The sequence below is a fragment of the Streptococcus parasanguinis genome (genome assembly GCF_047465465.1).
GTDB classification, from domain to species: Bacteria; Bacillota; Bacilli; order Lactobacillales; family Streptococcaceae; genus Streptococcus; species Streptococcus parasanguinis_AI.
In genome coordinates this window covers 632,659-748,001 of sequence record NZ_JASGZU010000001.1, presented here as the reverse complement: position 1 = coordinate 748,001, position 115,343 = coordinate 632,659, and the positions used below count along the sequence as shown (strand labels likewise).

Genomic DNA, 115,343 nt, shown 5'->3' with positions numbered 1-115,343 from the left:
CGGAGAAGAAGGCCTAGACGCTCCAGCTCATATGGCAGACTTGATTGCACTAAAAGATCAACTGGTGGAGATTGCGCTTGCGAATAATAAGATCCAAGACAGCATGGCCGCCAAGGACAGCTTGGGTGCAGAGTTGATGGATTGGATCACCCCCAGCCCTAGTCAGGTCAACCATCGTTTCTGGGAGACTTACCGTCAGTCCAAGGAAGACGCGATTGCGGATTTCTATGCTCTCTCTAAGCGCAATGATTACATCAAGGTCAAAGCCATTGCGCAGAATATTGCTTTTGAAGCAGAGACTCCCTATGGCTCTCTTGAAATCACCATCAATCTGTCAAAACCTGAAAAAGATCCTAAAGACATTGCAGCGGCCAAACTTGCCAAAGCCAGTCATTATCCAGCCTGCCAATTGTGCTTTGAAAATGAAGGCTATCAAGGACGCCTAGACCATCCAGCTCGGGCCAATCACCGGATTATTCGCTTTGACATGGACGGCCATGATTGGGGCTTCCAGTATTCCCCTTATGCCTACTTCAATGAACACTGCATTTTCCTCGATAACCAGCATGTTCCCATGGCCATTAGCCGCAAGACCTTTGAGCGACTCTTGACCATTGTCGAGACTTTCCCAGGCTATTTTGCAGGGTCTAATGCAGATCTGCCCATTGTAGGGGGATCTATCCTGACTCATGACCATTACCAAGGCGGACGCCACACCTTCCCTATGGAGCTGGCAGAGATTGACCAAACCTTTACCATTCCTGGCTTCGAAGAGATTCAAGTGGGCATCGTTCGTTGGCCAATGTCAGTCTTGCGTCTGCAGTCAGATAACAAGGAAGAGCTGATTAACTTGGCAGATCATATCTTAGAAAGCTGGCGAGGTTACTCGGATCCAGCTGTGCAAGTCTTAGCCACATCTGACGGTCAACCTCATCATACCATTACCCCCATTGCACGGATTCGTGATGGCCATTATGTACTGGACTTGGTGCTCCGTGACAACCAAACCTCACCAGAGCATCCAGATGGTATCTATCACCCACATGCGGATGTGCAACACATCAAAAAAGAAAATATCGGCCTGATCGAAGTCATGGGTCTAGCCATTTTGCCTCCTCGTCTCAAAGAAGAGCTCAAGCAGGTTCAAGACTATCTACTTGGACGTGAAAACACTGTAGCTACCTACCACCAAGAATGGGCAGATGACTTGAAAGCTACTCACCCATCCATCATAGACGAAGCAGAGGCAGAAGCTATTGTTCGTGAATCAGTTGGTCAAATCTTTGCGCGCGTGCTGGAAGATGCCGGTGTCTACAAGCGAACAGCAGAAGGCCAAGCAGCCTTTGGACGCTTTGTCGCGACACTTTAAGTGTGGAGAAGAGGCAGAAATTTGGTACAATAAGAGAGAAGATAAAGAAGCGAAAGGAAAACAAATGGCAATACTCGTACTCGGAGGAGCTGGCTATATCGGTTCCCACATGGTAGACCGTTTGGTCAATGAAGGACAGGAAAAAGTCGTCGTGGTCGATAGCCTGGTCACAGGCCACCGTGCAGCGGTGCATCCAGATGCCGTCTTTTACCAAGGAGACCTAGCGGATCAAGACTTTATGCGCACGGTTTTTAAGGAACATGCAGATATCGATGCGGTCATCCACTTTGCGGCCTACTCACTAGTCGCGGAATCTATGGCAGATCCATTGAAATATTTTGACAACAATACAGCTGGCATGGTCAAACTCTTGGAAGTCATGCATGAATGTGGGATGCACTACATCGTCTTTTCTTCAACCGCTGCCACCTACGGTATTCCAGAAGAGATTCCGATTCTTGAAACCACTCCACAAAAACCAATCAACCCTTATGGCGAAAGCAAGCTCATGATGGAAACCATTATGCGCTGGGCCGATCAAGCCTACGGCATCAAGTATGTGCCTCTTCGTTACTTTAATGTAGCGGGTGCTAAGCCAGATGGATCGATCGGAGAAGACCACGGACCAGAGACCCACCTCTTGCCAATCGTCTTACAAGTAGCCCAAGGCAAACGCGAGAAGATCTCTATTTTTGGGGATGACTACAAGACACCAGATGGCACCAATGTCCGGGATTATGTCCATCCATTTGACTTGGCAGATGCCCATCTGCTTGCCGTGGAGTATCTCCGAAATGGCAACCCATCGACCGCCTTTAATCTGGGTTCATCGACTGGATTCTCCAATCTTCAAATCGTTGAAGCAGCTCGCAAGGTGACGGGACATCCGATTCCACTTGAGATTGCTGATCGCAGACCAGGAGATCCAGATACCCTGATCGCATCCTCTGAGAAGGCGCGTGCAATTCTCGGCTGGCAACCAAAATTTGATAATATCGAGACCATCATCCAAACAGCCTGGGCTTGGCATTCCAGCCACCCAGATGGCTACAATGATCGATAAGGAGGGACTGCGAACATCATTTTTGAGGCTTTTCTAATAACATCTAAAACGACAGTTGATCTTGCTAAATGACTCGTTTCAGACGTCAGTCATTTCCCTAACCATCATAAAAAAGTGAGGTATTCAAAATGAATAAAACCACAAAAATGTTAGCCGTCTTCTTGACAGCGGGTCTTCTTTTAGCTGGTTGTGGACAAAAAGAGAGTACGAAATCTACTAGTCCATCGTCCACTAAAGCGACCAGTAAAGCAACAAGCAAATCATCTGCTAAAGAAAAGAAAAAAGAGTCATCAACTGATGAAAGCAAAAAAGAGGATGCACTAGCAGGTGCACAAAAAACCGTTCTCGAAACGAGTGATGAAGCAGGTAAGTCAACCATCACCTTGTATTACAAGGGAGATACCTTGTTATTACAAGAAAAAGTTGATGATTACGACGTCTCAAAAGTGCCTGGTGAGAACCCTCTTGAAACCATGAAAGAAGCCGTTGCTAAGAGCCAAGAAAAATTCAAAGATCTGATGGGCCATGGATTTGAACTGACATCAGAATACAAAGACGGAATCTTTTATATTCGCAATACTATTGATTACACAAAAATCGATTTTAATAAATTAAAAGAAATCGTCCCAGGCTTTAATCCGCTAGATGACAAAACAGTTAGTTATTCAGTAACGAAAGACAGTCTTATCAAGGGCGGAATGGTAGAAAAATAAACAAAATAGAGAGCAGCATAGTTTGCTGCTCTTTTTTGTTTTGGTATGAATTCATGGGCATATTTTGGTAAAATAGGATTTAAACAAAAGTGAGTTTAAAGAAATTTAACTTAACTGTAGTATGAAAAAATAGCAGTAGTTAATGAGGTTTTTCTAATGATGAACAGTAGTATGAAAGAGACTTTTTTAGAAGCGATCGATCATTTGTTGTCTATCATTGACAAATATAATATTAAAAATATTGGTCCACAAGTGGATGAGCTACATATTTTGAAAGAATATGTAAATACTAATAAAGAAATGAGTTTAAGAGATAAATTGACAATTTACCAAGCCCTTTTTCCACCACATGGGGGACTTTCTGATATTTACTATTGGAATAATGATGTTGAATTAAGCAAACAGATTAATGAGACTATTACCGAATTAAAAATGGTTATTGCTAATTATTTATTGGAACGTGAAATCTTTTGAAGGCTAAGCTGGAACAAGATTCTGGTTGAGTAAAGAACATGCAGATATCATTGAAAAGGTATCTGATGGAGATAAGTATAAAATGAAACCAACAAGACTACAATGGGAAGATGTTATCCAATTTGAAGAGGTAAACTTACGATCGTGAATATATTTTACGAAATATAGAAGAAAGCAAACTTGCGAGATAATTCAGTAACTTTGACCAATATTTGGCGAAGGAGAAATTCCAGAAAACCTTGATGGGTATGGAACCGATGGACTGTCAAAGCTATCTTCAATGGCATGAATATGCTGAGTCAGGGCTAACAGTTCAAGAGCGTGTAAAACTGTTAGCTTGGACAGGCCTATTAATTCAAAATTATTTGCAAAAAGAGAATGCAGGACGTGCCTTGACACATACTGCAACAACGACGGCAATGACAGCAGTAGGAGTGTCCAGTTTAGATGCTGGGGTATTTGGAGTGGCTACAGCATTTGGTACAGAGGTTACCATGGTTTTTGCTTCATCCATAGCGCTTGGAACAACTCCTGTAGGCTGGTCTATTGTGGCGGGTATTGGGGTTGGTCTGGTAGTTGACTATGCTTACGACAATAACTTTTTAGGAATCAAAGATATAGCTAATGACATGGGAGATAGTCTTAATAAAGGAATCAAAAACGTTGGTAATGCTATCGATTCAGGTTTTAAATCAATTCAGAAAGTATTTGGGTGGTAAATGTGAAAATTAATTTTAGAGGATTAGATGTTGCTTATTTTGATGTGTTAGAGATGGGAGAGAAAAAGTATGTTCTCGATTCCAACTCCACGACACCAAAGAGTTATTATTGGGGACTTTCCCCTGAAACTCTTGAAGTGGATTTGATAGAACTTGATAGTCAGAATAAAAATTTTGACAAAAGAATTAATATGGGTCCTTCAGGAATGAGTATGGTAGGTGGTTTTTTTGGCCTTCTTTTGTATAGAGTAGCAACATCAATTTTTAGATATTATGATATTAGTCATAATCTGTATTTAAAAGTATCTTTATTTCTTATATCTATTTTGGTAGCTTATATTGTCTATCAAAGTATTTTAATGAAATCGAGGAAGGAGATTTCAAGTCGTTTATCGCAGGAAAAGAAGAGGTTTAAAATAGTCTTTCAGAATAATAAGAAAAAAAGACAATTCCATGCCTATCTGTTTATTCTTTTACATAGCCATTTATATGGGAGAAGATGATGGAACAGAAGCTGCCATTCTAGTGTTGAATGGTATGTTGGCTTATGTATTTATTTGGATTGAATCTGGCGCTATTCCATTGATTTATGATTATAACAAGAAATACTTAGAATTTAAAGAACTGAAAGAGGTATAAAATGAAACCAACAAAACTAGAATGGGAAGATGTTATCCAATTTGAAGAAGTTGAAGGATATGGGAAATCTATCTGGAAAAATGAGGATAAATATTATTTAGTTTCAGAAGAGGGAACTGTGGCTTCTTGGTTAGTAGTCTATGAATTACCCCAAGAATTATTCTCCCTATTAGATAGTGGAGAAAGATCGCTACTCGAAATATCTTGGAAGATTAAGCACGATCGTTGGCCACCGACGGAAGAAGAAAAGAAAGCTAGTGAGAAACAATTTATATTAAAAGGCTTAACTCCTTTAATAGCTAATCCTAAGAGTTGGGAATTATTTACTCAGGAAGAGCTTGAAAGATTAATTCCGCTTGCTGAACAGAAATGGATTGACTGGAGAGGCAAGCTTCCAGATGATTATGTATCGCCATTGAAATAGCTTGTAAGGATTTAGGCAAGTTCCTGTTTTCACTTTAAGTGGACTAAATGAATCGCAAAATATTGACAGAATTCCAATGATGAAAAGAACGTATTCTATAGTCGCTTTTGAAAATGAGCAAATAGTTCAGATGCTGCTCTTGAAGTTTACTGATCCAAAATTTCAATCCCTGTCGAATTTTTTAAATTCGGAAGTTCATAATTTTTATCTGGATGTTCGCGAAGCTTTGGAGAATGTCATTTCTGGAAGTATGGAAGAGTACGCTTTTGATGGAAATTTATTGGGGATTGAAGTTGGAAAAGAAATCACAGAAGTTTACTTCCAATTTGAGGAAGAACTTTTAGGTGAACCTTGCTTTATTCCTACGAATGTACTGTATAAATTGGTTCTAGAGTGGAAAGAAATGGAAGAAAGAATGAAAAGAGGGGAAGATATTTTTCCAGTGACTTTAGAGGATTGATGTTGAAATAATTCCCCGAATAATGGAGAAGTGATGAACAATAAAGAAGTAAAAGATTTATTTTATAAAGTCCCTGAAGAGGTTGATTATGCAGATATATTGGAAGATGTTGATCTAGAGGATGTTCCTGAAGAAACGATTCAAAAGTTGACTTCATTATTGGACAGTGATGATGACTATTTACGCTATCAAGCCTCTAGATTATTGACCATTTGGGGGATCAGAGAAGGCTTTGATGTCTTGACTCAGATGTACAGTCAAGGGCAATTAGAGTGGATGATTTCGCATCGTCTGTATGGCTATGATGATACCAATCGGATTTTTCTATATGATATCGTAAATTATTGGGCGAGCCGGTATGATTTGGGCGAAGAGAAGATGGCTAGAGGAGAAATTTGTCCTTATGTTTGTAAAATCATCGAACAGGCTGAGACTGGATATTATGATATTTCAAAAATATATCGCTTGGTTAGTGAGGAACATTATACGGAATACATCCCCTACTTGAAACACTTCCTTGCAACCATCTTGGACAAACCTGAGGATAATTATTGGCGAATTCATGATACCTTGAAGCTATTCCTCAAGGTAGATTCTGACTATGTGACACAGTTATTAAAAGAAAAGAACAAATCATTAGGAGATTTTGGAATCGAGGATAAAGGTGAAAGACATTAAATTTTATAAAGTAAATGATGATTATGGTTTTATGTCCAATTTTGCTCCCTACCCTTTTTCAGATGGAAGCAATATCTGGCCAACATCAGAGCATTATTTTCAAGCGCAAAAGTTTTTAGTGCCCCAAATTCAAGAAAAAATTCGTCAGATAGCATCTCCAATGGATGCTGCCTTAGAGGGACGCAATCGTCAAAATCCCTTGAGACCAGATTGGGAAGAGGTCAAAGATGAGGTGATGCTCCAGGCACTTCGAATGAAATTTAGCCAAAATCCAGAAATTGCAAAGGGATTGGTCGCAACAGGAGATGCCATCCTCATCGAACATACACGAAATGACGACTACTGGGCTGATGGGGGAGATGGTTCTGGGAAGAACAAGCTAGGCCTTCTCCTAATGCAAGTACGAGAAGAGTTGAAAAACGCTACCCTGTAAGCTCTCTCCTCTAGCTATTCCATTTAACAGTCTGGGTTTGGTATAACAGTCAACTAGATAGTTACAATGATCAACAGGAGATATTCCTGAAGGTGTAATGTAAGATATTAGTGAAAAGATCGGAGAACATACATGGAATATAGTAAATTAGGCTGGGAAGATGTTAGTAAATTTGAAGAAATAAAAGGGTATGGACAACATATTTGGCAATATCAAGAGAAATATTTTTTTGTTACAGATGAAGGAGGAATAGCTGAACAACGGGTAGTCTATGAATTACCATTAGAACTATTTCAATTATTAAAATCTGGAGAAAAGACACTAGTAGAAATTCATTTTAGGTTAAAAAATGACTGTTGGCCACCGACGGAAGAAGAAAAGAACGAAATAAGAAAAGATAGAGCTAGAGAAAAGCCAATTGTGCTAATTTCCAATCGGAAAAATCAGTTGCTTTTTAGTAAGAAAGAACTTGAAATACTTATTCCCCAAGCCGAACAACAATGGATAGAATCAATGGGGAAACTTCCAAATGATTATGTATCACCACTTAAGTAAGGAATGTATAAATGAAACCAACAAAACTGCAATGGGAAGATGTTACCCAATTTGAGGAAATTGAAGGATATTGAAAATCCATTTGGAAAAATGAGGACAAATATTATTTAGTTTTAGAAGAAGGTACCGTAGCTTCTTGGTTAGTAATCTATGAACTCCCACAAGAATTATTTGCCTTACTAGAGAGTGGTGAGAAAACGCTACGCGAAGTATCTTGGAAGATTCAGAATGATCGTTGGCCACCAACGGAAGAAGAAAAGAGGGCTAGTGAGAAACGATTCATAGAAGAGAGTCCCACATCATTAATTGATATACCTGAAACTAGAAAGTTATTTAGTCAGGAAGAACTTGAAAGATTAATTCCGATTGCTGAGCAAATGTGGATTGACTGGAGAGGCAAGCTTCCAGATGATTATGTATCACCATTGAAATAGCTTGTAAGGAATTTGTTTAGACACCGTTAGTTGTGGACAAGTTTCTTTTTTTAATTTAGGTGCACTAAATGAATCGCTCCCAAAATGTGTTGAAAATATTGACAGAATTCCACAATTAGACTGGATAGTGGATATAGGAATTGTACCAAGTTAAGGTTTTGAACTATGAAAAACAAATATATGAAGTATGCAGACAAATTACAAGATTTAATTGACTTAGAATATCCAAGTCAGAAGTTATACCCGGGAATTATACAGGATATATATAACTTAACTAAGTGTATAAAAAGAGGAGAAAATATCGGTGACATTAGTTTTTTTAGTTTAGCAAGAAGATTTGTAGATGAAACTATGGATTATAAAAGCGAAATTTTAGTAGTCTTAAAACAATTAGAGAAAGAGTTAAAAAAAGAAAATTGATGGACAATATATTAATTGATTTGATAACGAATCTAAGAATTTGTTATGATAAAAGTACAGAGATACAATTATTTAAAGAATGATTACAGACAAAATTTTTGTGCCCTATCAGTATTGATGATCACCAACTATTAATACAAAGAGCGGATAATGTTCATGAAATATAGTAAACTAGGCTGGGAAGAAGTTAGTAAGTTTGAGGAAATAAAAGGTTATGGACAACATATTTGGCGACATCATGAGAAATATTTTTTTGTTACAGATGAAGGGGGAATAGCTGAACAGAGGGTAGTCTATGAATTACCATTAGAACTATTTCAATCACCCTACCAAGTTTTTCTGAGTTACTTGAAAAGTCTAACTTAATTTGACAATTTAGGCAATAAAGAAATCCTAGACAAGCTTTTGAGCTATTCAGAAGACTTGAAATACCACTATAATCTCTATCAGCTCTTGCTTTTTCACCTTCAGAATAAGGAACCAGAGAAATTTTTTGGACTCATTGAAGACAATATAAAGAAGGTTCATTCTCTTTTTCAGACTGTCTTTAAAACATTTCTAAAGGACAAAGGGAAAATCATCAATGACCTTCAGTTATCCTATTCCAACGCTAAATTGGAAGCGACTAATAATCTCATCAAACTTATCAAACGCAATGCCTTTGGTTTTTGGAACTTTGAAAACTTCAAGAAGCGAATTTTCATCGCTCTGAATATCAAAAAAGAAAGGACGAAATTTGTCCTTTCTCGAGCTTAGCTTTTCTTCAACCCACTACAGTTGACAAAGAGTCGTAGATTTTAGGTATTTACCTTGTCTACTTAAGAGGTATCATATCATCGAGATAAAGGTGATTTGTTTGTTCCTAAGAATGAGGTTTTAGGTTTGACTTGTGGCAACTTCTGGAAAAAGCTTGTCTAGGATTTTTGGAGTGATAGCTTGTCCAGGACCTTCAGCACAATAGGTGTGAATATACATAGCGGGATTGAAGTTGAGCTCGATACAAGTGCAATGAGGTTTTTCCTTGCTAGCAGGCTGAGTTTTATCTGGAATGATGAGGTCAACCCCGCAAGCCCAGGCCCCCATGCTAGTTGCCATAGCTGCTGCCAATTCTTGGTAAGAGGAATCTATTGTCTCAGTGACATCAATAGAGTCACCACCCGTAGAGATGTTGGAGTTACGGCGGAGATTGACCTTTTTCCCTTCTGGGAGAATATCATCAGGTGCATAACCTTGCTGAGTCAACATCAATTGTTCGATGTCTCCTAGCTTAATGATTTCCAGAGGTGAGCGGTGGTCACGGCCTCGCAATGGATTGGCATTTTTCTGAGCGACTAATTCACGAATGGTGTGTTTGCCATCACCGACAACATTAGCAGCGACACGAAGGAGGACAGACTCACAACGCCCGTCCAGAATGAAGAAACGGTATTCGGTTCCTGGGATAAATTCTTCAACAAGAACAGCTGTATCTTCTGCAAAGGCAATCTCGAGAGCTTTCTTATAGTTATCAAGGCTGGCAGGCTCTTGGAAAATGGAAATGCCCAGACCGAAGTTGGTTGATTTTGGTTTAACCACAATTTGCTTGCCCTTGATAAGAGGATAGTAGGCTAGACCTTGTTCTAGACTGGTAAATTCGTCGCCGGCAGGGACAGGGAAGCCAGCATCAGCCAGGATTTTTTTGGTCACGGTTTTATTAGCCATGGCAAGAGGAACTACATAGTTGTCTTTTGAGGTCATGTTACCATTTTTGACGTACTCAACATGATCTTTATGCCAGAGTTTAAGGAATTGATCCTGCTCATCTAGGATTTCAAAATGAAGCCCTTTTTGAATGGCATCAAAGAGCAGCATCTGGGTAGAAAGTTCCATCTCCTCATAACCCTTAAGGGCATAGTGGGCAGTCCAGTCGTAATCATGATAGGCAAGCGCCTTGTCAAGGGCAAAGTCAGAAAGGGACTTGTCTTTGATATGAGGAAGAAGTTGAGCAGCTAGTGTCTGACTGGAATCTGCAAAGGCATCTTTAACTTGTTTGACCAGACCTTGATGATAGTCACCAAGCCCAAAATGTTGCACCAGTTGGTCTAGAGCTGTCGTAATGTTCTGAGTTTCAGCTTCAGAAGGTAGAGGTTCTAAAGGATGAGAGAGGGCAATTTTTTCATTCAGCGCGTGACCTTGAGCCAGAGCCTGATCAACATTTTCAGGGGCATCCAGCCAGAGGAAGGCTAGAAGGAGTAGGTGTACGGTATCCATGGTAGTTTGGCTAATACCGATACGCTCAAAGGGGTTGAGGTCGAAGTTACGGAATTCCAGGTAGGTGATTCCCTTGTCAAGGAAGGAGCGATTAACCTTTTGTCCACGGAAACGAACAGCCGAGTAAAATTCCTTTTCCGCAATCAAATCACCTTGTTCGATATAGTTTTCGATGGCAGAGACATAGTTTTCTAGGCTTGCAAAAGATACTTGTATTTCTTCCTTATTGACATAACCATGGTCGCTGTTTCGGAAGGAACGCACGAGTTCAGGCACTTCTTGGTCGAAGAAGCCTTGCTCAGCAACAGGTGCAGCACCAAAGAGATAGGTAATCACCCAACGATAGCGCAAATAGTTCTGAGCCAGCTTAAGATAGAGGGCGTTTTTGAAAGCGATTATATCAATCTGGTCACTTTCTTGGAATAGGGCTTCAACAAAATCTTTCCCTAGTTCCATATTATAGTGGATACCTGAGATAGCTTGTAGTTTAGTTCCGTATTTTTCGGCCAGGTAGTTACGATAGTGGCGTTCAAATTCATTTTCCAGTTGGGCAACTTGGATTTCTTGGGCGTTGATACGAGGAGGCATGGACAAGGGCCAGAGAAGTTCATCTTTACTGATGGAACGTCCAGCTACATCGGTAATGGCTCCAAGAAATCGACGAGCCTCAGTGGTAGATTTAGCAACTGGTGTGATGAGTTCCATCTGAAACTCACAAAAATCTGTTTGAATATAAGGGTGGAAACTTCGAGCTCCTAGGCAGGAAGGGTGAGGCGTATGTGCTAATTTTCCCTGTCTATCGACACGAAGACTTTCGCGTTCAATTCCAAAGTTAGCTTGAAGGATAGGGCTAGTAGGCTCCAGCTTTTGAAGCAGTTGATTTATAGTCATAGAGTCACCTTTTCATCTAATGTTAGTGATAGTCTATTATAAATAGGAGAAGAAAACAACTTTCCGCTACGGTTAAGGGGAATTTCCGAATGTTTCAGATAAGAATTCTTAAAACCAGTTGTTTTTTAGCTCTATTATATGCAAAAATTGTAAAACACCCACTGATTTTTATGTAAAATGTTGTTTCTCTTGGAATTTAAATCAAATTAGCCTATACTAATGACGTATATATGAGAACGAAAGAATCCCTAGGGTCGGCACTGCACCCATAAAATGAGACACAAGAAAACACTCCTGTTGAATTCTGGTAAACTAGAAACAGGGGTGTTTTGTTATGGTCAAAAAGTATATTCATTAGAAACTAAGCAGCCTGTATCGAAATGAAGAAGGCAGGCAAATCAAATAAAGTTATCATGGATACCCTCAGCATCAAAAATGCTAGTCAGGTCAAGAACTGGTTGCGATGGTATTAGAATGATGAATTGTACCGTTTCTACCAACCCGTGGGGAAACAATATACTTATGGTAAAGGGATGAAACAGTTATCTGAAGTGGAACAGTTACGTTTGCAGGTAGAATTACTAAAAAAGTATCAGAGCTTGATAAAAGAATCGACAAAGTAAGTCTTATCAAGCTAGTAGAAGAGTATAAGAAAACGTGTCCTGTATCTATTATTTTAGAATGTTTCGGCGTCAAACGCTCCACCTTTTATCGCTGGAAACAGGAGTGTAAGAATTCTCAGAAAAGAGGCGAATAGCAGATAATGGCTGTATCGAATGGTTTCACTCTGTTCTCAAGTCTGAAACCTTCTATCTCCATAAGTGGAGAAACATAACTGAGGTAGTATAACAGATATTGTCAAAAATTACATCATATTTTATCCTGATGATTATGTATCACCATTGAAATAGCCTGCGTCGAACTTGTTTAGACACCGTTAGTTGTGGACAAGTTTCTTTTTTTAATTTAGGTGCACTAAATGAATCTCTCCCAAAATGTGTTGAAAATATAAATAGAACTCTGGCTTTCTCCTAATGCAAGTACGGGAAGAGTTGAAAAACGCTAACCTGTAATCTCTCCTCTAGCTATTCCACCTATTTCATGCTAGAATAAAGAAAAACACATTTGGAGGCATTATGAATCAGACAGTGACTTATTTGCAGGAATTGACAGCCATTCCTTCACCGACCGGTTTTACACGTGAGATCGCAGACTATTTGGTCAAAACCATTGAAGGCTTTGGGTATGAAGTGACTCGGACTGCTAAGGGAGGCGTGAATGTGACCGTTCCTGGTGTGATCACAGACAAGCAACGCTACGTCACAGCCCATGTGGATACCTTGGGGGCTATTGTCCGCGCTGTGAAAGCAGATGGTCGCCTCAAGCTAGACCGTATCGGTGGTTTCCCTTGGAATATGATTGAAGGGGAAAATTGTACAGTCCATGTAGCCAATACAGGAAAGACCCATTCGGGGACAATTTTGGTCCATCAGACTTCTTGCCATGTCTACAAGGATGCTGGAACTGTCGAGCGGACCCAGGACAATATGGAAGTCCGTCTGGATGAAAAAGTGACCAATGAAAAAGAAACCCGTGCTCTTGGCATTGAAGTGGGTGATTTTGTCAGCTTTGATCCACGGACCATTGTGACAGATACCGGCTTTATTAAATCTCGTCACTTAGATGACAAGGTGAGTGCGGCGATTCTCTTGAATCTTCTGCGCGTCTACAAGGAAGAGAATATTCAATTGCCAGTAACGACTACCTTTGCCTTTTCAGTCTTTGAAGAAGTGGGGCATGGAGCTAATTCTAGTATCCCGTCTGAAGTGGTAGAGTACTTGGCAGTGGATATGGGGGCTATGGGAGATGACCAAGCGACGGATGAATACACGGTATCCATCTGTGTCAAAGATGCTTCAGGACCGTATCACTACGAATTCCGTCAGCATTTGGTATCCTTGGCAAAAGCCCAAGAAATCCCTTATAAGTTGGATATCTATCCTTTCTATGGATCAGATGCCTCTGCAGCCATGAGTGCTGGAGCAGAAGTCAAACACGCTCTTCTCGGGGCAGGAATCGAATCTAGCCACTCATATGAGCGGACCCACTTGGATTCTGTAGTCGCAACAGAGCGCATGGTCGATGCCTACCTCAAGAGCGAATTAGTAGATTAAAAATAACAACTATATTACGTAGTGGTTTAGACTGAAGAGAGAGTTGTTTTAGAAACTTTCCTTAGGTGAGTACGGACGTCAGCGAACTTCTACGAAGTTCCATGACTTAGTTTTGAACCTAATGTTTCAAAACTCCCGAGTGCCTGAAACAAATGTGTTTCAGGCACCTATCTCACAGCGGAAAGTTTCGTTATACTTTTGTTTGGGTCTAAAATCAATTATTTCAATTATTATAAATCGCTATGTCACTTGATTTTAAAAGGATTTGATTCTATTCAGAACTACTCTCCGGAGTAGTTTTTTTCATAAACTAAAATTTTCTGAAAATTCCTTTTCTTCTGAAAATCTTTGTGGTATAATCTTAAAATAAACTTAAAATTTCTTAAGGAGTTTTACATGAAAAAAGAAATGTCATTGCACTTGCGGGAGTTGCCCTCCTTTCAGCAGGTATCCTAGCAGCTTGTTCTGGAGGTTCTAAATCATCTAGCTCAAGCAACGGCCAAAAATTCTCATATGTCTATGAGACGGAACCTGAAAACTTGAACTATATCACATCTGGTAAAGCAGCAACCCACGATATCACAGGAAACTTGATTGATGGCTTGTTTGAAAATGACAAATACGGTAACTTGATTCCATCTCTTGCAAAAGATTGGACGGTTTCCCAAGATGGCTTGACTTATACTTATAAACTTCGTGATGATGCTAAATGGTATGATTCAGAAGGCGAAGAGTATGCGGATGTCACGGCTAAAGATTTCGTCACAGGGATCAAATATGCGGCTGATAACAAATCAGAAATGCTCTACATCATCCAAGATTCTATCAAAGGCTTGAATGACTACGTCAGCGGTAAAAATAAAGATTTCTCAGCTGTAGGAGTAAAAGCAGTTGATGATCATACCCTTCAAATCACTTTGAACCAACCAGAATCTTTCTGGAACTCTAAATTGACACTTGGGATCACTTTCCCTGTCAACGAAAAATTCGTAAAATCAAAAGGGGATAAATTCGCTCAAGCAAGTGATACTAGCTCCCTTCTTTACAATGGTCCTTACATCTTGAAGAGCTTTACTTCAAAATCTTCTATCGAAATGACTAAGAATGAAAATTACTGGGATAAAGACAAGGTCTACGTCTCAGATGTAAAATTGGAATTCTACGATGGACAAGACCAAAGTAAATTAGCGAAATCATTCGGTGAAAATGCTCTTAGCTTGGCAAAACTCTTCCCAACTGGATCTGGTTACTCAGAGCAAGCCAAAGAATTTAAAGACGAAATCACCTACACTCCTCAAGATGCTGCTTCTTATGTCATTGGTACCAACATCGACCGTCAATCTTACAAACACACAGCTAAGAAGACCGACGAAGAAAAACAATCTACTAAGAAAGCCCTCTTGAACAAGGACTTCCGTCAAGCGATCAGCTTTGCCTTCAACCGTGAAGCTTATGCTGCTCAATTGAACGGAAAAGACGGAGCAAGCAAGATCATCCGTAACCTCTACATTCCACCAACATTTGTCCAAGCTGATGGCAAGACCTTCGGTGAAATGGTGAAAACACAATTGGATACCTATGGAGATGAGTGGAAATCTACTAAACTAGATGATGGTCAAAACGGTCTCTTCGATGCGAAGAAAGCGAAGGAAGAATTTGCAAAAGCGAAGACTGCCTTGGAAGCAGAAGGTGTGAAATTCCCAATTCACATCGATATGCCTGTGGACCAAACCACTCCATCAAGAGTTCAACGGGTGCAATCTTTCAAACAATCAGTTGAAGAAGCGCTTGGTAAAGAAAATGTCGTCATCGATATCCAAATGCTTTCGAAAGAAGACCTTCAAAATGTGACCCTCTTTGCGCCAAATGCGGCTGGCGAAGACTGGGATCTCTCTGATAATGTTGGATGGAGCCCTGACTACCAAGACCCATCAACTTACATGGATATCTTGAAAGCTTCATCTGGTGAAAATACTAAGACTTTCCTTGGATTTGACCCAAGTGGAAACAATGAAGCAGCTAAAAAAGTTGGTCTGTACGACTTTGAAAAGATGATCAAGGATGCTGGTGCAGAAACACAAGACGTCAACAAACGCTATGAAAAATATGCGGCTGCGCAAGCTTGGTTGACTGATAGCGCCCTTGTTATGCCAACTTCTTCATCAACAGGACGTCCATTCTTGACACGTATCGAACCATTCTCAGCTCCATTTGCATGGACTGGTGGTAAAGGAAAAGACCACGTGATCTACAAAGGAATGAAACTCCAAGACAAAGCTGTGACAAGTGCTGATTACAACAAAGCCCTTGAAAAATGGCAAAAAGAACAAGCAGAGTCAAATAAAAAAGCACAAGAAGATCTTAAGAAGCACGTTAAATAAGGATCGATAACCGAGGCTGATGCCTCGGTTTTTTTGTGGATCAGATGAATATCTGTTTGATATTAAAACGCTTACATAGTATAATGGGAGTGTTGATTACAAAAAGTTAGGAGACTGACATGAAAAAGAAAACAATGGTTTCCATTGTCGCATCGAGCTTACTGCTCGCGCCGATGGTTTTGCACCAAGTAGTAGCAGCAGATGAGCAGACAGAAGAGTTAGCCCCATCGACAGAAGTGGTCCATGCTCCATCTACTGAAGCAACACCGACAGCAAGCGACACAAGCACTAGCTCTAGTGAAGAAGGGATAAGCTCAAGTGAGGCCTCGTTGGTTCGGGCAGCAGTTGTAAATCAAGTTGCTCCTTCATCAGTGGAACTTTCAAGACAAAGTGGTCCAACCGTCCCAGTAGCAAGTCCAGCAGCAACAAACAGGGAAGCTGCACCTCAATCCACTCCTACTTCAGAAGCACTGGCAACAAGTCAGGATTTGGCAAAGGTCACAGGTTCGACCCTTGCAGCGGATCAGACCTCTAAAGAGTTGACAGTGCAAGATGCTGTTAATGGCTTGCTTCAATGGGCAGCAACAGATCCTAGCCAATTGGGGCAAAATCAAGCAGATCGGGAACGCTTTGCCAAAAGTTTAGGTTTGATTGAAACATCAGAAGATCTGACTCGTAAGGTCAGTCAGCCAGAATTGGCCAAGATGTACGAAACAGCTAAGAAACTCTATGATGCCTACCGGGCTGAAAAGAAAACTCCTCTCTTTTTAAATGGTCGTGCCCAGCCGATTTTCCCTTATACGACGGGAGAAAAAGCAGACCAAGACTACAAATATGAGGACAGTCAAATTGTGCGCTTCCCAGTCTATGTCGAAACGGACTACGATACCGATGCAGATGGCAAGCCTGACTTGGTCAAAGCCATTGTTCAATTACCAAAAGCAGTCGCTCAAGGGGATTTTAAGGCAGCAACCATTCTGGAAGCGCGTCCTTACGTAGCGGGAACCTTGGATGAAAACTATGTGACTCTTGAAAGTCTGGGCTTGCCGACAGATGGATCCTACGACATGAAGAAGTTGCGGGAGCAACCAGCTAAACGCCAAGCAGTCGCCAGTGAAACAACAGTAGAAGCAGCAAAAAAAGCCAAAGCATCGGATTGGTACTACTACAGTCCCTACGAGTATATCTATGACTACGAAGATCTCAACTGGTACGACTATTTCTTGGTCAGAGGCTATGCCTTTATCTCTAGCGCCGGACTTGGTACCAAGGGATCAGAAGGATTTAACACGACAGGGTCTGACCTCGAAATCAATGCCTTCAAGAATATCATCGAATGGGTCAATGGCAAACGCAAGGCCTACACCGATAAGACTAGCAATGTCGAAATCAAGGCAGACTGGGCAAGTGGCAATGTCGCAATGACCGGTCTGTCCTGGGCTGGAACCACAACCTTTGGTGTGGCAGCGACTGGCGTAGAAGGCCTAAAGACCATCGTTCCAGCAGCAGGGATTGCCTCTTGGTATGATTATTTCAATAGCCAAGGAACCCAGTTTGGCAATGCACCTTATAGTGACCTTTCATGGCTCTCCCTCTACGTTAGCACGCGGATGCTGGACCAAGACGACTGGGCAGGGATTTGGCAAAACTATTCTAACTACATCAACCAATTGAACAAAGACCAGTACGCCCATGATCGTAACTACAGTGATGTCTGGAAGGAGCGGGATTATACCCTTCATCCGGAAAATCTCAAGACCAGCGCCCTGATCGTCCATGGCTTGAATGATGACAATGTCAAGACCAAGCACTTTGAACTTATGTACTATGCCCTCAAGAAAGCAGGACAAGATGTCAAGCTCTATCTTCACCAAGGAGATCACGTCTACCCAGCGGCTATGTCAAGGGGATACGGCATCACCGCCAATGGTCAAGATTTTTATGATTTGCTCAATACCTGGTTGACCCACTACCTCTATGGCGTGGACAATCACGTCGAAAGTTTGCCAGCAGTTCTAGCTCAAAACAACTATGATCCAAGTAAGTGGACCAGCTATGATAACTGGAAGAGCAGTCAACGTCTCTTCTTACATGCAAGTTCGAAACGGCTAGAAGAAACCATTTCTAGTGACTATGTAGCTGCGGGTGTTGAGATCGCTAACCGTAATGAAACTGTCAGCAAAGCCTCCTCTAAGGCTAATCTGACCTTTGTTTCTGATGTTACTGAGGACACTACGATTAAGGGCCATATTCCCGTTCATTTCAAGGCAGCTCTAGCCAAGGGTCAAGGAAAGAATTTCCAAATCAACGCCCTCTTGGTAGACGTGGCAGATGAGGACTTTGACGTTGTGGGAAATGGTAGCGTCAAGCAAGATAAAACAGCAGACGCTTTCTGGATGGGAAGCAATTTAAGCAACTTATCTGTAGCCGAATACGAAACTATCAAGACCAAGTACAAGGTGATTGCTAAAGGGTGGATCAACCTTGCCAACCCTGAGTCTGGCTACGATTCAGCAAGTTCACGAGCTAGTATCGAGCCAAAAGTTGGGGAATACCATGATTATACGGTCTATCTCCAACCAAATCTCTATACGGTTAAGAAAGGTCACAAGTTAGCCCTAGTCTTTAACACCTATGACCCATCTGATTTAACGGTGGAGCATCCATATGAAGTAACCTTTAAGACAGATTCTATCCAGGCTGCGATTCCAATTGTCGAAAAGACCCGCGCCCAAAAGGCAGTCTATGTGCCAAGTGCAGGCGATACAGACTATGCAAACTTGCCAGAAATAGAAGGAGCTGCTCTAGTAGCACCAGAAGTACACGACAAGGAGGAATATATCCTTCCAACCCCAGAACATCTTGTCCAACCAAGCCAAACTCTTCCTGAAAAAGATGAACAGATGCAAACAGGATCATCTAGGCAAGAGAACCCTGTTATTACACTAGCTGTATCCTATGGACATCAATTTGTTTCACAAGGATTGGCAGAAGATCCTCAAGAAGTGACACCTGCAGGAGGAGAGCAAGCAGATCCTACGCTTCCTCAAACAGGGAGCAAAGACCATGCTCTGGGTCTCTTAGGGGTGATCAGCCTTACAGCTTCTAGTCTCATCTTTTGGCGCAAAAAGAGAGAAGATGCCTAAGGAGTCCCCGTAGCAAATATTTCTAAAATGACATCTTTTAGTGTAAAATAAAAGTAGAAATGCAGAATCAGTAGTCACTACTGAAAAAGGAGGAAATATGGCACACGTAATCACAGATGCAACTTTTGAACAAGAAACCAGCCAAGGCCTTGTCTTGATTGACTTTTGGGCAACTTGGTGCGGTCCATGCCGCATGCAAGCTCCAATCTTGGATCAGTTGGCAGAAGAAGTACATGAAGATGATTTGAAAATCTGTAAGATGGATGTCGATGAAAATCCAAATACAGCGCGTCAATTCGGTATCATGTCGATCCCAACTCTTCTCTTTAAAAAAGATGGACAAGTTGTCAAACAAGTGGCTGGAGTTCATACGAAAGCCCAATTGAAAGAAATCATTGCAGAATTGAGCTAAAAAGAAGACTCGTTTTCCAAACTGGAAAACGAGTTTTTTGATGCTCTTTATTTCTTTCAAATAGACGCGATACCCATTGACAGCGCTTTCTTATAGTGCTAAAATGAAGCTGTATTTCCTATAAAATTTTTACAGGAAAAAATTCTCCTAGGAAGATGTAGATCCTAGGAGAACATTACATATAAAGGTTATTGCCCCTCTGTATTTTGGGCTACCCAGACACTGACGGAGCGCTCTGCCACTGGGAATTCGGCAGTACCGTCTTCTTGGACTTGGACGGTTTCGTTACAATTTTCTAGGACATCATAGTAGGTGAGACCTGCGTAGGATGAGCCGATCTCCATGATTTTTGTAGCAGCTTGGTTATTGGAAATCAAGCAGGCGATTGGTGCTGATTCTTCTGAACCTGAACGTGTCCAACCAATGCAATTAGGATCATCGAAGTAGTCCGTTTGTTCCCCATAGGCCAGATCTTTACGAACCCATAAGAGGCGATCGAGAACCTCTTGGAAACTTTCTTGCGCAAATTTGCCCTCGATCCCGTAGTAGTCTCCATAGAAGACACAAGGCAAACCAGCTTCACGAAGTAAGATCAAGGCATAGGCTGCAGGCTTAAACCATTCTTCAATGGTAGATTCCAAGGCTTGTCCTCGTTGGGTATCATGGTTGTCCACAAAGGTCACGGCCTCTTCAGGATGATTGAGCGCCAGTGTTCCATCAAAAATAGTTCGAAGGTCGAAATTTTCACCCTCTTGACTAGCTCTGAAGAGATTTTGGTGGAGGGCCACATCGATCAAGTCGTATAAGTAGTCAATGCTTTCCAAGTATTCATCATTGGTCTCTTTATCCCCATTCCAAAATTCACCAAAGACGTAGAAATCTTCTCCATATTTTTTGGTGATATTGTGGATGAAATTCTTCATAAAGAAGGAGTCGATGTGTTTGACCGCATCCAGACGGAAGCCTTCTACACCAGTCGTTTCGATAAACCATTCAGCCCATTGGTCGAGATTTTCTACAACTTCGGGATGTTTGAAATCGATATCGGCGTACATGAGGTAATCGTAGTTTCCGTTTTCCTTGTCTACCAGATCTCCATGAGCCCAACCTTTGTTGTCCCCTTGGATTTGGTAGATCCCACTTTTATTACGTGAAGCATCGTAATCCGTACCGGTGAAATGGTACCAATGCCAGTGAAAGTCATTATAGGCGCCATTTCGGCCATCAAAGGTGAATTTAGTCCATCCTTGAATGGTGAAGGGCTCAGTGAGAACCTTGTTTCGATCCATGGGATCGACCTCAACAACCTCGAATTCCTCTAAGCCATCGGCAGCAGCCTTATGGTTGAGAACGACATCGGCCATTGGTTGAATCCCTGCATCTTTGAGGGCTTGAATGGCTTGAAGATAATCATCTTTGAAGCCATATTTGGTGCGAACCGTTCCTTTTTGGTCAAACTCGCCCAAATCAAAGAGGTCATAGACTCCGTACCCAACGTCATTGTTAGAAGTAGCTTTAAAAGCAGGCGGCATCCAGACTTTACGAATACCCAAGTCTGCTAAGTGTTGCGCCTCTTCAGCAAGACGCGTCCAGTGGTTCCCATCAGCGGGCAAATACCACTCAAAATATTGCATTAAGGTTTGATTTTCCATCGTTATTTCTTCTTTCATGTGAATGTCCCTATTTTACCAAAAATAGTTGGATGCCACAAACGTTTGCGCTGGAAGCAAGCCCTTTCTAAAAAAGAAATCGCATACATGAAAGAAATGAAGTGAGATTATAAAAAAATAGAGTCGGGTCCCGCTAGGACTGACTTTGAAAATGGTGAAAGGAGACCATTTTATGAAAAAAACAACTCTTGTTTCTCTACTCGTTGCAGGTTTACTGATTAGTCCTGCTGTACTCGCCCAGCATGTGCAAGCAGACCAAGTAAGCAGCACAACTACTGAGGAGACGGTGACTCCTTCTACGGCAAGTTCTGAAGTTACTGAAACAGTGACCTCAACACAAGGAGACACTATAGAAACCGTACAGCCTGCAAAAGTGGAAGAGGTTTCAGAAACTAACCAATCAACCGCTCCGACAACTACTCCGACGACTGAGCTACATGAAGAACCTGCGTCAAGTCCAGCGGTAGTGAGCGCCCCAACTGTTGAGCCCACTCTAGCCAATCAGCCAAGCCCTGTGCCTGCGACGCCTTCTGTTCGTAGTCAAGAGGAGCGCGCGATTCCAAAAGTAAGCCAAGGAGACTTGGCTGAAATTACTGGTGCAACTGTAACCGACCAGGATCGTGAAAAAGAAGTCACTGTGACGGAGGCAGTCAATCAACTATTGAACTGGGCTTCAACCAAGGAAAATCAAGTCGGATCTACTGATAAAGACCGATTAGCTTTTGCCAAGAGCCTTGGAATGGTTAAGGAAGGAGTGGAGGGTTCTGCTCCAGTTACTAATCTCACTTCGATGGTTGATGTAGCCAAACAGCTCAGAGCAGCTTACCGAGCTGACAAGAAGACACCTCTCTTTTTGAATGGCAAAGCACAACCTATTTTCCCATTTACGCCAGGAGACGATCCGGAGCATTACTCCTATGATAAGAGTGACATCGTCCGCTATATTGTCTATGTGGAAACCGATTATGATACGGATGGAGACGGCAAGCCTGACTTGGTCAAGACCTTCGTGCAGGTGCCAAAAGCTGCTGTCAATGGGGACTATAAGGCAGCCAGCATCTTTGAAGCCAGCCCATATGTAACAGGAACAACAGAAGAGCGTACCTTAGAGGGAATTGGTCTCAAAGAAGGTGGTAACTTCGATATGGCCAAGCTCTATGAAAAACCTGCCAAACGCCAAGCAACCAAGACTGTTACGACAGAAGAAGTAGCCAAAGCGACCGATCCAAAGGATTGGTACTATGTCAATCCGCGTGAAAGCTCTGAAGATTATACGCATTATGATTATGAAAATCTTAACTGGTACAATTATTTCTTAGTTCGTGGTTATGCAGTGGTGACCAGCAGTGGTTTGGGCTCAAAAGGATCAGACGGGATCAATACGACTGGCTCTGACCTTGAAGTCGCTGCTTATAAAAATATCGTTGAATGGCTCAATGGCAAACGCAAAGCCTACTCTGATAAGACTAGCAACCATGAAGTCAAGGCAGACTGGTCCAACGGAAACGTCGCCATGACTGGTTTGTCTTGGGCAGGTACGACAACATTTGGCGTAGCTTCTACTGGTGTTGAAGGGCTCAAGACCATTGTGCCAGCTGCAGGGATTGCTAGTTGGTATGACCATTTCAACAGCCAAGGATCTCCTCTTGATACCGGAGCTTCCAATGACCTATCTTGGCTGTCTGTCTATACCTCAGGCCGAATCCTTGATAAGGAAGATTGGGACAAGATCAAGGATTACTATGCAGCCTATATCACCAAGCTCAATGAGCTCCAACACAAGGATGGTCATAATTATAATGAAGAATATGCCAAACGCGACTACACCTTAAATGCAAGCAACTTAAAGGCGGCCCCTCTCATTATCCAAGGGCTCAATGATGACAATGTCAAACCAAAACATTTTGAACTCATGCTGGAAGCCTATAAGAAGGCGGGGATTGATCCCAAGGTCTTGCTCCACCAGGGCAATCACATCTATCCATCTACTCGTTGGTCAGGGACAGAAGTCGCAGGCCAAGCCTTTAATGACCTGATGAATCTCTGGTATAGCCATTACCTCTACGGTATTGAAAATGGGATTGAAAACCTTCCACAAGTAACAGCTCAGGACAATCTAGATCCAAGTAAATGGCGTCGTTTTGATAAATGGGATACCAATAATGCCATCTCTGCTCGAATCTACTCAAAACGGGAGGATGTGACAGTAACTGGTGATTACTATGGTACGGGAAACAACTGGACTACACGTAACCAAGATGCAGCCTTCCATTCCTCAGAAGTAGCGGCTTCCTATGCAGCACCTGTCGACCAAGATGTCACCATCAAAGGCCATATTCCTGTGCATTTTAGCGCTGCTTTTGTCAAGGGAGACAAAAATCATGCCCATGTCAGTGCGACCTTGATGGATGTCTCAGACGAAGACTTTGATGTGGTCAAAGAAGAAATCACCTATGACAAAGACGGTTATAGCACACGCACATTGGACAAAGAAACGATCGATGAGACAGGCTACTGGAATGGTAGCAACCTTGAAACCTTGCCTCTCAAACGTTACAAGACCCACAAGGTTAAGAGTGTGGTGATTGCGCGTGGTTGGATGAATCTGGCCAATCCAGCATCTCGCTATGACTCAGCAAGTTCTAGTCATTCTATTGATCTGAAAGAAAATGAATATCATGATTACACCATGTATCTGCAACCAAATCTCTATACAGTAAAAAAAGGCCACCGACTGGTTTTGAGTTTGCACACCTATGATCCAGATTACATCTATTTTGCAGATCCTTATGAAGTGTCCTTCAAGACAGATTCTATTTCTGCAACGATTCCAATCGTAGAAGACAGTCGGTCTCTCTTGTTCCGTTATCAACCAAGTGAAAAAGATACAGAGTATGCGTCATTGGCAGATCGGATCTTGCCAATTGCAACCATTCAACCAAAAGTAGATCCTGAACAAGACCCAAGTCCAGTAGATCAAGCGGAAAAACCAATTGTTCCAAGTAATCCAATGACGCCAACCAATCCAGCTATTTCTGAAATTCCTCAAAAACCAAGCCACGGTCGAGATCCGATGGACTTCCGTAAGGAACAAAAAGAAGAAACTGCACAAGAATTGGCTCAAAGAGCTGATAAAGATAAGATAGAAGTGACAAGCCAACCAAGCCTTCCAAAAACAGGTCAAGCAACAAGCTCTTGGACTCTCTTTGGCTTCCTAGGACTCATGCTCACCAGCCTTTTGTCACTTGGCAAAGCTCACAAAGATGAATAGTAGAAAAGAAGGATGGAGAGAAAGTGAAAACCACCAATAGAGAGAGCATCGAAACGATTTTTTCCGAAGCCTTGGCGATTCCAAGCTTCACCAATACTGAGACCGAGCAAGGAATCGAAGCCTACCTGGATCAACGGATTGGACAAATCCCCTATTTCAAGGAACACCCGGACCATTTTGGGCGCTATCAGGTGCCACAGGATCACTTGCATCGGTCGGTCAATTGGGCCCTGGTTGATAAGGGAAAGAAAAAAACAGTTATCCTTTTCCACCACCATGATACAGTTGATCTAGAAGACTATGGAAATTTGGCAGAGATCGCGCTCGATTCTGATAAAGTAGCAGAAGCTTTGAAAAGACTGGACAGTCGACCTGATATGCAGGAAGATTTAGCTTCTGGGGAATGGAAATTTGGCAGAGGGTCTTGCGATATGAAAGCAGCATTGGCCCTTCAATTGGGGGTTCTGGAAGCCTATGCGACAGATCCCGTGGAAGGTCAGGTCAATCTGCTCTATCTCTCTGTTGGAGATGAGGAATCCTATTCACGTGGGATGCGTGGAGCTTTGGGCCTCCTCACAGATTTGCAGGAGAAGTTTGATCTGAATTATGTATTAGCAGTGGATTCAGAACCCTTTGAATCAGAGGTAGGAAAAGAAAAGGTCCTTCACATTGGCACAGTCGGCAAACTCATGCCGGTCGTTGTGGCACAAGGTGTCTTGTCCCATATGAAGGAGCCCCTTAAAGGGATCAATGCCTTGTCACTCTTAGTGGCCATCGCAAGCCAGCTAGATCTTCATCCCGATCTGGCAGATCAGGCGCTGGGAGAAACGTCTCCCCTTCCTTCTTGGTCCTATCTCAGAGATTTGAAGGACCAGTACGATGTATCGACCGTGCTCTATGCGGCTGGTTATTTCAGTGTTCTGCATTTGAAGAAAACACCCCAAGAGCTCCTACAGCGGATTTATGAGCTTAGTCAGGAGGCCTTGGATGCCTTTTACAAGAAGTATGAGCACTTGCAGGATCAGGCTGGCCAAGACCATATGATTGCAAGGCCAAGAGTCATCACCTATCAAGAACTAGAGGAACGATGCCAAGCCATAGAAGGTTACCAAGCCTTTAGGGAAGCTTCTAACCAAAAAGCGGAATACGATTTTCGTAATGGGACCAGCTACCAGAGCCTTGCAATCCAGCAAATCCAGCGACTCCTAGAGTTTCTCGGAGATAAGGATCCCATGGTGGTTATTGGTTTTGCGCCCCCCTATTATCCTTCCATGAACTGCCGCTTTTTGGACAATACCGATCTCAATATCGTGTCCCTCATCACTGATTACCGCGAGTATCTGGACACAAGAGGTTACCTCTTAAAAGTCGAAGAATACTTTATGGGGATTAACGACACCAGTTATTGTGCCTTGGAAAAGGATGTGGCCTCTTATCAAGTCGTCTTGGATAGCCTAGCCACACCAGCCCAGGTCTATGATCTGGATCTGGAAAAAATTGCCCAAATTCAGGTTCCAGCGGTCAATCTAGGCCCTTGGGGCAAAGAATTGCATAAGCGAGGAGAGCGGGTCTACAAAGAAGACTTCTTAGAGACCATTCCAAACTATCTGCTAGAATTGCTCTACCATTTCGATGATCGCTTATCAACAGAATAAGAAAAAACGGTCCCAATGAGGATCCATTAGGGAGTTAACATGATTACATTTCACGGAGTTACCAAAGATTACGATGGGCACATTGCCCTCAACCACTTGGATCTGACCATCGAAGATGGACAAATTGTCGGCTTGATTGGCCACAACGGAGCTGGAAAGTCAACGACGATTAAGAGCCTGGTCAGTGTCATCACCCCAACTACTGGATCAATTGAAGTGGATGGTCAGGACCTCTATAGCCATCGGCTGGCGATCAAAAAGAAGATCGGTTATGTAGCGGATTCACCAGATCTTTTCTTGCGCCTCACAGCCAATGAATTCTGGGAGTTGGTTGCGACCTCTTATGATATGAGTCAGAAAGACTGTGATCAACGCTTGGAAGAGCTTCTTACGATCTTTGATTTTCAGAGCCACCGCTATGAAGTGATTGAATCCTTTTCACATGGGATGCGCCAGAAGGTCTTTGTCATTGCAGCCCTCTTGTCGGATCCAGATATCTGGGTCTTGGACGAACCCATGACCGGTTTGGATCCACAGGCTTCTTACGATTTAAAACAAATGATGCGCCAACATGCGGATCGCGGCAAGACGGTTATTTTCTCTACCCACGTATTAGAAGTGGCCGAACAACTCTGTGATAAGATCGCCATTCTCAAAAAAGGTAATCTCATCTTCTATGGGACGATCGAGGAATTGAAGGGCCAACATCCCGAACAAAGTCTGGAAAGTATCTATCTCAGCCTAGCGGGGCGGAAGGAAGAAGGTGGCGATCATGCGTCTTAAGATCATCCAACAGCTGGTCAATGTCAATATCATCTATGCTAGTCAGCCGGCCCAGATCGCAAAATTACGCGCCAAACAGGCTAAAAAACCGGACGTCAAACTCAATGTTGCCCGCAGATCGGTGCTCAACTACCTCTTTTTAGGATTGGTCTATTTCCTCATATTTGGCTTGCTCTTTAGTATCTATGATTTTGTCCATCAGCCAGCCTTCTTTGTCAATATGGTGGCCCTCTTTTCCTTGATGACCATTTCCCAAGGCTTTATGAGTTTTTACAATGTCTTTTATGAAAGCAAGGACCTCCAGTTTTACCGGCCCTATGCTTTCTCAGATGCGGAAGTCATTGCTGGAAAAAGTATCTCGGTCATCCTGACCCTTCTCATGGCTATCCTTCCATTGATCAGCTATTTTTTGATCCTGCCTGTCCAAGCAGGCGGCTTCAATCCGTTAGGGATCCTGCTAGGCCTCTTTTGTGCCGTGATTCTCTTAGGCGTTCTCTTTTTAGCGACGATTTTACTAGCTCATTTGATCACTAAGACCCTTTTTTTCAAAAAACACACGACCCTGGTCTCCAACATCATGGTCGGAATTGGTTCTCTTCTGAGCCTAGGAGCTTATCTCTATCTGAATCTAGTCCAAACCCATCGGGTAGAGGTGTCGGGTGGAGCGGATATTCCCATTCTATTTCCACCTTTTACAGCCTTTCATCAGTTTATCCTCCATCCTTTTGATGGTGGAGCGATCCTTGGCCTTCTGGGCTGGATAGCGGTGCTTTTGGTCTTGATCGGCCTGGTTCGCAAAATCGTGATCCCACAATTCTATGATGCAGCCCTTGCGGTTGCGACCAACCAAACCGTCAAAGAGCGCGTGAAAGCCATCCATGTGGGCCAGAAAGACTCCTTTAGACAGTTTGTCATTCAGTATCATCGCAGACTCTTGAGCGATGGAACCCTTATGGTGCAAGTCCTATTGATGATGAGTATTCTGCCATATATTTTCCTCCTCAGTGGAGCAGCAGGAGCATCAAAAAATATAGGAGGCCTCAGTCCTTACTTGACACCCCAGTATCTGGTACCACTGACCCTTGTTGCCATCTTGATCGGTGTTTTCAATAGTTTTGGAGGCTTGACCAGTATCGGTATTTCGCTAGAGCGCGAAAACTTTGAATACTTGAGATCCCTCCCTGTTGATTTCAAACGCTATCTCTTTATGAAGTTTTGGTTGCTCTATCTGGTGCAATCCATCCTTCCTGTCATTCTTCTAGTTGGCGTTTGTCTCTATTTTGGCGTCCATCCCTTGGCTATCCTTGCCATGTTACTGATCTGGGTTGTAACGACCATTCCGATCTGCATCCGAGACTATGTCAAAGATTTTCAGAACTTTAGCACCAATTGGACCAATATCACAGAGTTGATGACCCGTCATCGTGGGAATGCAGTTCTTCAGTCTATCCTCTTGATTGTCTTTCTCTTTGTGATGTTTCTCCTGATCATTGTCAGCTTCATTTGGACCTATCATTCCGTCAGCACCCTGCTGGCTGTGATCCTTTATAGTGTCATCCTGCTAATCGGAGCTGGGATCAGCTATACCATTTACCGCAAAAAAATCCGTACCCTCTACCAAGAGATCGGAGAATAAAAAAAGAGAGTGGGACAGAAATCGGTCATTCGTTAGAATTCAATTTCGTCGTCCCACCTCCGCACAGTTGAGTAGGGCTGTAAAGCTGATGAAATCAGTGTAGTAGAGCCCACTCAACCACTGCGTCTTGCTCGACAATCCAAAAACAAATGAGAGGCTAGGACTTTTGTCCTAGCCTCTTTTTAGTGGTAACTTAAATTTCATACCCCATGAGGAGGCCGCCTTCTTCGGCGTAGAAACTACAAAGTCCAGAAGTAGGAAGGACTTCGATCATTGCATGGGCAAATTTTTCACGAACCAATGCAGAGAATTGCTCAATAAATTTTTCATTGTTGCGGTGGGCGATGGTGATATGACCGCCAGCATAACCCGCCTTGATCAATTCATCAAAAGCAGCTTTGATCGCTTTCTTTTGGCCCCGTGCTTTTTGAAGCAGCTCAAGGGTACCCGTCTTACTAGCTTCCCCGACCATACGGATATTGAGGAGTCCGACAACAGTCCCGATCAATTTGCTGAGACGCCCATTTTTGACCAGATTATCAACCTTGGCCAAAACAAAGAGCAACTTCGTCTTAGACTGGTAGGTCGTGATCACATCGACTACTTGATCAAAATCGAGGCCTTCAGCGACCAACTGATTGAGCTTGCGAACGATCAGGTCCACCTCACCCCCAGCTGACAAGCTATTAATGACGTGGATATTGGTATTCGGATGCTCTTCTAGATAAATCTTCTTGGCCACCTCAGCACTATTGTAGCTACCTGAAAGGGTTCCAGTGATGGTCACAACGACGATATTTTCAGCTCCTTCAAAGGACTTCATATAATCATCGGGACTCGGACAGGCAGACTTAGAAGCAGTCGTAGTCGCATACATCTCTTCCATCATCTGATCGATATTGAGTTGGACATCATCTGTGTAGATAGTTTCTCCCACTTGGATGGTCAGTGGGACACTGACAAACTCCGTATCTGGTGCCAGGTTGTCCAAAGAGCGGTAGTCACAGCCTGAATCCGCAATAATTTTCCATTTCATCAGTTCATACCTCATAATTGTATAAAAATGTACATTGACAAGTAGTTTGTCTTCTTTTACAATTATATCATGAAGTACCATGCTATCCAAGCAGATAACATCAGGTGAGACAGATAGAAAGTAAATGTTATGGCAGAAAGAAAAATATCCGAGAAATCCTTGGAAAATCTCAAACGATTTAACCAAGAAAACAATGCGATTACACGAGAATCCATCGAAATCTCTCTCCTGCAACTATTGGAGAAAAAAGATCTGAAAAAGATCACCATCTCTGAGCTGGTTCAGCGTGCTGGGGTCTCTCGCGCGGCCTTTTACCGCAATTATGGATCAAAAGAAGAGATTCTTGAGTCTATCTTTCAATCTAGTATCGCAAAAATTACCAAGTCTTTAGATGGCTACAACCTCAAGACAGATCTCTACCAAGTCTGGGTCTATCTTTTTAAGGAAGTTAAGAAAGAAGCTAAGATTATCAGCCTGGCCATTGATTACAATTTTGAACGGCTCTTGACCAAGGCAGTCTATGACTTTTTAGAAAAACGAAATGGCAGCTCATCAAATGGCGCTGGCAGCTACCTCAATTCCTTCTGGAGCTCAGCCATTGTCTCTGTCATCTCCAAATGGATCAAGGATGGCATGAAGATTCCCGCTGAGAAAATCGCGACCCTAGGCCTGCCCCTCTTTCCACAAAAGAAGAAGTAAACACCACCGAGAGGTGGTTTTTTTCTTGCAACTATTACCAACTAGTGAGGAAGTTGCCCCAGTCGCAAAATTTCGGTATCATGGTAGGAGTTAACTAGGAGAGTGGAGGTTGAAATGAAACGAGTGAATAAGAAAATAATAGGAGTGCTAGTCCTTTTAGTAAGTATAGGATCTTTCTACTTGTTGAAGCAAGTTCAAAAGCATGGAAAAACGAGTCAGCAAGAAACCAAGCAGAAATATATAGATGCGAAAACTCAGAAACCTAGAATTCATCTTTTTGATGACAATAAATTTGTATTTGTTGCGCAAAAAGATGGGATAGGTGGGATAGCATTTGGTCAAGATTATATTTCGGTTTTGGATGTCCATCAAAAAGAGATCAATCAAAGTATGATTGATAGAGAGAAAAATGGTTCACCTAAAATTGCAAAAGATGAGTATTTTAATATTATTTCTTATGATTTAAATGCTACTGGATTTCCAAGTAAAAAGACGGAAGTATATCAATTATTAGGGAAAAAAGAGTATCGAGGTGCGTACGATATCAGTCAGTATTATGCAGATAACAAGGATTACATACCGGTAACTTTGTATAAAGTTGGAAATAATGATAGTAGAAAAATCATAGTTGATATTACGAATCAAAAAATTGAAGACCTTGAAAATTTTGAGGATTATGGTAAATCACTTTTTTCTGCCACTGAACAGGAAATGTCTAAGGGGAATGTTTATAATAACATTCGGCAAGCTATGAAAGAAAAGTACCATTTGAAATTCACAGCTGGTTATATTGATACCTCACTTTCAAAAGAAGATCGTGAAAAGATAGATATTTCCAATACAAATTTTGCACAAGACTATCCGGAAATGGCTAAGGATATAAAGAATTTAGCTCGTTTATATATGAGACCTAAGCAGTTTTCAACCAAAGAGTGGTTTGATACAGTTCTTCATTGGTTTGCGCCAAAGGGACAGGACGTGTTAGAGGTCTATGCGACGGATCCAAAGACCGGTGAGAAAACACAAATAAAATCCTACGATGAACTGCAGGCTTGGTCTACTAATCATCCAGAGTAGTGTGTGAAAGAAACAATATGAAAAGAAAAAGTTACGTTGAAAATATTAAAAATAAAAATGAGTAAACAAATGGAATTAAAATTTAAAAATTCAAATATGACCTGTATTCAGATTGTCCAGATAGATCAAGAATCGAAAAAGTATATCATGGATACGAGTACAATGAGTCCTAAGAGTTACTACTGGGGAATTAAAACAGATACGATTATAGTGGATATGGTGGAGATTGAAAAGAATAATACCCAGTTCGAAATCAAACCTACAACACCTATCAGTACGACAATGGCAGCCATCATTGTCCAACCAATTGTCAAAGTTGGTTATGATGTTCTAAAGCGGCTTTTTATTCAAAACAATCTTAGTGAGCAAGTATTATTAAAGTTATTACTCTTTGCAATTTCTATGCTGATTTCTTATTTTGCTATTCTGATTTCATTAAAGTTGGCCCATAAAAAAGCAGATAAATGGATTCCTAAAAACAGCCGTAAATACACAGTTACCTTTACAACTATTAAGAAAAGTAACGGAGGAGTATATCCTTTAGTTGGAGCAATTTTCATTTGTTTACTTTTCTTTCTTGGTTTGAATAATGGAACAGAAGGAGCTTTTTTGGTAATCAATGGAATCGTATCCTTATTCTTTTTCATGTTTACTCTAGGAAGTTACCCAATTGCTCTTCCCTACAAGCAAGGTCAAATTATTCTTGAAAAAATAGAAGAACAGTAGACGTTTTGTGATATCGTAGAAGTTACTTAATTGGCAAATAACATTAATTCAGAAAGTGATCAAATAAAATAAATGGCAGTTAATTTTAAAGCCTTGGATGTCTATTATTTTGGCATCCTTGAAATGGATGGAAAAAGGTATGTTTTAGATTCAAATTCGTTGACCTCTAAAAGTTACTATTGGGGATTTGCTCCTAAGGAGTTCAAGTTGGATATCATAGAGTTAGAGGATTCAAATAGAAACTTTGATAAAAAAATTAAAATGGCTCCTTAAGGTAGCCATTCGTTAGCGGTAAGTCTTGGAATTGGACTTAGTTTGGTCCTCAATAGAATCTGGGCTGGAATTTTTAGATATTATAGCATTAGTCAGAATCTCCATTTAAAAATCCTATTTTTTTTATTGTCAATTCTGCTAGCTTTTGTTATTTATAGATTCATCCTCTGGAGATCACGAAAAGAAATTGCCAGACGCCTTACACCCAATCGTCCAAAATATAAGATCGTCTTTCGAAATGTAAAGAAGCAGCGCCAATTTCATGCTTATGTTTTTCTTGTTCCAATTTTTATTGTGTTTGGAATCTATATGAAAATTCATAATGGTACTGAAGCTGGTTTACTTTTTGTCAATGGAATGTTGGCTTATCTTTATATTTGGATCGAATCAGGTAGTATTCCACTGGAATATGCCTATAGAAAGGGACGGATTGAATTTGAGAGACTGGAAGCAGTGGATGAGGATAAATCTGTTTACAAAGAAAATTAGAAGGAACTATGCATGCTAAAAAAAGCAAAAATAGAACAATTATCAAAAATTAATCTTCGTTACCGGATCTTACAAATGGATGGTGAGTCTTATTTAGTCGATGCCGATCGTCCCTTTCTCATTAGCTATTTCTTTCCATGGATTTTAAGCTTCATCCCTCATCGTGCCTATCCTTTAACTAAGGAAGAAGTGCAGACTCTAGCTCCCTCGGATCTTTCTAAAGTTCTCAATAAAAAGGGTACTCGGAAGAAAGGTTTTGCTTCAGCTTTTGGTATGGGTACAACTGCCGTGCTGTTATCGAAGGCCTTTCCTGTTGAAAAATATCTTTATTTTACTTCACATGTGCTAAATTTTGGAATGTTGGCTCTAGTTTTTAGCCTTGTAATAGGGATTCGGATATGGACAAGCATTCGGAAACCAATGCCCAACATTGTAAATAGCAACCACCCTATAAAGATATACCTCGTCGCAAATGATAGAAAGCATAGATTATTATCAATGATAGCTCCAACTTTTTTTGCTGGGTTGGTTGTATTTTCATCTTGTGCAATATTTAGTAATATTGCACAAAACTTTATCCTTCATATAGCTTTGTTGGTATTTTTATCGCTGTTTGTGTTTTCTGGTAATGTGCTATTTTTTTCACCAGTGGTGGATTACAAAGTGAACATAAAATCTCTTAGAAAGGATCTGTTTAAATCGTGAAAATGACAAAGAAAAAAATGGTGCTTGCTTTACTAGTTTTGTTCTCGCTCATTGCTGGTATTTGGCTCTATATACGCTTTTCAACTGAGAGTTATTATAAACAATTTACTGATTATAGTGGAAAAGCGAAAATTGATGACTATGAGATGATTGCGGATGGTGCAGGCATTATCACTCACTGGAAATCAACCGATCCCAAGGAAGATCGGTTGATGAGGGAATATGGGTCTTATTATTATTTTGATCCTATCAGAGTCGGTTCAAAGCACATTTTGCATATGAATGTGAAATTTAGAGAAAATTTTTACTATCGTACAACTCCTCCAGAAAAGGATGAATATTGGACTGTTAGTGTCTACAAGGTTAATGGTGAACGATTGAAAGAAGAGAAAGAGCTTGATTTGTTTAAAGTTGTAGAACAATTTGATCCGGATTATATTCCTACAGAATTAGGCTCAGTATATTCATGGAATGGACGTGAGTTAGTTTCCTTACAAATTCGCAGTACCAAAGATAACTCAGTTCGAAAAATGATGTACTTGAATCTAGACACTCGTAAACTTGAAAGAAATGAGACCTTAGAGAATGATCACCAAAGAAAACCGATTCCAGATTTCAATGTACCAATTGATCGTGAGAAGAGCAGTATTGAAGAATTGAAATTTTTTAAAAATTGGTTTTCGATTGATCCCAAGGATCTCTCAAAAACGCAATTTAAGAAGTCTTCGAAGGCCTATAAACTCTTAAATCAAAAAGATACGAAAGTCATAGTAATAAAACCCCAGAATAGTGCGGATCAATATGCAAGAAGTATTGCTGTATTTGAACTCTTTATGAAGAAGGGTGTGAATCTCTATCAAGATGTCACGATTCCAGCTGAGCTATCAAGAGATGGGCAGACCCATACTACGCAGACAAAAGAAGAATTTGATCACTATTACGATCTAGAAAAGGCTCATAAGGTGTATAATGAGATTGATTGAAGTAAGAAAGACAAAGGACAAGAACGATGATCGAAGAACGAATCCAAGCTGCTAAGCAGTATGTTAAAACCTTATTTGCTGATCGAGCGGATGGCCATGATGTGGAGCATACTCTCCGCGTCTATACCAATGCTATGAGAATCGCACAAGCAGAAGGTCCATGTGATCTGGAGATAGTGGGCTTGTCAGCTCTTCTTCATGATGCTGCTGATGATAAATTGTTTCAAACAGAGAATAATGCGAATGCTCGCATGTTTCTAGAAGAGATCGGTATTCCTCAAGACCAAATCGACCAGATTTGTCGGGTTATCAATGCTGTTTCTTTCAGTAAAAATCGTGGTAAACATCCAGAAACCTTAGAAGGCAAGATTGTCCAGGATGCGGACCGCCTAGATGCGATAGGAGCTGTAGGAATTGCGCGAACTTTTTCCTATGGTGGCCACAAAGGGAGGTCTCTCACTGATACTGTCCAACATTTCTATGACAAGTTGCTCCTCTTAAAAGATGAAATGAACACGGAGACTGCAAAGCAAATAGCAGAAAGTCGCCATCAATTTTTAATCACCTTTCTAAAAGAACTAGAGAAGGAACTCTAACAAAAGAGAGTGGGACAGAAATCGGTAATTCGTTAGAATTCGATTTCGTCGTCCCACCTCCGCACAGTTGAGTAGGGCTGTAAAAGCTGATGAAATCAGCGTAGTAGAGCCCACTCAACCACTGCGTCTTACTCGACAATCCAAAAATAATTGAGAGGCTAGGACTTTTGTCCCAGCCTCTTTCTTTAATCTTGAATCATAGCTAAAAGATCCTCTCCTGTAGTGGTTGGAAGGATCCGGACTCGTTTGAGGGAATAGAGTCCATCAGCGGAGCTGGCTAGTCCATTTTTAGTGGTGAGGCCTAGTTTGTAGTCAGCTTTCTTGGCTTGGTCGATCGTGACCTGGCTGTAGCGACCGGATGGGTAGACGATAACGCTGGTATTTTGATCCAGCACCTTATCTAGCAGGCGTTTAGAAGCAACTAGCTCATTCTTTTGGGTCTCAAGACTGGAATTGGCTAGGTCTGGATGATTGACCGTATGGCTTTCAAAGGTCAAGCCAGCACTTTTCATCTCTTTGATTTGGTCAAAGGTCAGGACATTTTCTTTTTCCTTTTGGGTAAAGTCCGTGATGATATTATTGGTGGCGGTCATCTTGTACTTCTTAAGAAGCGGATAGACGATAGTATAGAAATCTTCGACGCCATCATCAAAGGTCAGCCAGACAAATTTCTTTCCTTTGGGTACTTCGTTCTTGACGAGGATGCGATAGGCTTCCTCTGGCGTCAATGTGTAGTAGCCCGCATTTTTCAGGGCCTTTAGTTGGCTTTCAAAGGTTTCTGGATCGACAATCAGATTGGCATTGGCAGCTTCAGACTCGGCCATATTGTGCACGGAGTGGTACATGAGGATGGGCAGTTTGACCGGCTTTTTCACCCGAGTCCACTCGATAGAGGAGCTACCTTCTTCGAGAGAACGCGTCATGGCAGTGCCACTTGTATTTCCGTCACTGGGTTGAGTGATCCGCTTGATCAGAAGAAAGCTACAAATAAAGATACAGACCAGTAGGAGGGCATTGATTCCAAGTAGGGCTTTGATTTTTTTAGGTACTCTTCGTTTACTCATAGTGTCACCGTTTTCATTATTTTCTTTATTGTACCACAAATTCTAGGTTCTTTTCCAGAACTTGCTACAGGCAGATCCTGTCATGAAAATTCAGAATTTTTAAGGCAATTGGCTGTCAAACGCTCAAGTTTTTGTTATAATGGAGCTACTATAGAAAATTCAAGGAGTCAATAGGATGTCTGTTAAGATTGCCTTACTAGGATTTGGTACTGTTGCAAGTGGCGTACCATTTTTATTAAAAGAAAACCATGAAAAAATCACCCAGGCAGCTCAAGATGAAATCGAGATCGCCAAGGTCTTGGTTCGAGATGATGCTGAGAAGGAAAAATTACAAGCTGCTGGTCATGACTACAACTTTGTGACCAATGTCGATGAGATCATTGAAGACAAGGACATTGCCATCGTGGTTGAATTGATGGGTCGTATCGAGCCAGCTAAGACCTTTATCACCCGTGCTCTTGAAGCAGGGAAGCACGTGGTTTCTGCTAACAAAGACCTTCTTGCCGTTCATGGAAGCGAGTTGCTAGAGATTGCTCAAAAACACAAAGTGGCTCTTTATTATGAAGCTGCCGTAGCTGGTGGGATCCCAATCCTTCGGACCTTGGTGAATTCCCTTGCTTCCGACAAGGTGACCAAAGTGCTCGGGGTGGTCAATGGAACATCTAACTTCATGATGACCAAAATGGTCGAAGAAGGCTGGACTTATGAGGATGCTTTAGCAGAAGCGCAACGTCTTGGTTACGCTGAAAGTGATCCAACCAACGACGTTGAAGGAATCGATGCTGCATACAAGATGGTGATCTTGAGCCAGTTCGCTTTTGGGATGAATATCCAATTTGACCAAGTAGGTCACAAAGGAATTAGCCAGATCACTCCTCAAGATGTATCGGTTGCTCAAAGCCTTGGATATGTCATTAAGCTGGTCGGATCTATCGTTGAAACAGAGTCAGGGATCGCAGCAGAAGTGACACCAACCTTCCTTCCAAAACAACATCCACTCGCAGGAGTGAATGATGTCATGAATGCGGTCTATGTGGAATCCATCGGTATTGGTGAGTCTATGTACTACGGACCAGGTGCTGGTCAAAAACCAACTGCGACAAGTGTCGTAGCCGACCTCGTCCGCATTGTCCGTCGTCTAAAAGAAGGAACGATCGGTAAAGCCTTCAATGAATACAGTCGCCCTCTTCAATTGGCTAAGCCAGAAGACGTGAAGAACAATTATTACTTCTCAATCAAGGCACCAGATGCGACTGGTCAAATCTTGCGTCTTGCGGAAATCTTTAATGCAGAAGGAGCTTCCTTCAAGCAAATCCTTCAAGAAGACTCAGATGGTCACTATGCAAGTGTTGTCATCATTACTCACCAAGTTAACCAAACTCAATTCAAGAACTTGGTTGAAAAATTGGATTCAGAGGCGAATTTCGAACTCTTGAATACCTTTAAAGTCTTGGGAGAATAAGCATGAAAATTATTGTTCCAGCAACCAGTGCCAATGTAGGGCCAGGATTTGATTCTGTTGGGATTGCCGTGACTCGCTATTTGACCATTGAAGTCCTTGAACCAGCAGATGCTTGGTTTATTGAGCATGATCTTGGAGCAGGGATTCCGACAGATGAGAAAAACCTTTTGCTCTCAACAGCTCTTTCTATCTCAACTGATATGCAACCCCATCGGATCAAGATGACTAGTGAAGTGCCTTTGGCGCGTGGTCTTGGATCTTCTAGCTCGGTCATTGTCGCAGGGATTGAATTGGCCAACCAATTAGCCAACCTCCAGCTATCAGACGCTGAGAAATTACGCATCGCGACCGAGATCGAAGGTCATCCGGATAATGTAGCTCCAGCTATCTTTGGGAATATGGTCATTGCGAGCTACATCGGTGAAGATGTCCAATATGTCACGGCTGACTTCCCAAGCTGTGACCTTGTGGCCTTTGTACCGAGCTACCAATTGAAGACCAGTGATAGTCGGAATGTCCTACCGAAAGAATGGTCTTATAAGGAAGCTGTTGCAGCCAGTAGCGTAGCCAATGTCGCTATCGCAGCTCTCCTCAAGGGAGATTTGCTGACGGCTGGTCGCTCCATCGAGTCTGATCATTTCCACGAACGCTACCGTCAATCTCTTGTCAAAGAGTTTCCTCAGGTCAAAGAAGTCGCCCATGCGCATGGGGCTTACGCCACCTATCTGTCGGGAGCAGGCCCAACGATCATGAACCTCTTAGCGCCAGAGCATGCAGCAGCCTTTGTTGCAGCTCTCGAAAAACTCGGGCTAGATGGTCAGATTTTCCAACTTAAAATTGACACATTTGGCGTTCGTGTTGAGAATTAAACCCGAATGTAACACAAATGAAAGAAGGATGTATACGAATGTATATGTCCTTTTTGCTTCTCCTATGGTAGAATGGGAACAGTATGGGGAAAAGCTCAAGCTTTCCTGAAAATCTAGGGGGAAACATGAAACCAGAATATTTATATAGTATTGCTACCGATCTTGGTCTGCAATTTGATGGCGAAGCTCGTGTGATGTATGGAGAGCGTGAAGGCTTCTTGTTGGTCATTGAAGGCGCTCAAACCAAGAATGTATTTACCATTTCACTCAGTGTGAAACAAGGTTCCGAAGGAGACTTGATCGAAGATAGTGAAATTCTTTGGAATGAATTAAAAGAACAATCAAAAGCCATTAATGCTATCTCTTCTGATGGTTACTTGACCTCGATCGTTGTCAAGGGTGGAATGACCAAAGGGAAGGCTGTCGAAACCTTATGGACAGCTATCCAAGATATTGTTGATTTCTTGCTCAACCACCAATTTGTGCAAGTGAATGCGGAAACGGGTGAGGAAGGACCAATCGGTCTGTATCAAATTGGAGATGCGATCTTTTTAATCGACGATGCAACCTTTAGAGCCTACCAAGCCGAAGTGCAAGATACAGTTGAGGCTTATGAAGCGCGGGAAGAGAATTTCCTTTTAGGGATTGTAGGCGCTGTGATCGGTGTGATCATCGGTGGAGCAGTTGCCCTCTTGGTAGCGCGTCTTGGCTATGTGTCTGTTTTAGCAGGGGCTGCCCTCGGTTATTGTACTATCAAAGGTTATGAGATCCTTGGTAAGAAATTGACTAAAAAAGGTGTGGTAGTTTCAGCTATTTTGATGGTCTTGACGGTCTTTTTGGTCAACCAATTAGATTATACTTTGGCGCTCATGAGTGAACTGGATTTGCCATTTGATATGTCCTGGACGCTTCTTAATGAAGCGACATTCTCAGGGGACGTCCCAGATAAATTTTACTTGAATCTAGGATTGCTAGCTGTCTTCACTCTTGGTGGTGCTTGGATTTCGGTCAAATCAGCTCTGGATGGACAGAAGAATCGTGCCATCGCTCGTAAAATTGCATAGTGAATGATAAAAGGAAGGCCTGAATATTATAGGTCTTCTTTTGTTTTTTAGGGTCGAAAAATAGTCAAAAATTTGGTATAATAGTTTGTATTTTATAGAGAGAGAACAGACAGAAAGATGAATGAAAAAATAAATCAAATTCTTGAAGGAATTGATATCCGTTTTCAAGAAGCTTTAAAACATTATACCTTTACAAAGGTAGGTGGGAATGCAGAATTTTTAGCTTTTCCTCGCAACCAATACGAATTAAAACGCATCGTCCAATTTGCCAACCAAGAGCAAATCCCATGGATGGTCCTGGGCAATGCGTCCAATATCATTGTCCGAGATGGGGGCATTCCGGGATTTGTCATTATGTTTGATCGCTTGCGTGACATCAGTGTGGATGGGTATGTGATCGAAGCAGAGGCAGGAGCTAAACTCATCGACACCACTCATGTGGCCTTGCACCATAGTTTGAAAGGCTTCGAGTTTGCTAGTGGCATTCCAGGCAGTGTCGGTGGTGCTGTCTTTATGAATGCGGGAGCCTATGGGGGAGAGATCGCTCATGTCCTAGTATCCTGTAAGGTCTTGACCAAAGACGGAGAGATCGAAACTCTGTCAGCGAGTGAACTAGCTTTTGGCTACCGTCATTCTAAGATTCAAGAGACAGGTGCTGTTGTTATCTCTGCCAAATTTGCTTTGTCACCAGGCAATCACGAGGCGATCAAGCAGGAGATGGAGCGTTTGACCCATCTTCGTCAGCTGAAACAACCCCTTGAATACCCTTCTTGTGGATCTGTCTTTAAGCGTCCAGTGGGCCATTTCGCTGGTCAATTAATTAGCGAGGCAGGCTTAAAAGGCTATCGAATCGGTGGTGTTGAAGTCTCTGAAAAGCATGCTGGCTTTATGGTCAATGTGGACAATGGAACAGCTAAGGACTACGAAGACCTGATCGCCCATGTCATTGAAGCAGTCGAGGCTCATTCAGGTGTTCGTTTAGAACCAGAAGTTCGTATTATCGGTCAAACCTAAGAACGTTAGTATTGAAGAACAATTGATAGTGTAAACATCGATAGCATCAGTCGGAAAGGGGGTGAGTGCCTATCGATACCGTAAATAGGTGGGGCAGTCTAGTAAGTCCCCGAGAGGTATTGGTGGCTTGACAGGTTTTCCTGTCAGCCGCTGCGTTTTCGTTTGAAAAGCAGTTTGGTAATCGTAGTAAAGAAGGAATTTATGTGAATTGAAAAAACCAATTATTGAGTTTAAAAATGTTACAAAGGTCTTTGAAGATAGCGGAACCGTTGTCCTAAAGGATATCAATTTTGAATTGGAAGAAGGGAAGTTCTATACCCTGCTCGGTGCATCTGGATCAGGAAAATCAACTATCCTTAATATTATTGCCGGTCTTTTAGATGCTAGCTCTGGAGATGTCTACCTTGATGGGGAACGGATCAATGATGTCCCTACTAACAAGCGGGATGTCCACACCGTCTTTCAGTCCTATGCCCTGTTTCCGCATATGACAGTCTTTGAAAATGTGGCTTTTCCCCTTCGTTTGAAAAAGCTGGACAAGGCTGAGATTGAACGCCGGGTTTCAGAAGTATTGAAAATGGTCCAGTTAGCAGGATTTGAAAAACGCTCGATCCAAAAATTATCGGGTGGTCAACGCCAGCGGGTAGCTATTGCACGGGCTATTATCAATGAACCACGAGTGGTCCTTTTAGATGAGCCTTTGTCTGCACTTGACTTGAAACTTCGGACAGACATGCAGTATGAGTTGCGAGAATTGCAACAACGCTTAGGCATTACCTTTGTCTTTGTTACCCACGACCAAGAAGAAGCCCTTGCCATGAGCGACTGGATCTTTGTCATGAATGAAGGAGAGATCGTCCAATCTGGTACACCAGTTGATATCTATGATGAACCGATCAACCACTTTGTAGCGACCTTTATCGGGGAGTCCAACATCCTAGATGGTCGCATGATCGAGGACTACTTGGTTGAGTTCAATGGCAAACGCTTTGAAGCGGTCGACGGGGGAATGCGTCCAAATGAACCAGTTGAAGTCGTCATTCGTCCAGAAGACTTGCGCATCACTCTTCCTGAAGAAGGCAAGCTCCAAGTAAAGGTGGACACCCAGCTCTTCCGTGGTGTGCATTACGAGATCATCGCCTATGATGATTTGGAAAATGAGTGGATGATTCACTCTACTCGTAAGGCTATCGTGGGAGAAGTCATCGGGCTAGACTTTGAACCAGAAGATATCCACGTTATGCGTCTCAATGAAACCGAAGAAGAATTCGATGCGCGGATCGAAGAGTACGTTGAAGTAGAAGAGCAAGAAGCTGGTTTGATTAATGCCATTGAGGAGGAAAGAGATGAAGAAAACAACCTCTAATCTATTTATCCTCCCCTATTTCTTGTGGATTTTTCTCTTTGTCTTGGCTCCTGTAGTCATGATCATCTTTCAATCGTTTTTTAACGTTGAAGGGCAGTTTTCACTTGAAAACTACAAAGAGTTCTTTACTTCGCAAAATCTGACCTATTTAAAGATGAGCTTTAATTCGGTCCTTTATGCCGGAATCGTCACCTTGGTGACGCTCTTGATCTCCTACCCGACTGCTTACTTTTTGACGCTGCTCAAACACCGGCAGTTGTGGTTGATGTTGATCGTCTTGCCAACCTGGGTCAATCTCTTGCTCAAGGCCTATGCCTTTATCGGAATCTTTGGTCAAGACGGCTCTATTAATAGCTTTTTGAGCTTTCTCGGAGTCGCGCCCCAGCAGATCCTCTTTACCGATTTCTCCTTTATCTTTGTAGCTAGCTACATCGAGTTGCCTTTCATGATTTTGCCGATCTTTAATGTCTTAGATGATTTAGATCCAAACTTGATCAATGCCAGCTATGATTTAGGAGCCAATCGTTGGGATACCTTCCGTCATGTGGTCTTCCCCTTGTCCATGAATGGAGTCCGCTCAGGTGTGCAGTCTGTCTTTATTCCTACTCTGAGCCTCTTCATGTTGACACGGATGATCGGTGGAAACCGCGTCATTACCTTAGGGACTGCGATTGAACAGCACTTCTTGACAACACAAAACTGGGGAATGGGTTCTACCATCGGAGTTGTTCTGATCCTTGCTATGCTCTTTACCATGTGGGCAACTAGAGAAAGGAGAGAACGATGAAAAAAGTATCTCATTTCTATCTAGGTTTCGTCTTTCTGATTCTCTATCTTCCCATCTTCTATTTGATCTTTTATGCCTTCAATAAAGGGGGAGATATGAATGCCTTCACAGGCTTCACGCTTGAGCATTTCAATGAATTGTTCGCAGATAGTCGCCTGATGCTGATCTTATCAGAGACCTTCCTCTTGGCCTTCTTGTCAGCCTTGATTGCGACAGTGATTGGAACCTTTGGAGCCATTTATATCTACCAATCGAAGAAGAAGTTAGAAGGTCCTTTGCTCTCCATTAATAATATTCTCATGGTAGCGCCAGATGTTATGATCGGGGCCAGCTTCTTGATTCTCTTTACGACGGTGAAGTACCAGCTAGGTTTCTTATCTGTTCTGGCTAGTCACGTGGCCTTCTCGATTCCCATTGTGGTCTTGATGGTCTTGCCACGACTCAAGGAAATGAACCGGGATATGGTCAATGCGGCCTATGACTTGGGAGCTACCCAAGTGCAAATGCTCAAAGAGATCATGTTGCCTTATCTGACACCAGCCATTATTGCTGGCTACTTTATGGCCTTTACCTATTCGCTTGATGACTTTGCCGTGACCTTCTTTGTAACCGGAAATGGCTTTACAACCTTGTCTGTAGAGATCTACTCACGTGCGCGTCAAGGGATTTCTCTCAGTATCAATGCCTTGTCCGCCCTTGTCTTTCTCTTTAGTGTGCTCTTGGTCATCGGTTATTACTTTATTACCCGTGAAAAGGAGGAAGCAGCATGAAAAAACTTTATTCATTCCTAACTGGGATTGTCCTTGTCATTCTGGTCCTCTGGGGAATTAGCCACCAGATCGAAGCGAGCATGAATACCAAGAATAGTGACAAGTTGGTCATCTACAACTGGGGAGATTATATCGATCCAGAATTGCTAACGGAATTCACAAAAGAGACAGGGATTCAGGTGCAATATGATACCTTTGATTCCAACGAAGCCATGTATACTAAGATCAAGCAGGGGGGCACGACCTACGATATTGCCATTCCGAGTGAATACATGATTGCCAAGATGATGGATGAGCATTTGGTTGAAAAATTGGATCAATCCAAGATCAAAGGGATGGAAAATATTGATCCAAAACTGTTGAACCAATCGTTTGATCCGGGCAACCAATATTCCGTTCCTTATTTCTGGGGTACCTTGGGGATCGTCTACAATACCAAGATGGTCAAAGAAGCTCCGGAACATTGGTCTGATCTCTGGCGAGAAGAGTACAAAAATGACATCATGATGTACGATGGTGCGCGTGAGGTCATGGGAATTGGTCTCAATACCTTGGGCTATAGTCTCAATGAAAAAGATCCCAAGAAATTGCAAGAGGCAGTAGATAAACTCTACACCTTGACACCAAATATCAAAGCTTTGGTGGCCGATGAGATGAAAGGCTATATGATCCAAAACAATGCAGCTATTGGGGTTACTTTCTCAGGAGAAGCCAGCCAAATGCTGGATGCCAATAAGGATCTTCGCTATGTCGTCCCAACTGAAGCCAGCAACCTTTGGTTTGATAACATTGTCATTCCAAAAACTGTGAAAAATAAAGAAGCAGCATATGCCTTTATTAACTTCATGCTTCGTCCTAAAAATGCGTTGAAAAATGCTCTTTATGTCGGCTACTCAACGCCAAATAAAAAAGCCAAAGCCATGTTGCCAAAAGAAATCCAAAATGATCAAGCCTTCTATCCAAGCGATGAAACACTGGACCATTTGGAAGTCTATCAACAATTAGGCAAGAAATTGCTTGGAGTCTATAACGATCTTTACCTTCAGGTCAAAATGTATCGAAAATAACACAAAAGGAACCTCCGGGTTCCTTTTTGATTACCTTTAAAAAGCTCTAACTAGTGACTTAGATTGAGATTCAAATGAAAGATGCTATAATAGTAAGGAAAGTGACCGCCTATTTAGTCATGAAAGGAAGGATTGGAGAAGATTAAATGAAGAGACGTGTGGAACTATTTTTGATCATTTTGTTACCGATACTAGGACTGGTTTTTCTTGGAGGAAAAATCATGACCCTGACCAAAAGACCCGAACAGAAGGTAACAGCCTCATCCTCAAAGAAAGTTGTACAAAAATCAAAAGAAGAAATAAAAAAAGAACAAGTAGCATACCTCAAAGAACACGAGCAGGAAATTGTTGATTATGTGAAGGCTCAAAATTCAAAAATTGAGTCAGTTCAGATTGATTGGACTGATGTGAGATGGAGTGATGGAGGATTCTTGTTTCCTGATTATTCTATTGAAGTTTATGGAACAGTAAATCATATTGAAAATTCTGGATGGAGCGCCTCTATGCCGATAAATGATGACGATTCAATTGATTTGAAAAAAATTTCCATATTTAACCATATAACCATCGGTGAAGAAATATTGGAGTAGTAGTTTTTTTGAACTATGTTGAAATTTAAGGATAAATTATGAAGAAACATACTAAAATTATTTTGCTAACAGTAACATCAATAGTTGCTTTATTTAGTATCGAAGGATGCACTATAAAATCAAAAGAGCAAACAAAACAAGCCTCAATTGCAACTTCTTCGACAAGCAAGGAAGATAAAGAAGCGACAAAGCAAAATCAAATCACCTATTTGAAAGAACATGAGCAAGAAATGACAGCCTATGTGAAAGCTCATAATGCCAACATTCATCAGGTGTCTTATGACTGGGACAGTATTAAAACAGTTGTAGGAGGTAATGGAACACCTCAGGGAGGTGACGAAATACTATTAGTTTATGGTTATGCCAATGGTAGTGATCTAACAAATTTTAGCCTGAATTTTACGTTAGACGAAAATAAGATTCCTAGGATAGATTCAATTGGTTCTGATAGTTTATATCGAGTAGAAAAGAATTGATTTATCCGTTAGACAATTAGAGATGCAATAGAAGAATAACCTTTGAACGAAAAAATTATGAGAAAACAAATAAATAATCTGATGATCGCACTTGCTTTCATTTCAACACTTGGATGTCTAGTAGGATGTGTGAAGCAAGAACGTGAAAAGAGCAGACAAGAGAAAATTGTCGCATCCTCATCAATTAAAGAAGGCAAAGAAGCCATTAAACAAAAACAGCTCGCTTATCTGAAAGAACACGAGCAAGAAATCGTCGATTTTGTGAAGGTTCAAAATCCAAAAGTTGAATCCGTCCAGATTGATTGGAACAGTATGCAAATTGAAGAGTCTGGAAATGGAACGCCTCAGGGTGGTGGATACAATTTATCTATTTCTGGTCAGATTAATCAATTAGCAAACACAAAATTTTCAGTTGATTTTTACCTAGATGATCAAAATAGCCTACCAACTATTAAAAAAATGGGGATGCTTAATGATATTTATATCGAGGAAAATGGTGGTTGGAAAATTTTTTCCTGAGTAAATAGAAGTATTAGTGTTAGGAGGAAAATGAAAAGAAAAATGAAATTTATTCTTAAGTTAATAGCTTTAATGCTTGTTTTCACAAGAATTGGAGGTTGTAGTGTAAATCAAAAAGCCCATACGAAACAAGTACAAACTACCACCTCTTCCTCCACCAAAGAAAATGCAGAAACTGTCACACAAAAGCAAGTAAACTTTTTAAAAAAACACGAGTCCGAAATTACGAACTACATAAAGTCGAATGATCCAAAAGTTGTTCGGGTCAAGTATAACTGGGATAGCGTGAAAGTAGGAGATAGTGGTGCTTTTACGGAATCTGGATTTGACATCCGTTTAAAGGTCTATGGGGCAAATGATAAGGAACTCAATGGCTATTCATTCTTTATTGTCCCAAAACCAAATGTTGAGAATCCAATTTCAATTGATTCAATCTCTGGTTCAAATTTTCCTTAATATAATCAACAGATCATTCTACCTATTAAGAGGAAAGAATTTCAAGAATACTTGAGCTACGAGTTCATAATAGAATCAGAAATAACAGGTGGAAATTTTAGAGAATAAAACTGTACAGAATGATAGGGGGACTTATGAAAAGTCGAAAAATTATGATGATGGTTGCTTCAATTGTAGCGCTCCTAAGTATAGGAGGGTGTACCGTGAAACAGAAAGAAGATACGAAGCAAGAGAAAACGAATCTTTCTTCATCTACGAAAGACCTGAAGGAAGAGAAGGAAGCTATAAAGAAAGAACAACTGGACTATCTAAAAGAACACGAACAGAAGGTCATTGATTTAGTCAAAGCACAAAATTCAAAAGTTGAATCCGTTCAGATTGATTGGGATCAGACACAATGGAGTGATGGTGGACTGACAACTCCTGAATATTATATGAATGTTTATGGAGGTATAAATCATATTGAAGAATCGAGTTGGGGAGTAGATATCCCAATTAATGAGGACAATACATTAAATTTAGATGAGATGTATATAGGATCCGACATTAGAATAGGGGGGAGATTACTTGAGTAATTGGCATTTGAGAAGTTTTGACAATCTATATGGTTCATTAGCTGAATCAACTTATCGTGATAGGCCCATGAACTTTCCATATAAACAATTGGATCAAATCCAGGAAGATCACTCAACGCTCAAATGGGAGTACGACAACGAGATCGATGCTTTCTATAAACATCAGAAAAAATGGAATCAGAAGCTAAAAAAATCAGTAAGGTTGTCCTTACTGATTTTTTAGTTTGTTCCGGATGATGCTGTATCTGCGCCACTGTCTGTTGCGGTGGAACCTTGATCTTGTGCGGCAGATGAACTGTTTTCTGTAGCGGATGAGCTATCGGTTTCTTTTTGTGAACTAGCATCTGTATTGCTTGAATCGGTTTGCGTATTGGTATTAGCATCTGTATTGGTAGCGCTTGAGTCAGATCCCTTATCGTGGACCACGACGACGCTGGTGCTACTAGATGGTTTATCTTCTGTTTTTTGATTGTCTTTATTAAGCAGGCTTATAATCGTAAAAGAAGTGACGATAATCCCTAAAAGACTGGCAATCGTGGCGACAACTGTTTGAAATAGTGACAGGCCTTGTTTGACTTTTTCACCACGTGAGGGTCTAGAATCTGTAGTATCCTCAGGTTTTTGGTTTTTGTTGCTTCTTGAATATTGTGACATGTTCATTCTCTTTCTATCAAAAATTGTTTTTTAACACTTTCTTATTATAAGTCATTTTCTGAAAAATGTCTAAAAAGAACTGAATTTTATGAAGTGATTTAACTTCATCTCTCTTTATCAAATCCTTGTCCCAAGCGGTTAGAAATGATAAAATAGAAGTTACGTAAAAAGAAAGTGATGGATGCGTAGGACATGATTTATTTTGACAATTCAGCAACGACCAAACCCTATCCAGAGGCCCTTGCGACCTATACAGAAGTGGCCACTCGGATTTGGGGGAACCCTTCTAGTTTGCACAATTTAGGTAGTCAAGCGACTCGTATTTTAGAGGCTTCTAGAAAACAGATTGCAGAGTTAATTGGCAAGAAAGCTGAAGAAATTTACTTCACGTCTGGTGGGACAGAAGGGGACAACTGGATCCTCAAGGGTGTCGCCTTTGAGAAAGCTCCTTATGGCAAGCATATCATTGTCTCTGACATCGAGCATCCCGCTATCAAGGAGTCCGCTGCTTGGTTAAAGACGCAGGGATTCGAAGTGGATTATGCTCCAGTGGATGCGCGTGGCTTTGTCAAAGTGGATGCCTTGGCTAGTCTTCTCCGTCCAGATACGACCTTGGTCTCTGTCATGGCCGTCAACAATGAGATTGGCTCCATCCAGCCCATCCATGAAATTGCGGCTCTCCTTGAGGATCGCCCAACGATTAGTTTCCATGTCGATGCTGTTCAAGCTTTAGCCAAGGTAGCAACAGAAGTTTATCTATCAGAGCGCGTGGACTTTGCGACCTTCTCTAGTCACAAATTCCATGGCCTTCGTGGAGTTGGTCTTGTCTACATCAAAGAAGGCAAAAAGATCGCACCCCTCTTAACGGGTGGAGGTCAAGAAAAAGAAATGCGCTCGACAACTGAGAACGTGGCAGGTATCGCAGCAACCGCAAAAGCCCTACGCTTAGCTATGGAAAACCAAGAAGTTTTTGCCAGCAAGACCCAGCAGATGAAAGAAGTGATCCGCAAAGAATTGGCCAACTATCCAGATGTCACAATCTTTTCTGGTGAGGATCACTTTGCCCCTCACATCTTGACTTTTGGGATCAAGGGAGTTCGTGGTGAAGTAGTGGTCCATGCCTTTGAAGAGTTTGATATTTATATCTCGACGACCAGTGCCTGCTCGTCCAAGGCTGGAAAACCAGCTGGTACCTTGATTGCCATGGGAGTGGACAAGAGTGTTGCACAGACAGCAGTTCGCCTCAGTCTTGATATTGAAAATGACATGAGCCAAGTCGAGCAATTCTTGACCAAGTTCAAACTGATTTACGAACAAACACGAAAAGTACGTTAATTTTAGAAGGAAATCAATATGACCTTAACCTATTCAGAAATTATGATTCGCTATGGAGAGCTTTCTACTAAAGGGAAGAACCGCATGCGTTTCATCAATAAACTTCGCAATAATATCCAAGATGTTTTATCTATTTATCCGGCTGTCAAAGTGACAGCGGACCGCGATCGAGCCCATGCTTATCTACATGGGACGGATTATGAGCCGGTGGCAGAATCCCTCAAGCAAGTTTTTGGAATCCAAAATTTTTCACCTGTTTACAAGATTGAAAAATCAGTACCAGCCTTAAAAGCGGCAGTGCAAGAGATTATGAAGGAGATTTACAAGGACGGCTTGACCTTTAAAATCTCAAGTAAGCGTAGCGATCACACTTTTGAACTCGATAGCCGTGAGCTCAATCAAACTCTAGGTGGCGCTGTCTTTGAAGCGATCCCAACGATCCAGGCACAGATGAAAAAGCCAGATATCAATCTGCAAGTCGAAATCCGAGAAGAAGCAGCCTACATCTCTTATGAAACCATTAAGGGAGCCGGTGGCCTTCCTGTTGGGACTTCTGGCAAAGGCATGCTCATGCTATCTGGTGGGATCGACTCTCCAGTAGCTGGTTACCTGGCCTTAAAGCGTGGTGTGGATATCGAAGCGGTCCACTTTGCGAGCCCACCTTATACCAGCCCAGGTGCCTTGAAAAAAGCCCATGACTTAACACGGAAGTTGACCAAGTTTGGGGGCAATATCCAATTTATCGAGGTGCCCTTCACAGAGATCCAAGAGGAAATCAAGGCAAAAGCGCCAGAAGCTTACCTCATGACCCTGACCCGCCGCTTTATGATGCGCATTACAGACCGCATTCGCGAGGTTCGTGGTGGTTTGGTCATTATCAATGGTGAAAGCTTGGGACAAGTGGCTAGCCAAACCTTAGAGAGTATGCAGGCCATCAATGCAGTGACCAATACGCCAGTTATCCGTCCAGTGGTAACCATGGACAAGTTGGAAATCATCGATATTGCCCAAGAGATTGATACCTTTGAAATCTCCATCCAACCGTTTGAAGACTGTTGTACCATCTTTGCACCAGATCGTCCAAAGACGAATCCGAAACTCAAAAATGCGGAGCAGTATGAGCAACGGTTGGATGTGGAAGCTTTGGTCGAGCGTGCTGTGTCAGGCATCGTCGTAACGGAAATCACACCAAAAGCAGAAAAAGATGAGGTCGATGACCTGATCGAGGATTTGCTATAGGGGAGACTGGGAGTATCCAGCCTCTTTTTCTACTCAAATCTAAAGGAGACAAAATGAAAAAAATTATCGTATTAATGACAAGTTTGCTTCTGTTGACAGGCTGTGTCAAAGTATCGTTTACTGGACCGAAAAAAGAAGAGAAGACTAGCCAATCAAGCAGTAGAAAAAAAGAACCCCTCACATTTGTCAGGGCCGAGCAGTATAAAGACCAGGACAACGAAGTCTTGGAAGCGTCCGAAAAATTTATCAAGGAACATCCAACGCTTGGAGAAGCTGGAAAATTATTTGTCTTTTTCCCAGGATATACCTTTGGAAATGAGGAAAACCGCTTCGCCTTGTTCTTTATTGTGAATCGTACCACCACCACCATCGATCGTGATGGATCCTTTGTCCTGAATTTGGAATATGATGGAGAGCCACTTTTTAAAGATGTCACAGTTGACTATGAAGTGAGCGAATCGGGTGTGTTAAAACCCAATACTGCTGCAGCGATTCCGATAAAAATTACTAAGGAACAAGAAGAAAAAATGAAGGGGATGAACGATTCGTCTAAAGCCAAAATGAGCTTCAATGACTTTAAATTTAAGGATAAGTAGATGAAAGCCGGTTTTGAATGCGATCTTAAACTATAAGATACAAAAAATAGATTTTTCAAAGAAAATTCGCTTTCAAAGCGCAAAAATACTTGTCTTTGTTTGATAGAAGTGATATACTTAGAGAGTTGACTATGCACATGCCTGTGCAACCGCTCGAACATCGTCGCTCATTTCCATGAGAGTAAGTGGTTCGTCCCACGATGCTAGGCGAGTCTTCACAAAAATACGGGGAAACCCAAAAATACATAGGAGGTGCATAATGAGCACATACGCAATCATTAAAACTGGCGGAAAACAAGTTAAAGTTGAAGTTGGTCAAGCAGTCTACGTTGAAAAATTGAACGTTGAAGCTGGTCAAGAAGTTACATTTAACGAAGTTGTTCTTGTTGGTGGTGAAAACACTGTTGTCGGAACTCCACTTGTTTCAGGAGCTACTGTTGTTGGAACTGTTGAAAAACAAGGAAAACAAAAGAAAGTTGTTACTTACAAGTACAAACCTAAAAAAGGTAGCCACCGTAAACAAGGTCACCGTCAACCTTACACTAAAGTTGTCATCAACGCTATCAACGCTTAATTTTTAGGAGAACACATGATACAAGCAGTCTTTGAACGAGCCGAAGATGGCGAGCTGAGGAGTGCAGAAATCACTGGGCACGCTGGAAGCGGTGAATATGGCTTTGATGTCGTGTGTGCATCGGTTTCGACTCTAGCCATTAACTTTGTCAACTCTGTTGAGAAATTTGCAGGCTACGAACCGGATCTAGAATTAAACGAAGAAGAAGGTGGCTTTCTTCGGGTCACAATCCCGACAGATATTCCACCACATCAAAGAGAAATGACCCAACTATTCTTTGAATCATTTTTCTTAGGGATGGCAAACTTATCGGAGAACTCTTCAGAGTTCGTCCAAACAAGAGTTATCACAGAAAACTAACATGGAGGAAAACAATTATGTTGAAATTGAATCTTGCTAACTTGCAACTTTTCGCCCACAAAAAAGGTGGAGGTTCTACATCAAACGGACGTGATTCACAAGCAAAACGTCTTGGAGCTAAAGCAGCTGATGGACAAACTGTAACAGGTGGATCTATCCTTTACCGTCAACGCGGTACACACATCTACCCAGGTGTGAACGTTGGACGTGGTGGAGACGATACTTTGTTCGCAAAAGTTGAAGGCGTAGTACGCTTCGAACGTAAAGGTCGCGATAAAAAACAAGTTTCTGTTTACCCAATCGCAAAATAAAAAGGTTTTCTAAACCTTTTTGTCCCGAGCCTTGATCCAAAGGTGAGGAAGCTAGAAATAGCAAAATTAAAGCTTTCTGATTTATCAGAAGGCTTTTTTCTTTTATTTATTTAAAAATATCATGTTTACTCCTGTTAATATAATGTTTGAATTTGTGTTTTTTGAAAAATGTAGTATAATAGAGACAAATATAGTAGGAATGGAAGTAGTACCATGAAAGATAGCAGACATGTTGAAATTCTTCAGGAACTGGATCGAAAAAGTGTGGTATCAGTCAAAGAACTCAAGGAACTCTTTGGGGTGACAGACATGACCATTCGTCGCGATCTGATCGATCTTGAAAAACAAGGTCTTTTAGTTCGTGTACATGGTGGAGCCCACAAAAAAGTAAAAGATAGCTTGTTAGAGGCTTCTCACAGTGAGAAAAATCTCATCAATATTGATGAGAAACGAACCATTGCAAAAAAATGTGCAGACTTGATCGAAAATGGGGATACCGTCTTTATTGGGTCTGGTACGACAACAGATTTTATCGGCGACTATTTAGAAGGAAAGGAAATCAGTATCGTCACCAATTCCCTCCCCATTTTTGAAAAGCTAAAGGATTTTCCAAATTATGACTTGATCTTAGTTGGTGGTCGCTACCGGGTGAAGACACAAACTTTTGTCGGTCAATTTGCCAATAAACTCTTGAAAGAAATCAAGGTTTCTAAAGCTTTCATCGGGGTCAATGGCATCGATGGGCATCATGTTTCCACAGCCAATGAAGAAGAAGGAAATGGTAATGCCATTATTCTAAACAATGCAATTGAGAAATATGTGGTTGCCGATAACAGTAAGTTTGATAGCTATTCTTTCTATAGTTTCTATCGAGTGGAAGATCTGAATGCCATTATTACTGATGATAGTATTCCAAAGAAGATCAAAGACAAATACGGATTGTATACGAAAATCATATAGAACAAAGTGGTCTCAAAAAAGAGACCACTTTTTACTGATTTAATGATGTTGGAAAATGACGGATAGAAAGCGCTTTAGAGTGATATACAAACAAAATTAAACAAATTTAGACAAAAAATGATTGACACTCAATCAATATAGTGATATACTGAAGCTATAAAATAAATAGTTAGATAAGGAGGTGGCAACAATGGGATTAAATCAACTCTTTAACAAAGATCTTGTATTTTGCCTACATGCCAAGGATCAAACAGATCTCTTTGAGCAGGTAGCAAGCTTATTGGAAGAGCGACAGATTGTGACACCAACCTATCGTTCCGCTTTGATTGAGCGTGAAAAGTCTTTCCCGACTGGATTAGACATGGAATTTCTTGGTAAGGACTTACCAAATGTGGCGATCCCGCATACAGACATTGTCCATAATCTCACTGAGAATGTGGTCGTGGTTCGTTTGGATCAACCCGTAACTTTCCATAATATGATTGCTCCAGATAAGGAAGTTCAAGTTTCACTCTTATTCTTTATTATCAATAATACGAGCTCAAGCCAAACCAATATTTTGGCCCAGCTGATGGATTTCTTTACATCCAATGGAAATCTCGAAGCTCTATCAAAATTAGATAGTGAAGATAAGCTTTATCAATACATTACGGAAACTATTTCCTAAAACATTCGTAAATATTTATAATGGAGGACATCCAAATGATTAAAATTTTAGCTGCCTGTGGTGCAGGTGTTAACTCTAGCCACCAAATTAAGAATGCGTTGGAAGAAGAGTTGTCAAACCGTGGTTATGATGTGCGTTGTGACGCTGTCATGGTCAAAGACGTCAATGAAGATTTGATTTCTGGTTATGACATCTTTACTCCAATTGCTGCTACTGATTTGGGATTCGATCCTGGTATTCCAGTGGTAGAAGCGGGACCAATTTTATTCCGTATTCCTGCAATGAGTGCGCCAGTCTTTGATAACATCGAAGCTGCCATTAAAGAACATGGATTAAGTTAATATTTTTTTAAACAAGTTTGTAAGCGTTATCCAATGATAAAATTGGGAACACTTTCTGCTGTAAATTACAAAAAATTCATAAATCGGGAGGATTTATTATGAATGGAATTATAGATTTTGCCAATAAATTTTTCAAACCCATCCTAGACATGGGTGGTCCGATCATCATGTTAATCATTTTGACGGTTTTGGCCCTCTTGTTTGGAGTGAAATTCTCTAAAGCCCTTGAAGGTGGTATTAAACTTGCCATCGCCCTTACTGGTATCGGTGCAATCATCGGTATGCTTAATACGGCTTTCTCAGCATCTCTTGCAAAATTTGTTGAGAATACAGGTATCCAATTGACTATTACTGACGTTGGTTGGGCTCCACTTGCAACCATCACATGGGGTTCTGCTTGGACGCTCTACTTCTTGTTGGTGATGCTGATTGTCAACATCGTGATGTTGCTAATTAAGAAAACTGACACACTTGATGTCGACATTTTCGATATTTGGCACTTGTCAATCACTGGTCTTTTGATTAAATGGTATGCCGATAAAAATGGTGTTAGTGCAGGGGTATCCCTCTTCGTTGCAACACTTGCCGTTGTCCTTGTAGGGGTTATGAAAATCATCAACTCAGACTTGATGAAACCAACATTTGATGATTTGTTGAATGCACCAAGTTCATCACCTATGACATCTACTCACATGAACTACATGATGAACCCAATCATCATGGTCTTGGATAAAATCTTTGACAAATTCTTCCCAGGTCTTGATAAATACGACTTCGACGCTGCTAAATTGAACAAGAAGATCGGTTTCTGGGGATCTAAATTCTTTATCGGTTTCCTACTTGGTATCGTCATCGGTATCATGGGTACTCCACAACCAGTTGCTGGTGTTGTTGATGCTGACAAATGGGAATTGGTTATTAAAGGTTGGTTGAGCCTTGGTTTGACTGCCGGTGTCTGCTTGGAATTGTTCTCATTGATCGGTTCTTGGTTCATCGCAGCAGTAGAACCATTGTCACAAGGTATTACAAACGTTGCTACTAAACGTCTTCAAGGACGTAAATTCAACATCGGTTTGGACTGGCCATTTATCGCTGGTCGTGCTGAAATCTGGGCTTGTGCCAACGTACTTGCACCAATCATGTTGATCGAAGCAGTGCTTCTTTCTAAAGTCGGAAATGGTATCTTGCCACTTGCAGGGATCATCGCTATGGGTGTAACTCCAGCCTTGTTGGTTGTAACACGCGGTAAATTGATCCGTATGATCATCTTCGGAAGCCTTCTCTTGCCACTCTTCCTTCTTTCAGGTACATTGATTGCACCATTTGCAACTCAATTGGCTAAGAGTGTTGATGCCTTCCCTAAAGGGGTAGCTTCTACTCAATTGATCACTCACTCAACTCTTGAAGGACCAGTTGAAAAATTGCTCGGTTGGACAATCGGTAACGCAACAACTGGTGATATCAAAGCTATCCTTGGTGTAGTTGTCTTCTTGGCATTCTATATCGGAATCTTCGCTTGGTACAGAAAACAAATGATCAAACGTAACGAAGAATATGCTGCAAATGCAAAATAATCGTTCCATGTAGTTTGAAAACTGACACCATATCTTTTCTAGATATGGTGTTTTTATTTTTAAAAAATGTTCGAAAATAAACAATTTAATGTTGACTTTCGTTCGAAATAGGTGTAATATAATATCAAAAGTAAGAAAATGTTTCTTTGTGAAAAATTAACAACAGGGATATTTGCTGAAACAAACAAAAGGAGGACAGGACATGTCTATTGTAATTGGTGCAGATGCTGCAGGATTAAGATTAAAAGATCTCGTGAAAGAATTTCTTGTAAAAGAAAACTTCGATGTTGTAGATGTAACCGCTGAAGGTCAAGATTTTGTAGATGTGACACTTGCAGTTGCGAGCGAAGTGAACAAAAACGATCAAAATCTTGGAATCGTGATTGATGCTTATGGAGCTGGTCCATTTATGGTTGCGACTAAAATCAAAGGAATGGTGGCAGCAGAAGTTTCAGATGAACGTTCTGCTTATATGACACGTGGACACAACAATTCTCGAATGATTACCATGGGGGCTGAAATTGTTGGGGATGAATTGGCGAAAAACATTGCCAAAGGCTTCGTCAATGGTAAATACGACGGTGGCCGTCACCAAATCCGTGTAGATATGTTGAATAAGATGTGCTAATGAGAGGAGAATTCAAATGAGAATTGCAATTGGTTGTGATCACATTGTGACAAATGAAAAAATGGCTGTTTCTGATTTTTTGAAATCAAAAGGATACGAAGTGCTCGACTTTGGGACTTATGACCATACACGTACCCACTATCCAATCTTTGGTAAGAAAGTCGGTGAAGCCGTAGCAAGTGGCCAAGCAGATCTTGGTGTTTGTATCTGTGGTACTGGTGTTGGGATTAACAATGCTGTTAACAAAGTACCTGGTATCCGTTCTGCCTTGGTACGCGATATGACAACTGCTCTTTATGCAAAAGAAGAATTGAACGCGAATGTCATCGGGTTTGGGGGTAAAATTACTGGTGAATTGCTCATGTGCGATATCATTGAAGCATTCATCCACGCTGAATACAAACCAACTGAAGAAAATAAAAAATTGATCGCTAAGATCCAACATGTTGAAACCCATAATGCTCATCAAGCGGATGCTGATTTCTTTACAGAATTCCTTGAAAAATGGGACCGTGGTGAATACCACGACTAAGAGGTGACGTATGATATTAACGGTCACGATGAACCCTTCGATTGATATTTCTTATCCTTTGGATGTACTCCAGTTGGATACAGTCAATCGTGTAGCTGAGGTGAGTAAGACAGCTGGTGGAAAAGGTCTCAATGTTACCCGTGTACTTTCTGAGATAAAGGATCCAGTGGCAACGACTGGCCTACTTGGTGGTCGGACGGGGCAATTCATTCTCGATCATTTAGGAGAAGGGATAGAGGAACGTTTCTTTGAAATTGCTGGAGATACACGTAATTGTATCGCCATCCTTCACGAAGGCAAGCAAACAGAAATCTTAGAAAAAGGTCCAACCATTTCTGAGAAAGAAGGCCAAGACTTTCTCGACCATTATCGTCACTTGGTTGAACAAGTAGAGGTTGTTGCCATCTCTGGAAGTCTTCCTGCTGGTTTACCAGTGGACTACTATGCTAGCCTTGTTAAGATTGCAAGGGAAGCTGGGAAACCAGTCGTACTTGATTGCTCGGGAGCTTCTTTAGAAGCTGCCATTCAAGCAGCTGTCAAGCCTACGGTCATTAAACCAAACAATGAAGAATTATCACAGTTGTTAGGAAAAGAAGTGAGTAAGAATGTGGAAGACTTAAAAGAAGTTCTTCAGGATTCTCTCTTTGATGGCATCGAATGGGTGATTGTCTCCCTTGGTGCAAATGGCGCTTTCGCTAAGCATGGGGATGTCTTCTATAAGGTAGATATTCCTAAGATCGATGTCGTCAATCCAGTCGGATCTGGTGATTCGACTGTTGCAGGGATTGCATCTGGTCTCTATCATCATGAGAGTGACGCAGACTTGCTCAAGAAAGCAAATGTTCTTGGAATGTTAAATGCACAAGAAGCACAAACAGGACATGTCAACATGGGGCACTATGATGCCTTGTATCAACAATTAATCGTAAAAGAGGTATAAAATGGTATTAACAGAACAAAAACGCAACTATTTGGAACGTCTTAGTACAAAAGACGGTGTCATTTCAGCTTTGGCCTTCGACCAACGTGGGGCTTTGAAACGCTTGATGGCCAAATACCAAGACACAGAACCAACAGTAGCACAAATGGAAGAATTAAAAGTCCTTGTAGCTGATGAATTGACAAAATATGCTTCATCTATGTTATTGGACCCAGAATATGGTCTACCTGCTACAAAAGCCTTGGACAAAGATGCAGGACTCTTGCTCGCATACGAAAAGACAGGCTACGATACGTCTAGCACCAAACGCTTGCCTGACTGCTTGAACCTTTGGTCAGCAAAACGCATCAAAGAACAAGGCGCAGATGCTGTGAAATTCTTGCTCTACTATGATGTAGACAGTGCAGACGAACTCAACCAAGAAAAACAAGCTTATATCGAACGCATCGGTTCAGAATGCGCTGCAGAGGACATTCCATTCTTCCTTGAAATCTTGGCTTATGATGAAGGAATTGCGGATGCAACCTCTGCTGAATATGCAAAAGTGAAACCTCGTAAGGTGATTGAGGCTATGAAAGTCTTCTCAGATCCTCGTTTCAATATCGATGTCTTAAAAGTCGAAGTTCCAGTTAATGTGAACTTCGTGGAAGGATTTGGAGAAGGAGAAGTTGTCTATAGTCGTGAAGAAGCAGCTGCCTTCTTCAAAGAACAAGAAGAAGCGACCAACCTTCCATACATCTACCTCAGTGCCGGTGTATCAGCTAAGCTCTTCCAAGAAACTCTTGTCTTTGCCCACGAATCAGGTGCAAACTTCAATGGTGTTCTTTGTGGACGTGCAACATGGGCTGGATCAGTTGAAGCTTATATCAAAGACGGAGAAGCAGCTGCTCGTGAATGGCTTCGTACAGAAGGTCGACAAAATATTGAAGAATTAAATGACGTTTTGGCTAAAGTAGCGACACCTTGGACAGAACGCGTATAAGATTCAAATGATGATTGCCTCCTAAAGCAACAGTTAGAGAGTGGGACAGAAATCGGTCATTCGTTAGAATTCGATTTCGTCGTCCCACCTCCGCACAGTTGAGTAGGGCTGTAAAAGCTGATGAAATCAGCGTAGTAGAGCCCACTCAACCACTGCGTCTTGCTCGACAATCCAAAGCTGATTGAGAGGCTAGGACTTTTGTCCCAGCCTCTTCATTATTTTAAGGCCTTGTTTCTTTTTTATAAAAAAATGTTTAAAAATTTTCGCTGTAAGGGTTTACAAAATAAAAAGCTTATGATAGAATAAGTTTATAAGTTGAATAGCAGTGAGCGTTACTAAGTTAGATTAGGCGTGACCACAAGTAGATGAACAATTAGTGTATGCTAGTTTTTTCAGTTGCTTCGTGGTCATTTTTATTTGCTTTTAACAAATTTTACAAAGGAGAGCCTCATGTATCGTATTATCCATCCAATGAACAATAATGTTGCTTTGGTTCAAAATGAACTACAACAAGAGTTGATTGTTATTGGGAGTGGGATTGCTTTTGGGAAAAAGAAAAATGATCTAGTAGCTGATGATAAGGTAGAAAAAGTATTTCGTTTAAATACGGATGAGTCAAGAGAAAACTTTATGGCCCTTCTAAAGGATGTTCCTCTTGATTTCATTACAACCACTTATGAAGTGATTGATACCTTGTCTAAGAAATATGCCTATCCTGTTCAAGAATATATCTATGTGACATTAACAGATCACATCTTTTGTTCTTACCAGGCAGTTCATCAGGGAAGATATAAACACAGTGACCTTCCTGATGCGTCTGCTATGCATCCGATTCCCTATAAAATCGCAAAAGAAGCGATTGAGATCTTTCGAAAGCGGCTCTTGGATCAATTTCCTGACGATGAAGTAAATCGCATTGCTTATCATTTCATTAATGCACAAGGGGAAATGATTCATGAGCAAGATCCAGATGTCCAGGACCGACAAGTTATTTTGAAAGCTGTAGAAGAAAAACTAGCTCAAAATGGCTTGAAACGGAAAGAAGAAAACAGTCATTTCTATGATCGCTTTATGATCCATCTCAATTATTTCCTAGATTCGCTAGATAAGGGAAGAGAAGATCCAGAAGGTTTGAGCGAGATGGAACAACTGATTCAGCTAAGTTATCCAAAGGCTTATGAGATTAGTCATCAAATCTACCAAACCATCGCTGAACAGACAGGAGCCAAGATATCTCCTAATGAAAAAGTCTATTTAGCCCTTCATATTCAACGTCTATTATAAAAATTTTCAAAAGGTATCATAAGGAGGAACCAACATGAATAAAGAAGAAGTCCAATTACTTGGGTTTGAAATTGTCGCTTATGCCGGTGACGCTCGATCAAAATTAGTGGAAGCCTTAAAAGTTGCTGAAAATGGTGATTTTGCTAAAGCAGAATCCTTAGTAGAAGAAGCAGGGTCCTGTATCGCTGAGGCTCACAAATCTCAAACGACCATGCTAGCGCATGAAGCAGCAGGAGAAGAAATCCCCTATAGCATTACCATGATGCATGGTCAAGACCATCTCATGACAACGATCCTATTAAAAGACGTGATTCACCATCTGATTGAACTATATAAAAGAGGAGCGAAATAATGAATAAACTGATTGAACTGATTGAAAAAGGGAAACCTTTCTTTGAAAAGATTTCTCGAAACAAATATTTGCGAGCGATTCGGGATGGCTTTATTGCAGGGATGCCTGTAATCTTATTCTCATCTATCTTCATCCTAATTGCGTATGTACCAAACGCTTGGGGATTCCATTGGTCTAAAGATATTGAAACTTTCTTGATGACTCCATATAGCTATTCTATGGGCATCTTGGCCTTCTTCGTTGGTGGGACAACGGCTAAGGCTTTGACTGATTCAATGAACCGTGACCTCCCAGCAACCAACCAAATCAACTTCATTTCTACAATGTTGGCTTCTATGGTTGGCTTCTTGCTCATGGCTGCTGAACCTGCTAAAGATGGCGGATTCTTAACAGCATTCATGGGGACTAAAGGGTTGTTAACAGCCTTTATTGCTGCATTCATTACTGTTAATGTTTACAAAGTCTGTGTGAAAAACAATGTGACCATCCGCATGCCGGACGAGGTTCCACCAAATATTTCACAAGTATTTAAAGACTTGATTCCATTTACATTATCAGTTGTACTCTTGTATGCACTTGAATTAGTTGTTAAAGCAAGCCTTCATGTAACGGTTGCTGAATCAATCGGTACTCTTCTTGCTCCTCTATTCTCTGCTGCTGATGGTTACCTTGGAATTACAATCATCTTTGGTGCCTTCGCCTTCTTCTGGTTCGTAGGGATTCATGGTCCTTCAATCGTTGAACCAGCTATCGCAGCGATTACTTATGCAAATGCCGAAGTAAACTTGAACTTGATTCAACAAGGAATGCACGCTGATAAGATCCTTACTTCAGGTACTCAAATGTTTATCGTTACTATGGGTGGTACTGGTGCGACTCTTGTCGTTCCATTCATGTTCATGTGGTTAACGAAATCAAAACGGAACCGTGCAATTGGACGTGCATCTGTAGTTCCAACATTCTTTGGTGTTAACGAACCAATCTTGTTCGGTGCTCCATTGGTATTGAACCCAATCTTCTTTGTTCCATTTATCTTTGCTCCAATTGCAAACGTATGGATCTTCAAATTCTTTGTTGATACCTTGGGAATGAACTCATTTACTTCTAACCTACCATGGACAACTCCTGGACCTCTGGGTATTGTTCTTGGTACGAACTTCCAAGTACTTTCATTCATCCTTGCTGCACTTCTTGTTGTAGTAGACGTGATCATTTACTACCCATTCGTTAAAGTTTACGATGAACAAATTCTTGAAGAAGAACGTTCAGGTAAATCAAACGATAGCTTGAAAGAAAAAGTTGCTGCAAACTTTAACACTGCTAAAGCAGATGCTATTCTTGAAAAAGCTGGTGTTGAAGGTGAACCAGTTCAAAACAATATCACAAAAGAAACTAACGTATTGGTTCTTTGTGCCGGTGGTGGAACTAGTGGACTTCTTGCCAACGCTTTGAATAAAGCTGCTGCAGAATACAATGTTCCTGTGAAGGCTGCTGCTGGTGGTTACGGTGCTCACCGTGAAATGTTGCCAGAATTTGACCTTGTTATTCTTGCTCCTCAAGTAGCTTCAAACTATGAAGATATGAAGGCTGAAACAGATAAACTTGGAATCAAATTGGCTAAGACTGAAGGAGCTCAATACATCAAGTTGACTCGTGATGGTAAAGGCGCTCTTGCATTCGTTCAAGAACAATTTCAATAATAAATACATTTACTGTTGATTAAAGTGAGATGGAGAAGGATTGCTCACTTACTCCTCTCCATCTTGCTTTATTTTTATTTTATGATTGAGAAGGGGAAACTTATGTCAAAAACATTACCTAAAGATTTTATTTTCGGTGGCGCAACAGCAGCTTACCAGGCAGAAGGTGCGACTCATACTGACGGAAAAGGACCAGTTGCATGGGATAAATATTTAGCAGACAACTATTGGTATACTGCTGAACCAGCGAGTGATTTCTACCATAAATATCCAGTAGACTTACAGTTGGCGGAAGAATATGGCGTAAACGGAATTCGTATTTCTATTGCTTGGTCACGTATTTTCCCAACTGGCTATGGTGAAGTCAATCCAAAAGGGGTAGAATTCTATCATAAGTTATTTGCAGAATGTCATAAACGTCATGTAGAACCATTCGTAACTCTTCACCACTTTGATACTCCTGAAGCTCTTCACTCAAATGGAGACTTCTTAAATCGTGAAAATATCGAACACTTTGTAGATTATGCTGCTTTCTGTTTTGAAGAATTCCCAGAAGTCAACTATTGGACAACCTTTAATGAAATTGGCCCAATCGGTGATGGTCAATACTTAGTCGGTAAATTCCCACCAGGTATTCAGTATGACCTTGCCAAAGTTTTCCAATCACACCACAATATGATGGTTTCTCATGCACGTGCTGTGAAATTGTACAAAGACAAAGGCTATAAAGGTGAAATCGGGGTTGTTCACGCCCTTCCAACTAAGTATCCATTGGATCCTAAAAATCCAGCTGACGTTCGGGCTGCTGAGTTGGAAGATATCATCCACAACAAATTTATCTTGGATGCAACCTACCTTGGACACTATTCAGATGCAACCATGGAAGGTGTAAACCACATTCTTTCAGTTAATGGTGGTAGCTTGGATCTTCGTGACGAAGACTTTGCAGCGCTTGAAGCAGCTAAAGATTTGAACGACTTCCTTGGAATTAACTACTACATGAGTGATTGGATGGAAGCATTTGATGGTGAAACTGAAATCATCCACAACGGTAAAGGGGAAAAAGGAAGCTCTAAGTACCAAATTAAAGGTGTTGGTCGTCGTGTAGCTCCTGATTATGTACCTCGCACTGACTGGGACTGGATCATCTACCCTCAAGGCTTGTATGACCAAATCATGCGCGTCAAGAAAGACTATCCAAACTACAAGAAAATCTATATCACAGAAAACGGACTTGGATACAAAGATGAATTTGTGGACAACACTGTTTACGATGATGGCCGTATTGATTATGTGAAACAACACTTGGAAGTATTGTCTGATGCGATTGCCGATGGTGCAAACGTAAAAGGATACTTCATCTGGTCATTGATGGACGTCTTCTCATGGTCTAATGGTTATGAAAAACGTTACGGACTCTTCTACGTTGATTTTGATACACAAGAACGCTATCCTAAGAAATCTGCACATTGGTACAAGAAATTAGCTGAAACTCAAGTAATTGAATAAGTATCAACTGGAACTGTTTTAGTTCCAGTTTTTTTATTTTCACTTGATGAAGGTTTCTTAAACCCATCTCTTCTTTCAGCCCCTAATTTATGGTATAATAGATCGATACTGTAATAAGGAAAATAGAATGAATATACAACAATTACGATATGTAGTGGCGATTGCCAATAGTGGTACTTTTCGTGAAGCTGCTGAAAAAATGTATGTGAGTCAGCCGAGCTTGTCCATATCCGTCAGAGATCTGGAAAAAGAATTGGGCTTTAAGATTTTTCGTCGGACCAGTTCGGGGACTTTTTTGACCCGTCGGGGAATGGAATTTTATGAAAAAGCGCAGGATGTGGTCAAAGGGTTTGATATTTTTCAAAATCAATATGCCAGTCCTGAAGAAGAGAAGAAAGAATTCTCTATTTCTAGTCAACACTATGACTTTTTGCCGCCTTTGATGACGGAATTCTCGATTCGTTATCCGGAAAATAAAAACTTCCGCATCTTTGAGTCAACGACGGTCCAAATTTTGGATGAAGTGGCTCAAGGGCATAGTGAGTTAGGGATTATTTATCTCAACCGTCAAAATACCAAGGGAATTATGCAACGGGTTGATAAATTAGGACTTGAAGTGGTGGATTTGATTCCTTTTCAGACTCATATTTACCTTCGCAAGGGACACCCTCTGGCTAAGAAGAAAAAACTGGTCATGGAAGATCTAGCTCAGTTGCCAACTGTTCGCTTTACCCAAGAAAAAGATGAGTACCTCTATTATTCAGAGAACTTTGTCGATACCAGCTCGAGCTCACAAATGTTCAATGTGACCGACCGGGCTACCTTGAATGGAATCTTGGAACGGACAGATGCTTATGCGACGGGATCAGGCTTTTTGGATAGCCAGTCAGTGAATGGCATTACCGTGATTCCTTTGGAAGACAACCTGGACAATAAAATGGTCTATGTCAAACGCGAAGAGATGGATCTCTCTCCTGTAGCAGAGAAGTTTGTCGAGGTCATGGTAGAATATTTTGATCAAAAGAGGTAAGAAATGAAGAGAAAAACAATGGTCCCAGTAGCGATTGTCCTTTTGGTCCTACTGGATCAGCTGGTCAAATGGTATGTGGTGAAGAACATTCCACTGGGTGTCGTCAAGTCTTTTATTCCCCATGTGGTCAGCCTGACCTATCTTCAAAACACAGGTGCAGCTTTTTCGCTTCTTGAAAATCAGCAATGGTTCTTTACCCTCATCACGCTAGTCGTGATGGTGGGGGCCTTTTACTATCTTTATAAGCACCTCAAGGGGTCGCTTTGGATGGTGACGGGCTTGACCTTGGTGATTGCAGGTGGCTTGGGGAATTTTATCGATCGCCTGCGTCAGGGCTTTGTGGTCGATATGTTCCACCTGGATTTTATGAATTTTGCCATTTTTAATGTAGCAGATAGTTATTTGACAGTTGGAGTTTTCTTGCTCCTGATCCTGATGTTGAAAGAGGAAACGCATGGAAATTAAAATCGAAGTAGCCGGTGCGCGACTGGATAAGACTTTGGCGGATTTGACTCCCTTGTCACGGGCTGTGGCCAATGAGCAGATCAAAGAAGGAAAAGTTCTGGTCAATGGGGCTGTAAAAAAAGCCAAGTACACGGTCAAAGAAGGGGACATCATCCAGTATGAAGTCCCAGAAGTGGAAGAGGTCAGCTATGAAGCAGAAGATCTGCCCTTAGACATCGTCTATGAGGACCAAGATGTTGTGGTGGTCAATAAACCTCAAGGCATGGTTGTTCACCCAAGTGCGGGTCATACCAGTGGGACCTTGGTCAATGCGCTCTTATACCATGTCAAGGACCTTTCAGGGATCAATGGGGAATTGCGTCCAGGGATCGTCCACCGGATTGATAAAGACACGTCAGGCCTCCTGATGGTCGCAAAAAATGACCAAGCTCACGTCGCCTTAGCAGAGGAACTAAAAGACAAAAAATCACTACGGAAGTATTGGGCCATTGTTCATGGCAACCTTCCGAACGATCGGGGAATGATTGAAGCACCAATTGGTCGCAGTGAAAAGGACCGGAAAAAACAAGCAGTGACGGCTAAAGGAAAACCTGCAGTGACCCGTTTTCAAGTCTTGGAACGCTTTGGAAATTACACCTTGGTAGAGTTGCAACTGGAGACCGGTCGCACCCACCAAATTCGGGTGCACATGGCCTATATCGGCCATCCAGTGGCTGGAGATCCAGCTTATGGTCCTAAGAAGACACTCAAAGGGAAAGGACAGTTTCTGCATGCGCGGACACTCGGCTTTACTCACCCTCGCACAGGAGAGACTTTGGAATTTACTGCAGAAGTGCCAGCGATCTTTGAGAAAACGCTGGAAGACCTTCGAAAAGGATAATGAAGAATGGGAGTGGGACAGAAATCGGTAATTCGTTAGAATTCGATTTCGTTGTCCCACCTCCGCACAGTTGAGTAGGGCTGTAAAAGCTGATGAAATCAGCGTAGTAGAGCCCACTCAACCACTGCGTCATACTATTATTACTATCAAACATTGAGAGCTGGACAGTTTTTGTCCAGCCTCACTTTCATTACATACGAAATAAATAGTATTAGAAAGAATCATAGCGATGAAAGCAAAACGAATCGTCTTTAAAGTAGGGACCTCGTCTTTGACCAATCCAGACGGGAGTCTCTCCAGACAGAAGGTCAAGGTCATTACCCAGCAGTTGGCCCTCTTACACGAATCGGGCCATGAGTTGATCTTGGTCTCATCAGGGGCGGTTGCTGCAGGGTTTGGTGCCCTTGGTTTTAAGAAACGGCCGACTAAGGTGGCAGACAAGCAAGCCTCTGCGGCAGTTGGTCAAGGTTTATTGATGGAAGAATATACCTCTAATCTTCTTTTACGCAATATTGTTTCTGCACAGATTTTATTAACCCAGGATGACTTTGCGGATCAACGTCGCTATAAGAATGCCCACCAGGCCCTTTCTGTCTTACTCAACCGTGGGGCGATTCCGATTATCAATGAAAATGATACGGTCTCTATCGCTGAGCTAAAAGTTGGTGACAATGATACCTTGAGTGCGCAGGTTGCGGCCATGGCCCAAGCGGATCTTTTGGTGCTGTTGACGGATGTCGATGGCCTCTATACAGCCAATCCTTCTCAGGATCCAACAGCCAAGCGTTTGGAGCGGATCGAGCACATTTCTCGCGAGATGATCGAGATGGCTGGAGGTGCGGGTAGTAGCAATGGAACTGGCGGTATGCTGACCAAACTCAAGGCAGCGACCCTGGCGACAGAGTCTGGGGTTCCTGTCTATATTTGCTCATCTCTCAAGCCTGATGCCTTGATCGAAGCGGCGCAAGAGCAAGCAGATGGCAGTTACTTCCTTGCAGAGGACAAGGGTTTAAAAACCCAGAAGCAATGGCTAGCCTTTTATGCAGAAAGTAAAGGAGCTCTTTGGGTGGATGCTGGAGCGGCTGAGGCCTTGTTGCAATATGGAAAGAGCTTATTAATTTCGGGTGTGACTAAGGCAGAAGGGGATTTTTCTTATCAAGACATCGTCAGCGTCTATCATCAAGAGTCAGGACAATTACTAGGGAAAGGGAAAGTTCGTCTCGGCCAGTCGGCTGTGCGCGATATGCTCCAATCTAAAAAAGCCAAGGGAATCCTCATCCACCGGGATGATTGGATCTCGGTAACTCCTGAGATTGACTTACTCTTTACAGAATTCTAAAGGAAAATGTATGGAAACAACACAAGAACAATTTGCCTTAGCGGGATCGGCTAAGAAAAGCATCAATACGGCCAGTACAGCTCTTAAAAATCAGGCCTTAGAAGCTATGGCCAGCCAGCTTCTGAAAGCGACGGAAGCCATTTTAGCAGCCAATCAAATCGATATGGAAGCGGCACGCGGGAAGATCTCTGAAGTCATGCTAGATCGTCTATTTCTTGATCAAGAGCGGATTGAAGGGATGGCAGAAGGGATCCGTGCTTTAATCGATCTGCCAGATCCGATTGGGGAAGTGCTGGATACTGAAGTTTTGGAAAATGGCCTTGAAATCCAGAAAGTTCGAGTCGCTATGGGCGTCATTGGGATCATTTATGAAAGCCGTCCAAATGTAACGTCAGACGCTGCAGCGCTTGCCATCAAGAGTGGAAATGCAGTGGTTCTTCGTACTGGAAAGGATGCCTTTCATTCTGCCCAAGCGATCGTGACCGCACTCAAGGCTGGATTGGAAGAAGTCGGACTCAATCCAGACCTTCTCCAATTGATCCAAGATACGAGTCGAGCTTCCAGCCTTGCTATGATGAAGGCTAAGGGCTATCTAGATTTGCTCATTCCACGTGGTGGTGCTGGATTGATCCAAGCGGTGGTTGAAAATGCCATTGTCCCCGTGATCGAGACAGGAACTGGAATTGTTCATGTCTATGTGGACAAGGAGGCTGACTTCCAGAAAGCCCTAGCGATTATTGAAAATGCCAAGACCAGTCGCCCCTCTGTCTGCAACGCTATGGAGGTCTTGTTGGTCGATCGAGCGATCGCGTCTGATTTCTTGCCTTTGGTCAAAGAGCGCTTAGTGGATGCACGAGAAAGATCCGTTGAGTTGCGCCTAGATGAGCAAGCACAGGCCATCATTTCGGGAACAGCAGCACAGGAGCAGGATTTTGATACCGAATTTTTAGATTATATATTAGCAGTCAAGGTCGTTGATGGAGTTGAGGAAGCGGTGGACCACATAGAAGCCCACAGCACCCATCATTCGGATGCCATTGTGACTGAAAATCCTGAGACAGCCGCTTATTTTACAAAGCAAGTAGATTCAGCAGCCGTTTATGTCAATGCGTCTACACGCTTTACAGATGGGGGTCAATTTGGCCTAGGTTGTGAAATGGGGATCTCGACGCAGAAACTCCATGCGCGTGGACCAATGGGACTGCGGGAGATGACTAGTTACAAGTATATCGTCAGTGGAAATGGTCAAGTGAGGTAAGTCATGAAAGTAGCATTTATCGGTCTTGGAAATATGGGAGCTAGTCTGGCCAAAGCGGTCGCAAAAGAAGTGGCTAGCACAGACCTGCTCTTGGTCAATCGTTCCCCACAAAAGGTGGAAGAGTTTATCAGCCAGTATGGGGGAACGGCGTCTGATCTTGAACAAGTCTTTCAAGAGGCGGAGGTCATCTTTTTAGGTGTCAAACCCTATCAACTCAGCCCTTTACTTGAAGAGTACCAGGTCATTTTGGGCCAACGTTCCAATCTCCTGTTGGTTTCTATGGCAGCAGGTCTGGAACTGGAGCAAATGTCAAGTGTAGTTAAAAATGAGCGGGTGGGTCTCATCCGCATCATGCCTAATACACCAGTAGCCATTGGTCAAGGTGTCATCAGTTTGGCCCGCTCCCAAGCAGTAACAGACCAGCAGATAGCGCAAGTCAACCAGCTCTTATCAGGAGCAGGGGCCCTCTACGAAATTGAAGAAAAATTGATGGATCCTGCAACGGCTGTCGCAGGCTGTGGACCAGCCTTTGTCTATCAGATGATTGAAGCCATGGCAGATGCAGGAGTAAGCTTGGGACTTTCACGAGAGCAAGCCTTGAAGATGGCTGCCGAGACCTTCCACGGCGCTAGTCAAATGGTCCTAGAGACAGGCGAACATCCAGCCCGCTTGCGAGATGCAGTTTGTAGCCCAGGTGGCTCTACCATCGCAGGAGTCAATCGCCTGGAACAAGTCGGCTTACGGGGCGACATTATTGCAGGAGTGGAAGCAGCCTATAAACGCACTCAAGAATTAGGACAAGAGACGAAAGAATGAGAATCGAAATGGGTCAACCTGTTTCGGTTTTTTTTCTTATTTTGAGCCATCTTTGCCCCTATTTTTACCATCAGTTTTAAGCCATTTTATGGTATAATTAAAGGTATGCATACAAAACCAACGTCCGCTTATGTCCACATCCCATTTTGTACCCAGATTTGTTTTTATTGTGATTTTTCGAAGGTCTTTATCAAGAACCAACCGGTCGATGCTTATCTAGATCATTTGATCCAAGAATTTCGTCGGGAAGAAATCACAAACCTACGGACTCTCTATATTGGGGGTGGGACACCGACAGCTCTAACTGCGGATCAGCTAGCCTATCTGCTCAAGGAGCTGACCAAGTCGCTTGATCTGTCTCAGATGGAAGAGCTGACGATCGAGGTCAATCCTGGTGATTTGGATCCGGATAAGATTGCGGTCTTGAAGGATTCGCCAGTTAATCGGGTTTCATTGGGCGTGCAGACCTTTGATAATCGCTTGCTCAAGAAGATCGGTCGGAGCCATCAAGAGCAGGATATTTATGACAATATCGACCGTCTGAAGCTGGCTGGTTTTGACAATATTTCGATCGACCTCATCTATGCGCTTCCGACACAAACCATGGACCAGGTCAAAGAGAATGTTGCGAAGGCTCGTGCCCTTGACATTCCCCACATGAGTCTTTATAGCTTGATTCTGGAGAATCACACAGTCTTTATGAATCGCATGAGACGGGGCAAGCTTCCTCTACCAAAAGAGGAGTTGGAAGCAGAGATGTTTGAATACATTATTCAGGAGTTGGAGCGAGCGGGCTTTGAGCATTACGAAATTTCTAATTTCTCCAAGCCTGGTTTTGAAAGTCGACACAATCTCATGTATTGGGACAATGCTGAGTATTATGGTCTGGGAGCTGGTGCATCCGGCTATGTCGATGGGATTCGCTACAAGAATCATGGCCCCATTCGTCACTATATGCAAGCTGTCGAAGAGGGAAATGCGCGTGTCCAAGAAGAGCATCTGACTCAGACAGAAATGATGGAGGAAGAGATGTTTCTAGGACTACGTAAGAAAACAGGCGTTTCCAAGAAGCGTTTTGAAGAAAAATTTGGTGTGAATTTTGACCAACAATATGGACCGGTGGTTGAGGAATTGATCCAGCAGGGACTTTTGGTCCCTGACAAGGACATTGTACGAATGACCAAGAAAGGTCTCTTTTTAGGAGACACTGTAGCAGAGAAGTTTATTTTGGAGTAGAAAATGGCAAAAACATTTGAATACAGCATGAAAATTCCGTTTGATATGAGCGATGTCAATGGTTATATTAAGATTCCCCAATTGATCTTGCTGTCTTTACAGGTATCGGGCATGCAATCGATTGAGCTGGGTATGAGTGATATGTACATTTTAGAGAACTACAATCTAGTCTGGATTATCACGGATTACAATATGAAGATCGAGCGTCTCCCTGTTTTTGATGAGAAAATCACTATCGAAACCTATGCCAAGAGTCACAATCGACTTTTCTGCTACCGGGCCTTTAATATCAAGGATGAAGCAGGAAATACTATCATTGAGATGGTCGCGACCTTTGTCTTGATGGATCGTGATACACGCAAGGTTCATCCTGTTATGAGTGAAATCACGGATGCCTTTGACTCTGAATTATCAAAAACCATGCTCCGCGGTCCCCGTTTCAAAGAATTAGAAGGCGGCGTGGAACAAGAATACCGGGTTCGGTTTTACGACTTGGATATGAACGGGCATGTCAATAATAGCAAGTACTTGGACTGGGTTTTTGAGGTGATGGGAGCAGACTTCTTGACCCATCATGTCCCTAAAAAAGTTCATCTAAAATATGTCAAAGAAGTGCTAGCAGGAGGTCTCATCACCTCTCAATATGAACAAGAGGGCTTGAAAACTCAGCACCAAATTACTTCAGATGGTCAGATCAATGCCCAAGCTGAAATTGAGTGGGAAGAAGTAGAAGAAAAGGGTTGGATTTATGGAAAGTAGAAGATTAAAAAATAAAAAACAGGAACTTGAAAGCTATCAAAAACGGGTTGTGGCCTATGCCAAGCGTCAAAAGAACCCTTTGTACATGTTGGGAGATTGGCTCTTGACTCTTTGTGCTTTGGGCATCATCCTGGTGGAAGAAATTTACAAATTTTTCCGCTACCGTTTGAATTTAGAGAGTTTTAGCCGTTTCTTGAAAGAAGATGTACGTTGGTATCGGGTCTGGATCCATTTCACCCTGGCCTTTCTCTTACCTGTCGTGATCTTTTCGGTCGGCATTACCAGCCAATCAGGCTCTTTCTGGTCTAATTTCTATCATCGTTTGTCTCAAGGCGTGCTCTTTAGCACTACTGTCAGCCTCGCTGCGACCTTGGTGACTGATTTTGTAGAAAATTTGCAACCAGAAACCAAGTCAGACGGCCGGAACCGGAGCACCAAACGCACGGTTTATCAAATCAGTGTTGACCAAGCGACGGTCATTGGTCTCTTATTGACCATTGTGATTCTCATGGTGGCTTCCTTCTTGTTTACCCAATCAGGAAGTCAAGGGATCAATTTTACAGGGTTGATTTTACAATTTGTCCTCTATGCTGGAGCCTTGCTCTTGTATGGATCTGGTGGACGAGTCGATACAGAGAAGTTGTATGAAAAAGCTGAAACAGAAAGGGAAGAATAAATGCACTACAAGGGCTATTTAATTGATTTGGATGGCACCATTTACAAAGGAAAATCACGAATTCCAGCAGGAGAAGCTTTTGTTCATGAATTACAGGCGCGTGAAATTCCCTATCTCTTTGTCACCAATAACACAACCCGCACACCAGAGACTGTTCGGGATATGCTGGCGACTCACTTCAATATTGAAACCCCAGTGTCGACCATCTATACAGCTACCCTTGCGACCATTGACTACATGAACGACCAAAACTTGGGCAAAAAGGTCTATGTGATTGGAGAAGCGGGGCTCAAAGATGCTATTGAAGAAGCTGGCTATATTATCGATGAAGAAGCACCTGATTATGTGGTGATTGGCCTCGATTGGCAAGTGGATTATGAGAAATTTGCTAAAGCAACCTTGGCGATTCAAAAGGGAGCGCACTTTATAGGGACCAACCCTGACCTTAATATCCCAACGGAGCGTGGCTTGCTGCCAGGTGCAGGATCCCTGATTGCCCTTGTTGAAGCAGCGACACGGGTCGAGCCTGTGATCATTGGCAAACCAAAGGCCATCATTATGGATAAGGCCATTGAACACTTGGGGCTTGCAAGAGAAGAAGTGGTCATGGTCGGGGACAATTATTTAACAGATATTCGTGCAGGTATTGACAATGGGATTCCAACCCTTTTGGTAACGACAGGTTTTACCAAACCAGAAGAAGTACCGACCTTACCAATTGCACCGACACATGTTGTTGCCAGTCTAGCGGAGTGGGATTTTGATGCTTAAAAGTTTGAAATCAATCAACCTATTTTTCTTTATCTTGTCAGCTACGATCCTTCTCACCATCGCTCTAGCTTGGGTCCTCTATCCCATGGAGATTCATTGGTTGGGGATTCAAAGCCGGACTGGTTTTTCGGCATCTGTCATCATGAAGAATTTTAATGTCTTGATGAACTACTTGACCAATCCTTTTCAATGGGTGTTGAAGATGCCTCAATTCCCCTCTTCAAAAAATGGCTTGCACCATTTTGAGGCCGTCAAGTACCTATTTCACTTAGTGACAGTCGTTTTCGTGGTCACACTACCTGGTTTTATCCAGTTTATGCGGACAGTCGTCAAAAAAGGCTACCTGGCCTTGTACCGTAGTCTCTTCTTTTGGATGATGATTTTACCAGTGGTGATTGCAGTGGTGGCTGTTATGATTGGCTTTGATCAATTCTTTACGCTCTTTCATCAGGTCTTATTTGCTGGGGACAATACTTGGCTCTTTGATCCGCGCGTGGATTCGATTATTCTTGCATTACCAGAAGACTACTTTATGCATGCCTTTTTGATTTTCTTTGTCTTATATGAAGGAATGTGTGCGAGTTTTTATCTATTTTCTAGGAGGAAGAAATGAACCAATACAACCGATTATTAGACCCTAAAAAAGATATAGGAAGGTATTCCGGTACACTTGCCATTTATCTCTTGATAATGACCTTGGTAACCGTCCTGTGGGAAGTCCTCCTTGGATTGACCATTGCAGGCTCTCTCAGAAAAGATCCAAGTCAAGTAACGGAGAAACTCAATGCCCTGAATGTTTGGGCAGGTATTCCCTACCTTATCTCTATTTCCATTGGACTCTTTCTCTTTAATGCCTATCGCAAGAAGGCCCTTTATAAATATGATCTTAAGCACAAGGGACGTAAGATGACTCTTTCAGTCTTCTTTATTCTTCTCGCCTTTCTTGGCTTTTCTCAAGTCTTTTCATCTGTGATGACACAAATGATTGAGCGCATGTTTGAGACCATTGGCCTTCATTCTCCAACACCAGATCTAGGTGATACGATTGAGCGATCATGGACTATGCTCTTGTATGCTGGGTTTTTTGGTCCAATCACAGAGGAATTCTTCTTCCGTGGGGCAGGCTTGCGTGGCTTGGAACGGTATGGCAAGGTCTTTGCCATTGTCATGACGGCTATCTTGTTTGGTCTCTTCCATGCCAATTTTGATCAGCTCTTTTTCGCGAGTATCATTGGTCTAGGTTTCGGCTACATTGCCTTTGAATACAATATCTGGTGGGCTATTTTCTATCACATTTTCAATAACTTTGTGATTTCCCAAGGCTTGCATTATGTGGCCTATCATGTGGACGAGGGGCTAGCGAATTGGCTCCAAATTGGTGTTTTAGCTATTGGTTCCATTGTCATGATAGTGGTTCTTGCGACTAAATGGCCAGCTATCAAAGCTTATATTCAAGCCAATAAACCTCAACCGGGAGTTTTCCAGCGTGCCCTCGCTTCCTTCTGGTTCTGGTTCTTCGTGCTATTCACTATCCTGATGTCTATTGTTCCTTATGTGATTCCGATCTTCCAAATGGCAAATTTCAAAGGATAAGTATTATCAAAGGGGGATCCTTTTAGATCCCTCTTTTCTGCTATAATAGAGAGAGTAGAACACAAGGAGAGAAATTGTTTGATAGCTGGACTGGGCGTATAGTGCTCTTCGGCGATTTGTGACATGTAAGAAACTAATTAAAATCTCAGAGTAGTGGATTAGAAATTACAAATCTAAAAGATAAGGTAATTGAAAGGGGATAAATATGAAGATCTATGATGATGTGATCAATGCACTAAAAAATATAGACTTTTTGAAAGAGGAAAGAGCTATAAATTTACCAATCATTCAGTTAAAGACTCTCAAAGATGCGGAGAAGAGTATCAATAGTTTGAAGTGGGAGAATTTTGTATTAGAGAAAGATGGGGATTTTAGTGCTTATCTTTCTAAAAATCATAGTGATATGTATAAACACTGGAATTCACTGGCAATAAGTGCAAAAGAGGAAATTATTCCTCAAATTGAAGCACGATTAGATAACCTGATTGCAGATAGCAAACTGCTAGAATCCATGAAAGATCAGATAAAATTTGATATTGTTGGCTTGGCAATTTACTTAACCATCAAAAAAGAGATACCTCAAGCTAAGTCACAATTTTTCGATGAGTTGTATGCTTTATACCAAGCAGGCTACATTCCTTGCGGTTATGCCAAGGGGTGCTATAAGGTTTTATAAGAAGAATGAAGAATACAAGTTCAATTTGGATCGGTCATTTTTAAGATCTTATTTTGTTAAAAAAATCAATTAATTTAGTAGATTATAGAGAGGTTGGCTAAGTGCTAGACCTCCCTTTTTTGCTATAATAGAGAGTATGAATAACTTGATTAAATCCAAGCTCGAGCTCTTGCCGACGAGTCCGGGCTGTTACATTCACAAAGATAAGAACGGAACCATCATCTATGTAGGGAAGGCTAAGAATCTTCGCAATCGGGTGCGGTCCTATTTTAGAGGGAGCCACGATACTAAGACCGAAGCCCTGGTATCTGAGATTGTGGATTTTGAATTTATCGTCACTGAGTCTAATATTGAGGCCTTGCTTCTTGAGATCAACCTCATCAAGGAGAACAAGCCCAAGTACAATATCATGCTCAAGGACGACAAGTCCTATCCCTTCATCAAGATTACCAATGAGCGCTATCCGCGCCTCATCATCACGCGCCAGGTCAAAAAGGATGGCGGTCTCTATTTCGGTCCCTATCCGGATGTGGGAGCGGCCAATGAGATCAAGCGGCTTTTGGATCGGATTTTCCCTTTCCGCAAGTGTACCAATCCGCCTTCCAAGGTCTGTTTTTACTACCATTTAGGGCAATGTATGGCCCACACAGTCTGCCACAAGGACGAGGCCTATTTCAAGGGTATGGCGCAGGAGGTTTCTGATTTCTTAAAGGGGCAGGATGATAAGATTATCGATGAGCTCAAGCTCAAGATGAATACTGCTGCGCAAAACATGGAATTTGAGCGGGCAGCCGAGTATAGGGATCTGATCCAGGCCATCGGGACCCTGCGGACCAAACAGCGGGTCATGGCTAAGGATTTGCAGAACCGGGATGTCTTTGGCTACTACGTGGACAAGGGCTGGATGTGTGTGCAGGTCTTCTTTGTCCGTCAGGGCAAGCTGATCGAGCGTGATGTCAACCTCTTTCCCTACTACAATGATCCGGACGAGGATTTCTTGACCTATGTGGGGCAGTTTTACCAGGAGAAATCCCACCTGATCCCCAATGAAATCTTGATCCCTCAAGACATCGATGAGGAAGCGGTCAAAGCCCTAGTGGATACCAAGGTCCTCAAGCCCCAGCGTGGGGAGAAGAAGCAGTTGGTCAATCTGGCTATCAAGAATGCGCGTGTCAGTCTGGAGCAGAAGTTCAATCTCCTTGAAAAATCCATGGAAAAGACCCAAGGTGCTATAGAAAACCTTGGAAAACTTCTGCAAATTCCAACCCCTGTGCGCATTGAATCTTTTGACAACTCCAACATCATGGGGACCAGTCCGGTCTCAGCCATGGTGGTCTTTGTCAATGGGAAGCCAAGCAAAAAGGACTACCGCAAGTACAAGATCAAGACCGTCGTCGGTCCAGATGACTATGCCAGCATGCGGGAGGTCATCCGCAGACGCTACAGCCGTGTTATGCGGGATGGTTTGACGCCACCAGATCTGATCGTCATCGATGGGGGTCAGGGCCAGGTCAATATCGCTAAGCAAGTCATCCAGGAAGAGTTGGGGCTGGACATTCCCATCGCTGGCCTGCAAAAGAATGACAAGCACCAAACCCATGAATTACTCTTTGGTGATCCCCTTCAAGTCATCGAACTCTCTCGGACTTCACAGGAATTTTTCCTCCTCCAACGGATCCAGGATGAAGTCCACCGTTTCGCCATCACCTTCCACCGCCAGCTCCGATCCAAGAATTCCTTCTCCTCCCAGCTGGACGGCATCGAAGGTTTGGGACCAAAACGCAAGCAGTTGCTGATGAAACACTTCAAGTCACTGACCAAGATCAAAGAGGCCACTGTAGATGAAATTGTCACAGTCGGTGTTCCGCGATCAGTGGCAAAGGCAGTGCAAGAAAAATTGAACTCAAGTGAAAAACAAGAAAGTCAAAAAGAAACTGAAGGACAGAAAGACTAAAAGGTTGGACGATGATTTCAGATTTTGTAAAAGTTGCAGACATGCCTAAAGAGGTGATTGAAATTATAAGGATAAAGTCCCTGTTGAATTGGTTGAGATTTGGGAAAACCAAGGTTTGGCTACCTTTTTGAATGGCTACCTAATAGTCATAAACCCAGATGACTATAGTGAATTAGTGAGAGATTCGTATTTTAGGGGTGATATTTCTATTCCAATATTTGCGACAGCATTTGGAGATATCATAACTTGGGAAGAAAACAAATATGTGGGAATTATTAAATACAAAAATAGCAGTTTTAATATCATGATAAAAAACTTTACTCATTTTTTGAATTTTATAGATAGTAATCATATTACAAAACATTTTGACCTACCGCTTTACCATGAAGCTATTGAAAAATATGGTTCGTTAGATTATGATCAGTGTTTTGGCTTTGTACCCTTGTTAGCATTAGGTGGATTCAAAGATGTGGAGCATCTAGATAAGGTCAAGATGTATGAGCATATCTTATTAATAACCGCACTGGTAGGGAAGATTGAATAGGGGAATATTCTGCAAATACGTAATGATATGATGGATAATTTTCAATAAAAGGAACTAGTAATGAGTACAGTAGATCTAATCATTAATCACATTACAAATCAAACAATGTCCTATAAGGTGTTAAGAGAGTTTACCCCATTTTCTTTAAGTGAAATAAAGTCTAGAATTGAAAAACAAGAACCAGTCATGTCAGTCAATGATTTGAAATTAGATGAATTAAAGAAAATTAGAGAAGTTTTAACAAAATTAAACATTTTAGGAACTAAAGTGACTATGAAGGATGTTACGGGTGAAATAACTTTAGAAGTATTGAATAATATGATTGCTAGTTATGAAGGGATCGCAGAAGACACAGAAGAACTAGGTGAACTGATGTTTTCTGATGAGGATGTCTGGAGAACAATAAAATGACAATTGAGAAAGAATTGAAAAAGGTTTTAGAAAATATTTCATTGATTCAAACAAGTCAATCCGAGGTGAAATTTCCAGTAGACGATCTAGGTGACTTTGCAGACTATTTATCAGACTACATTCCAAATCATGTAGATTGGATTAAAAAAGGAAATGAAAAGTTAGCCAATTCTATAATACAAGGTAAAAAAATAGATAGAGAAGCATTTTCACAGTTAATAGTGGGTGTACGCAATCTCGCTTTGGACTTTGAAGAATTATGTGATATGCTACTTAAAATTTCAGATGAAATTGATCCAAGTGGTTCATGATGAAAGAAATTTTGTAAATTATATAGATGGATTAGTAAATCACTCAAATACAGAAACAGGGTGGAGACTAAATAAATGATTGAAGTAAGCAAACTAATAAGACAATATATCGATTTTTTTGGACAATTAAATATTAATCAGCATATAGATAATTCTGAATATCTTATTGATTTAAAAACTTGTGAGAATGAAATAGAAGACTACTTGGAGCAATTAAAAAATGGAATTACCTTGTTAGACAAAAAGAAAGATAAGATTTCTTCATCAAAAGATCAAGATTATACAACTGGTTTTGTAGATGTCTTTTTGGCTCTAGACGGATTAGCAGATAGCTTTTCAGAGTTTAAGCAAATGTCCATAAAATTAAATAAGCAATTTATGTATCATAGCGGTGAAATCACTCATGAAGAATACCTAGATAATGGTTACTTGAATGTAGAGGTTGTAGAGGATGAAGAAGCCGATGATGAAGGGAATATCTAGTTCATTCTAGAACCTTATTATAATATAGTCTAAACCATTCATATTCATGTGGATGGTTTTCACGTTTTGTACTCGTTTTTGTTATACTAGTTTTATTGTATGCTGATTTAGGCGGGGCGAGATGTGATCACACGTCTTAAAATACAATAGGAACGAATGGATTTTAGGTTTGATGGAAAATAACTTACTACTGACAGGAGTAGATTTTGGTGGGGTTAGTCCTTTGTCTCTTAAAGAGTTGAAAACTAATCTAGAGTCTATTTCTGATGAAAAAGAATGTATTTTACTGATTGCAGAGATATTAAAAAAGGGGGATTTTTCAGTTAAACCATTGTTGATTGAACTGATGAATCAAACGAAAGATGAATCTGTCTTAAATTTGTGTATTCGATTGTTTTGCTCGGTATGCACCAATGAAGATTTAAGGGATGTTTCCAATCTTAGATGTTTATCCGATGTGTCAGAATTTGCTATTTTTACATTTGTCACTGGTGCTGTGGACACGATGTCCTATGAAGTAGTTCCTTATTTGCTTGCACTTTGGGACGAGTGGGAAGATAGCGATTCAGACATTGAATATGCGATCCAAGATGCATTGGATGATTATTTTTATGATCAGAAATTATCGACGGAGGAAGCAACCGAAGAAGAGGTTGAAGAATTATGGTCGTTAGTAAGCGAACAGAAAGAACCAGATACCTATTACTATAAGGGCTCTCCTGTCTTTCCGGGAATGTTTGCTAAGGAAATCATGACTTCATTGTATACTGGTATCCAAGTTGAAGGTAAGTTTCATAAATACCTTCAATCTGCTCTCCTTTCTACATTTACTGGTAAAAGGGTTCCAGTAAAAGTTAACGAAACAATTTCAAGAAAAGATATCGATAATATGATTGATTACATTGAAGATGTTTCCAAGCGAGACTGGGTCGAAGGAAGAAAATATTTTTATGGTTTTGAAATCAAATGATGACTGGTCGTTTAAAATGTGATATCCAAGTGTGATCACATTTTTTATTTTTGCTCGTTTTTGTTATACTTAAGGCACACAGATTTTTCAATCCAAAAAGGAGTAGTTATGAACCATCGAATCGCCATTTTATCTGATATTCACGGAGATACAACAGCCCTCAAGGCAGTGATTGCGGATGCGCGTGCTCTAGGCGCGACGGAATACTGGCTTTTAGGGGACATTTTGCTTCCGGGGCCTGGACGAGAGGACCTTTTTGAGTTACTGGATGCGATTCCGATTACAGCGGCTGTTCGTGGAAATTGGGACGATTGTGTCCTAGAGGCCTTGGATGGCGAGTACGGACTTGAGGATCCACAGGAGATCCAGCTTCTCCGTCTTACTCAGTACCTCATGGAAGGACTAGATCCTAAGCGGATCGATTGGCTTCGCGCCCTTCCATTGGTAGAGAAGAAGGAGGTCAATGGTATTCGCTTTTCACTGACCCACAATTTGCCAGAAAAGAATTATGGTGGAGATTTGCGTCCAGCAAATGCGACGGAGAACTTTGACCAACTGCTGGATGATCAGACGGATATGGCGATCTACGGTCATGTCCATAAGCAGTTGCTTCGCTATGGCAGTCAGGGCCAACAGATCCTCAATCCAGGAACTATTGGCATGCCTTATTTCGACTGGGAACCAATTCAAAACCACAGAGCTCAGTATGCTCTGATCGATGTCGAAGAAGACGGAGTGACCAACCTGCAATTTCGGAAGGTGGCCTATGACTATGAAGCAGAGCTCCAAGATGCCAAAGACAAGGGCCTTCCTTTTATTGAGATGTACGAAGAATTAAGACGCGAGGATAACTATCGGGGCCATAACATCGAGCTTCTAACTAGCTTAATTGAGAAATACGGTTATGCCAAAGAAGTAGCTACCTATTTCAATCTTTCCAATGAATCATAGGTAGGTCTCTTATGTATTCAACCTATAACAAAGAAGCGGATCTTCAAAATGTCTGCTTCTTTTTTCACAATCTTAGGCTGTAAAACCCTGCAAGCTCTTTCATTTTGTGTTAAAATAGAGGTAACAGAAATAGAAAAGGAAGAAGCTTATGAAATTTCTAGAGCTCAATAAAAAACGCCATGCGATCAAGCATTTCACTGACCAACCGGTCGATCCAAAGGATGTACGGACTGCCATTGAGATCGCAACCTTGGCCCCTAGCGCCCACAATAGCCAGCCTTGGAAATTTGTGGTCGTTCGTCAAAAAAATGCGGAATTGGCAAAATTAGCCTATGGTGCAAACTACGATCAAGTCATGGAAGCACCTGTGACCATCGCCCTCTTTACAGATACTGATTTGCAAAAACGGGCTCGCAAGATTGCGCGTGTCGGTGGGGTTAAAAACTTCACAGACGAGCAGTTGCAATACTTTATGCAAAATCTTCCTGCTGAATTTGCACGCTATGATGCCCAACAAACAAGTGATTACTTGGCTTTGAATGCTGGTCTTGTGGCCATGAACTTGGTACTTGCTTTGACGGACCAAGGCATTGGAACCAATATTATCTTGGGATTTGATAAATCAAAAATCAATGAAGTATTGGACATCGAAGAGCGTTTCCGTCCGGAAGTCTTGATTACGGTTGGCTATGCGGCTGAAAAAGTAGAGCCAAGCTATCGCTTACCAGTGGACGAAATCATTGACAAACGCTAAGCCAATTAGCAAATAGAAGATTGAGGAGGAATTCATGACAACAGTTGACTTTAAAGCAGAAGTAGAAAAACGTCGCGATGAGATGATGGCTGACTTATACAGCCTCTTGGAAATCAATTCTGAACGCGATGACAGCAAGGCAGATGCAGAGCATCCTTTTGGACCTGGTCCTGTAAAAGCTCTTGAAAAATTCTTGGAAATTGCCAAACGTGATGGCTATGAAACCAAGAATGTCGACAATTATGCCGGTCATTTTACTTTTGGTGAAGGAGAAGAAGAGCTTGGGATCTTTGCCCATATGGACGTCGTGCCTGCAGGTAGTGGCTGGAAGACGGATCCCTACAAACCAGAAATTATCGATGGCAAGCTCTATGCGCGTGGTTCGTCTGATGATAAAGGGCCTACAATGGCCTGCTACTATGGTTTGAAGATCATTAAAGACCTAGGACTCCCTGTTTCTAAGCGCGTGCGCTTTGTTGTCGGTACGGATGAAGAATCAGGCTGGGGCGACATGGATTATTATTTCAAACATGTCGGACTTCCTGAGCCAGATTTTGGCTTCTCACCAGATGCGGAATTCCCAATCATCAATGGGGAAAAAGGAAACATCACTGAGTACCTTCATTTTGGAAATGATAACACAGGAAGTGCTCATCTCCATAGCTTTACAGGTGGACTTCGTGAAAACATGGTACCAGAGTCAGCGACTGCAGTAGTTTCTGGACAACTACCAGATCTTGCTGGCCTCTTAGATGCCTTTGCCAAGGAACACCAACTCAAGTATGAAATCTCAACTGTCGATGAAGAAACCTATACCGTTACGATTGTTGGGAAATCTGCTCATGGATCAACTCCTGAAGATGGAATTAATGGTGCGACCTACTTGGCTCTCTTGTTGAACCAATTTGATTTTGGTGGTGCTGCTAAGGCTTACCTTCATGTGACAGCTTCACTTCTTCACGAAGATTTTGCAGGTGAAAAATTAGGAATTGCCCATACAGATGCCAAAATGGGACCATTGAGTATGAATGCAGGTGTCTTCCATTTTGATGACAGCCAAGCAGACAACACTATTGCCCTCAATATCCGTTACCCTCAAGGTACAGATCCTGAAACTATCAAAGCTATCCTTGAAAAGATCGAAGGAGTGGCTACAGTAAGCTTGTCAGCCCATGGTCACACACCTCACTATGTTCCGATGGATGATGAATTGGTATCCACCCTCTTGCGTGTTTACGAAAAACAAACTGGCCTCAAAGGACATGAACAAGTGATCGGTGGTGGTACCTTTGGTCGTCTCTTGAAACGTGGCGTTGCCTTTGGTGCTATGTTCCCAGACTATGTCAATACTATGCACCAAGCTAATGAGTTCGCAGATGTTGAAGATCTCTATCGTGCAGCAGCTATTTACGCAGAAGCCATCTATGAACTAATCAAATAATCCACTACTCGGCCAGTTTTTCTGGCTGAGTTTTTCCATAGAAGGAGGACTTATGTCAACGATTGAAAGCATTAAACAAGCCATTATGGCAGATCCTCAAAATAAAGAATATACAGAGAAAGGGATAGAGCCACTCTTTGCAGCCCCAAAGACAGCTCGTATCAATATTATCGGACAAGCTCCAGGGATGAAGACGGAAGAAGCCGGTATTTACTGGAAGGATAAGAGTGGTGACCGCCTGCGCGAATGGTTAGGAGTTGACGAAGACACCTTTTATAATTCTGGTTTGTTTGCGGTCATCCCCATGGACTTTTATTTCCCAGGTCATGGAAAATCTGGTGACCTTCCACCTCGCAAAGGCTTTGCGGAAAAGTGGCACCCTCAACTCCTCAAGGAGTGTCCGGATATTGAGTTGACCCTCTTAATTGGACAATATGCCCAAGCATACTACCTTCATGAGAAGGTTAGTGGCAAAGTGACCGAACGCGTTCACCATTTTAAAGACTATTTGCCAACCTATTTTCCACTTGTTCACCCTTCCCCTCGCAATCAAATCTGGATGGCTAAAAATCCTTGGTTTGAGGCAGAGGTGGTGCCGGAATTGCAAGCATTGGTTCAAAAGATCATTCAAAAATAAAGGAGAGCGACGATGGATCCTTATCAACAAGTTAAAGAGAAATTAGATGAGTTGGGAATTTCATTTGATGTGGTGGAACACCCACCTGCATTTACGACGGAGCAGGCGGATTCTTATATTGAAGGCTTAGAAGGTGTCCGCACTAAGACCATGTTTTTGACCAACAAAAAGAAAACTCAATACTATTTGCTCATCATGGATGACCAGAAGCCATTGGATATGGATGATTTCAAAGAGCAAGTGGAAGCCAACCGGATCCGCATGGCTTCAGCAGATTCTTTAGCTGAAAAAATGCAATTACCGCCAGGTACGGTTTCTCCATTTGGTCTATTGAACAATGAAGAAAAAGATATTCGAGTCTATTTCGATAAAGACATTGTGTCAGAGGAGATCATGACCTTCCATCCCAATACCAATGAAAAAACCATCTTTATTAAAACCCAAGACTTGTTCCGATTTTTAGAGTCAATTAGCTTTAACTATGAAATCCTAACCCTTCCATAACATACCATATAGGAGAAATCATGAAAGAAATTCCATTTTCAAACTTTTACCAAGCTTATCAAAAAGGTAACATAGACGTTCTTGATGTACGCGAGCAGGAGGAATATGATGCCCTTCACTTAGACGGAGTTCGTCTTCTTCCCCTATCTGAGTTAGCAGATCGCTACCAGGAATTAGAGAAGGATCATCCTTATTATGTCATCTGCAAGTCTGGTCGACGCTCAGCACGTGCTTGCCAATTTTTGGAAGAGCAAGGCTATGATGTGACCAACGTCCAAGGTGGCATGGATGCATTTGAATCCTAAAAAAAGACCTCTGAAAAGAGGTCTCAGATTGAAGATAAAATCAAATTAAAAACTTTCCTTAGGTGAGTACGGACGTCTGCGAACTTCTTCGAAGTTCCAAGACTAATTATTGAGCCTAAGGTCTCAATAATTCCGAGTGCCTGAAACGTTATTGTTTCAGGCACTTTACTCACAGCGGAAAGTTTTGGTATTTTTTTGAATCGATTTTAAAATTGGAACTCATTTTTATTTCTTTGAAGAATAGCTTAACTTATTTTACTTTAAAATAGTTTGTCTACATTCTACGACCTCTGAAAAGAGGCGTTTTTCTTTACTTATTTCTAGAAATGTATAGAATTTGTATGTTTTTCAAAAGATATTACAGGGATTTTCCAGTCTTTCATTGAAAATGGTTCAGAAATTTTGTATAATACCCTAGTATGAACAATAGTTAAGGAGATTAAATATGTCAAAACAAGATTGGCTGGATTATTTTGAAGCCGTAAATGGTCGTTCTGCTAGTGCAGAAGAAATTGCTCAAGCACTTGCTGCTGGAGAGTTTCAAGAAGAAGTAGTGGTTCCAGAAGCATCACAAGCCCCAGAGTTTGTCGCAGCACCAACTGCACCTGTGGAAGAACCAGTTGCAGCTCCAGAGGCTCCAGAATTTGTAGCAGCTCCACAAGAACCAGTTTCAGCGCCACAAGCCCCTGAGTTTGTTGCAGCCCCACAAGAACCAGTTTCAGCGCCACAAGCCCCAGAGTTTACCGCAGCCCCAACTGCCCCAGTTGAAGCGCCAGCTCAAGGACCTGCGCCTCAAACTGCTCAAAATAATGGGCCTGCCTTCCAGCAAGCACCACAACAAGCTTACCAACAACAAGCTTACCAACAACAAGCTTACCAACAACCAAGTCAAGCTGGGTACCAACAAGCTCCTTTCCAAGGCCAACCTGGTCAACCTTACCCAGCACAACCAAGTCAATTTGGTGTAGCCGTTGGTGGTTATTGGAATTGGTTCCTCTCAGCTTTGAAACGTCCAACAGCTGTAAACCAACCAAAAGCGCTCAACGGTATTTTACAATATGTTTTGACTGCTTTTGTAATGAGCTTGGCTACATTCTTTACTGCTAGTGGATATACAGGTGGTTATGGTGCAGATTTCCGTGCCTTTCTGATCATCTTGATCATGGCTTATTTCAATATCTATGCCTTCCAGGTAGCAGGTTTCTTTGTCCGTCGTATCGTTCTTCAAGATAAAGAATATTCATACGGCCGCTCATTTGAAGAGTTTGGACGTTTGTCTGTTTACGCCTTGCCTGTTTCTCTATTTGCATTCTTAGTTGGACTTGTAAAAGCTTATGAATTCTATGGATTCCTAAACTTTTTGATCTTCTTCTTGTATACAGTTGGAACCTTGTATGTTGTATACCAAGCCTTGAACAACACAAAATTTAAAGCAGATAAATTCATATTGCTTGTAGCATCCATTGCGATTTTAATTGTGTTTGCAGCTCTTGTTGTTTACTTGGATCGTCAAATTTTGGAACAAGCTATTATGGGATCTATTACAAATACTCCAAATTTTGGAGACTTGGGTAATTTTGGATACTAAACATATCACAAAAAGGAAGGTGGGAATACCCACTTTCCCTATTTTATAATGAGGGAGATGAAATCCATGCAAAAGAAATGGGTTGAATTATTTGAAAAAGTGATCGGTCGCAAACCGTCGCCAGAAGAATTTATGGCTGGGAAAGCCTGTGGATTTGATTTAAAACAAATTCAGTCTATCGCAGGCAATGCCCCAGAAGAGAATCTAGCACCTGTCGAGGAATCGGTGCTTGAACCAGTTGAAGAAGTAAAGAATGTCGATCCACTTCTGGCAGCTCGTCAGGCTTGGTTGCAACATTTTGAGGAAACCTATGGCCGCAAGCCAAGTGCAGAAGAATTTACCGCTGCCAAAAGTCAGAACTTCGAGTTTTTTGCAGGACCTGTTCCTGAAGCAGAATTTGCAACCCCAGATTCAACAGAAGAAACACAGGAATATGTCCCTCAACAGTCCACTCAAGAGTATACGGCTCCACTTGCTACTGAGCAAACGCAAGTCTTTGCTGGTCCAAACGTTACAGAGGCAAGTCAAGCTCAGAAAAAACCAAAGGCCCCTAAAACGAAGAGTGGGAAGAAACTTTCTAAGAAAAAAATTGGGATTATTTCTGCCCTTGCTGTTCTTGTAATCGCTTTGGTAGCAGCCTTCTTTTACTTCCAGTCTACAACACGTGTCGAGGTGACTGCAGATAAATTTATTAAGGCAGTGGACACCAAGGATTATCGCGAAGCAGCGGACTTGCTTTCAACCGATAGCGATAAGTGGACAAAAGACGAAGCTGAGAGCTTTATCACCAGTATGGAAGATCAAGGCATCGATATTGGTACAGAGTTAAACAAGATCATTGATGATGGTGGTGAAGGCACCTATACGGATAAATCTGGTAACAAGATCTTTGGTTTGGAAAAGGCGGACAAGAAATTTGGAATCTTCCAAGAATACCGAGTGGCTAGCTATCCAGTGCAAGTCAAGGTCAAGACCAATTTGGACCAAGCCAAACTCAAAGTGGCTACTAATAAAACCGTGACCTTGAAAAAAGATGAGGTCACAGATTTAGGTTCTTTCCATTACAATGCAAAAGAAATGGAATTGACTGCTAAAACAGAAGTCGGAAATGTCACTTCTAAGATCCATCTCAATCCTAAAAAAGCAACGAAGAATAACTTAGAATTGCAGTTGAATTCTGAAAAACGGAATTTAGAAGTTGAGTTCCCAGATGAAGTTGAAAACCCAGCGGATGTGAAGGTTGTGGTCAACGGTAAAGAAGTTGGAACGAGCACGACCTTTGAAGTAGACAGCATCCCTTATCAAGAGATTGAAGTGCATGCCGTCTTCAATATGAATGGGGAAACCTACACAACTGAAAAGGCTAAGGTGACGATTGAAGAGGGTGAAAACGATCCGATCGAACTCAAACTAGCCAAAGATACTTTAAAACGCATCAAGAGTGCTCAAGATGCTAAGAAAGCGCAGGCAGCCAAAGAAGAACAAAATCGGACCTTGGCAGAAGAGTTCTTGAAAGAGTACCGTGACGCTGTCTTTAGCTCAGTTTCAAATCGAAATAACACTTACTCTAAATACTATGACACACAAAGTCAAGCTTACAAAGACATGGTAGAATTCACAACGGGTGATGGTGTTCGAAAGGCTAAAATTGACTACTATACTCCAGGAGCTTTGGATATTCAAAGTGTCACTGAAGAAAATGGTGTGGTGACCATCAAGACTTATGAAGACTTTACCGTGCATTATACAGATAGTCATCCAGATTCACAAAATCGCAAGTACAAAACTTATACTTTGAAAAAAGTAGGTGCAAGTTATGTGATCACGGATATTGTCGTAACAAAAGAATCATAGGAGATTCCCCATGAAAGCAAGATTTTCCAAATTAACCTTGGTGACAGTTGCCTTGTTAACCCTGACAGCTTGCTCCCAATCTCAATCCACTAGTTCTAAATCTTCTGCAAAAGAAGAAAGCAAACAAACGCAAACCAAGTCTTCAAAAGAAACGTCTTCTGCAAAGAATTCATCAAAAGAGACTGGCAAAGAAGAGTCGTCAAAAGCTGGTAAGTCAGATGTGAAAGTGGACTCTGGTGTTAGCTATAATGGTTCCTATTATAGTGTCAAAGGGAAATACGGCGAAGTCATGATCGCTAACAAACATTATCCTTTGGCGCCGGACTTTAATCCAGGTGAAGATCCTGAAGCTGTTTCGGCCCTTCATGAATTGATCGCAGCCATGCAGGCAGAGGGTTATCCGATCAGTGATCAATATAGTGGTTTTCGTAGCTACGATACCCAAGTTGGACTCTATCAAAATTATGTCAATCAAGATGGTCAGGAAGCCGCAGATCGCTATTCCGCAAGACCGGGCTATAGTGAACACCAAACTGGTTTGACCTTTGACTTGATCGATACCAGTGGTAATTTGGTAACCGAACCTGGACCAAGTAAGTGGTTGCTCAAGAATGCTGCTAAATATGGCTTTGTGGTTCGTTACCAAGAAGGAAAAGAAAAAGTAACAGGCTACATGCCAGAAAGCTGGCATCTTCGCTACATCGGAAAAGAAGCACAAGATATTGCGGACTCAGGCTTGAGTCTGGAAGAATACTATGGCTTCACCGGTGGCGATTACGTTGATAAATAAAAAAGGTTGGGATTGACATCCCAACCTCAGATTGAAGACAAAGTCATATAAAAAACTTTCCTTAGGTGAGTACGGACGTCAGCGAACTTCTACGAAGTTCCATGACTAATTATTGAGCCTAAGGTCTCAATAATTCCGAGTGCCTGAATCGTTATTGTTTCAGGCACTTTACTCACAGCGGAAAGTCTTGGTATTTTCTTGATTCATCTAAAAAATTGAACTCAATTTTATTTCTTATCAGAATCGCTTAATTTATTTTACTTTAAAATAGTTTGTCTACATTTTAAGGTTGGGATTGATATCCCAACCTTTTTATTGTATGTTTTTTAGAAACGCATCCAGCTCTTTTTGATTCTTGAGAGAGACAAATTTGTCTGGATAGTTTTGGCCGATAGTCTGATAGCGTGTGACCTGTCTGGCTTGGCGACCGTCCCAAAGAATCCAACGGATGAATTCATAGTCAAAGCGTTCGGGGCAACCTGCCGCCATACTCTCACGGACGCGTCCTTTATAACGGCGGTATCGTTTCCAGGCTCTAAAGAGGCAGTTCCAACGAGAGAAGTTGAGAAAGATAATCTGGTCGGCTTGCTCCATTCTTTCCTCATAGCAGCACCAAGAGTAATTGCCATCAATGACCCAGTCTCTATGGTCACTAAGAAACTGTCTCATCTCTTTCTCCATCCAATTCCGGTCACTGTCTATCCAACCCGGTTTAAATTGAAGGGTGTCCATGTGGAGCTTGGGAATGGAGTAGTGGCGGGATAAGTTTTCAGCCAAGGTGGATTTACCTGAGCCAGAATAGCCGATAATAACGATTTTCATAAGCACCTCTCAAAAATTTAGGAACAAAAAAAGCTCCGGAGAGCTTGATTTTTATGCTGTTCTTGATTAACCAAGTTTCGCTGCAAGACGTGCTTTATCACGGCTAGCTTTGTTCTTGTGGATCAAACCTTTAGTTTCTGCTTTATCGATAGCTGAGCTAGCAGCGCGGTAAAGTTCTTCAGATGGGTTTGCTTCAAAAGCTTTGATTGCAGTACGCATAGCTGATTTTTGAGCTGAGTTTTTTTCGTTTTGTTTAACGTTCAATTCAGCGCGTTTGATAGCTGATTTAATGTTTGCCAAGTTATTCACCTCCATTGATAATCTAACTATCTCATTATATATGAAAAGTTAAGATTTGACAAGCCTAAAATAGCTTTTCCTTAAAAAAGTACCGTTAACAGGCCATTTTCTCTAGCGTTTGAGATAAATTTCGTCGATTTCATGGTTGGTTGCTTTATGGAGAATCAGATCAGCTCGGTTTCTGGTTGGTTGAATGTAATGTTGTAAGTTAACTAAATTAATGGATTCCCAGACCTGATGGGCCATGCTTAAAACTTCTTCTAGGGGTTGCTCTGTAAATCGATAGTAGTAGTTATTGGGATCATTTTGAGCTAATTCAAGAAGTTTTTGGAAGCGATCGATATACCAAGATTCGATATCGTCGACCGCGGCATCCACATAGATTGAAAAATCAAAGAAATCGGTCATATAGAGACTGTCATTTTGCGGATTTTGAAAGACATTGATTCCTTCGACAATGACAAAATCAGCTGGTAAAATCGTTTGCTTCTCATCTGGGACAATATCGTATATTTCGTGGGAATAGACAGGGATTTCTACGCTCTTGTTGTTTTTGATTTGATTAAGAAAATCAAGGAGCAATTCCATATCATAGCTTTCTGGAAATCCTTTTCGATTGAGGATCTCTTGTTCTTTTAAGATAGCATTTGGATAGAGGAAGCCATCCGTTGTTACCAATTCCACGCTCGAGCCTTCGAAGGTCCGTGACAGCAGGATTTGAAGGAGACGGCTAGTGGTGGATTTTCCAACCGCAACACTCCCTGAAACCCCAATGATAAAGGGTTGGCGTTCACTCGTTTTTTGGAGAAAAATACCTTTTGAGAAGGCTAAATCTTCTTTGGAACGCTTGTAGATTCCAATCAGGTTTGTCAAAGGCAGGTAGACGTCACGTACATCCTGGAGGTTGATGCGGTCGTTAAAACTTTTAATAGAATTGAGCTCTGTTTGAGAGAGAGGTGGGGTGGTTTTGCGGTGCAAATTTTGCCACGTTTCCCGATTAATTTTTTCAAAATGTAGAAATTCTTTGTCCATATGTCACTCCTATTGTAGTCTTTAGTATACCAATTTTTAGAGGTCATGTAAACGATTTAAAAAAGGAGTGAATTATGATAAAATAACCTTATGAGTAAAATGTATTTCGATGTAAACCCAGATGCAGCCCATGATATTCATGATCTGGCTGTTGTTTTATTGGGGCAAAAGATGTATTTCTATACGGACGCGGGCGTCTTTAGTAAAAAAATGATTGACTATGGAAGCCAGGTGCTTTTATCAACCCTGGATTTTCAAGAAGGAGAAAGTGTCCTAGATGTTGGCTGTGGCTATGGACCGATTGGCCTCTCTCTCGCTAAAGCCCAGGGAGTTGCCGTGACCATGGTGGATGTCAATGAGCGGGCGCTGGACTTGGCTAAGAAAAATGCCAGCCGAAATGGCGTGGAAGCACAGATCTTTTCTTCGGATGTCTATGAAGCAGTAGAAGGGGTCTTTGACCATGTGATCAGTAATCCGCCGATCCGAGCTGGTAAGAAAGTGGTTCACCAAGTGATTACGGGTAGTTTTGAACATTTGAAACCAGGTGGAGATTTGACCATTGTCATTCAGAAAAAACAAGGGGCTCCCAGCGCTAAGGTCAAGATGGAAGAGACGTTTGGCAATTGTGAGATCGTAAAAAAAGACAAAGGCTATTATATTTTAAGAAGTGAGAAAGAATCATGAGAGCGGTAGATATCATTCAGAAAAAAAGAGATGGTCTTGCCTTAAACAAGGAAGAAATTGAATGGCTGATTGAGGGCTATGTGGCTGGAACAGTACCAGATTACCAAATGTCTTCTTTTGCTATGGCCGTTTATTTTAAAGGGATGACGACAGAAGAAATCTCTCATATGACCATGAAGATGGTCCAAACAGGGCAACAGTTTGATCTGTCAGCTATTCCAGGGATCAAGGTGGACAAACACTCGACTGGTGGTGTCGGAGACAAGGTGACCTTGGTCTTGGTGCCTTTGGTTGCAAGTTTTGGTGTGCCGGTTGCTAAAATGAGTGGTCGTGGCTTAGGCCACACGGGTGGAACCATCGATAAGTTGGAATCCATTAAAGGCTTTCAGATTGAACGGACTCAAGAGGAATTTATCCAGCAGGTGCAGGAGATCGGCTTATCGGTCATTGGTCAATCCGACCAACTCGTAAAAGCAGACAAACTCTTGTATGCTCTGCGTGATGTAACGGCGACAGTGGATACCATTCCTTTGATTGCTAGCTCCGTCATGAGTAAGAAAATTGCTGCTGGTGCGGATGCCATTCTTTTGGACGTGACAGTGGGCGAGGGTGCCTTTATGAAGAATATTGAGGATGCTCGTCGCTTAGCCCGTACCATGGTGGATCTTGGAAATGCAGTGGGTCGGAAAACCATCGCTGTCATTACAGATATGAGCCAACCTTTGGGAACCAGCATTGGTAATCGTTTAGAGATTTTGGAAGCCTTGGATATTCTGAAAGGGCAGGGCCGAGCGGACGTAACTGAGTTTATTTGTGAATTAGCGCAAATCATGTTGAAATTGGCCAATGTAGAACAATCGATTGAAGCCATCCATGAACACTTGACCAATGGTCAAGCTTTAGCGAAGTTTGAAGAAATGGTGGTGGCTCAAGGTGGAGACTTAGAAGATTTGCATCGTCCCGTTAAAGTGGATCAGGTCCTTGAAGTAACAGCGAACCAAGATGGCGTCATTGCTGCTTTACCTGCCATGGAGTTTGGCTTGTTTGCCATGCGCTTGGGTGCTGGCCGTGCTGTCAAATCAGATCCCCTCGATTACGAAACAGGAATTGTGTTTGACAAAAAAGTGGGAGAGCACGTCAAAAAAGGGGAACGCATTGCCCGTATTTTCATGAAGGAAAAAAATTCACAAGAAAGAGTTACAGAATTTAAAAAAAATGTTAAAATACTAGAAAGGGCTGAAAGCGTTAAAGAAATTATTGAAATAATATCTTAAGCAGCTCAGGAGATTGTATGAAGTTAAATAAATATATCGATCACACTCTTTTAAAACCAGATGCACAACAAGAACAGATCGAAAAGCTGATCGAAGAAGCCAAGGCTTATGATTTTGCGAGTGTCTGTGTGAACCCGACATGGGTGAATTTTGCGGCTGAGGGCTTGCGTGATTCAGACGTTAAAGTTTGTACCGTCATTGGTTTTCCTTTGGGAGCAAATACACCATTTGTCAAAGCGTGTGAAACAAAAAATGCGATTCAAAATGGTGCCGATGAGATTGACATGGTCATTAATATCGGGGCTCTTAAGTCTAAGAATTTAGCACTAGTTGAGGAAGATATCCAAGCTGTAGTCGAAGCGAGCGGTGATAAGCTCGTCAAAGTCATCATTGAGACTTGTCTCTTAACAGATGATGAAAAGATCGTTGCTTGCCAAATTGCTAAGTCAGCTGGCGCAGACTTTGTGAAGACTTCAACTGGCTTTTCAACTGGAGGAGCAACGGTAGAAGATGTGGCCTTAATGCGTCAAACTGTTGGACCCGACATGGGTGTTAAAGCTTCTGGTGGTGCTCGCTCTTATGAAGATGCTCTTGCTTTTATCGAAGCTGGTGCGACCCGTATCGGGACTTCTTCTGGTGTAGCCATCATGGAAGGTAAGGTGGCTCATGGCGACTACTGAGTTGATTGACTTAGCAGTTGAAGTGAGTCAACAAGCCTATGTGCCTTACTCTCATTTCCCAATTGGAGCTGTACTGCTAACGAAGGATGGAGAAATCTATACAGGTGTCAATATCGAAAATGCCAGTTTTGGTTTGACCAACTGTGGAGAACGGACAGCCATTTTTAAAGCTGTTTCTGAAGGAGCTCGTGAGTTTCAAGAGCTCATTATCTACGGGCAAACAGAAAAGCCCATCTCTCCATGTGGTGCTTGTCGCCAGGTCATGGCTGAATTTTTTGAGCCAGACCTTCCTGTAACCTTAGTATCTAAAGATAAATCGACGGTCGTGATGACGGTCAAGGAATTACTTCCATATTCCTTTACAGACCTGACTTAATAGGTCTGTGAGGCGGTCTTTTGACCCTTTCAATACTTCGCAACAATGTTGCACAATAATTTAGGAGGTTCAGTAATGAACAAGAAACAATGGCTAGGCCTTGGTCTAGTAACTGTCGCTGCTATCGGACTTGCAGCATGTGGAAATCGTGCGTCTAAAAAAGATAGCGCAAACTCAGAATCTAAAACAGATTTGAAAGCTGCTATCGTTACCGATACTGGTGGTGTGGATGACAAATCATTCAACCAATCTGCTTGGGAAGGTTTGCAAGCTTGGGGGAAAGAAAACGGTCTTTCTAAAGGGAACGGATTTGACTACTTCCAATCAACAGATGAATCTCAATATGCGACAAACCTTGATGAAGCTGTTTCTAACGACTACAAATTGATCTTTGGTGTTGGTTTTGCCTTGCGTGATGCAGTAGAAAAAGCGGCTTCTGACAACGAAGAAACAAACTTTGTTATCATTGACGACCGTATTGAAGGTAAAAAGAACGTAGCATCTGCTGTCTTTGCCGACAACGAAGCTGGTTACCTTGCTGGTATCGCTGCTGCGAAAACTACAAAAACTAAACAAGTTGGTTTTGTAGGTGGTATGGAAAGTGAAGTTATCACTCGTTTCCGCGCTGGATTTGAAGCTGGTGTTAAATCTGTTGACCCATCTATCAAAGTTCAAGTAGACTACGCTGGTTCATTCGGTGACGCTGCTAAAGGTAAAACAATTGCTGCTGCACAATACGCTGCAGGTGCAGACGTTATCTACCAAGTAGCTGGTGGTACTGGAGCAGGTGTCTTCTCTGAAGCAAAAGACTTGAACGAGAAGAAAAATGAAGACGAAAAAGTTTGGGTTCTTGGTGTGGACCGTGACCAAAAAGCTGAAGGTGAATACACTTCTAAAGATGGTAAAAAATCTAACTTTGTCTTGGCTTCAAGCTTGAAGAAAGTCGGAGAATCTGTAAAAGACTTGGCTAAGAAAGCTGCTGACGGTAAATTCCCTGGCGGTAAAGTGATTACTTATAGCTTGAAAGATGGTGGAGTTGATTTGACAACTGACAACCTTTCTGCGGATGCTAAAAAAGCTGTCGAAGATGCCAAAGCTAAAATCCTTGATGGATCTCTTAAAGTTCCTGAAAAATAATATTTGATTGGGCGGCCCTCCCTTTAAGGGCCGTTTCTTTTAAAGTGAGACATTTTTGTCTCAATAAAATCTGTTAGTTCTCTAGCAGATTTTATTGAAATAAAAAAATTTTGAAAGGAAAACACCCACATGACACATGAATATGTCATCGAAATGCGTGAGATTACCAAAAAATTTGGTGACTTTGTAGCAAATGATAAGATTAATCTTCAGTTGCGCAAAGGTGAAATCCATGCACTTCTTGGAGAAAATGGTGCAGGGAAATCTACCCTGATGAATATGCTGGCTGGTTTGTTGGAACCAACAAGCGGAGACATCGTGGTAAATGGAAAAACTGTTAACCTAGACTCACCTTCAAAAGCAGCTTCTTTAGGAATTGGAATGGTGCACCAACACTTTATGTTGGTTGAAGCCTTCACTGTTGTTGAAAATATCATCCTTGGTTCTGAAACCACTAAACATGGTGTTTTGGACCTTAAAAAAGCCAGCCAAGATATCCTTGATTTGTCTAAAAAATATGGCTTGGCAGTAGATCCACATGCTAAAGTTGAGGATATTTCCGTTGGTGCGCAGCAACGTGTGGAAATCTTAAAGACGCTTTATCGTGGAGCCGACATCCTGATCTTCGATGAACCAACTGCAGTGTTGACACCAGCTGAAATCGAAGAATTGATGACAATCATGAAGAACTTGGCGAATGAAGGAAAATCCATTATCTTGATTACGCACAAGTTGGATGAAATCCGTGCTGTTTCAGACCGCGTAACGGTTATTCGCCGTGGTAAATCGATTGAGACAGTCGAGATTGGTGGAGCTACTAACCAAGACTTGGCCGAAATGATGGTCGGCCGTTCTGTTTCCTTTAAGACTGAAAAAGGTCCTTCTCAACCGAAAGAAGTGGTCTTGTCGATCGAAAACTTGGTTGTAAACGAAAACCGTGGTGTCCCAGCTGTTAAGAATTTGTCACTGGAACTTCGTGCTGGTGAAGTCGTTGGGATCGCAGGGATTGATGGAAATGGTCAGTCTGAGTTGATCCAAGCGATTACAGGTCTACGGAAGGTGAAATCTGGTTCAATCAAGATTAAAGGCAAGGATGTTGTAGGACTTCGTCCACGTCAAATCACAGAAATGAATGTGGGGCACGTCCCTGAAGACCGTCACCGGGATGGTTTAGTCCTTGATATGATGATCTCTGAAAACATGGCTCTTCAAACCTACTATAAAGAACCTCTTAGCAAGAATGGTATTTTGAATTATCCAAATATTACCTCTTATGCTAAGAAGTTGATGGAAGAGTTTGACGTTCGTGCAGCTAGTGAAGTGGTACCATCCAAAGCTCTCTCTGGAGGAAACCAGCAAAAAGCCATTATCGCGCGGGAAATCGATCGTGATCCAGATCTCTTGATCGTCAGCCAGCCAACTCGTGGTTTGGACGTTGGAGCGATTGAATATATCCACAAACGTTTGATTCAAGAACGGGATAATGGAAAAGCCGTTCTGGTTGTCAGCTTTGAATTAGATGAGATTTTGAATGTTTCTGACCGTATTGCGGTTATTCATGATGGGAAGATCCAAGGGATTGTAACCCCAGAAACGACGAATAAGCAAGAACTTGGAATCTTGATGGCAGGAGGAAAAGTAGAGGAGGGAGCATCAAATGAATAAGAATTTAAAACAAATTGCTGTTCCATTGGTGTCTGTCCTTTTAGGATTGGTCTTGGGTGCCATTATTATGTGGGCCTTCAGCTATGATGCCCTTTGGGGATATGAATTGCTGTTTAAGAAAGCCTTTGGTTCGATTAAGAGTTGGGGTAATATTTCCCGTGCTATGGGGCCACTGATTTTAGTTGCTCTTGGATTTTCGGTAGCTAGCCGAGCCGGCTTCTTTAACGTTGGACTTCCTGGTCAGGCTTTTGCAGGATGGATCATGGCGACTTGGTTTGCTCTTTCCTTCCCAAATATGCCTCGATTACTGATGATTCCAATAACCGTTTTGATTGCGGCTATTGCAGGTGGATTTATTGGAGCGATTCCAGGTTTCCTTCGTGCCTATCTTGGAACCAGTGAGGTGATCATCACCATTATGATGAACTATATTGTTCTCTATGGTGGGAATGCCTTGATCCATAGCTTCCCAGCTTCCTTGATGAAAAACAAGGACTCAACTATTGATGTGGGAGCCAACGCTGTCTACCAGACGGAGTGGTTGCGTAATTTAACGGACAAATCACAAATGAACATCGGGATCTTCTTTGCTATCATTGCAGTGGTAGTCATCTGGTTCTTGATGAAGAAAACAACACTTGGTTTTGAAATCCGTGCCGTTGGTCTCAATGCCAATGCGGCAGAGTACGCAGGGATGTCTGCAAAACGGACCATTATCCTTTCTATGATCATTTCTGGTGCTCTTGCTGGTATCGGTGGGGTAGTAGAAGGTCTGGGTATTTACTCAAATGTCTATGTTCAAACTAGCTCAATGAGTGTTGGATTTAACGGAATGGCCGTTGCCCTTCTTGCGATGAATTCACCAATTGGGATTCCATTTGCTGCCTTCTTGTTTGGAGCACTTCAAATTGGGGGAGTTGGTATGAAGCCAGCTGCAATCCCTGAAGAAGTCGTTCAAATTGTGACAGCATCCATTATCTTCTTCGTATGTGCTCACTACATTATCGAAAAGATGATTTCAATGCGTTCAGCTAAAAAAGGAGGAGCAAACTAATGAGTATTGTAACGATTTTAAGTATTCTTGTTTCCTCTATGATTGTGTATGCGGCGCCGCTGATCTTCACAAGTATCGGAGGAGCTTACTCAGAACACGCTGGGGTTGTTAACGTTGGCCTTGAAGGAATCATGGTTATGGGAGCCTTCTCAGGTATTGTCTTTAACTTGACTTTTGAGCCTACCTTAGGGAATATGACACCATGGTTGTCCTTGATCGTTGCTGCAGGGATTGGAGTACTCTTCTCCTTGATTCACGCGGTGGCAACTATTCATTTCCGTGCTGACCATATCGTCTCAGGTACAGTATTAAACTTGATGGCACCACCACTTGCGGTCTTCCTTGTTAAAGCGATGTACAACAAAGGGCAAACCGATAATATCAAAGTTGCCTTTGGGAAGACATCCATTCCGGTCTTATCTAAAATTCCGGTGATTGGAGATATTTTCTTCAACAATGCTAGCATCATCGGATGGGTAGCGATTCTCTTCTCATTCTTTGCTTGGTTCATCATGTTCAAGACAAAATTTGGTTTGCGTCTTCGTTCAGTTGGGGAACACCCACAAGCAGCAGATACATTGGGAATCAATGTTTATAAAATGCGCTACTTAGGAGTAATGATCTCAGGTGCCCTAGCTGGTATTGGAGGAGCCATATACGCTCAATCTATTTCCGTTAACTTTGCGGTGACTACTATTGTTGGTCCTGGGTTCATCGCCCTCGCAGCTATGATTTTCGGGAAATGGAACCCAATCGGTGCCATGCTGGCTAGTCTCTTCTTTGGAGCCTCACAAAGTTTGGCAGTTATCGGGAATCAATTGCCTTTACTTAAAGGTGTTCCATCCATCTACTTGCAAATTGCGCCTTACGTCTTGACCATGATTGTCTTAGCAGCCTTCTTCGGACAAGCAGTCGCGCCAAAAGCAGATGGTGTTAACTACATTAAATCGAAATAATGCACAGAGAGAGGTTGGGATAAAAGTCCTAGCCTCTCAATTGTTTTTGGATTGTCGAGTAAGACGCAGTGGTTGAGTGGGCTCTACTACGCTGATTTTATCAGCTTTTACAGCCCTACTCAACTGTGCGGAGGTGGGACGACGAAATCGAATTCTAACGAATTACCGATTTCTGTCCCACGCTCTCTTTTGCTTTCTAAAGGCCCCTCTTAGTCGCAATTTCTTTAGAATTAAGGTACAATAAGAATACAACTTTACACGTATTGGAGGAGCAGATGTTTAAGTGGATGAGACGCCTGATTGGCATGGTGATCGTTTTATTTATTTTATTAGTGGTCCTGTTGGTTCCTGGATCTATTCCTGAAGGGGAGCAGCTGAGAAATGTGCAGGCAGGGAGTTCTTTGATTGAGCTGGCTCAAAATGCAGTTTCAAATGCTTCTGTGAGCACTGAAGGGGTCTCAACTGAGCTAAGTCTCAATTCTGTACAATTAAGTCAGGTCGTAAAAACAAGTGCTGGATCCGCCCTTGACAATTCTGACTATCAAAAGATGTCACTAGGAATGGATGGCAATGACCTTCACGTCAAAGTTCCTGTATCATTAGGGCCAGTCGATAGCTATCTAGATTTAACCATGACCGGTCAAGTCGAAAACAATGTCATGAATTTGACTGTGACCGGTGCTAAATTAGGGAAAATGCCCATTCCAAAATTCTTGGTTCTCAACTATTTGAAGGATCAATCCAATCAAAATGGAAGTGGCTTCACGGTTAATGGTGATCAAATCACCCTTGAGATCCCTCAAGCAGGCTATAGTATCTCAAAAGCGAGAGTGGAAAATGGCAATGCTAAGGTAACCGTTAGTATATCCTTGTTTTAAGTCTTTGTAATTGGAGTTGTCATGCTTGTCTTTGAATTTTGTGCAGAGAATTTAACTTTTATTGATAAGGCGATTGCTGCTGGGGCAGGTCGCATTGAACTGTGTGACAACCTGGCAGTAGGCGGGACCACACCGAGTATAGGTGTGATCAATGAAGCAATCAAACTGACAAGAGAGAAGTCCGTGGATCTATGTGTGATCATTCGGCCCCGTGGTGGAGATTTTGTCTACACTGATCCAGAAGTCGAAGCTATGCTGACGGATATTCGTGCTGCGAAAGAAATAGGGATTACTTGTTTTGTGCTGGGTGCGCTGACGAGTGATCGAAAGTTGGACAAGAGGGTCATGCAGCTTTTACTTGCAGCCTGTGGAGAGGCAGAGGTGGTCTTTCATATGGCCTTTGATGAGTTAGCTCATACAGATCAGCTAGAAGCGATTGAGTGGCTTTCTGATCAGGGTGTAGCCCGCATTTTAACACGAGCTGGAAGTCCAGGTGACCCACTAGAGCAACGTTTTGCACACTATCATCGTTTATTAGATGCGGCTAAGGGAAAGATTCAGATCCTACCAGGTGGAGGTGTGACCCTTGACAATCGTCAGCTCTTTTTGGAGCAATTGGGTGTTTGTCAACTGCATGGCACGCGCATCGTGTTTTAAAAAAGAAACGCTCACTGCCTGAAGTAGTTTTGAAGATCCGTTATCAAGGTTGGAGACGTTGTTTCCAGCCTCTTCTAGTGCAAAAATGAATAAGGGAGAGAAAATGTTTTTAGAGCATTATTTTGACCGATACACCTTTCAGCCAGAAAAGGGATTGGCTTTTGGATTTGAAAAGAGAGGGGCAGGCTATGAGTACCAGTGTCCCGTCTTATCGGACTCTTTTCTCTTAAAGGTCCGTGTCTGCGACCAGAAGATATCTTTTCAGGTCTATGATCAGGATACAGGGGACGAGTATATCCAGATCCATCAGGAACAGCTACAAGGAAATTTCGTTGGCCAAGTCAGAGAAGCTTGTCAGGAAAGTCTTGCAAGGATTCGCCAAGCTTGTTTTGAGGTAGAGAAATTTCTCTATCCTCAAGCCAAGCGTCTCATGGCCTATATCTCTCTGTACTATCAGGGAACGATTGAGTATTTGTGGGAGAGATCTCCAGAATCTGGTGCCATTCGCCACCGAGACACCCTCAAGTGGTATGGTGTCTTTATGACCATTGATTGGAAAAAACTAGATGCTGGCAAGTCTGGGAAAATAGAAGTTTTGAATGTTAAGTCTGATCAAGTAGCCCGTTTCATCCAGCAGAAGGGGATTTATCCAGCTTTTCATATGAATAAAAAATATTGGGTGAGTATCCCCTTAGATGGAACAATTGCTGATGAGGAGTTGTTTGCTCTAGTGGATAGTAGTTGGCAACTCACAAAAAAGGGGAAATAAGATGAATCTGTTGAGGAAATTATCTTGGTTTTTTAATTTAGAGAAGAAGCGATACTTGATCGGGATAGGGGCCTTGATCTTGGTTAGCTTTTTAAATCTCATTCCTCCAAGAATCATGGGCCTTGTGATCGATTTGATCGATAAAAGAAAGCTGACACTGGGGCAGTTAGTTATGGATATTGCCCTTTTGGTCCTCGCAGCTCTAGCCATGTATGGCCTTCGTTTTGTTTGGAGACGCTATATTTTTGGGACGGCCAATAAGTTGGCTCGGATCTTGCGTTACCGTTTGTTTAAGCAATTTACGCTCATGTCTCCGTCTTTTTATCAGAGTTATCGGACAGGGGATCTCATGGCCCATGCCACCAATGATATCAATGCGGTGACTATGTTTGCTGGTGGCGGGGTTATGTCTGCAGTGGATGCTTCTGTGACCGCCTTGGTGACCCTAGTTAGCATGTTTTTCATGATTGATTGGCGCTTAACCCTCTTAGCTATTTTGCCTCTACCGGTTATGGTGGTAGTGACTTCAACTATTGGCCGTAAAAACCACAAAGCCTTCAAAGAGGCCCAAGAAGGATTCTCAGAGCTGAACAACTTTGTCCAGGAATCAGTATCAGGAGTCAAAGTGACCAAATCCTTTGGCTTTCAGGCAGATGAGATTCAGGCTTTTGAAAAAACCAATCAGATGGTCTTTTCAAAAAATATGACTTCAGCCGGTTACAATGCTTTGTTTGATCCGACTACTCTTCTTTTTGTCGGTCTCTCCTATGTTTTGACGCTCTACTTCGGGGGGCTATTTGTTCAGGAAGGAAGCCTGACGGTTGGACAAATCGTAACCTTTATTACCTATCTCAATATGCTCGTCTGGCCCCTTCAAGCCATGGGCTTCTTGTTTAATATTAGTCAGCGTGCTAGCGTCTCCTATGATCGGATTGAGACACTTTTAGCAGAAACACCTGATATCCAAGATCCAAGTCAACCAGTTACAGTCATTCAAAACGGAGATTTGGAATATGACATTGAAGAATTCGCCTATGAGAAAGAGCCTGTCCTTGAGAAGGTTGCCTTTCATTTAGAAAAAGGGCAAACCCTTGGAATTGTAGGACCAACTGGATCTGGAAAGACTACCTTGTTGCGTCTCTTGCTTAGAGAGCATGACTTGGAGCAGGGAGATATTTTGCTCAATGGAATCTCCATCAAACATTATCGCTTAGAGGATCTTCGAAGCTTGATCGGCTATGTCCCTCAGGATCAGATCCTTTTTGCCATGACCATTCGTGAGAATGTAGCTTTTTCAGATCCACAGATCGAGGAAGAAGAGGTAATGAAGGCTCTGAGAACTTGTGGAGTCTATGAGGATATTCTGGTCATGCCAGACCAGATGGAGACAGTGTTAGGAGAGAGAGGGGTCTCTCTTTCTGGCGGGCAAAAGCAAAGAATTGCCATGAGTCGAGCATTGGTCATGAATCCTGAGATCTTGATTCTGGATGATTCCCTGTCTGCAGTAGATGCTAAAACGGAGCACCAAATCATTGAAAATATGAAGCAGGAACGCAAGGGGAAAACAACGATCATCACAGCCCATCGCCTATCAGCGATCGTTCATGCGGATTTGATTCTGGTAATGGAGAATGGACAGATAAAGGAGAGAGGAAATCACGAGGAATTAATGGCTCAAAAAGGTTGGTACTATGAAACCTACCGAGCCCAACAATTATCAGAAGAAATGGAGGGAAAGCTGAATGAAAACATCTGAAGCTCATGTGATGAAGCGGCTCTTGACTTACATGTGGCGTTATAAATGGTTAACAGGCCTAGCCTTAGCCTTTACCTTCCTGACTAGTCTGTTATTGACGGCGATCCCTCTTGCAGCTCGCTGGTATATTGACCACCTAGTGGATCCAACAGAAGCAGGCTCTCCAGTTCTGACAGCTTTTCAGTTTCTCATTCTCTACTATGGGTTATTCATTGGGCGCGTGCTGGCAACTTATCTGAGTCAGTTAACCTTTGCGCGTGTATCCAATTCTATCGTAAGAGATATCCGTTTAGATATTTTCCAAAATCTTCAAAGGCTGGGCATGTCCTTTTATGACCAGACAGCAGCAGGTTCGATTGTTTCGCGTGTGACCAATGATACCCAGGCAGTCGCAGATATGTTTTCTACGGTCTTTTCAAGCCTAGTTTCATCCTTTTTACTCTTTCTAGTCACCCTGATAACTATGTTTAGCTTGGACTGGCATTTGACCATTTGGATTCTGCCTTTTCTTCCCATCATTTGGTTTTCCATTCGTCTCTATCGCAAGTTATCCAATCGCTTGGTCAAGATGACCCGCCAAAAATTATCAGATATCAATGTGAAATTATCGGAATCCATTGAAGGAATGCGGATCGTGCAGGCCTTTCGTCAAGAAAAGCGCTTGACGGATGAATTCGAACAGATTAATGGGGAACATTTGGATTACGCCAACCGATCTGTGGATGTCAATTCCCTCTTTTTGAGGCCAGCTATGACCTTATTACAGGTCCTGGCTTATGCGGTCATTCTGACCTTTTTCGGCTTAAATTGGCAGTCCTCTGGCTTTACAGCAGGTCTTATCTATGCCTTTATCCAGTATGTTAGCCAGCTTTTCCAGCCTTTGATTGATGTTACGCAGAACTTTGCTACCTTGCAGACCTCAACCATTTCTGCAGGTCGTGTCTTTGAGATGATGGATCGAGACGACTACGAGCCCAAGCAAGCTTGTAGCCTGAAAGAAATTGAGCGGGGAGATATTCGTTTTGAGCATGTAAATTTTTCTTATGATGGTAAACGGGATGTCCTAAAAGATATCTCCTTTGAGGTCAAAAATGGACAAACCATCGCCTTTGTTGGTCATACTGGTTCTGGTAAATCCTCTATTATCAATCTCTTCATGCGCTTTTATGAATTTGATCGTGGCCAGATCTTGATTGATGGACAGGATATCAAGGACTATAGCCAGGAAGCCTTGCGCAAGTCCATTGGTCTAGTGTTGCAAGAGCCTTTCCTCTATCATGGAACCATTGCTTCTAATATCCGGATGTACCATGAAGAACTGACTGATGAGGAAATCCAACAAGCAGCTGCATTTGTGGATGTAGCAGACTTCATTGAGAGTTTACCTGGTGGCTATGACCATCCGGTAACAGAGCGGGGTTCTACCTTATCGACCGGTCAGCGTCAGCTTCTGGCTTTTGCCCGGACCATTGCTGCTCAGCCTAAGATCCTCATTTTGGATGAGGCCACTGCCAATATCGACCAAGAGACGGAAGAGATGATCCAAAACTCTCTGAAGAAGATGCGCCAAGGGCGGACAACCATTGCCATTGCCCATCGCCTTTCTACCATCCAAGATGCCGATTGCATCTATGTTCTAGATAAGGGAAAAATCATCGAATCGGGCAATCACGACCAACTCATTGCTCTAGGAGGAACGTATAAGAAAATGTATGACCTCCAGGCTGGTATGATGAAATAAGGACAAACAAGGTCTAAATGCAAATTTAACCTTGTTTTTCTTCTTTGAAAGCTGTAAAATAAAGAAAAGAACAGAAAAAGGGAGCATAAACCATGTCAAACGATCTGATCATGATGGGAGTTGTGATTGTCTTATTTGGACTTTATTTCACCCTTCAAGTTGAGCTCAATAAAGTCAGAAATCAATTCACTCACTATCTTCTTAAACCAGGTAGTATTTCTAAGGAACAAAAAGAGAAGTACCTCAAAGAACCAGAGATGGAAGCGATTCGCCTGATTCGCCTCGATTATCGGATCGGCCTTCAAAATGCTAAACTGATCTATGAGCAATTAAAGAAATAAGAAAAACCCTCGTATAGTCTATACGAGGGTTTCTCTTTCAAAAAAAGGCGTAAGCTTTGGTAAAACATTGGTCACATCTGCCGATTTGATCTTGGCGAGTTGATAAGGACAAGAAGTGATGTAGGCTGCTTCAAAGAAATCAAGCGGGAGTCCACTGTGTTTTAAGGCAGCAAGGGATTGAACTTGGCTGAGTCCTAGAAGGATCCCATCGTGGGTCAGGGTCAGATGGGGAAGAAGAGGAGACTGGGCCATCAAGGTCTTTAGACTGGCTTCTACCTCTCTTTTTCTGGCTAGGAGTCGCTTTTTATTGGTCAGATACATACCGTTATCAATGTAGAGACTCAATGCCTTTTGCATGATGAGATTGCTATCATAGTCCAGAATCGTCTTATAGGTTAAGACCGGCTTTAGAAGGGCTTGGGGAAGGATCATGGAAGTGATGCGAAGAGCAGAAAAGAGATTGGTCGAAAAAGATTTGATATAGATGACACGGTTCTTTTGATCCAAATAATGAAAAGAAGGAGCATTGCTGCCATCAAGATCTCCAAGATAGTCGTCCTCAACAAGGTAAACATCATATTGGTCAGCTAGTTGCAAGATCGCTTCTTTCTGCTTGGTCGAATAGCTATGACCGAGCGGATAGTGAAAACGAGGGATCGTGTAGAAGAATTTGATATGGCCACTTTTGAAAATCTCTTCAAGTTCCTCGAGATCAATTCCCATTAAATTTCGTTGAATGGTACGGTAGGCAAGTTGCTGCGAATCTAAGAGTTGGTTCATCCGATGATAAGTCGGTTGCTCGATCAAGATCTGAGACTTTTTATTGGGAAAGTCAATCTGGCTGAGGATATTGAGCGCCTGCTGGGTACCAGCAGTCAAAACAATCTGATCCGCAGTCGTATAAATACCTTCTTCCTTCAATAAGTCTTGGATCGATTGGCGTACCTCTAGTAATCCTGCTTGGTCCGAAAAGTTATTGAAGAGATAATTCTCCCGTCCAATCAAGGTTTCATTGATACAGGTTCGGAAGTCCTCGAAAGCCTGGTTGCGGTCTTTCTCTAATTTTAGTGGAAGATCCTCATGTCGATCAGGTTCTTGCTCCAAAACATAGTAGCCACTCTGAGGCTTAGCATAGAGGAAGTGCTGGTAAGTCAAGTCCAGCAAGGCCCGTTGCACCGTGTCCTTACTACAAGAAAATTGACTAGCTAACTGGCGAACAGAAGGAATTTTTTGTCCAGTTTCCAGTTCTCCATCTTGAATAGCTTCTTTTAAGAAATCGATAATTTGTTGGTATTTGCTCGTCTTCATTCCGACTGTCCCCATACAGTTTTTTTCTATTGTACAGAAAAAATCAAAAAAAAACCACTCATAAGAGTGGTGAGCATATTACATAAAATATACAATCGCTAAATACTGAAGAGCAGAAGCCGCCAGGATGAAGAGGTGCCAAATCATGTGGAAGTATGGTTTTTTCTTAGCATAAAAGCCAGCTCCAACCGTGTAGCACAGGCCGCCCATGAGCATGAGACCCCAGAAGATCGGATTGGTTTGGCTAACGATTTGGGGAATAATAAAGATGACCAACCAGCCCATGATCAAGTAAAGAGCGAGACTGAACTTTTCATTGACTTTTTTGGCAAAGATCTTGTAGAGAATACCAAAGATGGTAGTGCCCCATTGGATCAAGATAATGCTGTAGCCCATCCAGTTGTTCATCAAGGTAAGGACGACTGGTGTGTAACTACCTGCGATCGCAATGTAGATCATTGAATGGTCGATAATGCGAAGCACATACTTTTGAGGTGAATCGTAAGACATGGCATGGTAGACGGTCGAAGAAAGAAACATCAAAAAGAGACTGATCACAAAGATAGAAGTCCCAAAAGCACTGAGCAGACCGTGTTGCTCAAAGCTATAGACTGCTGAGATCGGAAGCAAGATCAACATGAGGAGGGCGCCAACAGCATGGGTTACGCTATTAGCGATCTCTTCTCCAAAGGATAATTTTTTACTTAGTTTCATGGTGTAATTCATCAGTTTCTTCCTCCGTTTTTACTGGTTGAATATAAGATAGGGTTTCAAGATAAAGTTGAACCGTCTGACAGGCAGAGCGAATGATGGGAGCGATCGGCTCTTTTTGCTCATTGAGATAAGCGACAAAGCTATTATAGAGAAGATCTGAACTCGCCTGGTCCTGCAAGAAATTTAAGGTAGAAGCGATCTCCTGAATAGAAAAGACCGTTTTTAAGGTTGTAATAGCGATCAAACGAGCCACCTGTCTACGCTGGTATTTCTTCTTATCTGGTTTTTCAACATAGCCATGTTTTACGTAATTATTGATCATGGCAGCCGTCAAGCCCTTGTCAGAAGAAGAGAGGACAGGTGCACAGGTTTTATTGACATAAAGAAGGACCTGATCAAGATAGAGATCTAGCTCAGGTAGTTGCTCCCACGTTGGATAGGAAAAAGTGGACACTAAATCTTCACCTTTCTTTTATCTAGTTTTGATAACTAGATAATAACATTAATAAAAACTCCTGTCAAGGAATTTTGAAAAATATGGTACAATAGACCTATGAAACTATTAATTCCATCCGCTAAAGAACTGAACGAACAGGCTCGTATCGTCGAGCCCCAACCCTTGTCAGAGAACACAAAAACCATTCTCCAAGCTTTGAAGCAATTCTCGCTAGAAGAATTAGCGACCTTTTACGGGATCTCAGAAGAAAGAGCCCTAGTAGAAAAAGAAAGAATTGAGGCTCTGATAGATGGGAGTGCTAAAACCTATCCTGCTTTGGAACTGTTTGATGGCCTCATGTATCGGAGCATCGAGCGTCAAGACTTATCTAAAAAAGAGCAGGTTTATCTGCAGGAGCATTTGTTGATCACGACTGCTTTATACGGTGTGCTACCTGCCTATGAAGGGATTGCTCCCCATCGCTTAGATTTTATGATGAAGCTAAAATCAGCTGGAAAGTCTCTAAAGTCACTCTGGAAAGAGGACTATGATCAGGCAGTAGAAGGTGAAGAACATATCTTATCTCTCTTGTCTTCTGAGTTTGAACAAGTCTTTTCAAAAGCCATACGTGAGCGAATGATTCGGATCAAATTCATGGAGAATCGTGATGGGACACTGAAGATTCACTCGACGATTTCAAAAAAAGCACGTGGAGCTATGGTGACAGCTATGATGAAGGAAGAAATCACTCATCTAGAAGATTTGAAATCATTAGTCGTAGCAGGTTTCTCTTATTATGAGGATTTATCGCAAGAGAAAGAATGGGTCTTTGTGAAAGAATAAATAAAAATATTCCTGAGAAGCGTCAGGAATATTTTTTTGATCTGTTAGATAAAGAGAATGCACGATGAAAACTCCAAAATAGAGGATTTTGGAGTCAGAATCGTCTTGAGCAGTAGGCTTAGGCGATATGTTTGAATTTCTTCAAGAGTTCTGTCAACTCAGCTTGCTCGCCGCTATTAAAGACTTGCATCAAGCGTTGAATATTTTTAATATGATCTGGAAGAGCTTCTTCGATCTTTTTACGACCGGCATCTGTAATAGATACAACATATGCACGACGGTCTTCTGGATCGGTTTCGCGTGTAATCCAACCATCGCGGACCATATTGCGAATAACCACAGTCATATTTCCAGAGGTCGCAAGAATGCTATCAATCAGATCTTGAATGCGGAGATCGCCCTTGCTGTACAAGGTCTCAAGAACAGAGAATTGAGTTGGTGTCAACTGGTGCTTTTTAAAGATATGAGCCTCAGACGCACGGATCAATCGTTCTGCCTTGTGGAAGACGATCATGGTTTTTAAATCTACGTTTGCTTCTTTGAATAATCTCTTTAAATTTTCCATATCTATATTTTATCAATAAATAGTGTTTCTGTCGTTTAATTTTATTTTCAAATTAGTTACAAAATTGTGACAAATTTATTGAACTATGAACATAAAATATACAAGGTGTTAATTTTAGTTTGTTTATCAAACAATTTTATACTAAAACATTGTAATAGGTATGAAATATTAGTAACAATTCTTTCTTGAAAATCTATAGAATTCTAGGTGGCTTTGATGTATAATGAGGGAGTGAAACAGAAAAATTATCTTTTTATAATATGGCAACATATAATAGGAATCTGTATCTTAGTGTTGACGGTCCTTTTTTCTTGGCTATTTCTTGCTGAAAAAACTTCTGATCGCTTGCAGGATCAAATGGCGCAAGCAAGAAAAATAGCTCTGTCTCACTCTTCGATTGCGACCATTGAGACGGAGAGTTTCTTTCATGGCAGAGAAGCCTATCTTTCCTTTATTGGCAAGGACCAAGAGGGGCAAGATCTAGCGGTTTTGGTGGCGCAGGCGGATGAAGCAGTCTATACCTACCCTTTGAAAGAAGGAGTTAGCTCCAAAGAGGCAGCTTCCGTCGTCAAAGAGAAGAGTCAGGACGCGATTGATCGTGTCACTTTTGGACGCTTTAAAGGCAAACCGATCTGGGAAGTTAAGGCTGGGAGCTCTTATTATGTGGTGGATTTCAAGACTGGAAAAGTCACCGGTGTTTTTTAAGATTTGAGGAGGAAATATGAAATTATCAAATCGTGTATTGGAAATGGAAGAAAGTGTGACCTTGGCTGCAAATGCGCGTGCCAAAGCTTTGGCAGCAGAAGGTCGTGATATCTTAAGTTTGACCCTGGGTCAACCTGACTTTGCGACTCCAAAAAATATTCAAGAAGCAGCAGTCGCATCGATCGAGGATGGTCGCGCTAGCTTTTATACGGTAGCATCTGGACTTCCAGAATTGAAGGATGCCATTAGCGACTACATGAAAGAGTTTTATGGCTATGCAGTGAATCGAAATGAGGTTGTGGTCGGTACTGGTGCTAAGTTTATCATCTATGCCTTCTTTACTTCTGTCATCAATCCAGGTGATGAAGTCATCATTCCAACCCCTTGCTGGGTTTCTTATGTAGACCAGGTGAAGATGGTAGAAGGCACACCTGTTACTTTCCAAACAACAGAAGAAAATCACTTCAAGGCAACGGTAGAGCAATTGGAAGCAGCACGGACAGACAAGACCAAGGTTGTCTTGCTGAATTCGCCATCCAATCCAACAGGAATGATCTACAGTAAAGAAGAACTCGAAGCAATCGGAAACTGGGCTGTTGAGCATGACATCTTGATTTTGGCAGATGATATCTATGGTCGTTTGGTCTATAATGGCAATACTTTCACGCCAATTTCTAGCTTGTCAGAAGCGATTCGCAAGCAAACCATCGTGATTAACGGAGTTTCAAAAACCTATGCCATGACCGGATGGCGTGTTGGGTTTGCAGTGGGGGATCCTGAGATTATCGGGGCCATGGCCAAGGTGATCAGTCAAACAACTTCCAACTTAACAACCGTTTCCCAATATGCCGCAATCGAAGCCCTCACAGGAGACCAATCTTCTATTGAGATCATGCGCCAAGCTTTTGAGGAGCGTTTGAATACTATTTATCCTTTGTTGAATGAAGTGCCTGGTTTTGAAGCCATCAAACCTCAAGGAGCCTTCTATCTCTTCCCAAATGTCAAGAAGGCCATGGAGATGAAGGGGTACACGGATGTGACGGAATTTACCACAGCAATTTTGGAAGAAGCTGAAGTAGCTCTCGTCACCGGTGCAGGTTTTGGTGCCCCTGAAAATGTTCGCTTGTCTTATGCGACAGATTTGGATACCCTCAAAGAAGCTGTTCGTCGACTCAAGGCCTTTATGGAAAATTAAACATATCGGATCCTTAGCATTGAGCTGAGGATCTTTTTCTGTAAAAAAATCAGCTTTTCACAGGTAGAATCTAGCACTGTAAGCCTTTTTATGATACAATAAAGAAGATAATGTCTTCGGACAAGTTTAACGAGAAAAGGAAGATGAATGATGACAAAACGGATTACTATCATCGAAGTTAAAGACTATGTTGGTCAAGAAGTGACCATCGGTGCTTGGGTGGCCAACAAATCTGGTAAAGGAAAAATTGCTTTCTTGCAATTGCGTGACGGGACTGCCTTTTTCCAAGGTGTGGCTTTTAAACCAAACTTTATTGAAAAATTTGGGGAAGAAGTGGGGCTTGAAAAATTTGATACCATCAAACGCTTGAGCCAAGAAACATCAGTGTTTGTAACTGGTATTGTCAAAGAAGACGAGCGTTCTAAATTTGGTTACGAATTGGATATTACAGACATCGAAGTGATCGGTGAATCTCAAGATTACCCAATCACTCCTAAAGAACACGGGACAGACTTCTTGATGGACAACCGTCACTTGTGGTTGCGTTCACGCAAACAAGTTGCCGTTATGCAAATCCGTAATGCTATCATCTATGCAACTTATGAGTTCTTTGATAAGAATGGCTTCATGAAGTTTGATAGCCCCATTCTTTCAGGAAATGCGGCGGAAGATTCAACTGAATTGTTTGAAACAGACTATTTCGGAACACCAGCCTACTTGAGCCAATCAGGTCAGCTTTATCTGGAAGCTGGTGCTATGGCTCTTGGTCGCGTCTTTGACTTTGGTCCAGTATTCCGTGCTGAAAAATCTAAGACTCGTCGTCACTTGACTGAGTTCTGGATGATGGACGCTGAGTACTCTTACTTGACACACGATGAGTCACTTGACTTGCAAGAAGCTTATGTCAAAGCTTTGCTTCAAGGTGTTTTGGACCGTGCTCCTCAAGCTTTGGAAACCTTGGAACGTGATACAGAGCTCTTGAAACGCTACATTGCTGAACCATTCAAACGGATCACCTATGATGAAGCCATTGATCTCTTGCAAGAGCATGAAAATGATGAAGATGCGGATTATGAGCATTTGGAACATGGTGATGACTTCGGCTCACCACATGAAACTTGGATTTCAAACCACTTTGGTGTGCCAACATTTGTCATGAACTACCCAGCAGCTATCAAGGCCTTCTACATGAAACCAGTTCCTGGAAATCCAGAGCGCGTGCTTTGTGCAGACTTGCTTGCTCCAGAAGGCTATGGAGAAATCATCGGTGGCTCTATGCGTGAGGAAGACTACGATGCCCTTGTTGCAAAAATGGATGAACTTGGCATGGATCGTACAGAGTATGAATTCTACCTTGACCTTCGTAAATACGGTACAGTTCCACACGGTGGATTTGGTATTGGGATTGAGCGTATGGTAACCTTCGCAGCTGGTACTAAACACATCCGTGAAGCCATTCCGTTCCCACGTATGTTGCATCGTATCAAACCTTAATAGACGTAAAAACGCCATTAGGCGTTTTTAACTTTTATATCTGCTCCTAAAAACTATGAAAGGAATTTCAATGCTGAAAATAGACATCATTGATGGGAAAGAATACGAGGATGGTCAGGGGTCTTTGATCGCAGATCTAGACCATAGCATTCAACAGATGCTCAAGACCTCCTACCCGGAAAGTCAAATGGATGATTTTATCACGTATAAAAATTTGAGCCAGTATTGTATGGATTATCTTGGACAGATTATTGAGCGTGCCAATGATAAAAACGAAGCCATTAAACAGCAGGTGACAGGTGTCATGCCCGAAAGCGAGCGCCCCTTTAACGTTGAAGACCGCTTGACAGCCAGCTATACCTTCGGTCAGCGGGTAGCGGATTCGGTTGCACGCTTTGGTGGGTCATGGACTTTTATCATTAGTTTTATCCTGATGATGGCTATCTGGATGTTGATTAATGTCTTGCATCCCTTTGGCTGGAATTTTGACCCTTATCCTTTCATCTTGCTGAATCTAGCACTTTCTACGATTGCGGCGATTCAAGCTCCTTTGATCATGATGAGCCAAAACAGGGCAGCAGATTATGATCGCCTGCAAGCGCGAAATGACTTTAACGTCAATATGGAGTCTGAACGGGAAATTCGCTTACTGCATACGAAAATTGACCATATGGTGCAACAAGACCAGACGGATTTACTGGAAATTCAAAAGTTGCAAACCGAATTGTTGGTATCCTTGTCTAATCAAGTGAGCCAATTGCGTCAAGAACTGAATCAAGAAAAAATGAAGGAGGTGGAGAAAATGTAGGCAACTCTAAGTAAGTCTTTTAGAAACACTCAAATAATCTATTGAAAGAGGAAAAACAATGTTTAAAAGAACTTACAAACGCAATATTTCACTCCTAGCAGGACTGGAATTTACATCTTATTTTGGAATCACCAGTTTTTGGATTCTCTTTTTTATTCAGAATGGTCTTTCTTTACTTCAAATCGGTCTATTAGAGAGTATCTTTCATGGGACGAGCCTTTTATGCGAGATCCCATCTGGTATGTTGGCCGATCGCTTTAGCTACAAGACCAATCTTTATTTGGCTCGCTTGTCCAGTATTGGATCCTCGATCTTGATTTTATTTGGTCAGGGGAATTTTTGGATCTATGCCATTGCTATGATGGTCAATGCTTGGTCTTATAATTTTGACTCGGGGACCAGTACAGCTTTCTTATTTGATTCAGCAGTGGAAGCGGGTCAAAAGGACCGTTATCTTCAGATATCCAGCTTTTTGTCTGGTGTGGCCGAAGTCACCCGAACGTTAGGTACAGTTGTGGCAGGCTTCTTTATTCACGGAGCATTGGCTTGGACCTATTATATTGCTATTGGGCTTTCCTTGCTTTCCATTCTTTTGATCTTTCTAATGAAAGAGCCAGAGAGCAAGAGTGATGAAAGAAGTCACTTGACCTTAAAGCGGATATTGGAGGTAGTGAAACAAGAATGGCAGGAAAAACCAGTCTTGTTTTACTGGATGCTCACCTATCAGTTGGTAGGGACCATCATGTGTATGTTTTATTTTTACTACCAACAGAAAATCAGTGACTTAGCTAGTTGGCAAGTTTCGCTCATCATGTTAATTGGTAGTGGATTCAATCTCCTAGCGGTTTATTTGGCCAGTCAAATCGGGAAAAAATGGAATAGTAATCAAGTCTTTCCGATTCTGGTTGCACTGACAGGGTTGGCCTTGCTTTTGGTAGGTGTAAAGACTCCATTCGCCTATCTGAGTGTCTATCTCTTGACCAATGCCCTTTATGCCGTTTATCAACCTATCTACTACAATGATTTACAAGCTTATCTGCCATCCAGTGTACGAGCAACTATGCTGAGTATCAATTCGATGATGTTTAGTCTATCTATGATTGTCATTTTCCCACTGACTGGTTGGTTCATTGATAGTTGTGGATTTGTAGCAGTCTTTCTTGTATTAGGCCTTATAACGCTATTATCTTTCCCTCTACTAATGATTGGATTGGGGAAAATGGGCAAGACCTTAAGCAAGGTGCCAAGGAAGGAATAAGATTTCTGACCTTCATCTGGTCAGTATTCAACTCTCTCTGCTCTGCAGGGAGAGTTTTTTTGTCAGTTAAAATTGTGGTAAAATAGGTATATCCTATTTAGAAAAGATCGAGTAGTATGAAATCATTATTGAAGTATTTTAAGGGCTATCTATGGGAAACTTTTCTAGGGCCCGTGTTTAAGCTTTTAGAAGCTATTTTTGAATTGTGTGTCCCCTTAATCATCGCCCACTTAGTCGATCAGGTCATTCCGAAAAAGGAAACGAGCGCAGTGGTGATGACGGTCGGTGTTTTGTTTTTATTTGCGAGCTTTGGGGTCGTCGTAGCTATTACAGCCCAGTATTTTTCTTCTAAGGCAGCAGTCGGCTTTAACCGCGAGATGACCAAGGATTTGTATGATAAGATCTTATCACTTCCAAAGGACAAGCGCGATAGGATCGGTACTTCTAGTTTGGTAACACGCCTTACCTCTGATACCTATCAAATCCAGGTTGGGATCAATCTCTTCTTGCGGCTTTTTTTGAGGGCACCGATTATTGTCTTTGGAGCTATCATCATGGCCTTCACCATCAGTCCTAAATTAACCCTTTGGTTCTTGGGGATGGTAGCGATTTTAACCCTGATTATTGTGATCATGTCACGGCTTGTCAATCCGCTCTTTGCTAAGATTCGGAAAATCACAGACCGGATGGTTACGGTGACGCGTCAGCAATTTCAAGGGATGCGGGTGATTCGAGCCTTTGGACAAGATGCTAGTGAATTAGAGGATTTTAGAGAGGTCAATCAGGGCTACAAGATCTGGCAAATTCGCGCTGGTATCTGGTCTAGTTTGGTGAGCCCCTTGACCTTCCTTGTGGTCAATACGACCTTGGTTTGTGTCATTTGGCAAGGACAATTGAATATCTCTGCTGGTCTTTTAACCCAAGGGATGTTGGTCGCTTTGGTCAATTATTTATTACAAATTTTAACAGAATTGATCAAGCTGGCTATGCTGGTCACGTCTTTAAATGTCAGCTATATTTCAGCCAAGCGTGTGCAAGAGATTTTCGA

At 41.9% G+C, this 115,343-nt stretch carries 117 protein-coding genes, 5 pseudogenes and 1 other annotated feature (2 of these 123 only partly in view); of the genes and pseudogenes, 110 read left to right on the top strand and 12 right to left on the bottom strand.

Annotated elements, in window-relative coordinates; all coding sequences use genetic code 11:
• The 15 genes and pseudogenes from galT to QM351_RS03745 form a co-directional block, all read left to right on the top strand.
• Positions 1 to 1,369 carry the 3' portion of a UDP-glucose--hexose-1-phosphate uridylyltransferase gene (gene galT / locus QM351_RS03815; RefSeq protein ID WP_414326613.1) on the top strand. 104 nt of this gene lie to the left of the window's left edge, so 1,369 of the gene's 1,473 nt are visible here — the last part of the coding sequence; its start codon lies off the left edge, out of view; its stop codon occupies positions 1,367 to 1,369.
• A 64-nt stretch (positions 1,370 to 1,433) separates the two neighbouring features.
• Positions 1,434 to 2,432 (top strand): UDP-glucose 4-epimerase GalE, encoded by a 999-nt coding sequence (gene galE / locus QM351_RS03810; RefSeq protein ID WP_414326611.1) that lies wholly within the window; start codon positions 1,434 to 1,436, stop codon positions 2,430 to 2,432.
• A 128-nt stretch (positions 2,433 to 2,560) separates the two neighbouring features.
• Positions 2,561 to 3,145 carry a DUF1307 domain-containing protein gene (locus QM351_RS03805; protein ID WP_021153456.1) on the top strand — a complete coding sequence of 195 codons (585 nt, stop codon included), beginning with the start codon at positions 2,561 to 2,563 and terminating at the stop codon, positions 3,143 to 3,145.
• Between the two features lie 156 nt (positions 3,146 to 3,301).
• Entirely contained in the window at positions 3,302 to 3,619 is a 318-nt protein-coding gene (locus QM351_RS03800) for an ABC transporter (protein ID WP_414326609.1), read from the top strand.
• Positions 3,620 to 3,858: 239 nt separating this feature from the next.
• Positions 3,859 to 4,338, top strand: coding sequence for a hypothetical protein (locus tag QM351_RS03795; RefSeq protein ID WP_414326608.1), 480 nt, complete (start codon positions 3,859 to 3,861; stop codon positions 4,336 to 4,338).
• A pseudogene (locus QM351_RS03790) lies at positions 4,332 to 4,977 on the top strand (DUF443 family protein). The gene QM351_RS03795 and the pseudogene QM351_RS03790 overlap by 7 nt, the downstream one beginning before the upstream one ends.
• 1 nt (position 4,978) lies before the next feature.
• A complete protein-coding gene (locus QM351_RS03785) occupies positions 4,979 to 5,401 on the top strand; it encodes a hypothetical protein (RefSeq protein ID WP_277838787.1) in 423 nt (140 codons plus the stop codon).
• 76 nt (positions 5,402 to 5,477) lie between these two features.
• Entirely contained in the window at positions 5,478 to 5,861 is a 384-nt protein-coding gene (locus QM351_RS03780; RefSeq protein WP_414326607.1) for a hypothetical protein, read from the top strand.
• Positions 5,862 to 5,894: 33 nt separating this feature from the next.
• Entirely contained in the window at positions 5,895 to 6,539 is a 645-nt protein-coding gene (locus QM351_RS03775; protein ID WP_414326605.1) for a hypothetical protein, read from the top strand.
• On the top strand, positions 6,526 to 6,972 hold the full coding sequence (locus tag QM351_RS03770) for an NADAR family protein (RefSeq protein ID WP_414326603.1): 447 nt from the start codon (positions 6,526 to 6,528) through the stop codon (positions 6,970 to 6,972). The genes QM351_RS03775 and QM351_RS03770 overlap by 14 nt, the downstream gene beginning before the upstream one ends.
• Before the next feature lie 132 nt (positions 6,973 to 7,104).
• Positions 7,105 to 7,527, top strand: coding sequence for a hypothetical protein (locus QM351_RS03765; RefSeq protein ID WP_414326601.1), 423 nt, complete (start codon positions 7,105 to 7,107; stop codon positions 7,525 to 7,527).
• A gap of 11 nt (positions 7,528 to 7,538) precedes the next feature.
• Positions 7,539 to 7,961: pseudogene (locus QM351_RS03760) on the top strand (hypothetical protein).
• A 165-nt stretch (positions 7,962 to 8,126) separates the two neighbouring features.
• Positions 8,127 to 8,381, top strand: coding sequence for a disulfide bond formation protein (locus tag QM351_RS03755; protein ID WP_414326599.1), 255 nt, complete (start codon positions 8,127 to 8,129; stop codon positions 8,379 to 8,381).
• A gap of 156 nt (positions 8,382 to 8,537) precedes the next feature.
• Positions 8,538 to 8,747, top strand: a complete 210-nt coding sequence (locus tag QM351_RS03750; RefSeq protein ID WP_031573799.1) for a hypothetical protein — start codon at positions 8,538 to 8,540, stop codon at positions 8,745 to 8,747.
• A gap of 6 nt (positions 8,748 to 8,753) precedes the next feature.
• A pseudogene (locus QM351_RS03745) lies at positions 8,754 to 9,137 on the top strand (transposase); the annotation flags it as partial.
• 120 nt (positions 9,138 to 9,257) lie between these two features.
• On the opposite strand, the gene gshAB reads toward QM351_RS03745, so the two are convergent.
• Positions 9,258 to 11,522, bottom strand: a complete 2,265-nt coding sequence (gshAB, locus tag QM351_RS03740; protein ID WP_414326597.1) for a bifunctional glutamate--cysteine ligase GshA/glutathione synthetase GshB — start codon at positions 11,520 to 11,522, stop codon at positions 9,258 to 9,260.
• A gap of 1,136 nt (positions 11,523 to 12,658) precedes the next feature.
• Here gshAB and QM351_RS03735 point away from each other — a divergent pair.
• From QM351_RS03735 to trxA, 4 genes are all read left to right on the top strand, one after another.
• Complete coding sequence (locus QM351_RS03735; RefSeq protein ID WP_414326595.1) at positions 12,659 to 13,696, top strand: M42 family metallopeptidase; 1,038 nt, start codon at positions 12,659 to 12,661, stop codon at positions 13,694 to 13,696.
• Between the two features lie 413 nt (positions 13,697 to 14,109).
• Positions 14,110 to 16,077: a peptide ABC transporter substrate-binding protein gene (locus tag QM351_RS03730; protein WP_414326718.1), complete on the top strand. Its 1,968-nt coding sequence runs from the start codon at positions 14,110 to 14,112 to the stop codon at positions 16,075 to 16,077.
• Positions 16,078 to 16,196: 119 nt separating this feature from the next.
• Positions 16,197 to 19,223 carry a CocE/NonD family hydrolase gene (locus QM351_RS03725; protein WP_414326593.1) on the top strand — a complete coding sequence of 1,009 codons (3,027 nt, stop codon included), beginning with the start codon at positions 16,197 to 16,199 and terminating at the stop codon, positions 19,221 to 19,223.
• A 97-nt stretch (positions 19,224 to 19,320) separates the two neighbouring features.
• A complete protein-coding gene (gene trxA, locus QM351_RS03720) occupies positions 19,321 to 19,635 on the top strand; it encodes a thioredoxin (protein ID WP_003002728.1) in 315 nt (104 codons plus the stop codon).
• A 188-nt stretch (positions 19,636 to 19,823) separates the two neighbouring features.
• On the opposite strand, the gene QM351_RS03715 is transcribed toward trxA, so the two are convergent.
• Positions 19,824 to 21,305: an alpha-amylase gene (locus tag QM351_RS03715; protein ID WP_414326591.1), complete on the bottom strand. Its 1,482-nt coding sequence runs from the start codon at positions 21,303 to 21,305 to the stop codon at positions 19,824 to 19,826.
• Between the two features lie 172 nt (positions 21,306 to 21,477).
• On the opposite strand from QM351_RS03715, the gene QM351_RS03710 reads away from it, so the two are divergent.
• The 4 genes from QM351_RS03710 to QM351_RS03695 are packed head-to-tail and all read left to right on the top strand — an operon-like array spanning position 21,478 to position 28,650.
• On the top strand, positions 21,478 to 24,576 hold the full coding sequence (locus tag QM351_RS03710) for a CocE/NonD family hydrolase (protein WP_414326589.1): 3,099 nt from the start codon (positions 21,478 to 21,480) through the stop codon (positions 24,574 to 24,576).
• A 23-nt stretch (positions 24,577 to 24,599) separates the two neighbouring features.
• Positions 24,600 to 26,231 (top strand): M20/M25/M40 family metallo-hydrolase, encoded by a 1,632-nt coding sequence (locus tag QM351_RS03705; protein ID WP_414326587.1) that lies wholly within the window; start codon positions 24,600 to 24,602, stop codon positions 26,229 to 26,231.
• Between the two features lie 39 nt (positions 26,232 to 26,270).
• Entirely contained in the window at positions 26,271 to 27,014 is a 744-nt protein-coding gene (locus QM351_RS03700) for an ABC transporter ATP-binding protein (protein ID WP_014713507.1), read from the top strand.
• Positions 27,004 to 28,650 (top strand): hypothetical protein, encoded by a 1,647-nt coding sequence (locus QM351_RS03695; protein ID WP_023918402.1) that lies wholly within the window; start codon positions 27,004 to 27,006, stop codon positions 28,648 to 28,650. Before QM351_RS03700 ends, QM351_RS03695 begins: the two co-directional genes overlap by 11 nt.
• Before the next feature lie 193 nt (positions 28,651 to 28,843).
• Here QM351_RS03695 and QM351_RS03690 read toward each other — a convergent pair whose 3' ends face one another.
• On the bottom strand, positions 28,844 to 29,686 hold the full coding sequence (locus QM351_RS03690; protein WP_023918400.1) for a DegV family protein: 843 nt from the start codon (positions 29,684 to 29,686) through the stop codon (positions 28,844 to 28,846).
• A gap of 129 nt (positions 29,687 to 29,815) precedes the next feature.
• On the opposite strand from QM351_RS03690, the gene QM351_RS03685 reads away from it, so the two are divergent.
• The 7 genes and pseudogenes from QM351_RS03685 (at position 29,816) to QM351_RS03655 (ending at position 35,234) form a co-directional block, all read left to right on the top strand.
• The gene (locus tag QM351_RS03685; protein ID WP_037599347.1) at positions 29,816 to 30,385 is read left to right on the top strand and encodes a TetR/AcrR family transcriptional regulator; all 570 of its coding nucleotides are present in this window, start codon (positions 29,816 to 29,818) and stop codon (positions 30,383 to 30,385) included.
• A 114-nt stretch (positions 30,386 to 30,499) separates the two neighbouring features.
• On the top strand, positions 30,500 to 31,462 hold the full coding sequence (locus QM351_RS03680; protein ID WP_414326584.1) for a hypothetical protein: 963 nt from the start codon (positions 30,500 to 30,502) through the stop codon (positions 31,460 to 31,462).
• 69 nt (positions 31,463 to 31,531) lie between these two features.
• Entirely contained in the window at positions 31,532 to 32,188 is a 657-nt protein-coding gene (locus QM351_RS03675) for a hypothetical protein (protein ID WP_081103055.1), read from the top strand.
• A 72-nt stretch (positions 32,189 to 32,260) separates the two neighbouring features.
• Positions 32,261 to 32,950 (top strand): annotated as a pseudogene (locus QM351_RS03670) (hypothetical protein).
• Positions 32,951 to 32,962: 12 nt separating this feature from the next.
• Positions 32,963 to 33,655 carry a DUF443 family protein gene (locus tag QM351_RS03665; protein ID WP_150906277.1) on the top strand — a complete coding sequence of 231 codons (693 nt, stop codon included), beginning with the start codon at positions 32,963 to 32,965 and terminating at the stop codon, positions 33,653 to 33,655.
• Between the two features lie 2 nt (positions 33,656 to 33,657).
• Positions 33,658 to 34,638, top strand: a complete 981-nt coding sequence (locus tag QM351_RS03660; protein WP_225305937.1) for a hypothetical protein — start codon at positions 33,658 to 33,660, stop codon at positions 34,636 to 34,638.
• A gap of 26 nt (positions 34,639 to 34,664) precedes the next feature.
• Positions 34,665 to 35,234, top strand: coding sequence for an HD domain-containing protein (locus tag QM351_RS03655; RefSeq protein WP_414326581.1), 570 nt, complete (start codon positions 34,665 to 34,667; stop codon positions 35,232 to 35,234).
• A gap of 185 nt (positions 35,235 to 35,419) precedes the next feature.
• On the opposite strand, the gene QM351_RS03650 is transcribed toward QM351_RS03655, so the two are convergent.
• Complete coding sequence (locus QM351_RS03650) at positions 35,420 to 36,298, bottom strand: polysaccharide deacetylase family protein (protein ID WP_414326580.1); 879 nt, start codon at positions 36,296 to 36,298, stop codon at positions 35,420 to 35,422.
• Between the two features lie 175 nt (positions 36,299 to 36,473).
• On the opposite strand from QM351_RS03650, the gene QM351_RS03645 reads away from it, so the two are divergent.
• The 13 genes from QM351_RS03645 (at position 36,474) to QM351_RS03585 (ending at position 47,313) form a co-directional block, all read left to right on the top strand.
• Positions 36,474 to 37,760, top strand: coding sequence for a homoserine dehydrogenase (locus QM351_RS03645; protein WP_414326578.1), 1,287 nt, complete (start codon positions 36,474 to 36,476; stop codon positions 37,758 to 37,760).
• 2 nt (positions 37,761 to 37,762) lie between these two features.
• A complete protein-coding gene (gene thrB / locus QM351_RS03640; protein ID WP_049492031.1) occupies positions 37,763 to 38,629 on the top strand; it encodes a homoserine kinase in 867 nt (288 codons plus the stop codon).
• An 83-nt stretch (positions 38,630 to 38,712) separates the two neighbouring features.
• The gene (locus tag QM351_RS03635) at positions 38,713 to 39,693 is read left to right on the top strand and encodes a hypothetical protein (RefSeq protein ID WP_414326576.1); all 981 of its coding nucleotides are present in this window, start codon (positions 38,713 to 38,715) and stop codon (positions 39,691 to 39,693) included.
• 117 nt (positions 39,694 to 39,810) lie between these two features.
• Entirely contained in the window at positions 39,811 to 40,707 is an 897-nt protein-coding gene (gene murB, locus QM351_RS03630; protein WP_414326574.1) for a UDP-N-acetylmuramate dehydrogenase, read from the top strand.
• 208 nt (positions 40,708 to 40,915) lie between these two features.
• Positions 40,916 to 42,073 (top strand): ABC transporter ATP-binding protein, encoded by a 1,158-nt coding sequence (locus tag QM351_RS03625; RefSeq protein WP_371495905.1) that lies wholly within the window; start codon positions 40,916 to 40,918, stop codon positions 42,071 to 42,073.
• The gene (locus QM351_RS03620; protein ID WP_414326572.1) at positions 42,054 to 42,860 is read left to right on the top strand and encodes an ABC transporter permease; all 807 of its coding nucleotides are present in this window, start codon (positions 42,054 to 42,056) and stop codon (positions 42,858 to 42,860) included. Before QM351_RS03625 ends, QM351_RS03620 begins: the two co-directional genes overlap by 20 nt.
• Positions 42,857 to 43,630: an ABC transporter permease gene (locus QM351_RS03615; RefSeq protein ID WP_003002847.1), complete on the top strand. Its 774-nt coding sequence runs from the start codon at positions 42,857 to 42,859 to the stop codon at positions 43,628 to 43,630. Before QM351_RS03620 ends, QM351_RS03615 begins: the two co-directional genes overlap by 4 nt.
• Positions 43,627 to 44,697 (top strand): ABC transporter substrate-binding protein, encoded by a 1,071-nt coding sequence (locus QM351_RS03610; protein WP_414326570.1) that lies wholly within the window; start codon positions 43,627 to 43,629, stop codon positions 44,695 to 44,697. The genes QM351_RS03615 and QM351_RS03610 overlap by 4 nt, the downstream gene beginning before the upstream one ends.
• A gap of 146 nt (positions 44,698 to 44,843) precedes the next feature.
• The gene (locus QM351_RS03605) at positions 44,844 to 45,287 is read left to right on the top strand and encodes a hypothetical protein (protein WP_315376303.1); all 444 of its coding nucleotides are present in this window, start codon (positions 44,844 to 44,846) and stop codon (positions 45,285 to 45,287) included.
• A gap of 38 nt (positions 45,288 to 45,325) precedes the next feature.
• A complete protein-coding gene (locus QM351_RS03600; RefSeq protein WP_414326567.1) occupies positions 45,326 to 45,763 on the top strand; it encodes a hypothetical protein in 438 nt (145 codons plus the stop codon).
• Between the two features lie 57 nt (positions 45,764 to 45,820).
• A complete protein-coding gene (locus tag QM351_RS03595) occupies positions 45,821 to 46,282 on the top strand; it encodes a hypothetical protein (RefSeq protein WP_414326717.1) in 462 nt (153 codons plus the stop codon).
• Between the two features lie 30 nt (positions 46,283 to 46,312).
• Positions 46,313 to 46,738, top strand: coding sequence for a hypothetical protein (locus tag QM351_RS03590; protein ID WP_414325742.1), 426 nt, complete (start codon positions 46,313 to 46,315; stop codon positions 46,736 to 46,738).
• A gap of 152 nt (positions 46,739 to 46,890) precedes the next feature.
• Positions 46,891 to 47,313, top strand: a complete 423-nt coding sequence (locus QM351_RS03585; protein ID WP_414326716.1) for a hypothetical protein — start codon at positions 46,891 to 46,893, stop codon at positions 47,311 to 47,313.
• A gap of 219 nt (positions 47,314 to 47,532) precedes the next feature.
• Here QM351_RS03585 and QM351_RS03580 read toward each other — a convergent pair whose 3' ends face one another.
• Positions 47,533 to 47,967 carry a DUF6556 family protein gene (locus QM351_RS03580; protein ID WP_195487797.1) on the bottom strand — a complete coding sequence of 145 codons (435 nt, stop codon included), beginning with the start codon at positions 47,965 to 47,967 and terminating at the stop codon, positions 47,533 to 47,535.
• A gap of 192 nt (positions 47,968 to 48,159) precedes the next feature.
• Between QM351_RS03580 and QM351_RS03575 the strand changes: the two genes are divergently transcribed.
• The 46 genes and pseudogenes from QM351_RS03575 (at position 48,160) to ldcB (ending at position 88,847) form a co-directional block, all read left to right on the top strand.
• Positions 48,160 to 49,302 (top strand): cysteine desulfurase family protein, encoded by a 1,143-nt coding sequence (locus tag QM351_RS03575; RefSeq protein WP_414326565.1) that lies wholly within the window; start codon positions 48,160 to 48,162, stop codon positions 49,300 to 49,302.
• A gap of 18 nt (positions 49,303 to 49,320) precedes the next feature.
• Positions 49,321 to 50,541, top strand: coding sequence for a tRNA uracil 4-sulfurtransferase ThiI (thiI, locus tag QM351_RS03570; protein WP_414326563.1), 1,221 nt, complete (start codon positions 49,321 to 49,323; stop codon positions 50,539 to 50,541).
• Positions 50,542 to 50,594: 53 nt separating this feature from the next.
• On the top strand, positions 50,595 to 51,137 hold the full coding sequence (locus QM351_RS03565) for a membrane lipoprotein lipid attachment site-containing protein (protein ID WP_049492006.1): 543 nt from the start codon (positions 50,595 to 50,597) through the stop codon (positions 51,135 to 51,137).
• A gap of 137 nt (positions 51,138 to 51,274) precedes the next feature.
• Positions 51,275 to 51,362, top strand: a sequence feature (ribosomal protein L21 leader region).
• A 34-nt stretch (positions 51,363 to 51,396) separates the two neighbouring features.
• The gene (rplU, locus tag QM351_RS03560) at positions 51,397 to 51,711 is read left to right on the top strand and encodes a 50S ribosomal protein L21 (RefSeq protein WP_003007734.1); all 315 of its coding nucleotides are present in this window, start codon (positions 51,397 to 51,399) and stop codon (positions 51,709 to 51,711) included.
• A gap of 15 nt (positions 51,712 to 51,726) precedes the next feature.
• Entirely contained in the window at positions 51,727 to 52,071 is a 345-nt protein-coding gene (locus QM351_RS03555; protein ID WP_003002581.1) for a ribosomal-processing cysteine protease Prp, read from the top strand.
• 17 nt (positions 52,072 to 52,088) lie between these two features.
• Entirely contained in the window at positions 52,089 to 52,382 is a 294-nt protein-coding gene (rpmA, locus tag QM351_RS03550; protein WP_003002805.1) for a 50S ribosomal protein L27, read from the top strand.
• A gap of 213 nt (positions 52,383 to 52,595) precedes the next feature.
• On the top strand, positions 52,596 to 53,342 hold the full coding sequence (locus QM351_RS03545) for a DeoR/GlpR family DNA-binding transcription regulator (RefSeq protein WP_414326561.1): 747 nt from the start codon (positions 52,596 to 52,598) through the stop codon (positions 53,340 to 53,342).
• A gap of 190 nt (positions 53,343 to 53,532) precedes the next feature.
• Positions 53,533 to 54,009, top strand: coding sequence for a PTS sugar transporter subunit IIA (locus tag QM351_RS03540; protein ID WP_023918370.1), 477 nt, complete (start codon positions 53,533 to 53,535; stop codon positions 54,007 to 54,009).
• Between the two features lie 35 nt (positions 54,010 to 54,044).
• Positions 54,045 to 54,350 (top strand): PTS sugar transporter subunit IIB, encoded by a 306-nt coding sequence (locus QM351_RS03535; RefSeq protein WP_003002828.1) that lies wholly within the window; start codon positions 54,045 to 54,047, stop codon positions 54,348 to 54,350.
• Between the two features lie 98 nt (positions 54,351 to 54,448).
• Positions 54,449 to 55,924, top strand: a complete 1,476-nt coding sequence (locus QM351_RS03530; RefSeq protein ID WP_414326558.1) for a PTS transporter subunit IIC — start codon at positions 54,449 to 54,451, stop codon at positions 55,922 to 55,924.
• A gap of 202 nt (positions 55,925 to 56,126) precedes the next feature.
• Entirely contained in the window at positions 56,127 to 56,552 is a 426-nt protein-coding gene (gene lacA / locus QM351_RS03525) for a galactose-6-phosphate isomerase subunit LacA (protein WP_003007724.1), read from the top strand.
• A gap of 16 nt (positions 56,553 to 56,568) precedes the next feature.
• Positions 56,569 to 57,084, top strand: a complete 516-nt coding sequence (lacB, locus tag QM351_RS03520) for a galactose-6-phosphate isomerase subunit LacB (protein WP_003002763.1) — start codon at positions 56,569 to 56,571, stop codon at positions 57,082 to 57,084.
• Positions 57,085 to 57,094: 10 nt separating this feature from the next.
• Entirely contained in the window at positions 57,095 to 58,024 is a 930-nt protein-coding gene (locus QM351_RS03515; RefSeq protein WP_227038326.1) for a tagatose-6-phosphate kinase, read from the top strand.
• Between the two features lies 1 nt (position 58,025).
• On the top strand, positions 58,026 to 59,006 hold the full coding sequence (lacD, locus tag QM351_RS03510) for a tagatose-bisphosphate aldolase (protein ID WP_371585809.1): 981 nt from the start codon (positions 58,026 to 58,028) through the stop codon (positions 59,004 to 59,006).
• Between the two features lie 450 nt (positions 59,007 to 59,456).
• A complete protein-coding gene (locus QM351_RS03505; RefSeq protein ID WP_195423368.1) occupies positions 59,457 to 60,290 on the top strand; it encodes a PRD domain-containing protein in 834 nt (277 codons plus the stop codon).
• 34 nt (positions 60,291 to 60,324) lie between these two features.
• Positions 60,325 to 60,642: a PTS lactose/cellobiose transporter subunit IIA gene (locus tag QM351_RS03500; RefSeq protein ID WP_021153390.1), complete on the top strand. Its 318-nt coding sequence runs from the start codon at positions 60,325 to 60,327 to the stop codon at positions 60,640 to 60,642.
• Positions 60,642 to 62,342, top strand: a complete 1,701-nt coding sequence (locus QM351_RS03495) for a lactose-specific PTS transporter subunit EIIC (RefSeq protein ID WP_414326554.1) — start codon at positions 60,642 to 60,644, stop codon at positions 62,340 to 62,342. The genes QM351_RS03500 and QM351_RS03495 overlap by 1 nt, the downstream gene beginning before the upstream one ends.
• 102 nt (positions 62,343 to 62,444) lie before the next feature.
• A complete protein-coding gene (gene lacG, locus QM351_RS03490) occupies positions 62,445 to 63,851 on the top strand; it encodes a 6-phospho-beta-galactosidase (protein ID WP_315377470.1) in 1,407 nt (468 codons plus the stop codon).
• Positions 63,852 to 63,978: 127 nt separating this feature from the next.
• Positions 63,979 to 64,881, top strand: coding sequence for a LysR family transcriptional regulator (locus QM351_RS03485; protein WP_003001728.1), 903 nt, complete (start codon positions 63,979 to 63,981; stop codon positions 64,879 to 64,881).
• Between the two features lie 3 nt (positions 64,882 to 64,884).
• Positions 64,885 to 65,346, top strand: coding sequence for a signal peptidase II (gene lspA / locus QM351_RS03480; protein WP_003001852.1), 462 nt, complete (start codon positions 64,885 to 64,887; stop codon positions 65,344 to 65,346).
• Positions 65,336 to 66,226, top strand: coding sequence for an RluA family pseudouridine synthase (locus QM351_RS03475; RefSeq protein WP_414326553.1), 891 nt, complete (start codon positions 65,336 to 65,338; stop codon positions 66,224 to 66,226). Before lspA ends, QM351_RS03475 begins: the two co-directional genes overlap by 11 nt.
• 229 nt (positions 66,227 to 66,455) lie before the next feature.
• Positions 66,456 to 67,565, top strand: coding sequence for a glutamate 5-kinase (proB, locus tag QM351_RS03470; RefSeq protein WP_414326552.1), 1,110 nt, complete (start codon positions 66,456 to 66,458; stop codon positions 67,563 to 67,565).
• A gap of 10 nt (positions 67,566 to 67,575) precedes the next feature.
• On the top strand, positions 67,576 to 68,823 hold the full coding sequence (locus tag QM351_RS03465) for a glutamate-5-semialdehyde dehydrogenase (protein ID WP_201037456.1): 1,248 nt from the start codon (positions 67,576 to 67,578) through the stop codon (positions 68,821 to 68,823).
• 3 nt (positions 68,824 to 68,826) lie between these two features.
• Positions 68,827 to 69,639 carry a pyrroline-5-carboxylate reductase gene (gene proC, locus QM351_RS03460; RefSeq protein WP_155199704.1) on the top strand — a complete coding sequence of 271 codons (813 nt, stop codon included), beginning with the start codon at positions 68,827 to 68,829 and terminating at the stop codon, positions 69,637 to 69,639.
• Between the two features lie 105 nt (positions 69,640 to 69,744).
• On the top strand, positions 69,745 to 70,875 hold the full coding sequence (hemW, locus tag QM351_RS03455; RefSeq protein ID WP_155199703.1) for a radical SAM family heme chaperone HemW: 1,131 nt from the start codon (positions 69,745 to 69,747) through the stop codon (positions 70,873 to 70,875).
• 3 nt (positions 70,876 to 70,878) lie between these two features.
• Positions 70,879 to 71,634: an acyl-ACP thioesterase domain-containing protein gene (locus QM351_RS03450; protein ID WP_118397603.1), complete on the top strand. Its 756-nt coding sequence runs from the start codon at positions 70,879 to 70,881 to the stop codon at positions 71,632 to 71,634.
• On the top strand, positions 71,624 to 72,310 hold the full coding sequence (locus QM351_RS03445) for a hypothetical protein (RefSeq protein ID WP_195623169.1): 687 nt from the start codon (positions 71,624 to 71,626) through the stop codon (positions 72,308 to 72,310). Before QM351_RS03450 ends, QM351_RS03445 begins: the two co-directional genes overlap by 11 nt.
• A complete protein-coding gene (locus QM351_RS03440; RefSeq protein ID WP_195623170.1) occupies positions 72,311 to 73,081 on the top strand; it encodes a TIGR01457 family HAD-type hydrolase in 771 nt (256 codons plus the stop codon).
• Positions 73,074 to 73,694, top strand: a complete 621-nt coding sequence (locus QM351_RS03435) for a TIGR01906 family membrane protein (RefSeq protein ID WP_347111995.1) — start codon at positions 73,074 to 73,076, stop codon at positions 73,692 to 73,694. The genes QM351_RS03440 and QM351_RS03435 overlap by 8 nt, the downstream gene beginning before the upstream one ends.
• Positions 73,691 to 74,674, top strand: a complete 984-nt coding sequence (locus QM351_RS03430) for a CPBP family intramembrane glutamic endopeptidase (protein ID WP_023918345.1) — start codon at positions 73,691 to 73,693, stop codon at positions 74,672 to 74,674. The genes QM351_RS03435 and QM351_RS03430 overlap by 4 nt, the downstream gene beginning before the upstream one ends.
• A gap of 205 nt (positions 74,675 to 74,879) precedes the next feature.
• Positions 74,880 to 75,350 (top strand): hypothetical protein, encoded by a 471-nt coding sequence (locus QM351_RS03425; protein ID WP_254732425.1) that lies wholly within the window; start codon positions 74,880 to 74,882, stop codon positions 75,348 to 75,350.
• A gap of 136 nt (positions 75,351 to 75,486) precedes the next feature.
• Entirely contained in the window at positions 75,487 to 77,304 is a 1,818-nt protein-coding gene (uvrC, locus tag QM351_RS03420) for an excinuclease ABC subunit UvrC (protein WP_414326549.1), read from the top strand.
• Between the two features lie 11 nt (positions 77,305 to 77,315).
• Positions 77,316 to 77,848, top strand: a pseudogene (locus QM351_RS03415) (T6SS immunity protein Tdi1 domain-containing protein).
• A 60-nt stretch (positions 77,849 to 77,908) separates the two neighbouring features.
• Positions 77,909 to 78,259 (top strand): hypothetical protein, encoded by a 351-nt coding sequence (locus QM351_RS03410; RefSeq protein ID WP_201037461.1) that lies wholly within the window; start codon positions 77,909 to 77,911, stop codon positions 78,257 to 78,259.
• Positions 78,256 to 78,570, top strand: a complete 315-nt coding sequence (locus tag QM351_RS03405; RefSeq protein WP_201037462.1) for a hypothetical protein — start codon at positions 78,256 to 78,258, stop codon at positions 78,568 to 78,570. The genes QM351_RS03410 and QM351_RS03405 overlap by 4 nt, the downstream gene beginning before the upstream one ends.
• A 75-nt stretch (positions 78,571 to 78,645) precedes the next feature.
• On the top strand, positions 78,646 to 79,053 hold the full coding sequence (locus QM351_RS03400; protein ID WP_414326547.1) for a hypothetical protein: 408 nt from the start codon (positions 78,646 to 78,648) through the stop codon (positions 79,051 to 79,053).
• A 172-nt stretch (positions 79,054 to 79,225) separates the two neighbouring features.
• The gene (gene imm47 / locus QM351_RS03395) at positions 79,226 to 80,023 is read left to right on the top strand and encodes an Imm47 family immunity protein (protein WP_024054868.1); all 798 of its coding nucleotides are present in this window, start codon (positions 79,226 to 79,228) and stop codon (positions 80,021 to 80,023) included.
• A 108-nt stretch (positions 80,024 to 80,131) separates the two neighbouring features.
• Positions 80,132 to 80,974 carry a metallophosphoesterase family protein gene (locus tag QM351_RS03390; RefSeq protein WP_155199700.1) on the top strand — a complete coding sequence of 281 codons (843 nt, stop codon included), beginning with the start codon at positions 80,132 to 80,134 and terminating at the stop codon, positions 80,972 to 80,974.
• A gap of 148 nt (positions 80,975 to 81,122) precedes the next feature.
• Positions 81,123 to 81,728, top strand: coding sequence for a nitroreductase family protein (locus tag QM351_RS03385; protein WP_003001591.1), 606 nt, complete (start codon positions 81,123 to 81,125; stop codon positions 81,726 to 81,728).
• A gap of 34 nt (positions 81,729 to 81,762) precedes the next feature.
• Positions 81,763 to 83,169, top strand: a complete 1,407-nt coding sequence (gene pepV, locus QM351_RS03380) for a dipeptidase PepV (protein WP_155199699.1) — start codon at positions 81,763 to 81,765, stop codon at positions 83,167 to 83,169.
• A 52-nt stretch (positions 83,170 to 83,221) separates the two neighbouring features.
• Positions 83,222 to 83,806, top strand: a complete 585-nt coding sequence (locus QM351_RS03375) for a uracil-DNA glycosylase family protein (RefSeq protein ID WP_118228088.1) — start codon at positions 83,222 to 83,224, stop codon at positions 83,804 to 83,806.
• A gap of 12 nt (positions 83,807 to 83,818) precedes the next feature.
• Complete coding sequence (locus QM351_RS03370) at positions 83,819 to 84,310, top strand: prolyl-tRNA synthetase associated domain-containing protein (protein ID WP_414326544.1); 492 nt, start codon at positions 83,819 to 83,821, stop codon at positions 84,308 to 84,310.
• Between the two features lie 20 nt (positions 84,311 to 84,330).
• The gene (locus QM351_RS03365) at positions 84,331 to 84,615 is read left to right on the top strand and encodes a rhodanese-like domain-containing protein (RefSeq protein ID WP_368403117.1); all 285 of its coding nucleotides are present in this window, start codon (positions 84,331 to 84,333) and stop codon (positions 84,613 to 84,615) included.
• 445 nt (positions 84,616 to 85,060) lie between these two features.
• Positions 85,061 to 86,203: a DUF6574 domain-containing protein gene (locus QM351_RS03360; protein ID WP_414326542.1), complete on the top strand. Its 1,143-nt coding sequence runs from the start codon at positions 85,061 to 85,063 to the stop codon at positions 86,201 to 86,203.
• Between the two features lie 66 nt (positions 86,204 to 86,269).
• A complete protein-coding gene (locus QM351_RS03355) occupies positions 86,270 to 88,057 on the top strand; it encodes a TcaA second domain-containing protein (protein WP_414326540.1) in 1,788 nt (595 codons plus the stop codon).
• Positions 88,058 to 88,067: 10 nt separating this feature from the next.
• Positions 88,068 to 88,847, top strand: a complete 780-nt coding sequence (gene ldcB / locus QM351_RS03350) for an LD-carboxypeptidase LdcB/DacB (protein ID WP_414326538.1) — start codon at positions 88,068 to 88,070, stop codon at positions 88,845 to 88,847.
• Positions 88,848 to 89,159: 312 nt separating this feature from the next.
• Here the strand turns inward: ldcB and QM351_RS03345 are convergent, their stop codons facing one another.
• The 3 genes from QM351_RS03345 to coaA form a co-directional block, all read right to left on the bottom strand.
• On the bottom strand, positions 89,160 to 89,669 hold the full coding sequence (locus tag QM351_RS03345) for a DNA topology modulation protein (RefSeq protein WP_347112320.1): 510 nt from the start codon (positions 89,667 to 89,669) through the stop codon (positions 89,160 to 89,162).
• Between the two features lie 66 nt (positions 89,670 to 89,735).
• Positions 89,736 to 89,984 (bottom strand): 30S ribosomal protein S20, encoded by a 249-nt coding sequence (gene rpsT / locus QM351_RS03340; protein WP_003007640.1) that lies wholly within the window; start codon positions 89,982 to 89,984, stop codon positions 89,736 to 89,738.
• A gap of 96 nt (positions 89,985 to 90,080) precedes the next feature.
• Positions 90,081 to 91,001: a type I pantothenate kinase gene (coaA, locus tag QM351_RS03335; protein ID WP_151191203.1), complete on the bottom strand. Its 921-nt coding sequence runs from the start codon at positions 90,999 to 91,001 to the stop codon at positions 90,081 to 90,083.
• Between the two features lie 90 nt (positions 91,002 to 91,091).
• On the opposite strand from coaA, the gene QM351_RS03330 reads away from it, so the two are divergent.
• The 14 genes from QM351_RS03330 (at position 91,092) to QM351_RS03265 (ending at position 104,969) form a co-directional block, all read left to right on the top strand.
• Positions 91,092 to 91,685: a class I SAM-dependent methyltransferase gene (locus QM351_RS03330; RefSeq protein ID WP_151191202.1), complete on the top strand. Its 594-nt coding sequence runs from the start codon at positions 91,092 to 91,094 to the stop codon at positions 91,683 to 91,685.
• Positions 91,682 to 92,959, top strand: a complete 1,278-nt coding sequence (locus tag QM351_RS03325; RefSeq protein WP_151191201.1) for a pyrimidine-nucleoside phosphorylase — start codon at positions 91,682 to 91,684, stop codon at positions 92,957 to 92,959. Before QM351_RS03330 ends, QM351_RS03325 begins: the two co-directional genes overlap by 4 nt.
• 17 nt (positions 92,960 to 92,976) lie before the next feature.
• A complete protein-coding gene (gene deoC / locus QM351_RS03320; RefSeq protein ID WP_021153359.1) occupies positions 92,977 to 93,639 on the top strand; it encodes a deoxyribose-phosphate aldolase in 663 nt (220 codons plus the stop codon).
• Positions 93,626 to 94,015: a cytidine deaminase gene (locus tag QM351_RS03315; RefSeq protein ID WP_003007631.1), complete on the top strand. Its 390-nt coding sequence runs from the start codon at positions 93,626 to 93,628 to the stop codon at positions 94,013 to 94,015. Before deoC ends, QM351_RS03315 begins: the two co-directional genes overlap by 14 nt.
• Before the next feature lie 75 nt (positions 94,016 to 94,090).
• A complete protein-coding gene (locus QM351_RS03310) occupies positions 94,091 to 95,152 on the top strand; it encodes a BMP family lipoprotein (RefSeq protein WP_003001669.1) in 1,062 nt (353 codons plus the stop codon).
• Positions 95,153 to 95,281: 129 nt separating this feature from the next.
• Positions 95,282 to 96,817 carry an ABC transporter ATP-binding protein gene (locus QM351_RS03305; RefSeq protein ID WP_414326534.1) on the top strand — a complete coding sequence of 512 codons (1,536 nt, stop codon included), beginning with the start codon at positions 95,282 to 95,284 and terminating at the stop codon, positions 96,815 to 96,817.
• Complete coding sequence (locus QM351_RS03300) at positions 96,810 to 97,871, top strand: ABC transporter permease (protein ID WP_155126010.1); 1,062 nt, start codon at positions 96,810 to 96,812, stop codon at positions 97,869 to 97,871. Before QM351_RS03305 ends, QM351_RS03300 begins: the two co-directional genes overlap by 8 nt.
• On the top strand, positions 97,871 to 98,827 hold the full coding sequence (locus QM351_RS03295; RefSeq protein ID WP_414326532.1) for an ABC transporter permease: 957 nt from the start codon (positions 97,871 to 97,873) through the stop codon (positions 98,825 to 98,827). The genes QM351_RS03300 and QM351_RS03295 overlap by 1 nt, the downstream gene beginning before the upstream one ends.
• A gap of 275 nt (positions 98,828 to 99,102) precedes the next feature.
• A complete protein-coding gene (locus QM351_RS03290; protein WP_118397662.1) occupies positions 99,103 to 99,705 on the top strand; it encodes a hypothetical protein in 603 nt (200 codons plus the stop codon).
• A 21-nt stretch (positions 99,706 to 99,726) separates the two neighbouring features.
• Complete coding sequence (locus tag QM351_RS03285; RefSeq protein WP_049514728.1) at positions 99,727 to 100,362, top strand: copper homeostasis protein CutC; 636 nt, start codon at positions 99,727 to 99,729, stop codon at positions 100,360 to 100,362.
• A 103-nt stretch (positions 100,363 to 100,465) separates the two neighbouring features.
• Positions 100,466 to 101,131: an MmcQ/YjbR family DNA-binding protein gene (locus tag QM351_RS03280; RefSeq protein WP_049514729.1), complete on the top strand. Its 666-nt coding sequence runs from the start codon at positions 100,466 to 100,468 to the stop codon at positions 101,129 to 101,131.
• Position 101,132: 1 nt separating this feature from the next.
• Entirely contained in the window at positions 101,133 to 102,887 is a 1,755-nt protein-coding gene (locus QM351_RS03275) for an ABC transporter ATP-binding protein (RefSeq protein WP_414326529.1), read from the top strand.
• On the top strand, positions 102,874 to 104,628 hold the full coding sequence (locus tag QM351_RS03270) for an ABC transporter ATP-binding protein (RefSeq protein ID WP_414326527.1): 1,755 nt from the start codon (positions 102,874 to 102,876) through the stop codon (positions 104,626 to 104,628). Before QM351_RS03275 ends, QM351_RS03270 begins: the two co-directional genes overlap by 14 nt.
• Positions 104,629 to 104,720: 92 nt before the next feature.
• On the top strand, positions 104,721 to 104,969 hold the full coding sequence (locus tag QM351_RS03265) for a hypothetical protein (RefSeq protein WP_023918292.1): 249 nt from the start codon (positions 104,721 to 104,723) through the stop codon (positions 104,967 to 104,969).
• An 18-nt stretch (positions 104,970 to 104,987) separates the two neighbouring features.
• Here QM351_RS03265 and QM351_RS03260 read toward each other — a convergent pair whose 3' ends face one another.
• The 3 genes from QM351_RS03260 to QM351_RS03250 all read right to left on the bottom strand — a co-directional run bounded on the left by QM351_RS03260 (position 104,988) and on the right by QM351_RS03250 (position 107,445).
• A complete protein-coding gene (locus tag QM351_RS03260; RefSeq protein ID WP_037599328.1) occupies positions 104,988 to 106,292 on the bottom strand; it encodes a PLP-dependent aminotransferase family protein in 1,305 nt (434 codons plus the stop codon).
• A gap of 63 nt (positions 106,293 to 106,355) precedes the next feature.
• Positions 106,356 to 107,003, bottom strand: a complete 648-nt coding sequence (trhA, locus tag QM351_RS03255) for a PAQR family membrane homeostasis protein TrhA (protein WP_003011253.1) — start codon at positions 107,001 to 107,003, stop codon at positions 106,356 to 106,358.
• A complete protein-coding gene (locus QM351_RS03250) occupies positions 106,978 to 107,445 on the bottom strand; it encodes a DUF1836 domain-containing protein (RefSeq protein ID WP_003011421.1) in 468 nt (155 codons plus the stop codon). The genes trhA and QM351_RS03250 overlap by 26 nt, the downstream gene beginning before the upstream one ends.
• A 99-nt stretch (positions 107,446 to 107,544) precedes the next feature.
• On the opposite strand from QM351_RS03250, the gene yaaA reads away from it, so the two are divergent.
• A complete protein-coding gene (yaaA, locus tag QM351_RS03245) occupies positions 107,545 to 108,270 on the top strand; it encodes a peroxide stress protein YaaA (protein WP_414326525.1) in 726 nt (241 codons plus the stop codon).
• A gap of 118 nt (positions 108,271 to 108,388) precedes the next feature.
• Here yaaA and QM351_RS03240 read toward each other — a convergent pair whose 3' ends face one another.
• Positions 108,389 to 108,835, bottom strand: a complete 447-nt coding sequence (locus tag QM351_RS03240; protein ID WP_049514775.1) for a MarR family winged helix-turn-helix transcriptional regulator — start codon at positions 108,833 to 108,835, stop codon at positions 108,389 to 108,391.
• Between the two features lie 291 nt (positions 108,836 to 109,126).
• Between QM351_RS03240 and QM351_RS03235 the strand changes: the two genes are divergently transcribed.
• From QM351_RS03235 to QM351_RS03210, 6 genes are all read left to right on the top strand, one after another.
• The gene (locus QM351_RS03235; protein ID WP_037599325.1) at positions 109,127 to 109,540 is read left to right on the top strand and encodes a DUF5590 domain-containing protein; all 414 of its coding nucleotides are present in this window, start codon (positions 109,127 to 109,129) and stop codon (positions 109,538 to 109,540) included.
• 16 nt (positions 109,541 to 109,556) lie between these two features.
• Entirely contained in the window at positions 109,557 to 110,735 is a 1,179-nt protein-coding gene (locus QM351_RS03230; protein WP_414326522.1) for a pyridoxal phosphate-dependent aminotransferase, read from the top strand.
• A gap of 147 nt (positions 110,736 to 110,882) precedes the next feature.
• Positions 110,883 to 112,229, top strand: coding sequence for an asparagine--tRNA ligase (gene asnS, locus QM351_RS03225; protein WP_003007581.1), 1,347 nt, complete (start codon positions 110,883 to 110,885; stop codon positions 112,227 to 112,229).
• Between the two features lie 70 nt (positions 112,230 to 112,299).
• Positions 112,300 to 113,037, top strand: a complete 738-nt coding sequence (locus QM351_RS03220; protein WP_414326520.1) for a DUF1003 domain-containing protein — start codon at positions 112,300 to 112,302, stop codon at positions 113,035 to 113,037.
• A gap of 58 nt (positions 113,038 to 113,095) precedes the next feature.
• A complete protein-coding gene (locus QM351_RS03215; RefSeq protein WP_414326518.1) occupies positions 113,096 to 114,295 on the top strand; it encodes an MFS transporter in 1,200 nt (399 codons plus the stop codon).
• A 116-nt stretch (positions 114,296 to 114,411) separates the two neighbouring features.
• Positions 114,412 to 115,343 carry the 5' portion of an ABC transporter ATP-binding protein gene (locus QM351_RS03210; protein WP_414326516.1) on the top strand. The gene runs 796 nt beyond the window's last position, so 932 of the gene's 1,728 nt are visible here — the first part of the coding sequence; it begins with the start codon at positions 114,412 to 114,414; its stop codon lies off the right edge, out of view.

Excerpts from the sequence above, each read along its gene's own strand:
- QM351_RS03585 (WP_414326716.1), top strand. The coding sequence starts at position 46,891 with ATGATGATGGTTGCTTCAATTGTAGCGCTCCTAAGTATAGGAGGGTGT.
- QM351_RS03220 (WP_414326520.1), top strand. The coding sequence starts at position 112,300 with ATGCTGAAAATAGACATCATTGATGGGAAAGAATACGAGGATGGTCAG.
- thiI (WP_414326563.1), top strand. The coding sequence starts at position 49,321 with ATGACCTTAACCTATTCAGAAATTATGATTCGCTATGGAGAGCTTTCT.
- QM351_RS03285 (WP_049514728.1), top strand. The coding sequence starts at position 99,727 with ATGCTTGTCTTTGAATTTTGTGCAGAGAATTTAACTTTTATTGATAAG.
- QM351_RS03535 (WP_003002828.1), top strand. The coding sequence starts at position 54,045 with ATGATTAAAATTTTAGCTGCCTGTGGTGCAGGTGTTAACTCTAGCCAC.
- yaaA (WP_414326525.1), top strand. The coding sequence starts at position 107,545 with ATGAAACTATTAATTCCATCCGCTAAAGAACTGAACGAACAGGCTCGT.
- imm47 (WP_024054868.1), top strand. The coding sequence starts at position 79,226 with ATGGAAAATAACTTACTACTGACAGGAGTAGATTTTGGTGGGGTTAGT.
- proB (WP_414326552.1), top strand. The coding sequence starts at position 66,456 with ATGAAAGCAAAACGAATCGTCTTTAAAGTAGGGACCTCGTCTTTGACC.
- pepV (WP_155199699.1), top strand. The coding sequence starts at position 81,763 with ATGACAACAGTTGACTTTAAAGCAGAAGTAGAAAAACGTCGCGATGAG.
- QM351_RS03715 (WP_414326591.1), bottom strand. The coding sequence starts at position 21,305 with ATGAAAGAAGAAATAACGATGGAAAATCAAACCTTAATGCAATATTTT.
- lacD (WP_371585809.1), top strand. The coding sequence starts at position 58,026 with ATGGTATTAACAGAACAAAAACGCAACTATTTGGAACGTCTTAGTACA.
- QM351_RS03555 (WP_003002581.1), top strand. The coding sequence starts at position 51,727 with ATGATACAAGCAGTCTTTGAACGAGCCGAAGATGGCGAGCTGAGGAGT.
- QM351_RS03315 (WP_003007631.1), top strand. The coding sequence starts at position 93,626 with ATGGCGACTACTGAGTTGATTGACTTAGCAGTTGAAGTGAGTCAACAA.
- QM351_RS03450 (WP_118397603.1), top strand. The coding sequence starts at position 70,879 with ATGGCAAAAACATTTGAATACAGCATGAAAATTCCGTTTGATATGAGC.
- QM351_RS03755 (WP_414326599.1), top strand. The coding sequence starts at position 8,127 with ATGAAAAACAAATATATGAAGTATGCAGACAAATTACAAGATTTAATT.
- QM351_RS03690 (WP_023918400.1), bottom strand. The coding sequence starts at position 29,686 with ATGAAATGGAAAATTATTGCGGATTCAGGCTGTGACTACCGCTCTTTG.
- lspA (WP_003001852.1), top strand. The coding sequence starts at position 64,885 with ATGAAGAGAAAAACAATGGTCCCAGTAGCGATTGTCCTTTTGGTCCTA.
- QM351_RS03260 (WP_037599328.1), bottom strand. The coding sequence starts at position 106,292 with ATGGGGACAGTCGGAATGAAGACGAGCAAATACCAACAAATTATCGAT.
- QM351_RS03530 (WP_414326558.1), top strand. The coding sequence starts at position 54,449 with ATGAATGGAATTATAGATTTTGCCAATAAATTTTTCAAACCCATCCTA.
- QM351_RS03610 (WP_414326570.1), top strand. The coding sequence starts at position 43,627 with ATGAAAAAACTTTATTCATTCCTAACTGGGATTGTCCTTGTCATTCTG.
- proC (WP_155199704.1), top strand. The coding sequence starts at position 68,827 with ATGAAAGTAGCATTTATCGGTCTTGGAAATATGGGAGCTAGTCTGGCC.
- QM351_RS03410 (WP_201037461.1), top strand. The coding sequence starts at position 77,909 with ATGAGTACAGTAGATCTAATCATTAATCACATTACAAATCAAACAATG.
- QM351_RS03310 (WP_003001669.1), top strand. The coding sequence starts at position 94,091 with ATGAACAAGAAACAATGGCTAGGCCTTGGTCTAGTAACTGTCGCTGCT.
- QM351_RS03615 (WP_003002847.1), top strand. The coding sequence starts at position 42,857 with ATGAAAAAAGTATCTCATTTCTATCTAGGTTTCGTCTTTCTGATTCTC.
- hemW (WP_155199703.1), top strand. The coding sequence starts at position 69,745 with ATGCATACAAAACCAACGTCCGCTTATGTCCACATCCCATTTTGTACC.
- QM351_RS03695 (WP_023918402.1), top strand. The coding sequence starts at position 27,004 with ATGCGTCTTAAGATCATCCAACAGCTGGTCAATGTCAATATCATCTAT.
- ldcB (WP_414326538.1), top strand. The coding sequence starts at position 88,068 with ATGAAAGCAAGATTTTCCAAATTAACCTTGGTGACAGTTGCCTTGTTA.
- rpmA (WP_003002805.1), top strand. The coding sequence starts at position 52,089 with ATGTTGAAATTGAATCTTGCTAACTTGCAACTTTTCGCCCACAAAAAA.
- QM351_RS03445 (WP_195623169.1), top strand. The coding sequence starts at position 71,624 with ATGGAAAGTAGAAGATTAAAAAATAAAAAACAGGAACTTGAAAGCTAT.
- QM351_RS03545 (WP_414326561.1), top strand. The coding sequence starts at position 52,596 with ATGAAAGATAGCAGACATGTTGAAATTCTTCAGGAACTGGATCGAAAA.
- QM351_RS03280 (WP_049514729.1), top strand. The coding sequence starts at position 100,466 with ATGTTTTTAGAGCATTATTTTGACCGATACACCTTTCAGCCAGAAAAG.
- QM351_RS03440 (WP_195623170.1), top strand. The coding sequence starts at position 72,311 with ATGCACTACAAGGGCTATTTAATTGATTTGGATGGCACCATTTACAAA.
- QM351_RS03265 (WP_023918292.1), top strand. The coding sequence starts at position 104,721 with ATGTCAAACGATCTGATCATGATGGGAGTTGTGATTGTCTTATTTGGA.
- murB (WP_414326574.1), top strand. The coding sequence starts at position 39,811 with ATGAATGAAAAAATAAATCAAATTCTTGAAGGAATTGATATCCGTTTT.
- QM351_RS03680 (WP_414326584.1), top strand. The coding sequence starts at position 30,500 with ATGAAACGAGTGAATAAGAAAATAATAGGAGTGCTAGTCCTTTTAGTA.
- asnS (WP_003007581.1), top strand. The coding sequence starts at position 110,883 with ATGATGACAAAACGGATTACTATCATCGAAGTTAAAGACTATGTTGGT.
- QM351_RS03275 (WP_414326529.1), top strand. The coding sequence starts at position 101,133 with ATGAATCTGTTGAGGAAATTATCTTGGTTTTTTAATTTAGAGAAGAAG.
- QM351_RS03805 (WP_021153456.1), top strand. The coding sequence starts at position 2,561 with ATGAATAAAACCACAAAAATGTTAGCCGTCTTCTTGACAGCGGGTCTT.
- QM351_RS03345 (WP_347112320.1), bottom strand. The coding sequence starts at position 89,669 with ATGAAAATCGTTATTATCGGCTATTCTGGCTCAGGTAAATCCACCTTG.
- QM351_RS03775 (WP_414326605.1), top strand. The coding sequence starts at position 5,895 with ATGAACAATAAAGAAGTAAAAGATTTATTTTATAAAGTCCCTGAAGAG.
- coaA (WP_151191203.1), bottom strand. The coding sequence starts at position 91,001 with ATGGACAAAGAATTTCTACATTTTGAAAAAATTAATCGGGAAACGTGG.
- QM351_RS03270 (WP_414326527.1), top strand. The coding sequence starts at position 102,874 with ATGAAAACATCTGAAGCTCATGTGATGAAGCGGCTCTTGACTTACATG.
- QM351_RS03500 (WP_021153390.1), top strand. The coding sequence starts at position 60,325 with ATGAATAAAGAAGAAGTCCAATTACTTGGGTTTGAAATTGTCGCTTAT.
- QM351_RS03540 (WP_023918370.1), top strand. The coding sequence starts at position 53,533 with ATGGGATTAAATCAACTCTTTAACAAAGATCTTGTATTTTGCCTACAT.
- QM351_RS03655 (WP_414326581.1), top strand. The coding sequence starts at position 34,665 with ATGATCGAAGAACGAATCCAAGCTGCTAAGCAGTATGTTAAAACCTTA.
- QM351_RS03750 (WP_031573799.1), top strand. The coding sequence starts at position 8,538 with ATGAAATATAGTAAACTAGGCTGGGAAGAAGTTAGTAAGTTTGAGGAA.
- QM351_RS03600 (WP_414326567.1), top strand. The coding sequence starts at position 45,326 with ATGAAGAAACATACTAAAATTATTTTGCTAACAGTAACATCAATAGTT.
- QM351_RS03465 (WP_201037456.1), top strand. The coding sequence starts at position 67,576 with ATGGAAACAACACAAGAACAATTTGCCTTAGCGGGATCGGCTAAGAAA.
- QM351_RS03710 (WP_414326589.1), top strand. The coding sequence starts at position 21,478 with ATGAAAAAAACAACTCTTGTTTCTCTACTCGTTGCAGGTTTACTGATT.
- QM351_RS03635 (WP_414326576.1), top strand. The coding sequence starts at position 38,713 with ATGGGGAAAAGCTCAAGCTTTCCTGAAAATCTAGGGGGAAACATGAAA.
- QM351_RS03685 (WP_037599347.1), top strand. The coding sequence starts at position 29,816 with ATGGCAGAAAGAAAAATATCCGAGAAATCCTTGGAAAATCTCAAACGA.
- QM351_RS03475 (WP_414326553.1), top strand. The coding sequence starts at position 65,336 with ATGGAAATTAAAATCGAAGTAGCCGGTGCGCGACTGGATAAGACTTTG.
- gshAB (WP_414326597.1), bottom strand. The coding sequence starts at position 11,522 with ATGACTATAAATCAACTGCTTCAAAAGCTGGAGCCTACTAGCCCTATC.
- QM351_RS03485 (WP_003001728.1), top strand. The coding sequence starts at position 63,979 with ATGAATATACAACAATTACGATATGTAGTGGCGATTGCCAATAGTGGT.
- QM351_RS03575 (WP_414326565.1), top strand. The coding sequence starts at position 48,160 with ATGATTTATTTTGACAATTCAGCAACGACCAAACCCTATCCAGAGGCC.
- QM351_RS03295 (WP_414326532.1), top strand. The coding sequence starts at position 97,871 with ATGAGTATTGTAACGATTTTAAGTATTCTTGTTTCCTCTATGATTGTG.
- uvrC (WP_414326549.1), top strand. The coding sequence starts at position 75,487 with ATGAATAACTTGATTAAATCCAAGCTCGAGCTCTTGCCGACGAGTCCG.
- QM351_RS03515 (WP_227038326.1), top strand. The coding sequence starts at position 57,095 with ATGATATTAACGGTCACGATGAACCCTTCGATTGATATTTCTTATCCT.
- QM351_RS03240 (WP_049514775.1), bottom strand. The coding sequence starts at position 108,835 with ATGGAAAATTTAAAGAGATTATTCAAAGAAGCAAACGTAGATTTAAAA.
- galE (WP_414326611.1), top strand. The coding sequence starts at position 1,434 with ATGGCAATACTCGTACTCGGAGGAGCTGGCTATATCGGTTCCCACATG.
- QM351_RS03765 (WP_414326601.1), top strand. The coding sequence starts at position 7,105 with ATGGAATATAGTAAATTAGGCTGGGAAGATGTTAGTAAATTTGAAGAA.
- QM351_RS03305 (WP_414326534.1), top strand. The coding sequence starts at position 95,282 with ATGACACATGAATATGTCATCGAAATGCGTGAGATTACCAAAAAATTT.
- QM351_RS03370 (WP_414326544.1), top strand. The coding sequence starts at position 83,819 with ATGGATCCTTATCAACAAGTTAAAGAGAAATTAGATGAGTTGGGAATT.
- QM351_RS03605 (WP_315376303.1), top strand. The coding sequence starts at position 44,844 with ATGAAGAGACGTGTGGAACTATTTTTGATCATTTTGTTACCGATACTA.
- QM351_RS03505 (WP_195423368.1), top strand. The coding sequence starts at position 59,457 with ATGTATCGTATTATCCATCCAATGAACAATAATGTTGCTTTGGTTCAA.
- QM351_RS03390 (WP_155199700.1), top strand. The coding sequence starts at position 80,132 with ATGAACCATCGAATCGCCATTTTATCTGATATTCACGGAGATACAACA.
- deoC (WP_021153359.1), top strand. The coding sequence starts at position 92,977 with ATGAAGTTAAATAAATATATCGATCACACTCTTTTAAAACCAGATGCA.
- trhA (WP_003011253.1), bottom strand. The coding sequence starts at position 107,003 with ATGAATTACACCATGAAACTAAGTAAAAAATTATCCTTTGGAGAAGAG.
- QM351_RS03425 (WP_254732425.1), top strand. The coding sequence starts at position 74,880 with ATGAAGATCTATGATGATGTGATCAATGCACTAAAAAATATAGACTTT.
- rpsT (WP_003007640.1), bottom strand. The coding sequence starts at position 89,984 with ATGGAGGTGAATAACTTGGCAAACATTAAATCAGCTATCAAACGCGCT.
- QM351_RS03580 (WP_195487797.1), bottom strand. The coding sequence starts at position 47,967 with ATGTCACAATATTCAAGAAGCAACAAAAACCAAAAACCTGAGGATACT.
- QM351_RS03620 (WP_414326572.1), top strand. The coding sequence starts at position 42,054 with ATGAAGAAAACAACCTCTAATCTATTTATCCTCCCCTATTTCTTGTGG.
- QM351_RS03230 (WP_414326522.1), top strand. The coding sequence starts at position 109,557 with ATGAAATTATCAAATCGTGTATTGGAAATGGAAGAAAGTGTGACCTTG.
- QM351_RS03780 (WP_414326607.1), top strand. The coding sequence starts at position 5,478 with ATGATGAAAAGAACGTATTCTATAGTCGCTTTTGAAAATGAGCAAATA.
- QM351_RS03700 (WP_014713507.1), top strand. The coding sequence starts at position 26,271 with ATGATTACATTTCACGGAGTTACCAAAGATTACGATGGGCACATTGCC.
- rplU (WP_003007734.1), top strand. The coding sequence starts at position 51,397 with ATGAGCACATACGCAATCATTAAAACTGGCGGAAAACAAGTTAAAGTT.
- QM351_RS03590 (WP_414325742.1), top strand. The coding sequence starts at position 46,313 with ATGAAAAGAAAAATGAAATTTATTCTTAAGTTAATAGCTTTAATGCTT.
- QM351_RS03400 (WP_414326547.1), top strand. The coding sequence starts at position 78,646 with ATGATTGAAGTAAGCAAACTAATAAGACAATATATCGATTTTTTTGGA.
- QM351_RS03325 (WP_151191201.1), top strand. The coding sequence starts at position 91,682 with ATGAGAGCGGTAGATATCATTCAGAAAAAAAGAGATGGTCTTGCCTTA.
- QM351_RS03495 (WP_414326554.1), top strand. The coding sequence starts at position 60,642 with ATGAATAAACTGATTGAACTGATTGAAAAAGGGAAACCTTTCTTTGAA.
- QM351_RS03675 (WP_081103055.1), top strand. The coding sequence starts at position 31,532 with ATGGAATTAAAATTTAAAAATTCAAATATGACCTGTATTCAGATTGTC.
- thrB (WP_049492031.1), top strand. The coding sequence starts at position 37,763 with ATGAAAATTATTGTTCCAGCAACCAGTGCCAATGTAGGGCCAGGATTT.
- QM351_RS03375 (WP_118228088.1), top strand. The coding sequence starts at position 83,222 with ATGTCAACGATTGAAAGCATTAAACAAGCCATTATGGCAGATCCTCAA.
- QM351_RS03360 (WP_414326542.1), top strand. The coding sequence starts at position 85,061 with ATGTCAAAACAAGATTGGCTGGATTATTTTGAAGCCGTAAATGGTCGT.
- lacA (WP_003007724.1), top strand. The coding sequence starts at position 56,127 with ATGTCTATTGTAATTGGTGCAGATGCTGCAGGATTAAGATTAAAAGAT.
- QM351_RS03405 (WP_201037462.1), top strand. The coding sequence starts at position 78,256 with ATGACAATTGAGAAAGAATTGAAAAAGGTTTTAGAAAATATTTCATTG.
- QM351_RS03725 (WP_414326593.1), top strand. The coding sequence starts at position 16,197 with ATGAAAAAGAAAACAATGGTTTCCATTGTCGCATCGAGCTTACTGCTC.
- QM351_RS03355 (WP_414326540.1), top strand. The coding sequence starts at position 86,270 with ATGCAAAAGAAATGGGTTGAATTATTTGAAAAAGTGATCGGTCGCAAA.
- QM351_RS03290 (WP_118397662.1), top strand. The coding sequence starts at position 99,103 with ATGTTTAAGTGGATGAGACGCCTGATTGGCATGGTGATCGTTTTATTT.
- QM351_RS03650 (WP_414326580.1), bottom strand. The coding sequence starts at position 36,298 with ATGAGTAAACGAAGAGTACCTAAAAAAATCAAAGCCCTACTTGGAATC.
- QM351_RS03665 (WP_150906277.1), top strand. The coding sequence starts at position 32,963 with ATGCTAAAAAAAGCAAAAATAGAACAATTATCAAAAATTAATCTTCGT.
- QM351_RS03365 (WP_368403117.1), top strand. The coding sequence starts at position 84,331 with ATGAAAGAAATTCCATTTTCAAACTTTTACCAAGCTTATCAAAAAGGT.
- lacG (WP_315377470.1), top strand. The coding sequence starts at position 62,445 with ATGTCAAAAACATTACCTAAAGATTTTATTTTCGGTGGCGCAACAGCA.
- QM351_RS03330 (WP_151191202.1), top strand. The coding sequence starts at position 91,092 with ATGAGTAAAATGTATTTCGATGTAAACCCAGATGCAGCCCATGATATT.
- QM351_RS03565 (WP_049492006.1), top strand. The coding sequence starts at position 50,595 with ATGAAAAAAATTATCGTATTAATGACAAGTTTGCTTCTGTTGACAGGC.
- QM351_RS03215 (WP_414326518.1), top strand. The coding sequence starts at position 113,096 with ATGTTTAAAAGAACTTACAAACGCAATATTTCACTCCTAGCAGGACTG.
- QM351_RS03300 (WP_155126010.1), top strand. The coding sequence starts at position 96,810 with ATGAATAAGAATTTAAAACAAATTGCTGTTCCATTGGTGTCTGTCCTT.
- QM351_RS03435 (WP_347111995.1), top strand. The coding sequence starts at position 73,074 with ATGCTTAAAAGTTTGAAATCAATCAACCTATTTTTCTTTATCTTGTCA.
- QM351_RS03430 (WP_023918345.1), top strand. The coding sequence starts at position 73,691 with ATGAACCAATACAACCGATTATTAGACCCTAAAAAAGATATAGGAAGG.
- QM351_RS03645 (WP_414326578.1), top strand. The coding sequence starts at position 36,474 with ATGTCTGTTAAGATTGCCTTACTAGGATTTGGTACTGTTGCAAGTGGC.
- trxA (WP_003002728.1), top strand. The coding sequence starts at position 19,321 with ATGGCACACGTAATCACAGATGCAACTTTTGAACAAGAAACCAGCCAA.
- QM351_RS03385 (WP_003001591.1), top strand. The coding sequence starts at position 81,123 with ATGAAATTTCTAGAGCTCAATAAAAAACGCCATGCGATCAAGCATTTC.
- QM351_RS03595 (WP_414326717.1), top strand. The coding sequence starts at position 45,821 with ATGAGAAAACAAATAAATAATCTGATGATCGCACTTGCTTTCATTTCA.
- QM351_RS03785 (WP_277838787.1), top strand. The coding sequence starts at position 4,979 with ATGAAACCAACAAAACTAGAATGGGAAGATGTTATCCAATTTGAAGAA.
- QM351_RS03735 (WP_414326595.1), top strand. The coding sequence starts at position 12,659 with ATGAATCAGACAGTGACTTATTTGCAGGAATTGACAGCCATTCCTTCA.
- QM351_RS03800 (WP_414326609.1), top strand. The coding sequence starts at position 3,302 with ATGATGAACAGTAGTATGAAAGAGACTTTTTTAGAAGCGATCGATCAT.
- QM351_RS03660 (WP_225305937.1), top strand. The coding sequence starts at position 33,658 with ATGACAAAGAAAAAAATGGTGCTTGCTTTACTAGTTTTGTTCTCGCTC.
- lacB (WP_003002763.1), top strand. The coding sequence starts at position 56,569 with ATGAGAATTGCAATTGGTTGTGATCACATTGTGACAAATGAAAAAATG.